Source organism: Alkanindiges illinoisensis (assembly GCF_004377485.1).
In the GTDB taxonomy this organism is placed as follows: Bacteria; Pseudomonadota; Gammaproteobacteria; order Pseudomonadales; family Moraxellaceae; genus Alkanindiges; species Alkanindiges illinoisensis_A.
Genome location: NZ_SNTY01000025.1, coordinates 1 through 115,343, shown reverse-complemented (window position 1 = coordinate 115,343; position 115,343 = coordinate 1). Strand labels below are relative to the sequence as shown.

Below are 115,343 nucleotides of genomic sequence, written 5' to 3'. Positions count from 1 at the left end.
TACGGCACTGATGTTTATCCGGTTTGTGTGGGCACCATTGTCACAGTGTTGACCAACTATCCGGGCTATGGAAAAACTGTTATTTTAAAATGCAATGTCAATGATTTACCTGCGGCTAAAAGAGTACTAGCCAAGAATCTACAAGAAGTCTACTTTGTATATGCACATTTAAGTTCTATTAATGTCCATAAAGATGAATATATAAATCAAGTAAATATAGTTCTTGGGAAAACCGGCAATACAGGTAATGCGGGCAGTATGATAAAAATAGAAGAGGGGGCGCACCTGCATTTTGAAGTGCGTACTGAAATACTAAAATCAATGGGACAAACAGGACTCGACTATCGATTGGACCCGTTTCCTTGGCTTGATAACTGTGTAACTGTTGAAAAGGGCGTTAAATTACCAAGGTAAGACCATGATTAAATGTAATTTATTAATGATATGCGCATTAACAATACCCACCCTCACCCATGGCGAGTTCAATATCGTTGATAATACAGGACGCCCTGCATATATAAATGCAGGCTATAGAAATGCTCATGGCTATTTAATATGCTGTGGTAATGATAAAAATACCGATCTAAAACAGAAGACCCTTAATCTTCCTGATAAGGACATTTCAATACTGCTGAGTCCCAGTTTACATAATAATAATCCTTTAAAGGGGAAAGATTATTATTTTTTAAATTACGATATATTTTATATTCTTAACGGCATCAGATATAAAATGCCATTTACTATTCCAGATGCAAGAGCCATTGGAACTAGTATCATCTATAATGATGCCAATATTTCTATATTTACTCTTGAAAGATATCAGAATCCAGTTTCTAATAATAATTCGAAAGAATTTTCAAGTAAGGTTTATATCATTAATAAGAAAAATATAGGGGTGTATGAACCAATATTTTTATATTTAAATACTACATTAGAAAGTATAAGTGATATTTCACTAAAATTTAGCAAACTAGACTCTGTCAAATATGATAAAGCTAAGAATGCTTACAGTATTGTGTTTGAAATCCAAAATGCCCCTGAAGACTTTACCACGACTGGACGTGTGGTATATGAAAAATCACCTGTTCAGCATTCATTTACTCTAATTCCTGCCCAAAATAAGCCATTCATCATCAAAAACTATATTGAAAAAAGAAAAGACTCTAAAAAGATTATCTCAACTGATGACCTTTATGGTTTGGAATATTATTTCTTAAAGAAAAAATAGATAAGCTTAACCATAGTAATTAGCCGGATTATTTACACATTGATGGAGAAGTAGGATTTGTGGACTTTATAGGAAAGCCAGTTATTTAAGCTCTTATAAGGTTCAAAGGTATTATAGAAGTTGTTAAAACGGTTGAGTTATAGCCGACGTTGTTCACTATCGTGAAAAGCGTAGATTAAACTACTCATAGGCTATTGGATGTGAGGAATTTAATTATTGCACTATGTTCAATTAAGTTGAATATATAAGTAATCGCTTTGTATTAAACAACCGATGCATTCAAACAAAAAGTCAGATTGAAGCTCTCTGCCAGTATTGAATAGAAGAGAGCTATAGAAATTGCAAGTAACATATCAATAATCTTTCGCTATTATGAAAAATATTTTTCTTTAATTATTATATTAAAGTTTTCAGCAAATATTTTCTCTTAAGAGATAGGTGGATTATATAAGATCCATGATAGTAAGCTAAATTCTATATCTAGAAATATACAGACTATCTTATTTAATAAAGAGTATGGAAAAAGTGACTTAAATTGGAATAAGTAAACTGGCTAAAGGCTAGAAATTACAATTGCAGCTATAACGAGCACTCTGAATTTTATTTGTGTTTATTTTCATCTGAATTTACCTTTTCATTTGCCCATTTTTTGACTAATCTAGTCTCAAAATAATCGACATGCATCCATAACGTATTAACTAATAGACGCAGTCGATACAACACAAAAAATTGAGTTGGGGGATAACTCATGTTTTGCAGTGAATGCCGTGCCCAGAATAATCTGGTGGCGCGCTATTGTGTGGGTTGTGGCAGTGAATTAAAGCATTTTCTTATTGATGATGAGCCTGCAATTGTACAGCCATCTATGCCTACCTCCTCATTGATGCAGTCTGATACATGCTATAAATCGTTGTCTAGAAAAGAGCAGTATCAGGCAGTGATTGGCAGTAATCAGGATTATTATTTAAAAAAATTTCTAGAATTTGATCGGGAAGGCCAGGGGAGACCAAGCTGGCACTGGCCTGCCTTTTTTGTTACGTTTTACTGGATGCTGTATCGCAAGATGTGGCGTAATGCCGTGCTCTATTTTATATTACCCTATGTGGCCTTAATCATTGTTGGTATTGCTGCCGGAATGATAGGAGGTGTCGGTGCACCAATTGCCGGGCTGTTATATCTGGCACTCATGGTAGGCTTGTGGTTTGTACCGCCGCTATATGCTGATGCGTTGTACTATAACCACTGCCGGCAGGTCATTGCCAACGCTAAGCAGCATACCAGCCATCCACATCGTTTATACGGCATATTAAGTACCCGGGGCGGCACCAGTAATCTGTTTATCATTATTATTGTTTTTATTTCTTTTGTGGTGATGATTGGTGTATTGGCAGCCATTATGATTCCGGCTTATCACAATTATGCAATGCGCGCCAAAACCACGCAAGCTGCAGCATTAGGTCAAAAAGCCACCAGTGCGGTAGATCATTATTACCAGCGCCATCATCAGTTTCCATCCAGTATGCAAGACACAGACTTGACTCAAACCTTGCCGCAAGCCGTAAAGGCTGTTGAGATTGATGATCAAACCGGCCAGATTAATGTGGTGTTAACAGGCTCAGGTTCCCGGGAAAGTGCACTTGTCTTTAAGCCGGTTGTGCAAGTAGGTGATACCATTGTCTGGGGCTGTAGCGGGCAATATATTGCTAAAGTTAATTTGCCACAGCAATGTCAGTAATGAGCGACTAAAAGTAGCGGATTTAACGCTTGGCTTTAACCTGCTAATGTCGCGTAACTGGCTGGATCAAAACCCACCAGAATTTGCTCATTGCTAACCAGCACAGGCCGTTTGATCATGCTGGGGTTATCCTGTAAAGCCTGGAGCGTGTGATGTGGGCTGGATAAAATATCAGCCTGTTGCTCTGGGCTAAACTTGCGCCAAGTGGTGCCTTTCTTATTAAGTAAAGCATCAAGGCCGACACGGCTGGCCCAATGTTCAAGTGTTTTTAAATCAATGCCGTGTTTTTTATAATCATGAAATTCATAGGCTAGCTGCTGAGCATCTAGCTGCGCAAAGGCTTTTTTCATGGTGCTGCAATTTTTAATACCATAAATCGTTAACATGACCTATTCTCAGTAAGCTGGCAGCACATCATAGTCAATTGTGCTTGTACAAATCCAATGAATGTAAGCCTGAACAATGATTTAAGATTTTAAAATTTAAGGATTAATTTCTGGATAGTTTAACCATGCTACAGGACACATATTTTTCCTGCTGGTTGGGGCCTAGAATATAGCAGGCTTCTTTACCCAGATCATATTCATAAATGACGCTTGAATTTTGTTTATTATTAAAAAAGCCCAGATAGGTAAACGTGCCGACACAGACCAGTAATAACACTGTTAATAAGCTATAGAGTATGCGGTAAGATTTATTGGGAAACATAGCGGCTTTACTAATTTGTTATGTGGCCATAGAAAAGGATAATAAAAACTGAAACAGGCAAAAGCACATTCAGGCAAAATGGAGAAAACCCGCGCCAATATCATCCTGATAGCGCGGGTCTCAAGTCAACGTCCTGTCTTTGCTTCCATACAGAATTGTAATGTCCTACACTACAAAACCTTTCCATCCTACGGCAGTCCTTCCTTTCTGGTCATCCTGACCGACTTCCCTGTGCCGTAAGAGCATAATGCGCTTTTATCGTTTGTTTGAAAATAGTAAATTAACGTCATGTTATGTACGCTTAGACTTACAAAGCGTGAACACAGTCACAAAACAAATGACCATAGAAAACTTACTTAAAGCACATAATCAATCACAACTGGCGCATGATCACTAAAGCGTTCGTCCCGGTAAATAAAGGCATTGGCCACCCGGTTACGCCAGTCGGGGGATACGACATGATAGTCAATGCGCCAACCGACATTGTTAGCCCAAGCCTGCCCCCGGTTTGACCACCACGAATATTCCTGCGTATCTGGACGATGAACCCGGAAGGCATCCACATAGCCTAATTCGTCATACAAGGTGTCCAGCCAAGCGCGTTCATGCGGCAAGACGCCGGAATTTTTCTGGTTGCCTTTCCAGTTCTTGATATCAATTTCTTTATGCACGATATTGTAATCACCACAGACAATAATGGACTTGCCTTGTTCGCGCCATTGTCTAAAGTGAACTAGCATTTCCTGTAAAAATAAATCCTTGCGTGCCTGTGCTTCATCACCGCTGGAACCAGAAGGCAGATATAGCGATGCCACTACAAAGGTTTTGCCTTCGCTGTCTGGCCCATCAGAGATATAAAACTCCGCAGCCGTAAACCGGCCTTGGGTATCACAAATGTCAAAGCCCAAGCCATTATTAATACTGCTAAACGGATGGCGGCTATAAATGGCGGTGCCTGAATAGCCGGGTTTTTCAGCATGGCACAAGTGCATGTGCCAGCCCGCAGGTTTATGTTCTTCCAGCCACTGATGCGGTTGCAAGCGGGTCTCCTGCATGCAAACAATGTCGGCACCTGAATTTTCCAGCCATTGAAAAAAACCCTTGGCCGTAGCCGAACGTAAACCATTTACATTAATTGACACCACCCGAAGCATTTTTGCCCCAGTGTTTAAATCCTTTGCTATCATGCGCGCTGATTACCTTGTATACCTTAACTTTCGTTGTTAAATAACCAATTGAATAAACAGGAGCCTGCCATGTCATCTGTTCAGCCTTTTAGTCCTCAAGCATTGATCGAACTGGCATTAAAGCGTGGTGTGCTCAAGTTTGGTGAGTTTACTTTAAAATCTGGTCGAATCAGCCCTTATTTTTTTAATGCTGGTTTGCTCAATGATGGCGAAGCATTGTCGCTGCTGGCCAGTGGTTATGCCGACAAGCTGATGAACTGCGAAGGCGTGAGCGTGATTTTTGGCCCGGCATACAAGGGGATTCCGTTTGTGGCTGCAACCGCATCGGCACTTTGGCAGCAGCATGGCGTGAATGTACCGTGGGGCTTTAACCGTAAGGAAGCCAAGGATCATGGTGAAGGCGGCATGCTGGTAGGCGCGGATGTAAAAGGCCAGCGCGTGTGGATTATTGATGATGTGATTACGGCGGGCACGGCCATTCGTGAAGTGGTAGATATTCTGCAAGCTGCCGGGGCAACCATTGCCGGTGTACTGGTAGCACTGGATCGTCAGGAAAAGGGACAAGGGGAGTTATCGGCCATTCAGGAAGTGGAAAAGCAGCTCAATATTCCAGTGCACGCCTTGATTACCATGCAGGACTTAATGGATTACCTGAAGAAAAATAACCGCAGTGATGATCTGGCCAAAATGCAGGATTATCGCGAAAAGTATGGCGTGTAATGAGCTTTCTGCCTTATTGAAATCCTGTTAAATGACAGGATTTTTTTATAGGTGCTGCTAAGTTGAGAGATAAAAATATTCAATTAGAAAGAGCGTTATTTATTTGGAAAGCACAATTAACTGATCGTTATCATAAAACTTTAAGGTATAACGCTTTAATCTTTTCCCACTTGCATTAATGGTAAAATGACCAGAAACAGCTACTTTCCATTCCTTGTCTACATTGCTTACTAACCCTATCCATGCATGACCTTTAAAAACAAAGTTTTTGTTGTTTTCAATCTGAACGGTATCAAAATAAATCGCATCACACCAAAAAGCAGATTTACCAAAACCTACTTTAGAAAATTTCCAGCTACTTAAAAAAGCTAAAATACTTTGCAGCAAATCAGTGTTCCCACTAGTTTGAGAAAAATTATAAATGGCTTTTGCAAGGTATTGCTCTAAATTTAAAACATGACGTTGGATTCGTCTTTTGCTGGAATAAATAGATTGAGCATGCTTTTCTTCTTGGTATTCTGTTTTTTCCATACGTACATGCTTAGTTTTCTAAAAAATTAAGATATACAAATTTTTATTTATTTTCAATGATTAGCTTTTGATATCAGTTTTATTAAAGACAAATGTACTAGTAAGATTATTTAGAATATTCGGTTATATCTCGCTTTATACGTATAGACAATTTTAAACCAAAAATTTCATCAGCTTCGCTATACTTCCGTATCTTTAAAAATTAGCGATAAAAAACAATGCGCGTTCTGGTTGTGATGGACCCCATCGAAAATATTAGCCTCAAAAAAGACACCACCATTGCCATGCTGTGGGCGGCCAAGCGCCGTGGCCATACGATTGGATATGCATTGCAGGATGACCTGTTTATTGATCAGGGTAAAGCCTTTGGCAACATTGCAGCACTGGACGTGTTTGAAGATTACGCATCGCGTAATGGCCAGTATTTTGAACTGGGTGAAAAACAGCGCGAATCACTGGCCAGCTACGATGTGATCCTGATGCGCAAGGATCCACCATTTGACCTGCGCTTTATCTATACCACCTATATTCTGGAACAGGCCGAACGCGAAGGCGCGTGGATTATCAATAAGCCGCAATCCCTGCGTGACTGTAATGAAAAGCTGTTTGCCACCCAGTTTAGTGAGCTACAGGTGCCCACATTAGTGACCTCGCAGCAAAGCCTGATCCGTGAGTTTTTGGCACAGCATCAGGATATTATTGTCAAGCCGCTGGATGGCATGGGTGGCACCGGGATTTTCCGTCTGACCGTCGGCAGCCCTAACGTCGGTTCAACACTGGAAATGCTGACCCTTTTGGGCACACAGCCGATTATGGCGCAGCGCTATATTCCTGAAATTGTGGATGGCGACAAGCGTATTTTAATGATTAACGGCGAGCCAGTGCCATATTGTCTAGCGCGTATCCCGCAGGCTGGTGAAACTCGGGGTAATCTGGCCGCAGGTGGTCGTGGCGAAGCGCGTCCATTAACGGATAAAGACAAAGCGATTGCTGCCAAGATTGGCCTGACTTTACGGGAAAAAGGTCTGGTGTTTGTCGGGCTGGATGTGATTGGCGAGTACGTCACTGAAATTAATGTCACCAGCCCCACCTGTGTGCGTGAAATTGATGCACAATTTGGCACCTCCATTGCCGATGATTTGTTTGCCGTGCTGGAACAAGGGCGTCGTTAATGCAAATGAAGCTGCTTAAGCAGATAGGGCTTAAACCCTTGCTTAAAGAATACCAGACGATTTTGCAGCAACCTGAAGGCTGGCTAAAGGTACCACTCTGGACACTGGCCTTGGCAACCGGTGCTAAATCGTTTGTGGATAATCCGGTACTGGGTAATTCAGTCTTTAATCAGGCAGGCTTGCATTTGTGGCGGGTGAAGCTGGCGGGACAACTAGCAGCTCGCCGTCGTGCCCGCTTAAGCAAGTCTTTAACAGCTGAGGATGCCCGCTTTTTTAACCAGCATGGCTTTATCCTTAAAGAAGATTTCCTGCCTGCTGATGACTTTGCACAGTTAGAACAGGAACTGCTGTGCACAGAATTGCCAGCCCGTGAAACCTTGCAGGGCAATACGGTAACGCGGCGAATTCCGCTGGATTATTACAGCCTGCCGCAGTTGCCAAGTGCACAGCAACTGATTGCACAACCAAAATTGCAAGCGCTGCTGAATTATGTGGGTTCATTTCAGGTGCAACCCATGTGGTATATCCAAAGTATCCTGTCGCACGTGCGGGAAGCCAATCCTGACCCGCAAACCAATTTGCATGCCGATACCTTCCATTCCAGCATCAAGGCCTGGCTGTTTTTAACTGATGTGGCTGAGGACGAGGGGCCATTTGTGTATGTGCCTGGTTCGCATCAATTAACACCAGCACGCCTTGACTGGGAAAAGCAGCGTTCAATTCATGCCGCAACGGCAGACCGGATGAGCGCGCGCGGTTCATTCCGGATCAGTGAGGCGGAACTTGAACAATTGGGCCTACCAAAACCCAAGGCATTTGCCGTCAAAAAAAATACACTAGTAGTGGCAGATACCTTTGGTTTTCATGCACGCGGTAAAAGTGTAAGACCATCGACCCGGATTGAAGTGTGGGCTTATGCAAGGCGTAATCCATTCTTGCCGTGGACTGGTTTTGACCCTTTAGCATTGCCGTTTTTAAAGGATAAAATCATTCCGCTGTACTGGTGGGCACTAGATGAACTGGAAAAACGCCAGTGGCGCAAAAACCCGTGGCGGTCTGTGGGCCGATTGCGCGCCGGTGATCCGCCACGTTTTATCAAAAAATAGGATTGTCGTACAAAAATACCGGCAAATTGAGCGCTGGCCTGTTTAAGCTTGACCTGAAATCCGGCTAGAATAAGCGCCTAATTGGCATACGGATATGCATTCAGCAGGCAATACGGATAAATGTGTAAAAGCATAAGCACAGGTGGTTTGTGGTTCAGGGGCAGGTAAAACAAATTAAGACCGTCATGATCATGGCAGCGGGCACAGGGGGGCATGTATTTCCTGCGCTGGCCGTGGCTGAACATCTGCGTGCGCAAGGCATAGAAATTCACTGGCTGGCCACCCGCTCTGGTATGGAACACCGTCTGGTCGGTGCCAAGAATATTCCATTGCATCCGATAGATATTCAAGGTTTGCGTGGCAATGGCCTCAAGCGTTTGATTATTGCACCGTTTAAAATTATGGCGGCAACACTAGCGGCCATGCGCCTGATGCGCCAGCTCAATGTTGATGCCGTGATTGGTTTTGGGGGTTATGTGGCTGGCCCCGGTGGACTGGCTGCGCGCTTGCTGGGCTTGCCGCTGGTGATCCATGAGCAAAATGCAATTGCCGGCTTTACCAATACCCAGTTGGCTCGCCTGTCCACGCTGGTATTACAGGCTTTTCCCAATACTTTTGCTGAATCTCAAAAAGTCAAAACCACCGGCAATCCGGTACGTGCCGATATTGCCAGTGTGCCAGAACCGCAAATTCGCTATACGGAGCGCGGCAATTTACCGTTAAATATTCTGGTGGTTGGCGGTTCGCTGGGCGCCCAGGCTTTAAATGAACGAATTCCTGCCGCGTTAGCTGGCCTAAATATGCCTTTGAATGTGATGCATCAGTGTGGCCAGCAGCAGCTAGAGGCCACCCAGCAGCGCTATGCTGATTTGGCCAGTAGCCAGCTTAATGTGCAGGTAATGCCTTTTGTGGAAGACATGGCCAATGCCTATGCGCGTGCTGACCTGATTATTTGCCGTGCCGGTGCCTTAACAGTGACTGAAATTGCAACCGCAGGGGTTGCAGCGGTATTTGTCCCATTGCCCAGTGCGGTAGACGACCATCAAACCGCCAATGCCCGCTATCTGGTCGATTGCGGTGCGGCATTACTGTGCCCGCAAGCCAGCCTGACGCCGCAATCGCTTCAGGCAGCACTGCAACCTATCATGAAACGCGCTACCTTGCAGGCCATGGCTGAAAAAGCCCGACAGCAGGCGCATCCGCAAGCCACTCATCAGGTGAGTGAGCTGCTGTTGTCATTATCGCATTAATTTTGTATTACGCCCAAATTTGAGTTCATTATGACGCCATCCAATATTTCATCAGCTCAGGCCAAACAACTGATCAAGATTCCGGAAATGCGTCGCATCCGGCATATTCATTTTGTGGGTATTGGCGGCGCTGGCATGTGTGGCATTGCAGAAGTTCTTAAAAATCAGGGTTATGAGATTTCTGGTTCAGACCTAAAGCCCAGTAAGACCACTGAACGCTTAAATGAGCAGGGCATCACGGTGCATTTTGGTCATCAGGCCAGCAATATTGAAGGCGCCGATGTGCTGGTGGTGTCCACAGCCATTGACCGTGAAAACCCGGAAATCCGGCAAGCCATCAGCCAGCGCATTCCGGTGGTGCGCCGTGCTGAAATGCTGGGCGAACTGATGCGTTATCGCCATGGCATTGCAGTGGCAGGCACCCATGGCAAAACCACCACCACCAGCCTGCTGACCTGTATGCTGGCCGAGGAAAACCTTGATCCGACTTATGTGATTGGTGGTTTGCTCAACCGTAGTGGGGTAAATGCGGCACTAGGAGCCAGCCGTTATCTGGTGGCCGAAGCTGATGAAAGTGATGCGTCATTTTTATATTTGCAGCCCATGGCAGCGATTGTTACCAATATTGATGCTGACCACATGGAAACTTATGGTGGTAGCTTTGAAAAACTCAAAGATACTTTTATTCAGTTTTTACATAACCTGCCGTTTTATGGGCTGGCGGTGGTGTGTGGTGATGATGCCGTGATTCGCGAGCTGTTGCCGCGCATTGGCCGTCCCGTGCTCACTTATGGCTTTGGCGAGGAAAATGACATCCGTGCCGTAGATGTCGAGCAGTCGGGTATGCAAACGCATTTCACCGTACTACGCAAGGATCGCGAGCCACTGCGCCTCACCATTAATCAGCCCGGCTTGCATAATGTCTTGAATGCACTGGCGGCTATTGGTGTTGCTACCGATGAAGGCGTATCCGATGCGGCCATCAGCCGTGCACTGGAAGGCTTTTCCGGCGTGGGCCGCCGCTTCCAGATTCAGGGCGAATTTGCGCAGGACAATGGCAATATCAAGCTGGTGGATGATTACGGCCATCATCCCAAGGAAGTGGAAGCCACCATTAAAGCCGCGCGTCAAAGTCACCCGGATCGCCGTCTGGTGATGTTGTTTCAGCCGCATCGTTTCACCCGTACCCGCGATTGTTTTGAAGACTTTGTTGAGGTGCTGTCGCAGGTGGATGTGCTGCTATTGCTGGAAGTTTATCCAGCAGGTGAAAAGCCGATTGTTGGTGCTGACAGCCGTAGTCTGGCTCGCAGTTTGCGCCTGCGCGGTCAGGTAGAGCCGATTCTGGTTGATCCAGTTGAAAGCCAGTTACCTGTAGTGTTACAAAATGTGTTAAAAGCAAATGACCTGCTGCTAACGCAAGGTGCTGGCAATGTGGGTGCCATTTCGCTAGAGCTGGCCCAGCAAGGCTTGTATTTAAAGGCAAAATAGTCATTAAACGGTCATATTAAGTGGTTTTTGCCATCAGTATGGCAAGCAGAGCCGGGCACTATTTTCAGGCAGGGCAGGCCAAAAACAAATTTGGTCATTTGCGCAGATTTGTCTAACATGACGGACTGCTGCAAAGGAGTGCTCATGCTAGATTGAGCCTTTTTTGGTGCGACTAGCCCGCTATTGATGCCGGGTTATCGTAAAAGAATGTTTTAAACGATGGACGTATAGCGTGTCACACATACAAAGCACGGATTTTGGCAAAGTTGCAGTATTGTTTGGGGGTAACTCAGCCGAACGTGAGGTTTCCTTAAATAGTGGTCAGGCCGTCTTGCAGGCCTTGCTGGAACAGGGTATCGATGCAGAAGCGTTTGATCCGGCGGTACGTTCCATCACCGAAATTACTGCCTATGACCGTGCCTTTATTGTGCTGCATGGCCGTGGTGGTGAAGATGGCCAGATTCAGGGTCTGCTGGAATGGCTAAACCTGCCTTATACCGGCAGTGGCGTGCTGGCCTCGGCGCTGGGCATGGATAAAGCCAAAACCAAGCAGTTGTGGCAAGGCTGCGGCATGCCGACGGCACCTTATCGCCTGCTGGACCAGAATACTGATTTTGCTCAGGTGGTACATGAACTGGGTTTACCGCTGATTATCAAGCCTGTGCATGAAGGCTCCAGTATTGGCATGAGCAAGGTGGAAACCCTTGAGCAACTCCAGCCGGCCTATGAACAGGCTGCGGTACATGATGCTGTAGTGATGGCAGAGCGCTGGATTACCGGCCGTGAATTTACCGTGGTAATTCTAAACGGTCAGGCTTTGCCGGTGATTCGCCTGCAACCACCCAGTGATGCCGCTTTTTATGATTATGAAGCCAAATACCAGCGTAATGACACCCAATATGGCATTCCCTGCGGTTTAAGTAATGAGGCTGAGCAACAATTACAGGCACTGGCCTTACGGGCCTTTAATGCAGTGGGTGCTACCGGCTGGGGCCGAATTGATGCCATGCAGGATGAGCAGGGCAATTTCTGGTTGCTGGAAGTCAATACCGTACCTGGCATGACGGATCACTCACTGGTGCCCATGGCTGCCAAGGCCGTCGGACACAGTTTTGCCGAACTTTGTCAGCTAATTTTGCAGCAAACCCTTTCTCCAGCACAGGCTCAAACACACGTTCAAACCCAGCCGATGTCAAGCGCGGGTTAAGGTCATTATGGCACAGCTTCCCATTTCCATGCGCCGTAAAGCCTCCTCCGTGCAGGGGATCAGCAGCAGTGCCAATCGTGCAGGCCGCTGGGAACGCGCTTCCTGGTGGGGTAGCTGGTTGCTGGTAATTCTTGCCGTGATTCTATGCGGCGTAGGGTTTTGGTCCATGCTCAACACCATGCGCCATGCGCCTGCTGCAACAGTCAGGGTGGTGGGTGAGCTGAATCCGCTCCAGCAGCAATTACTACAAAACAAATTGCAGCCGTTGGTGAAGGAAGGCTTTTTCACCACTGATCTGGAACGCTTACGTGATGCGGCCTTAACCCTGCCCTGGGTAGACCGGGTAGTCGTCACCCGGCACTGGCCCAATGGCATGGTGGTGCGCGCCACGCCACGGCATCCGATTGCACGCTGGGGCAGTGGTCGCTTGCTGAGTGACAGTGGCCATATCTTTATAGAAGCCCGTTATGTAGATCGCCGTGATCTGCCGCTATTACACGGGCCGGCCAGCCATTCGGTACAGCTCATGCAGCAATACCGGCAAATCAACCAGTGGTTTGCCCCTTTAGGCATGCAGCTCAAGGAATTGCACCTGACCGACCGCATGACCTGGTTTATGCAGTTTAATACCGGCATGCGGGTTATTGTTGATCAGGACCAGACCCTAACCAAGCTGCACCGCCTAAGCCAGCTGGGTTTAATGGAATTAAAGACCCAATGGCCCAATATTGTGGCTGTTGATTTGCGCTACCGTAACGGCCTTGCCTTACAGTGGAAAAATACACAACCGCCAAAAATTGTAGAAGGCAAGTTTGTGATTGAACCACAACTGCCAGCGGTTACTCCTCTCGCTCAACCTGTGGTCAATCAATGAGTGGAAGATTGATGAGACTTGAACATATAACGCATGGTAAATGTCATGAATGAAGCGGTTCCATCTGTTGTTGCCATAGATATTGGAACACACAAGGTATCGGTGCTGATTGGCCGGATTCATGCACCTGACCAGATTGAAGTGATTGGGATGGCGCATGCGCCCAACCGGGGCATGAGCAAAGGTATTATCCGTAATCTGGATAAAGTGGTGGCCGCTATCAAAGATGCCGTATCCCAAGCGGAAGACATGGCTGATTGCCGCATTCATACCGCGTGGGTGGCGATTCCCAGTGCCGAGCTAAAAAGCTTTAATGCCTCTGGCCGCACGCCGGTGATGAACCAGACCATTACCACCACTGAAATTGTCCGTACCCTGGAAATGGCCAAAAGCAGCCATTTGATGCCGGATCATTATCTGACCAATGCAGTGCCGCTGGGCGTTGCCATTGATGACCAGCCGGAATGGGTGGATCATCCCATTAATATGTCGGGCAATTTTATTACTGGCCATTATCATCTGATGATGCTGCCCATCAATACCATGCAAAATCTGGATAAGGCCTTAAAAAGCGCCGGAATTGGTGTGGAGCGCACGATTATTTCAACGCTGGCCACCAGTGAAGCAGTGCTGCTTAAAGATGAAAAAGAATATGGTGTGTGCATGGTGGATATTGGGGCCGGTACCACCAATGTTGCCGTGTATCTGGAAAATCGCCTGATTCTAAGCTACACCCTGCAAAAGGGTGGCGAGCATGTGACCCGTGATATTGCTTCTGTGTTGCAAACCTCAACCGAACAGGCTGAAAACCTGAAAATCCGCTATGGCTGTGTGGACTTAACTGCCATTAAGCCGGATCAAATGATTCAGATTCCTGGGATTGGCATTGCACCGGGCATGATCATCAGCCGGATTGAGCTGGCCGATATCATTGTGGCGCGCTACGAAGAAATTTTTGAGGAAGTGCGCCAGCAGCTGGAACAAAGTGGCGCCATTAATGTGCTGCGTCATGGGGTAGTGCTTACGGGAGATGCCTGCCAGATTGAAGGCGCAGTTGCGCTGGCACGCCGCGTGCTAGGTGTTTCTGCGCATCTGGGTAACCCGCCGCTTGCAGTTGATATCAGCGAGGAAAAACGTCCCCTGCTGCGCCGTTCCATTTATGCCACGGCCAGCGGTCTGCTGATGTACAGCCAGAATGAGCAACAACGTGTCACCGAAGTGGGAGCGGAAGAACAAGCCAGTGACGGCTGGTTGAGGCAATATGTGGTACAGCCGGTACAGAATATGCTTGAAAAGCTGCGTCAGCTGGTTTAGTGCACCAATGGAATGACTGCGGTTTTAAGTGATTAATCCCGCAGTAAGCGTTTAAATTATGCTGTGAGTTTGTTGTTGAATATCCGTTTTCACTTGACAGTGAGCATGGGGCAACGCATGCTAATTTATTTACTAAGCTTTCTTTTATCTAACGTTTTTTACTTAACTCAGGCAGTGCTACGGGCATACAAGCTGCCATACAAATCTTGGAGACCAAAAGGTCATGTCCTCATTTACGCTAATTGAAGATGAAGTAGTCGACAACAATGGGCAGGCCCGTTTTACCGTTTTTGGTGTGGGTGGCGGCGGTGGTAATGCGGTACAGCACATGGTGGAGTCAGAAATTTCTGGCGTAAAGTTTGTTTGTGCCAATACGGACAAGCAAGCGCTGGACCGGATGAAAGCGCCTTTTAATGTACAGCTTGGCCAGCAAAGTACCCGTGGCCTGGGTGCTGGTGCCAATCCGGAAGTAGGTCGCACCTCGGCTGAAGAAGCACGCGACCAGATCCGTGACCAGCTTGAAGGCACGGACATGGTATTTGTCACTGCCGGTATGGGTGGTGGCACGGGAACGGGTGCTGCGCCGGTTGTGGCAGAAGTAGCCAAGGAAATGGGAATTCTGACCGTTGGTGTGGTTACCACTCCTTTTGGATTTGAAGGCCGCAAGCGCCAGAGATCGGCTGAAAAAGGCATTGAGGAACTGGAACGCCACGTTGACTCACTCATTATTATTCCCAATGAAAAACTGCTGAGTGTGTACGGCGATATCTCCATGAAGGAAGCCTTTAAAAAGGCTGATGATGTGTTGCTAAATGCAGTACGCAGTATTTTTGATCTGGTGGTCAATCACGGTCACATTAACCTTGACTTCGCCGACCTGAAAACTGCCATGAGTACCCGTGGCTATGCCATGATGGGGATTGGGGCCAGCCGTGGTGAAGACCGTGCACGTCAGGCGGCAGAAATGGCAATTCGCAGCCCGCTGCTGGATCAGGTGCGTCTGGAAAATGCCAAGGGTGTGCTGATTAACATTACCAGTGGTGATGACATCAAGCCGCGCGAAGTGCAAATGATTTCCAATGTGGTCAGCCAGATTGTTGACCTGGATGAAGGCGATATTTTCTACGGTACAGTGTTTGACCCTGAAGCACGTGATGAGTTGCGCGTCACCGTCATTGCAACTGGCCTGAACCGCGATCCGGTAGATTTTTCGACGCCTGTTGCGCGTCCAGCCGCCGCACCAGCACCAGTTGCCCAGCCACAGCCTGCACCTGTAGTCCCGGTTGCTGCCAGCCAGCCAGTGGATGAGGATGATGCCCCTGCCATTAGCCGTCGTGCGCCTTCTGCTGCACCACAGCCGGCTCCAGCGCCGCAGCCAGCACCAGCGGCTCGTCCAGCGCCCATGAGCATTCAGGATTACCTGAAGAACCAGCAAAAGAAATAATCTTATTGCACTTGCCGGCTCTGAGCTGTAGGTGCTTTCAAAAAACAGGTCTGTAGATCAGTTGAACCTACAGGCCTGTTTTCTATTGAGGCCAATAATGTTAATTTAGGCGCCTTGCTTTTTAACACAGTTTTTTAAGATAGATCTTTATGCTGAAACAGCGAACCATCAAACAAGTGATCAGAGCCAGCGGCATTGGACTGCACAGCGGTAAAAACGTATTTATCAATTTTTTACCGCATGTGATTGATGGTGGCATTGTATTTCGGCGCATTGATCTTGATCCGCCAATTGATATTCCTGCCAATGCATTGCTGGTACAGGAAACGGTCATGTCATCCAATCTGGTCAAGGGGGAAGCCCGCATTGGCACGGTTGAGCACCTGATGAGTGCACTCGCAGGCATGGGCGTTGATAACATTATTATTGAAGTGTCTGCGCCGGAAATTCCCATTATGGATGGGAGTGCCGGGCCATTTATTTATTTGCTGCAAAAGGCAGGCTTGCAGGAGCAGGACGCGGCCAAAAAATACATTTGCATCCGGCAGCCTGTGGAAGTTTGTGTGGATGACAAGCGTGCGGCGTTTTTACCGCATCATGGTTTTAGCGTGCAGTTTACCATTGACTTTAATCATCCGGCCTTTAGCGAAGAATACAAGTCGGCTGAGGTAGATTTTTCTACTACTTCATTTATTGAGGAAATCAGTCAGGCGCGCACCTTTGGTTTTATGCGTGACCTGGAATACCTGCGCCAGCATAATCTGGCGCTTGGTGCCACGCTGGACAACGCCATTGCCGTGGATGAGCAGGGGGTGGTGAATGAAGAAGGCTTGCGTTTTGCCGATGAGTTTGTACGGCATAAAATGCTGGATGCCATTGGAGACTTATACCTGATTGGCCACAGCATTATTGGCCGCTTTGAAGGCTATAAATCCGGACATGCACTCAATAATCAACTACTACGTAAAATTTTAGCCACGCCGGAATGTTATGAAATTGTGACATTTGATGACGATGTAAATTGTCCGATTTCATACGTAAAAGTGAGTTAACTTCCTTATATCCCTAGGTTTGCAATGTAACTATCCACAACTTTTTGTGTACTTATGTTGCTTAAAAAATAGCCTAAATCCACATTGTGCTCACTTTTCGATCATTTTTTGCTTGCCAAACGTTGTAGCGCTTCGCTAAGCTCGCGGTCATGAATGAGGGTGGCAGCTTCCAGAATGGCTTGCCGGGTTGGCTCATCCAGTGGTGGTAAAGGCAGGTGTGGCACTACTTTTGGTGCTGGTTTTGCTTCTACAATGACCCTGATGGCACGTAAATTTTTAAACTCGGTGATGTTGCGAAGTTGCTTAACGTAATGCGTTTGTAAATATCGTAATTGGCTGACCGCTGCATATTGTTCAGCAGCAACGCACAGGATTCCTTCTTGAAAGGAAACCACTTGCCAGTTTTCATGTTGAGGCAACACTGGCTTTGTCAATTGCGTAAGCTTCTCCAAATAGAGCATTTGAGCTTGGAGAGATTGCAAACCCCCTGTTTTTAAATCCTGATGATGTGTGGCAAAGGCGTGAACTGGACGCTTCATGGCTAAGTCTTTGAGTTAAAAAAGCCGTTTAACCTTAAACGATTTTTTCATCCCGGAGCAAGTGGCAAACGCATCATCTGATCTAACAGCAGGACAGGAAAGAGATTATAGTTATATGCATAAGCGCCGGATTTTTTTAGCCTTATCTTTTACAGCATGGATTGCTTCATCATCATTTGCAAACCCACAGACTTTACTGAATTCTTCTGCTGACCAGACTGCACTGGACAGCTATGTCACCCAGATGTGGACCACCCAGCAACAGCTGGTTGATTCCCTGAGTGCCAGCGGCCTGATTGAGGCTGATGCACAGCATGATCACTACCATGACTATGGCACTGGGATGGGCGGTGAGTACAATGGCGAGATGAGTGTACTAGCAACTGCTGAGGATGATGGCATCCAGCAGCAGATTGATGAGATTTCCCGTCAGGCACAGGCCCGTCAGGACAATCTGGGTCAGTTGTCACAAGCATTAACCGTGACCCGTTCTTATCGGTCATCAGGTTCTGTTGCACCCGAAAGTAATTTAAATGTTAACGCCAATGCCTTGCTGGCAATTGAGCCGATTGCCAACGCGCGGGTATCCTCCAAGTTTGGCTACCGCACCATGTCGGGCCGCGGTGAATACCATCCGGGCATTGATCTGGCTGCACCGACTGGCACCCCGATTTATGCCACAGGCGATGGCATTGTTATCCGCGCGGGCTGGGTAAATGGCTATGGCAATCTGGTTGAAATTGACCATGGTAATGGTCTGATTACCCGTTACGGTCATGCATCGCGATTGTATGTATCGGTCGGTGACGTGGTAAAAGCCAACCAGAATATTGCTGCGGTGGGCTGCACCGGACGCTGTACTGGCCCGCATGTGCATTATGAAGTGTTAAAAGATGGCAAGCGTGAAAACCCGGCCACCTATCTGGCACTGGCACCCAAGCGCGAATCCTGATGCCGTTTTTGATAATGTGATTTCTGCGTTATCCTCATGATGAAAATACCCGGTTTTTACCGGGTTTTTTTTGCCTGAAATTTAAGTCTGGTTTATTGTTTTAGAACTTTTTGGCTCTCCACATTTTGCCCGATTGGGTTTGATACGGCATACATTATTTTTCAATTCTTTAGTCGATTGTCTATTGAATCCCGCTATGCTAAGTCCGTAAGGTAAGTGGCACCAACATTAGAAAATTGATAATAAAAGGAGAGCAGCATGGCGTTTTATCAGGACCCGGATGCGCTAGAAACTCAGGAGTGGCAGGATGCATTTGATTCGGTCATTTCGCATGTGGGCCTTGAACGTGCTGCTTTTCTGCTCAAAGCGTTATACCAGCAAGCCATTGCACGTCATGTGCCTATCCAGCGCTTAAATACACCGTATTTAAATACCATTGCGGTTGATGAAGAAGCAGGCCTGCCCGGTGATGCGCACATGGAGCGCCGTATTCGCGCCCTGATTCGCTGGAATGCATTGGCCATGGTGCTGCGTGCCAATTTAAGTGATGATCTGGGCGGCCATCTGGCGACCTTTGCCTCCAGCGCGACCTTGTACGATGTGGGCTTTAACCATTTTTTCCGCGCGCCGAGTGATCGTTTTGGCGGTGACATGATTTATTACCAAGGGCATTCGGCACCGGGGATTTATGCCCGTTCTTTTCTGGAAGGCCGGATTAGTGAGGAGCAACTGAGCAATTTCCGCCGTGAAGTGGGCGGTAAAGGGCTGTCCAGCTATCCGCACCCGTACCTGATGCCGGATTACTGGCAATTTCCTACCGTATCGATGGGCCTTGGCCCGATCATGTCGATTTATCAGGCGCATATTCAAAAATACCTCACCAACCGCAAGCTGATTAAGGACGAAAACCGCAAGGTCTGGGCCTTTCTGGGCGATGGTGAAATGGATGAGCCGGAAAGTCTGGGTGCCATTGCACTGGCAGGCCGCGAAAAGCTGGATAACCTGATCTGGGTGATTAACTGCAATTTGCAGCGGCTGGATGGCCCGGTGCGCGGCAATGGCAAGATCATTCAGGAGCTGGAATCTATTTTCCGCGGTGCAGGCTGGCGTGTGATCAAGGTGGTGTGGGGCCGGCGCTGGGATTCACTGCTGGCACGCGATAAATCCGGCGCCTTAAGACAACGCATGGAAGAAGCCGTTGATGGCGAATACCAGTTGTATCAGGCCAAGGGTGGTGCGTTTGCCCGTGAGCATTTCTTTGGCAAATATCCGGAAACCGCAGAACTGGTTGCGGATATGAGCGATGAGGACATTGATGCGCTGAACCGCGGTGGCCATGATCCGTTTAAGGTGTATGCTGCCTATGCTGAAGCTGTGAAGGGCAAGGGTCAGCCTACTGTAATTCTGGCCAAGACGGTCAAGGGCTATGGCCTGTCGGCAGAAGCGCAAAGTATTAACAAAACCCACCAGATTAAAAAGCTGCAAGCTGAGGCGCTAAAGTATTTCCGTGACCGCTTTAACCTGCCATTAACCGATGCGCAATTACCGGACTTGCCATTTTACCGTCCGGCTGAGGATTCTGCTGAAATCAAGTATATGCGGGCACGCCGCGAAGCCTTGGGTGGCTATTTGCCCATGCGTTGTCAAAAGGAAGAGCCGCTTGCCATTCCTGATCTGGATAGCTTCCAGCACGTAATTGAAGGCAGTGGTGACAAGGAATATTCCACCACCATGGTGATGGTACGGATTTTGTCAGCCTTGCTGAAAAACAAGGCGCTCAGTGACCGGGTCGTGCCGATTGTGCCGGATGAAGCACGTACTTTTGGTTTAGAGGGCATGTTTCGCCAGTTGGGGATTTATTCGGCCAGCGGCCAGCTGTATACCTCGGAAGACAGCGAGCAGCTGATGAGCTACCGCGAGGCTGAAAACGGCCATATGCTGCAAGAAGGCATTAATGAAGCCGGGGCGCTTAGTGCGTGGATTGCGCTGGGCACCAGTTATTCCACCAATGCACTGCCCATGATTCCGTTTTACATGTTTTATTCCATGTTTGGTTTCCAGCGGGTGGGTGACCTGATCTGGGCAGCGGGGGATTGTCAGGCACAGGGCTTTTTACTGGGTGCTACCGCAGGCCGCACCACCTTAAATGGCGAAGGCTTGCAGCATCAGGATGGCCACTCACTGCTGCTGGCCAATACCGTGCCCAATTGCATGAGCTATGACCCGTGCTTTGGTTATGAACTGGCAGTGATTGTGCAGGATGGCCTGCGCCGCATGTATGGCTCCAAAGATCAGGGCGGTGGCGAGCGGATTTTTTATTACCTCACGGTGATGAATGAAAATTATGTGCAGCCTGCCATGCCGGAAGGCGTGGAGGAAGGCATTCGCCGCGGCATGTATCTGCTACAGGAAGATGAGCAGGCCACGGTGCAATTGCTGGGTTCCGGCGTCATCCTGCGTGAAGTGCAAAAAGCCGCGCAAATTTTGAAAGATGAGTATGCCATTCATGCCAATGTCTGGAGCGTTACCAGCTTTAATGAACTGGCGCGTGATGGCATGAAGTGCGAGCTGCAAAACCGCCTGCATCCAATTTGTGAAGAAACCGATATTCAGGTGCCTTGGGTGGCACAACAACTGGCAAACCATCAGGGTATTGTGGTGGCTGCCACCGATTATGTGCGGGCTTACAGTGAGCAAATTCGTGCTTATCTGCCGGACAGTCGCCCTTATGTGACACTGGGCACCGATGGTTTTGGCCGCTCAGACACCCGGGAAAACCTGCGTGCCTATTTTGGCGTGGATGCCGCGCATATCGTGGTGGCAACCTTAAAGCTACTGGCGGACGAAGGTGAAGTGGATCGTCGCATGGTGAAGGATGCTATTTCCAGTTTTGAGCTGGAAACGGATGTACCGGCCCCGTGGCTACCTCAAGCAGCAGCGCCGATTAATGATGTCACCACCGCCAAATCCAGCATCAATCAGGACAATGCCCATGCTTCAAGCAATATAGAACATGAAGCGCTCGATTCAGCCAATCAAAACTCGCAAGTATTAAGTCCACAACAATCAAGCCCAGAACAGCCAAGCCCAACACAACACAGCCAAATCTTGGAACAATCTGACAGCACAACAGAACAGGAGTAAGCAGTATGGAGATTAAAGCCCCTGATCTGGGCGTGGATAGCGCAGATGTCTCAGAGATTCTGGTAAAAGTCGGCGATAGTATTGAAAAGGAACAAAGCCTGCTGGTGTTGGAGTCGGCAAAAGCCAGCGTGGAAGTGCCGAGTCCGGCCAGTGGGGTAATTAAAGCCATTGCCATCCGTCAGGGCCAAAGCGTGAAGCAGGGCGATGTGCTGTTTGAACTGGAAGGTGATACGGCTGAGCAGCCAGCGCCTAATGAAAATAGTAATGTGGACGAATCAGATCAGGTCGCGCCAGCACAACAAATGGCTACTGAGCAGGATGAATCAGCTTCTGAATCCGGTATTAAGGACGTTAAAGTACCTGACCTGGGTGTGGATGAAGCGGATGTGTCAGAAATTCTGGTGCGTGTAGGTGACAGCATTGCAAAGGATCAAAGCCTGATTGTGCTGGAATCGGCCAAGGCCAGTGTTGAAGTGCCCAGTCCAGTGAGTGGGACGGTTAAGGAAATCAAGCTGAAAACCGGCCAGAAAGTTAAACAGGGTATGGTCATTTTAAGCCTTGAACACAGTGAAGCAAATGCAACAGCTAACAATCCTGAGCCTGATGCTAAAACCCAGCAGCAGACAGCGCAGCCGGACGCACCTGTAACCCAACTCCAAAATTCGACTCAAGCGTCAGCGTACCCTCAAGAATCAATACAGCTTGGCAACCCAACGCATACGCCTGCACAAGATCAGGTTCAGGGCCAGTCTTTAAATGCTGAACAAATCAAGGCTAATAGTGAAGTATATGCAGGGCCGGCAGTGCGGCAACTGGCCCGCCAATTGGGCGTGGTGCTGGCGCAAGTCACGCCATCCGGTGCCAATCAGCGCATTCTTAAGGAAGATGTATTTGCCTTTGTGAAGCAGACGCTGGGTACAGACAAAGTTGCTACTTCCGGTCAACATGCCGTATTGGCTAGCAATGGTTTACCAGCCTTGCCGGATTTTGAAAAGTTTGGTGGCAGTACCCTTCAGCCGATGTCACGCCTGCAACAGGTGTCTGTCCCGCAACTTTCCTTAAACAACTATATTCCGCAAGTCACGCAGTTTGATCAGGCCGATATCACTGAACTGGAAAACTGGCGTAATACACTCAAAGCTGATTATAGAAAACAGAATATCAGCCTGACCATTCTGGCATTTATTGTAAAGGCTGTGGCGTATTTGCTGAAAAAGGAATCTTATTTTAATAGCCATCTGGCTGATGACCAAAAAGCCATTGTCGTGCGCAATGAAATTCATCTGGGGATTGCGGTGGCAACGCAAGATGGCTTGACGGTGCCCGTGCTGCGTAATCCGGATACCTTAAGTATTCAAGACATTGCCATCCAGTTGGGCAAGCTGAGCCAGAAGGCCCGGGATAAAAAGCTTAAGCCGCAGGAACTGCAAGGAGCCAGCTTTACCATTACCAGTCTGGGCAGTATTGGCGGAACGGCATTTACGCCGTTGGTGAACTGGCCGCAGGTGGCTATTCTGGGAATTTCACCAGCCAGCATGCAACCGGTTTGGAGCGGTCAGGATTTTAAGCCGCGCCTGATGCTGCCCTTGTCGCTGTCGTATGATCACCGGGTCATTAATGGGGCAGATGCCGCCCGCTTTACCCACGCGTTGAGCGAAATATTGTCTGATATACGCCGTGTATTGCTGTAAGTGCATTTTGAGACAAGTCACTGTTGGGTAGCATGGCGCACTCACGAGTCAGTTAATGTATTAGTGGCTTTTCAACATTTAAATCTGGACAGACTGGTGTGATTCCTGCTTTAAATTCTCAAGTATTTAAGGCAGGAAAATCCAGTGAGCGGGATAAAAACCAGTGAAATGTCATGGCAATGCTAAAACCCCGTCGCGTTTATCGTCGACTTTCGGTTATAATGCCGCACGAAACTAACCAGTGAGACTGTTATGCTGACCATCGTTCAAGAAGCGTTAACCTTCGATGATGTCTTGTTACTCCCTGCTTATTCAAATGTTCTTCCAAAAGATGTCTCGTTAAAGACACGTTTGACCCGCGACATTGAACTCAATATTCCGCTGGTTTCTGCTGCCATGGATACTGTCACCGAATCCCGCATGGCGATTGCCATTGCACAGGAAGGCGGTATTGGCATTTTGCACAAAAATATGGATATTGCCGCGCAGGCTGCCGAGGTTCGCCGGGTCAAGAAATACGAAGCTGGCATGGTGAAAGACCCAATTACCGTATCGCCAGATACCACGGTGGGTGAACTGATTGCCCTGACCCATGCGCACAAGATTAGTGGTGTACCGGTGGTCGTGGGCAACAAAGTGGTTGGCATTGTAACAGGCCGGGATACCCGCTTTGAAACCAACCTGAACCAGCCGGTGAGCAATATCATGACGCCGCAGGATCAGTTGGTGACTGTACGGGAAGGCGAATCCAATGAAAAAATCAAGGCACTGCTGCAACAGCACCGCATTGAAAAAGTGCTGGTGATTGCCGATGACTTTGTTTTAAAAGGCCTGATCACGGTCAATGACTTCCGTAAGGCTGAGTTATACCCCAATGCCTGTAAGGACAATCAGGGTCGCTTGCGGGTGGGCGCAGCGGTTGGTACAGGTGCTGATACGCCATCCCGCGTGGAAGCGCTGGTCGATGCTGGTGCCGATGTGATTGTGGTCGATACTGCCCATGGTCATTCACATGGTGTAATTGAGCGTGTGCGCTGGGTTAAACAGAATTTCCCGCATATTCAGGTGATTGGTGGCAACATTGCTACTGGTGATGCAGCACTGGCCTTGCTGGATGCTGGCGCGGATGCGGTAAAAGTCGGCATTGGCCCCGGTTCGATTTGTACCACGCGCATTGTGGCGGGTATTGGTGTGCCACAAATTTCAGCCATTGATAACGTGGCGCGTGCCTTAAATGAACAAATTCCCTTAATTGCCGATGGCGGTATCCGTTATTCAGGTGATGTGGCCAAGGCCATTGCAGCTGGTGCCAGTGCCATCATGATTGGCTCACTGCTGGCAGGTACCGAAGAAGCACCGGGTGAAGTTGAACTGTTCCAGGGGCGCTATTACAAGGCATACCGTGGCATGGGTTCACTAGGTGCCATGGCTGGTGCGACGGGGTCATCCGACCGTTATTTCCAGGATGCCAAAGAAGGTGTGGAAAAGCTGGTGCCGGAAGGCATTGAAGGCCGCGTGCCCTATAAAGGCCCGATGAGCGGTATTGTGCATCAGTTAGTGGGTGGCTTGCGTTCATCCATGGGTTATACCGGTTCCAAGGATATTCCGACCATGCGCAGCGAACCGAAATTTGTCAAAATTACGGCAGCAGGCATGAAAGAATCGCATGTGCATGATGTGACCATTACCAAGGAAGCACCAAACTATCGGGTGGGCTAATTTTAGCCTGGCCTAAATCTGCTTCAGCTTGTCTTAAAAACCGTCAAAATTTTTGGCGGTTTTTTTGTTTTACTCAATTTAATTTTTACAAAAACTTAAAATTTTTAAGTAAACTTTGTTTTAACCTATAAGGTTTGGTATTGCACTAAATAATCTTAGCGAGAAAAGAACATGAGCCACTTTGGCACCGACGGCATTCGTGGAAAATTTGGCGAAGACCCAATTACCCCGGAATTTGCATTAAAACTGGGCTTTGCGGCAGGACGCGTGTTTGCCAGTCAGGCGAAAAAAGGCCAGGCCAAAGTGATGATGGGCAAGGATACCCGCTTATCGGGTTATGTATTGGAAGCGGCATTGCAGGCTGGCCTAAATGCGGCTGGTGTGGATGTGCTGATGCTTGGCCCGCTGCCGACTCCAGCCATTGCACATTTAACTAGGGCATTTCATGCAGATGCCGGTATTGTCATTTCAGCCTCGCACAATCCTTATTTTGACAATGGCATCAAGTTTTTTTCTGCGGAAGGCAAAAAATTGCCGGATGAGCTACAAAATGCCATTAGCGCGCAACTGGAACAGCCGATTGAAATTGCCGCACCTGACCGGCTGGGCAAAAGCTACCGGATCAAGGATGCCAATGGCCGTTATATTGAATTCTGCAAGTCCAGCTTTCCGTATCAGTTAAATCTGACAGGCCTGAAGATTGTCATTGACTGTGCCAATGGTGCCGGTTACATGGTGGGGCCAGCCATTTTGCGTGAACTGGGAGCAACAGTCATTGCACTGCACAGCCAGCCGGATGGCCTGAACATTAATGCTGATTGTGGTTCTACTCATCCGGAAAGCCTGCAAAAAGCCGTGGTGGATCATCAGGCAGATGTAGGTATTGCGCTGGACGGTGATGCTGACCGTATTATCATGGTGGATCAGCACGGTAAGCTGGTGGATGGCGATGCCATTTTATACATTCTGGCCACGCAGGCCGGTTGTGCCGTTGATGGGGTGGTTGGCACACTGATGAGCAATATGGGTCTGGAACTGGCGCTAAAGGCGCATAATATTGCCTTTAAGCGGGCCAAGGTGGGTGACCGCTATGTGATGGCGGAGCTTGAAGAAAGCCACTGGCAAATTGGCGGTGAACCTTCCGGCCATATTTTATGTCTGGATAAAAGCACTACCGGCGATGCACTGATTTGTGGCTTGCAGGTTCTGGCGCAAATGGTGGCACAGCAAAAAGCGCTGCATGAGCTGACAGAAGGCCTAAGCATTTTACCGCAGGCGTTGGTGAATGTAAGACTGGCGCAAATGCTTGATCCGTATGCCGACCCCGCCTTAAGCCAGGCATTTGATGAAGCAGAACAGCAACTGGCCGGACGTGGCCGCTTACTGATTCGTAAATCAGGCACTGAGCCAGTGATCCGGGTCATGGTAGAAGGTGAAACGCAGGCGCAGGTCGACCAGCTGGCCAATCAACTGGCTGAGCTGATTCGTAGCCGGGCCATTGCTGCATAAGTAATTTAAGAAATGTGCAGTGCTGGCAGTATGATTTTAAGGTCAAGCAGGCGAGGGCAATATGAGTGTAAAGGATCTCAGCGAATTACGGCAAAATTATGGCAAAGGCAGTTTGCAGGTGCATGATGTGTCCGCCGATCCTTTAGACCAGTTCCTGAAGTGGTTAGATCACGCCTTGCAGGCACAGGTTACCGAGCCTTATGCCATGACGCTGGCTACCGCTGATGGCAATGGCCGTCCGCATGCCCGCACCGTGTTATTGCGTGGTGCAGACGCAAGCGGTTTTTATTTTTACAGTAATTATAATAGCCAAAAAGGACAGGATCTGGCGGCTAATCCATATGCCGAGCTGCTGTTCTTCTGGCCTGCACTGGAACAGCAAGTGCGCATTCACGGATCGGTTGAGCGCATTAGCGAGCAGGAATCCACCGCTTATTATCACAAGCGTCCACGGGACAGCCAGATTGCCGCGCATGTCAGTACCCCGCAAAGCGGCATCATTGAAAGTCGTGAATTGCTGGAACAGCGCTTTGCCGATTTAAACCGCCAGCTTGAACACATCACCAATATTGAAAAACCGGTATTTTGGGGTGGTTATTGCCTTAAACCATATTCTTATGAGTTTTGGCAGGGGCGTCCCAACCGCCTGCATGACCGCCTAAAGTATCTTCCTGATGATTCAAGCGACACAGGCTGGCGTATTGAGCGTTTAATGCCTTAAATTCTGTTGCTATTATTTTCCGTCATGACGGATTACATGATAGTTTGCAGCCTATATTTTCCTGTAAATCCATTTTGCATTTGCCATGTCCTCATACCAGTTAATTGCCCGTCCCTGTCCGCCTGTTGCCGGGCAACTGGCCGAGCATATTTCTCCCTTGCTGGCACGGCTGTATGCAGCGCGCGGTGTCGATTCGGCCGAACAACTGAGCCTTAAACTCAACCGACTGATTCCCGCCCAACAGCTGAAAGGACTGGACTGTGCAGTTAAGCTGCTGGATCAGGCCATTGATCAGCAAACCCGCATCTTGATTGTCGGTGATTTTGATGCCGATGGGGCAACCAGCACGGCGCTCATGATGCTAGCACTAGGTCAAATGGGTGCTTGTGTTCATTATCTGGTGCCAGACCGCTTTAAGTATGGTTATGGTTTGACGCCGGAAATTGTGGCACTGGCCATTGATGACTACCAGCCGCAACTGATTGTGACGGTGGATAACGGCATTTCCAGTCATAGTGGTGTTGAAGCCGCGCATGCAGCCGGAATTAAGGTCATTATCACGGACCATCACCTGACCACTAAAACACCGCCAGAATGTGCTGCCGTCGTAAATCCCAACCAGCCGGATTGCAATTTTGGTAGCAAGGCACTGGCTGGTGTGGGTGTGGCCTTTTATGTGCTGGCTGCACTGGCAACGCAGCGCAAACAGCAGAGCAAAGCCAGCATTAATCTCACCCAGTATCTGGATATTGTGGCGATTGGTACAGTGGCTGACGTTGCACAACTGGATTTTAATAACCGCATTCTGGTGGCTGCCGGAGTTGAGCGTATCCGGCAGGGAGTATGTCGCCCCGGTGTGCTGGCCCTGCTGGAAGTTGCAGGCCGTGAAGCCTATAAAATTAGCCCACAGGATCTGGGTTTTGTGATTGGCCCGCGCATTAATGCCGCTGGACGTATGGAAAACATGCGCATTGGGATTGATTGCCTGCTGGCCAATAGCTTTGATGAGGCATGGCCGCTAGCACAAAAGCTGGATGAGCTGAATCGTGAGCGCCGTCGGGTTGAAGCACAAATGAAGCAGGAAGCGCTGGACTTGCTGGCGCATTCAGCCTATCGCAACCTGAGCGATATTCCACCCGCCATTGTACTGTTTGAACCCAACTGGCATCAGGGTGTAATTGGTATCGTGGCCGGACGCTTAAAAGAGCAGTTTCACCGACCGACCATTGTATTTGCCCCCAGTGAGGATGGATTGTTTGTTAAAGGTTCAGCGCGCTCCATTGCGGGCATTCATATCCGCGATGCCATTGAGCGAGTGGCTGAACAGTATCCTGAACTGGTAAGCCATTTTGGCGGGCATGCCATGGCCGCAGGGTTAACCTTGCCACGCCAGCAATTTGAAGCTTTTACCCAGGTTTTCCAGCAAATTATTGCGGAACATGACCCAAGCCTGTTTGATGCACGGCTACTGACGGATGGCGAATTGCAAGCCCATGAGTTTAGTCTGGATACTGCGCGCGACCTTGCGCATGCCGGGCCATGGGGACAGGGTTTTCCTGCACCACTATTTGAAGGGCTATTTAAGGTGCTGGAATATCGCTGGTTGCAGGATAAACACTTAAAACTGTTGTTACAGCATCCTGATCATAAGCAACGTATTGATGCCATTTATTTTAATGCCAAGCGACAACACTGGCCTGACACCATGCCCAAGCTTCGACTAGTTTATCAACTGGATATTAACGAATATCAAGGCAGGCAACGGTTACAATTGCTGATACAACATGCTGAAATTGTGACTTAAACGGCATACCTTAAAACAAGCCATAAAAAAGCCGCTAAACAGAATGAGTAGCGGCTTTTTTTAAAGGATTAATGCTTAGAAACGGTAGGTTCCGCGGATACCTACAGTGTTGGTGTCATCACCAAAACCTAGCTCACCTTGTACGCTGGTTTGCTGGTTAATAAATTTACGGGCACGAACACTAAAAGTGTCTTTATTATCAACACCATTATCAATATTTTGATATTTACCACCGATACTAAAAGTATTATCTACAAAATAATCGGCAAGAAAATTATATTCATCATTATCCCCAAATACACCACCCGCTTCAAAGTTCCAGTCGTGCTGACCTACACGGGTTACATACTTGGCCCGGATTGATGGATCAGTATTACTATCATCATCTCTTTCAGTACCTACAAGACCAGCTGCAATCAGGAAGTTTGGTGCAGGTAAATAACCGATTTCAGCACCGTACTTATTAACGTGATCATAATCATCTTCAACACGTGCTAACTTACCTGACACATAGAAATCAGTATTTGGTACGTAGTATTCGCCTTTGATGCCGTATTCAGTTTTTTCATTATCGGCATCGTTAGTAGCAACATTGACACCAACATTGCTGGCGCGATTCATAAAAGCAGCTTCAGCCAGTGGCGCATTATTATCCGTTACTGGATTGAAGTAGTAGGTTGCATCCAGGCCAAATGCATTCACACTGTCACTGTTATCATTATCAAAATAAGTGTAATCCGCACCTACTTCAGTTTGATAGGCATTTGCTGCAGACATAGTGGCTAGTAGTGCAGCAGCCAGCGCTAATTTTTTCATGATATCTCTCCAAAACGAATGAAATTATTTGTTACACATTTGCCATCTTACAGCGCGTAAGAAATTAGTCAAACCTGAACCTGTTAACTGCAATTTAGCTACTTTTTATGATTTATTTCAATGAATTAATATTTTAATTTATAAAGTTATGCACTCATATGACACACATTTTGTAAATATTTCAGACTTTTTGCCCTAACTTGTAACATTTCTGCAACCATTTCTTGGCTTGTTTACCAAGGCCATACTTAAAAATATGAATCACAACGCTGCACTTTGTAGCCAGTGTTAAAAAAAGAAATAGACGTTTAGATATTTTTGAAAAATGCTATAGCTGTTGAGCAATAAGGTGGACGTGCTAAAATTCAGGTTCATTTATGACTGTTTTGAGATGTATTGTGGAAATTAATCCGTATCTGGTTCGGTTAAAGGACTTGCGTGAGCGTGGTCAGACGCTTAGGGGGTATCTTTGACTACGACCATAAAAAAGAGCGACTGGAAGAAGTCCTGCGCGAACTAGAAGACCCTGCCATCTGGAATGACCAGAGCCGTGCGCAGGCGATGGCCAAGGAAAAGGGCGAGCTGGAAAATATTGTGGGTGTGCTAGATGATTTAAGCCAGCAACTGGAAGATGCACAGGCCATGCTGGATCTGGCAGTAGAAGCAGATGAAGAAAGCTTGCTGGATGATGTAGATAGCGAACTTAAAACCGCAGATGCAGCGGTAGGCAAGCTGGAATTTCGCCGCATGTTCAGTAACCAGATGGACCCGAATAACTGCTTTCTGGATATTCAGGCTGGTTCAGGTGGCACTGAAGCACAGGACTGGGCTTCCATGCTGTTGCGTATGTACCTGCGCTGGATTGAGCGTCATGGCTTTAAGGCTGAAGTCATGGAAGAATCTGATGGCGACGTGGCCGGGATTAAAAGCGCCACCATCCGGGTGGAAGGCGAATATGCCTTTGGCTGGCTTAGAACTGAAACCGGGGTGCATCGCCTAGTACGCAAGTCGCCATTTGACAGTGGCAACCGTCGCCATACTTCGTTTTCAGCCGTGTTTGTGTCGCCAGAAGTGGATGACAATATTGAAATTGATATCAATCCAGCCGATGTTCGCACGGATACTTATCGGGCTTCCGGTGCGGGTGGTCAGCACATTAACAAAACCGATTCGGCAGTGCGTTTGACGCATGTTCCTACTGGAACGGTGGTGGCTTGCCAGAATGAACGCAGCCAGCATGCCAACCGCGACCGTGCTTGGAAGCTGTTACGTGCCAAATTATATGAGCTGGAAATCCAGAAGCGTAATGAAGCCCAACAGGCGTTGGAAGCCACCAAGTCTGATATTGGCTGGGGCAGCCAGATTCGTTCCTACGTGCTGGATGATTCACGCGTGAAGGACTTGCGCACCGGGGTAGAAAATTCTAATACCGGTGCTGTGCTGGATGGCGATCTGGACAAGTTTATTGAAGCCAGTCTGAAAATGGGGCTTTAATCCGCAAATTCGGATAGAAAAATACTTGCAGGGAAAGGGCAATATGACATTGCCCTTTTTTTGATACATCTTATTTCAATTTTACGATTTATACATCTAAAAAAAGCGATACATATATCGAAAATATGCTATATAGTAATCCTGCGCAGAAAAGCAGAATGAATTGGTTATAATAGTGCTGGCAATACACAATGCTTGCTGACGACCTAAGCTGAGGATAAGTGCATGACAAATCAGATTGATAGCGAAGCGATTTTAAAGGCGCTGGCCAATCCGGTGCGTCGTGAAATCCTGCAATGGCTTAAACAGCCAGAGCATTATTTTCCAGCCCAGCATGTGTCTGTAAGCCACGGGGTATGTGCCGGACAGATTGATGCCAAGACCGGTTTGTCGCAATCAACGGTGTCAAATCATCTGGCTGTATTGCAAAAATCAGGTTTGATTTGTTGCCAGAAAGTAGGGCAATGGTCGTTTTACCAGCGTAATGAAGCCGTCATTCAGCAATTTCTGCAATCTTTACAACGCGATTTATAAGACCTGACGTCAATCAATACAGGTCACAGGAGTTGTTATGTCGATTTTATTTCAGCCTTTAACGGTAGGCGCGCTTGAATTACCCAATCGTCTGGTCATGGCACCGCTCACCCGTTCACGTGCAGGCGAGTCACGTATTCCAAATGACTTGATGCAGGAATACTACGTGCAGCGTGCCAGTGCCGGTTTAATCATTACCGAAGCCACGGCCATTACGCCCTCTGCGGTAGGTTATGCCGATACGCCAGGCATCTGGTCGGAAGAACAAGTGGCAGGCTGGAAAAAAATTACCGATGCGGTGCGGGCTGCAGGTGGCCGCATGGTCATGCAGCTATGGCATGTAGGCCGTATTTCTGACCCGATTTTCTTAAATGGCGAATTGCCAGTTGCGCCTACTGCTATTAAGCCTGCGGGTCATGTCAGTCTGGTACGTCCTAAAAAAGAATATGTGACCCCGCGTGCGCTGACTACCGCAGAAGTCAAACAAATTGTGCAGGATTACCGCCAGGCCGCGATTAATGCCAAAGCGGCTGGTTTTGATGGGGTTGAGCTGCATGGTGCCAATGGCTACCTGATTGACCAGTTTTTGCAAACCAAAACCAACCAGCGTGATGATGAATATGGTGGCGCTGTGGAAAACCGGGCGCGTTTGTTACTTGAAGTCACTGACCAACTGATTGACGTATGGGGCGCAGACCGTGTGGGCGTGCATCTGGCACCACGCCGTGATTCACATGATATGGGCGATGACGATCCGGTAGAAACCTTTGGTTATGTGGCGGACCAACTGGGACAGCGCAAAATTGCCTTTATTTGTGCACGGGAATATGTTGCTGATGATAGCCTGGCTGGCCTAATCAAGCAGAAATTTGGCGGGGTATTTATTGCCAATGAAAAGCTGGAGCGTGAGCAGGCTGAACGCTTATTAGAGCTGGGTGAGGCGGATGCTGTGGCTTTTGGCCAGTTGTATATTGCCAATCCGGATCTGGTAGAACGCTTTAAGCAGCAGGCTGAGCTAAATGCCCCTAACCCTGCTACCTATTACGCTGAAGGTGCAACGGGTTATACGGATTATCCATTCCTTAATCAATAATGGATTAAAGCAATCCAGCGAACTTATGCGTTATTTTATCCCCCTGTATCAAGGGGGATAATTGTTTTGAAAGTCCCAATTTAATACCGTATCTTTGAAGAAACACTGATAAGAAAAACATCAGTTTTGGGCAAAAGCCTCCGTAAAATTTTGGTTTATAGCCTCAGGCAGGCTACACTCTGCTCACTTTATTTTTCGTTAGTAGCATGTTGCGGGCAGCATGCCGCTTCTTTGATATTTGACTATGTCGAAACCTGTGCAAAAACCTCCTTTCTGGTATCAAATTCTGCTGGCGCTGGTATTGCCACTATATCGCCTGCGCGTGTGGCAGCGTTCGCGTCTACAGCCGGATTATCAGGATGAAATCATTGAGCGTTTTGCAGTTAAACCTGTGGCTAAAAATCAGCAGCGCAAAAATCAGCTATCCAAACCTCAGCAGGTCATCTGGATTCATGCGGTATCGGTGGGTGAAACCAACGCCGCCCAGCCCATCATTGCGCATTTTTTAAAGCGGGGCCAACCCGTACTGGTAACCAATACCACTCGTACCGGACAGGCACGCGCCAAAGCCTTGTTTGCGCAAAACTACCCTGAGTTGTTTGAAGCGGTTTTTCTGCCAGTAGATATCACCGCATTAATGCAGCAATTCTTGCAGCGTTATCAGCCGCGCCTGTTTATTTTAATTGAAACCGAATTGTGGCCCAATGCACTGGCACAAACCTATGACGCTGGAATTCCCACTATTTTGCTGAATGCCCGCCTGTCGGAACGCTCAGCCAAGGGTTATGGCAGGGTTGGCCGCCTCACCCGCCCGATGCTGGAGCAACTCAGCTGTATTGCTGCGCAGGATCAGGCCACTGCACAGCGCTTTATTGCGTTAGGGGCCGATGCTAAAAAGGTAGTGGTGACGGGGAGTATCAAGTTTGATATTCAGCCGCCGGAATTTTTATTAGAGCAGGCACAACAGCTAAAACAGCAATGGCAACTGGCTCAGCGTCCAGTACTGGTTGCTGCCAGCACGCACGAACCGGAAGAAGCCCAGATTCTGGCGCAGTTTCCCAAAATTTTAGATCAATATCCTGATGCAGTATTAATACTGGTGCCACGGCATCCTGAACGCTTTGACAGGGTGGCCGAGCTGATTGAAAAGCAGGGTTTTCAGGTCTTTCGCCGTAGCCAGCAACAAAACATTGAGGCCGATACACAGGTCTATCTGGCGGACAGCATGGGCGAGTTGTGGCTGTGGTATGCGCTAGCTAGCATGGCATTTGTTGGCGGCTCCCTGAGTCCCACTGGCGGGCATAATCCGCTGGAACCCGTGCGACTGGGCGTGCCGGTAGTGATGGGGCCGCATACGTTTAATTTTAAGGTGATTGTTGAGCAGCTCATGCAGGCCCATGCGTTGACACAGGTGGATAATGCTGAGGCACTAGCTCAGGTTTGGCTGAACTGGCTACAACAGCCGGAACAAGCAAAGCAGGCTGGTTTGGCAGGCTTGCAGGTGATGCAGGCCAATCAGGGCGCGCTGGAGCGGCAATTAGCGCTCATTCAGCAACTGGACACACTGCCTGAAAGATAAATTCAGAAAAATATTAAGGTTTTACAGAACGCTAAGACCAGTTTTTTGTCAGGTAACCATGAGCTTCATTTTCAGTTTTCAACAAAACATTCTGGCAAAATCCATAAAATTATGCGTAAACTCAAGACCGCCTGATTCATAGATGATTCTGTAATCAAGCCGACTGACAACGCTAAACCCAATCCTGCATCCGGCTAAAATAGTGTGGGCCTTAATAAATTAACTGATAACAAGGAAGACCAGCATGAGCACCATCATTGATAAAAGCAAACCTGTGTGCGTCACCGGCGCGTCCGGCTATATTGCCAGCTGGATTGTCAAATACCTGCTAGAAGATGGCCTGACGGTACATGCCACGGTGCGTAATCCAGACAATGCAAAATCGGTTGCGCATTTGAAAAAAGCTGCCGAAGGCACAACTGGCACCTTAAAGCTATTTGCCGCGGACTTGTTGCAACCGGGCAGTTTTAAGTCCGCCATTGAAGGCTGCGAGCTGGTGATTCATACCGCATCACCTTTTATTATCAAGGGTTTTAAGGACGCCAATGAAGCACTGGTTAAACCTGCAGTACAGGGTACCGAAAATGTGCTGCGCAGTTGCAATGAGGTGTGTACAGTCAAGCGTGTGGTACTCACCAGTTCGGTGGCCTCCGTGTTTGGCGATAATGTTGAAATTGAGGAAACCCTAAACGGTATTTTTACTGAACAGGACTGGAACAATACCAGTAGCGTGAGCCATCAGCCCTATTCATTTTCCAAGGTGGCGGCAGAGCGCAAGGCCTGGCAAATTCATAACCAGCAACCTAAAAATGCAAAACAATGGGATCTGGTGACCATTAACCCGTCACTGGTGCTAGGGCCTGCGCTCACCCAACAAACCCAGTCCACCAGTATTGCAGTCATGCAGGACTTGGGCAGTGGCAAACAACGAACCGGCGTGCCGGATCTGGAGTTTGGTCTGGTTGATGTGCGTGAGGTGGCGCGGGCGCATATTCAGGCTGGTTTTACACCAGAAGCCGAAGGCCGCTATATTGTGAGTGAAGGGACGTACAGTCTGCTGACTATGGCTGAAATCCTGAAAAAATATTTCCCCAAATACCCCTTGCCCAGAGCGCTGCTGCCTAAGGCACTGGTCTGGCTGGTGGGGCCAATTGCCGCCGGGGTGAGCCGCCGTTTTGTTAAGCTGAACGTGGGCTATGCCATCCGCTTTGACAATACGCGCTCTCGCCAGACCTTGCAGATTCACTACCGGCCGATTGAAGAAACCTTGCAGCAGCATTTTCAGCAAATGATTGATGATGGCCTGTTAAAAAAGCGCTAAACAGTTTGAACAGATGATTTGACAAGGCAATGATTTAACGAGACCCGGCCAGATTAAATGGCTTACACTGACGGGTTTTAAGTTATCTGGCAAATTTTGTCTTTTCACCATGAACCTGTTGTTGCTTGATCCCGCCCAAATTCAAGATCAGTGCGCCCGTATTACGGATGCACGCCGGCTTGGTCATATCCGTGAGCATTTAAAATTAAATACCGGCGATACCATCAAGATTGGCCAAAAGAATGGCTTAAAAGGTACGGCGCTGGTTAAAAGCATCACTGACCAGCAACTGCTGCTGAATCAGATCGTGCTGGATCAGGCGCCACCGCCGAAGTTGCCCCTGACCTTGATTGTGGCGCTACCACGGCCAAAAGTGCTGCGACGGCTGATCATGGATGCAATCACGCTGGGCGTGGAACAGCTTATTTTAATGCATAGCTACCGGGTGGAAAAAAGCTACTGGCAAACGCCATTTTTGCAGCAACTGGACAGTTATATCGAATTGGGTCTGGAACAGGCGGGAGATACGATCTGGCCGCAAGTGCAATGCTTTAAGCGTTTCCGGCCTTTTGTGGAAGACATCTTGCCGGGTTTGATAGCAGAGCAGCCTGCCTTTGTGGCACATCCGTATGCCGACCAGCCCATGCCTGTTGCCATAAACCAGCCTTGCGTGCTGGTAATTGGCCCGGAAGGCGGCTTTATTCCATTTGAAATTGATTTATTGCAGCACAATGGCTGCCAGCCCGCTAGCCTTGGCCCGCGAATCCTGCGCACTGAAACTGCCGTATCCAGCATTATTGGCCGATTGTTTGGCTAAGCTAAATACTCGGCTTAGCGCGCTGCTTAAATCACGATGGTTAAAACTCACTTTTTGCCGGGGTTAGGCCATTGTTTTCACTGCCCGGCACCACCGTAGTCTGATCCATCACCAGTTGCTGAATGGGATAGGGAATATTAATACCCTTGGTGGTAAGTGCTTCTTTCACCAGAATTTGCACTTCATCGATAGAAGCACCAATCCCCACTTCCTTGACATCTACCCACCATGAAATATGCAGCACAATGGAAAAATCACCCAGTGTTTTAACCTGAACTGAAGGCGTAGGCTGCGATTGAATGGTGCGTACCTGATCCAGCACGTCCAGAATAATGGTTTTTGCATCCTGAATATTGGCCTGATAGCTAATGCCGACATCAAAGGTACACTGGCGTTTAACAAAAGCCGTATTCACCGTTACCGGATTGGTAAACAGGTTGGCATTGGGAATGACAATACGGCGGCCATCACCCGTGCGAATGTAGGTAGCGCGAATCTGGATGTCTTCCACCACGCCCGTAAAGGTGCCAGTCACAATTTCATCGCCAATACGAAATGGTTCGCTGAGCAAAATCAAAATGCCGGACAGCATGTTCTGGAAAATATCCTTAAAGGCAAAACCAATGGCCACCGAACCAATCCCCAGGGCGCTAATCAGTTGCGCCGGAGTAAAACCGGGAATGGCAATCACCAGCGCAATCATAAAGCCGATAAACACAATAAAGGTGCTGCCAATCCGGTTGAGAACCAGCACCAGATTTTGCTTGCGCTTGGCGCGGCCACTTAAGGTTTTAACCACAAAATATTTAAAAACCTTGGAAATCAGCCAGAAAATGAGAAATACCGTGAGTGCAATCAGCAGGTAGGGCACCCGTTCCCAGAAATGCTGTGCCATCTCATGCACAGTGGTGTACACGTCTTTATATTCGGTGGCTTTTTCAAGCACCTTGTGCGTGGTTGCCTTACCTGCATTTTGCACCAGTGTGGCTGTTGCCTGAGTCGCATCACTAATGGCCTCTGCGGTATTTTCGCTTGCTTCACGAATGGTTTGTTCTGCCATAGTGCAATTCCAGAATGTGCTGACACGGCCTATTGTGCCGTGCAGGCATGTTGCGTTGTGTGACATTGAGTATTTTAACGATGGCTAAATTCATAGTGCATCTAATACTTTGGGTGAATAGTAATAATTATAAGACCTTATATATTAAAAAAGCATAACGCACAGGGTAAATCATAAAAAAAGCCAATGATGGCCTCATTCTTCGGGTGGGATTGTAGTTGGCGAAGGTGATAAAACAAGGCATAGGATGTGAGTGATGAAACGATTAATGGGCCACGTATCAAGCAGCAATAGACCACACGCAACAGTGCTCAGTATGGCAGTGTGTGCGATTATGGCTGCCAGCTTTTGTAGCACGAGTCATGCAGCTACCACCGACACAACAAGCAACCAGACTGAAATTGAAGCATTGCGACAGGAAGTTAATGCACTCAAGCAAATCGTGCAGCAACTAAGTGCACAGCAGCAAACCCGGCAATCCGTTAGCCCTGCTGCACGGCCTGTAACCAGCAGCAACGAACCTGCACTGGAAGCAACGGCTGTACAGCCCGCCAGTGCCAGTATTGCACCCGCGCAAAGTGCCAAGGCCGGTCAGCCCATGCCTGCTGTTCCGGTGAGCCGCAATCCAGAAGGTTGGGCTGTGTTACCGGATGGCAAAACTGCCGCCAAGGTTTATGGCTTTATCCGAGCCGACATGCTGCATGACTTTAAGGGCCAGCCAACAGGCAAATTCAGTAATCTGCATACCCAGCCACTGGATAGCAGCGATCCGGTTGAAAACAAAACGGCCTTTACTGCCGCGGTTACCCGGGTGGGCGTGGACTTTAAAACCCCAACTGCCATTGGTGATGTGGGCGGTAAAATTGAAGGAGACTTCTGGGGCAATGGCGGTACAGGGTCAGCCACCTTTCGGATTCGCCATGCTTATTTGACAAAGGGCAACTGGCTGTTTGGCCAAACCTGGTCGCCTTTTGCCGGACAGGAATATGCCGCTGAAACGGTAGACTTTAATGGCGTAACAGGTGGCTCCATCCGGCGTGCAACCCAGATTCGCTATACCCATCCGCTAAGCACAGCCACCTCCCTAACCATTGCGGGTGAAGAAGACAGCAGTGCAGATTCCCGTTTTCCAGCGCTTACTGCCCGGCTGGAACACAAACTACCAGACAGCAAGGGCGCTTTTGCCTTGCGTGGCATGCTGCATGAAAAACGCGGTGTAGCGACCAGTACGGTCAATGGCCAGGTTCAAAACACTGAAGACGAAAAAGCAGGCTACGGTGCAGCCATTGGGGCATGGTATCAGCTTGATCCCGCCAATAAGCTCAGTGGCCAGTTGTTCCATGTGAAAGGTGACGGCAGCTTTAACTATGGTACAGGCACTGGATTTTCCGTGAATTCCGCTACTGGTGACCTGTATTTTGATGAATACAACAGTGCACAACTGGGTCTGACCCATGCCTTCAACCCGAAAATGCGCAGTACGGTGGCATTAAGCTGGGTAGACTTTAAGGACAGCAGCCAGTTTGCCCTTGCCAATCCGGGCGCCAATCGTGAGCTAAAACAGGCTTCCATTAACCTGTTTTACAAACCAGTGTCCAGTATCGATCTGGGCGGTGAATATACCTATGGCAACCGGGAAGTGTTTAATGGTGATGAGGGCAAGCAATCACACCTCAACCTAATGGCGCGCTATAACTTTTAGGCCTAACGCTAAAATAGGCCTAGCGCTAAAAAACGATTTTAAAAGTTCTCCTTGGCCGTAACCTTGCGTTACGGTTTTTTTTATAAAAAAATCGCCCCAATTCTGGAGGCGAAGGCATAAATTATGGCTGTACAGAACCGTCATTCTTATAAAGCTAATTAAGCAAGAAACAAGCCACTCAAAATGCTGAGTATTTAAGCCACTGTTAATTCAAATTAAAAAACTAAATTGGCAGAAAATCTCACGCAAATTTTTACAAATAGCACTGGTGGCTCTAATAGTTTTGCACTACTTTAAAGCCAATAGAAATAAGCTATCCAATGATTATTTAAAACAGTGCGCGGTAGGTAAGCTTGCGTATATTACAGCGCGACTACTACCAAAGCATGATTGTCATGCCATTCAACAGATTGCAATACTCGGGGTGATCATTTTTATACTCATCAGGATGCAGAAGTTCCTGAGGCTATTGGAAAAGGCATCCCGGTTACATGCCATTAAAAGAGAATCTTGCAAGGAAGTGATTATGTCACAACAAGTTTATCCTGTTCCCGACAAATTTTTAAAAAACGCCCGTACCACTGCCGAAGATTATGCGGCCAAGTACCAGCAGTCGGTAACAGACAATACGCAATTCTGGCGTGAACAGGCGCAATCCATTGACTGGATCAAGCCATTTACCAAGGTGCGTGATGTGTCCTTTGACAAGGATAATTTCCATGTGGAATGGTTTGGCGATGGCCAGTTGAACGTGTCTGCCAACTGTCTGGATCGGCATGTGGCTAATCATCCGGACAAGCCTGCCATTATCTGGGAAGGTGATCATCCGTATCGTCACAAGATTATTTCATTTCGCGAACTGCATCAGGAAGTCTGCCGTTTTGCCAATGTCCTCAAAAAGCAGGGCGTTAAAAAAGGCGATCGCGTTACCCTGTATATGCCAATGATTCCCGAAGCGGCGATTGCCATGCTGGCCTGTACCCGTATTGGCGCGGTGCACTGCGTAGTGTTTGGTGGATTTTCACCAGACTCACTGGCCAGCCGGATTGAAGACAGCCAGTCCAGCGTGGTGATTACTGCCAATGAAGGCCTTCGCGGGGGCAAGACCATTCCGCTCAAAACCAATGTGGATGCAGCACTGCAAATGCCGGGTACAGAAGGCGTCACCAGTGTGATTACCGTCTATCACACCGAACACCCGACCAATATGCAGCAGGGTCGCGATATCTGGTATCACGAAGCGATTGCCGAAGTGAATGAACACTGCCCGCCAGAGCCGATGGATGCCGAAGCGCCGCTATTTATTTTGTATACTTCAGGATCTACCGGCAAGCCAAAGGGTGTATTGCACACCACAGGCGGCTATCTGGTCTATGCGGCCACTACTTTCCGTGAAGTGTTTGATATTCGTGACAATGATGTGTACTGGTGCACTGCCGATGTAGGCTGGATTACCGGCCATAGCTACCTGCTATATGGCCCGCTGGCGAATGGCACCACCACGCTGATGTTTGAAGGCGTGCCGCAATATCCAACCTGGGCACGCATTGGCCAGATCATTGACAAGCATGATGTCACCATTTTATACACGGCACCAACCGCCATTCGTTCCATGATGCGCGAAGGTGACCATTATGTGCGTGAAAGTGACCGCCATAGCCTGCGCCTGCTGGGTTCAGTCGGTGAGCCGATTAACCCGGAAGCATGGTCATGGTATTACAATGTCGTTGGTGAAGGCCGCTGCCCGATTGTAGATACGTGGTGGCAAACTGAAACCGGTGGCATCCTGATTTCGCCAATTCCCGGTGCAACGCCACTCAAGCCCGGTTCTGCCACCAAACCATTTTATGGCGTGCAGCCTGCCATTGTGGATGGAGAAGGCAATATTCTGGAAGGCGAATGCGAGGGCAATCTGGTATTAATTGACTCATGGCCCGGCCAGATGCGTACCGTGTACGGCGACCATCAGCGTTTTATTGATACCTATTTTTCCACCTTTAATGGCATGTACTTTACTGGGGATGGGGCTAAGCGTGACAAGGATGGCTACTACTGGATCACTGGTCGCGTGGATGATGTGCTAAACGTGTCCGGTCACCGTTTGGGAACGGCTGAGGTAGAAAGCGCATTGGTAGCGCATCAATCTGTAGCAGAATCAGCAGTGGTTGGCATGCCACATGAGATCAAGGGTCAGGGCATTTGTGCCTATGTGACCTTGCAGGCCGATGTCGAGCCAACCGAAGAGTTGCGCAAAGAACTGCGTGACTGGGTGCGCAGTGAAATTGGGCCAATTGCCACCCCGGATGCCATTCACTGGGCACCCGCATTGCCAAAAACCCGTTCTGGTAAAATCATGCGCCGGATCCTGCGCAAAATTGCTGCCAATGAACTGGACACACTAGGCGATACCTCGACACTGGCTGACCCAAGTGTCGTCGAGCATTTGATTGTTACTGTCTATCCTGAGCGAGGATAAGTAGAGCACCGCTCTGCCCGAGCGCAAGGGGAGAGCTAAGCTTGAGTAAAGCGTTAAAAAACGATTTATAATCGTTTTAGTGTCGCAAGGCGAAGGCTATGCCTGAGCGAGGGTAAGTAGAGCACCACTCTGCCCGAGCGCAAGGGATGAGTCACACTGTGACGCAAGTGCGATTTTTCTAAGAGGATAAAGCGAAGCTGCTGCGCCTTGCGGCATACATCTTGCGAAACAATGTTTCTCATTCGCCCGCGCACAAGAGATGAGTCACACTGTGACGCAAGTGCGATTTTTTTAAGAGGATAAAGCAGAGCCACTTCGTTTTGCAGGACAATGTCTTGCAAAATGATGGTTCTCATCTGCCCAAGTGCAAGGTTAATCCAAGACTTTTTAATAATCGCCTGCTGCTTGGATAGCGCGTTAAACAACAATTGTTGCGCTATGAAGTAACGCAATTCTTACTTTATAGCGCAGATGACGTTTTAAGATAAAAGCTGGATTTAAGTAAGAATAAACCACATAGTGTTTAAACTGAAATAAGGATGTTAGGTGTTGAGAACTCTATGAATATCCTCATTGTTGATGACCATCCGCTGTTTCGTCATGCCCTGATTCATGCGGTGCGCTACAGCTTGCCGCAAGCACAAATTCATGAAACTGCCTCAGTCAGCGAGTTTTATACCCGGCTGGAGCAAGCCCCGGAACCCGATCTGGTGCTGCTGGATTTACACTTGCCCGGAGCGTCGGGCTTTTCCGCGCTGGTGCACGTGCGGGCGCAATACCCGGCCATTCCCATTGTGGTGGTGTCAGCGCATGAAGAAGTAGCCGTCATTCAGCGGGCATTGGCGCATGGTGCGGTGGCCTATATTCCCAAGTCAGCGCCACCGCAGCATATTGGTGAAGCGCTACATGCCGTGCTGGCAGGCGATACCTGGGCGCCGCCCAATTTGCCCATGAGCAGCCATGACCCGCGTGCCCGTGATGAGGCCGATTTTGCCGAGCGCATTAAAACCCTAACGCCGCAACAGTTCCGTGTGTTAATGATGGTGGCAGAAGGCCTGCTGAACAAGCAAATTGCTTATATGCTGGATGTATCGGAAGCCACCATTAAAGCGCATGTGACGGCAATCTTCCGCAAACTGGGCGTGCAAAACCGGACACAGGCCGTACTGGCGATTAGTACGCTAAATGTGGATGAGCCGAAGTTGTAAGGCGTAAGGTGCACAAGTTGGGTATAGAGGGTCTTAGCAATAGCGTAACCCTTATAAGGCATATGTAAAATGTTAGGTTACACTTTATTCCAACTTCCTATGACAGCTCAATAACATATATGTACAACAAACAAAGTCAATGCTAAATCCATCTACGCGGGTTACAAAGATAGAGAAAGCCTTTGCTCAATAAAAAATACATTTATTATCAAATGCATAAATCTAAATAGGTTTCCTTAGAGGTTTGAGAGATTATTATGTGTGATGCATCATTTTCTGGATTGCCAAATCAGAGTTTTATTTTTGTTCAAGTTCTACTAGGTGTTATTTCTCCAAATTTTAGAATGGTTTACATGTCTAAATCTGAAGAAAAATTTTTTATAAATATTATTTTGGAGGAGTATTCCTTAGAAGATTTAGAAGAAATTGAAGATTTGGGAGCAGAGTATGAATCACATCAGCAGACAGCGATAGAATATGAAATTAAGACGATGATTAACAGTGATAATTTAAGCTGGCCTGATAATACAAACATAGTTATATATAAGAGAAGAGAATGAGGTTGTTTATCGAATATGGAGTAAATTAACTGAATTTTAAATGCGAGGCTTTTTTGTCTTAAATATAAATAAATTTAGAGTAGAGCAGTATAATTAAAAAAATAAGACTGTCAGTATTGGATAGACTTAGTTCAACATAGAAGAAAAAACTCTTAAAGGATAAATTGATATTTAACGTTATTATGTACTACTACTGTTGGCAAGCCCATGCTGGACATTTAACCAGCACAGGCTTAACCATTAATCCACCAAAATCATTAATGATAAAAATGTACGACCCGTTGCCGGCTTTGTGGCATATCAGTAAATAGGGGATTGAGGGAATCCATCAAATCATCCACCTGACTTTGAGTAATAAGGCCTTTTTGCACAAAATGATCGCGTACCTGTTCATCATTCAGGCACAAAAATGCCGGGTCATAGAGTCCCAGTTTGACAAATAGCTCAGCCGTAGCCAGATTGCTAAAGCGATCCAGCAATACATGATCTTCATAAAACAGGAACAGGTGCTCATGCTCGGCATGCGGGTCAACCGCAAACTGTTCTGCCAGGGTATAAGGGTCGGTTTTTAGCCAAAGCAGGTCGGCCAGTTCATTAAAATAACCCATATCAATGCTTTCTTCGCCGGTTTTTACCTTACCCAGCCAGGCCTTAAATGCCAAAACTGCACCACCACGCAGCATCATGCTCCAGATCAGGTGGCGTACTTTTTCATCCATACGCCTGGAAGCTTCTACCAGATGCTCAATTAGTTTGGGTTCCAGTGCCCGCAGTTTGTCAAACAGGCCAAGACCCTGCGGTTTTTTTTCATGTTCGGCAAAAATATCAATATTCAGACGTTTTAAGGTGGTGAGCGCCAAAGGCACCGTGACCTGATAGATAGTTTGCAAGGCCAGCGCTTGCGTCGGTAAAAGCTGGTTCTGGCTAAACAAGTACTGCCAGTTGATACTGGGCAAAAAGTGGTTGGCACTGTATTGCTGGTAAAACTGCTGGGTAGAATTGGTATTGCTGGAATTCACAGTAGTCATGACAAAATCATCCATGGTTAAAACAGTATGCTTAAATCAGAGGCTTGGAAGTTCACACAAACACAGGCATTACATGAGCTGTGGCATGGCTGCATGGTCGCGTTATAAATTGCTGCGCTATAACAGGACACTGTTCCTACTGGGCATAAAGCTGCTGTATAAACTATTGCCACACTAAAATAATGCGTGAATGCTGTTGATCTTATATTTGAGTGCACAGCTGTTCTGTAGTGGACTTAAGTCTAGCGCCAGCTCAACCATATATTAATTGTTTAAAAAACATCCAATTGGCAGGCTGGCGCTTTTTTAACACTGTTGTGAAATTGTATCGCGTCACCTTAAGCGCGAATGCCAGCCAGAAAGGCACGCAAGGCAGCAGGCTTGAGTGGTTTTTTAAGCAGGACAATACTGTGCTCTTTCACAATCTGCGGTAGGTCAGGGTTGCTGTCTGCAGTAATCAGAGCGGCAGGAATCTTGTTGCTGTTGTATTTGAGCAAAAATTCAAGCCCTTCAATGTCTGCATCCAGATGCTGATCCACCAGAAGCACCTGAATGGTTTCGGTGCTCAGGATCTGCCGTGCCTGTTCCGGTGTTTGTGCCAGAAACAACTGACAGCCCCATTTGTCCAGCAAAAGCTGCATGCCCTGCAAAATGGTAAGGTCATTGTCCAAACACAGTACCTTCAGGCTGGTCAGGGTATTTTGAACCGGAGCACTGCTGCTCACTGTTTGCTGACGTGGCTGTACGGTGGGTAATTCCAGCATAAAACACGAGCCATGATCTACCTTGGAGTGAAAACTAATCTGGTGTCCCAGCCGTTTGGCCATGCGCTCAACAATCGCCAGACCCAAACCAATACCTTGTTCGCCCCAGGGTGAAGTGTGGCCAGCACGCTGGAACTCGGCAAATAACTGTGCCTGCTGCGCCTCAGCAATGCCGGGACCGGTATCCCACACGCCAACACGTAAATGATCCGGCTGGCTACCACTCCCCATCACCCCGACCACTACCCGGCCTTGTGCAGTATAGCGTAGGGCATTGCTGACAAAATTCTGCAACATGCGGCGTAACCATTGCGGGTCGGTTTTAACCCATAACCGGGTGGCATGAACCCGCAGTTGCAGGCCGCGTTGTTCGGCAATGGGCTGAAATTGCACCTGTAGGTCATGCAGCAAATCATTCAGGGCAAATTCGGTGAGGTTGGGCTTCATGCCATTGCCATCCAGCCGGGCAATGTCCAGCAAGGCCGTCATGATGCTTTCGGCACCATGCAGGGCACGATCCAGTTGTTGCAGGGTTTCCTGATCGGCAGGTGGCAAATTGGCATGTTCCAGCGCCGCTGCAAACAGGCGCGCCGCATGCATGGGCTGCAACAGATCATGGCTGGCAGCGGCAATAAATCGGGTTTTGGAGGTGTTGGCAAGGTCAGCCTGCTGGCGGGCATACTGCTGTTCACGCAGGGCACGCTCAAGCTGCTGGGTGCGTTCCTGTACCCGGGCTTCCAGCAGGGCTTCGGTATGGCGGTACACGGTAATGTCAGCATAGGTGGTGACAAAGCCACCGCCGGTAATCGGGTGCCCACGCATCTCAATAATCCGGCCATCCGCGCGCTGCCGTTCAAATTCATGCGGGTTACCAGCACGCATCCACATGATTCGCCTGGCAATATGGTCTTCCACATCACCGTGCCCGCATTCACCACGTTCGGCATTATAGCGAATCAGGTTTGCCACTGGGCAGCCAACGTAGACAAAATTTTCCGGGTAATCAAACAGTTCCAGATAGCGCTTGTTCCAGGCCACCAGTCGCATGTCGGCATCCACCACGCTCACGGCTTGTGTCATGTAATCCATCATGATCATTAGCAGGCTTTGGTTAAAGCGTTGCCATTGCGAGGCCTGATCCAGAATATTTACCACTTGTCCTACGGCCAGCCCGTTGTTTACCAGCACAGTGGTCAGTAGCGTGCGTGCGGAGGCTGCCCCAACGGCACTGGCTAGATATTGCTCGGTACAGCGCCACCAGCGATGGTCAGCCAGCATTTTTTTGTCAAAAGGCAAATGATTGTCTGCCGCAAACTGCATAAAGGCGGCTTCGGTACGTTGCGGGCCATTAATACGCGAGGATAGTGCAATCAGGTCATCAATACTCAGGCGGGTTTGCTGTTCCAGTTGTTCCAGTGATTCGGCTGTAGTGTTGGCATTTGAAGACGCTGAGTGTTCATCTTCATACACATCATGTTTAAAAAAACTTTCAGCCTGAATTTGCTCGGCAATGCTTAAGCGTTTGTATTTGGGCACCAAAATATATAATAACAGGTTCAGCCCTAAGGACCACAGCACGCCATGGGTGAGTGGGTCAAGCGAGGAAAACCCCAGCAGACTTTCCGGCTTGAGCCAGTGCTGCTGCCACGGCCCCTGATACAGCAGGGACAAGGCCCATTCCTGATGCGAGCTGGGCATATTGCGCAAAATGGCAGGCCAGAACAGGGTATAGCCCCATAAAGCAAACCCGGCAAGCAGACCAATGATCACGCCATGACAGCTGCCGCCACGCCAGTACAGGCCACCAATTAGTGCCGGTGCAAACTGGATCACTGCACTAAAGGCCAGCAGGCCAAAAGCAGACAGCTGATTGGTGTCCGACAACATACGATACACCACATAGCCCAGCAGCATCACCACGCCAATACACACCCGGCGAATCATGCGAATCCAGTACGACAGGCGCTGATCATTTTTGCTTAATAAATTAAAGCGCCATAATGCCGGTAGAATCAGGTCGTTGCTGAGCATAATGGATAGTGCCAGTGTGGCCACCAGCAGCATCCCGGTTGCCGCAGAAAACCCACCAATAAAGGCCAGCAAGGCCAGCCAGGTTTGTTCATGCATTACGGGCAGCATCAGCACGGCCACATCCGGAACGGGCAGTGTGGTGCTGGGCATGTGCAAGGCCCAGCTGGCAATGGGAATAATTGCCAGAACCATGAGCAACAAATACACGGAAAACCAGAAGCGTGCGCCATTTAAATGACGCTTGTCTTTGAGTTCCACCACCGCCACATGAAACTGGCGCGGCAGGCAAATAATGGCAGCCCCGGCCAGCAGGGTTTGCGTCCAGAAGGAATTGGGCAAGCCCTCGCGCTGGATTTGCTGAAAAGTCACACCAATGTCGCGCCCAATCTGTTCTACGGGATGCTGGCTAAACAGCAGCACAAATAGCGCCACGATGATTAGTGCCAGCAACTTAACTGCCGATTCAAACGCCACGGCCACCATCAGGCCACCCTGCTGGCCATTGCTTGCGGCCTGCCGGGTGCCAAATAGCATGGCAATACCCGCCAGCAGGGCAGTTAGCAGCAACACGCCATGTGTGGTAATGGCTGCATTTTCATGCTGATCCAGCAGCACCACCGTACTTAAGGCAATCGCCCGTAACTGCAGGGCCAGATAGGGCAGAATCGCAATCACCGCCAGAATGGTAACCAGTGCCGCCAGAAAACCGGATTTGCCATAACGTGCAGCAATAAAATCGGCAATGGATGAAATGGGCTGGCGCTGACGGATATTGCCCAGCCTGCGCCAGACATCATAGGCAAAGCATAAAAACAGCAAAGGCCCCAGATAGATCGGCAAAAAGCCAATGCCGTTGCGAACGGTTTCACCTACAGCGCCATAAAACGTCCAGGATGAACAATACACACCCAGCGTCAGGCTAAACATCAGCATGCGGCCACGCTGGCTTAGGCGACAGGCATATTTTTCGCCAAAGAACGCACAGGCAAACAATGCAGCAATATAAATGGCCAAAACACCAATCACCAACCAGCTGTTCATCAGTGTACCCATCGACGTCATCCTTGCATGATAGCGCTGTTTTAAGGAGCAAAATTCCTTCTAGACCAAAGTCTAAGTTTCAAGTGTAGCGCAAGTTGCTACTGTCAAATGCATAAAATTGGCGAATAAACGCCCAGCGGCCACGGTTGGCTGTTTGTTAAAAAGTGAGGTGTAACATGGAAAATAGCGCGACAGAAAGCAGCGCAAGGCCCGGTGATAAGCCAGAGAGTAATGCAGAAGATAGTCACGTTCAGGCAGTGCTGAATAATCCAAAGTTTAAACTGCTGGTTCAAAAAAAACGAACGCTTAGCTGGAGCCTGTCAGCCCTGATGCTGATTATTTATATTGGCTTTATCTTGCTGGTAGCCTACGCGCCGGACTTCCTGCACAGCTCGTTTAGTGGTGGAGTCATTACCTGGGGAATTCCGCTGGGTATTGGCGTAATTGTGGCCGCATTTGTGCTCTGTGCCGTGTATTCGGTGATTGCCAATGGAGAACATGAGCGCCTGACCCAGGACGTGGTCAATGATATTAATGCGCATAAGACTGGCACTAACCATCAGCAGGGAGCACGCTAACATGCATTTTTCAGCAAAGCAGGGCGCAACCCGACTGGCGCTGGCCAAACTTAGGCAGTCATTCATGTCTATGGCAACACTGGCCTATGCTTCAGGTATTACCAGCATGGCTTATGCCTCACCAGATCTGGGAGTTGCCGATAAGCAGGCCACCAACTGGACCGCCATTATCATGTTTATGATTTTTGTGGCTGCTACCTTGCTAATTACCAAGTGGGCTGCCAAAAGAACCAACTCCACCAAGGATTTTTACACTGCGGGTGGTGGCATTACCGGCTTCCAAAACGGACTGGCCATTGCGGGTGACTTTATGTCCGCAGCTTCCTTTTTAGGGATTTCTGCCATGGTGTTTGCCTCCGGCTATGATGGGCTGCTGTACTCACTGGGTTTTATGGTGGGCTGGCCCATTGTCCTGTTTCTGGTGGCAGAACGCCTGCGTAACCTGGGCAAATACAACTTTTCCGATGTGGCGTCATTCCGGCTGGAAGAAAAACCAGTGCGGGCAATGGCTGCCGTTAACTCACTGGTTGTTGTAGCATTTTATTTGATTGCACAAATGGTTGGCGCAGGCCAGCTTATCAAGCTGCTGTTTGGGCTTGACTACAACATTGCCGTTATTATTGTGGGCCTGCTGATGATGGCCTATGTGATGTTTGGCGGCATGCTCGCCACCACCTGGGTGCAAATCATCAAGGCAGCCATGTTGCTGAGTGGTGCTACCTTTATGGCGTTTATGGTGCTCAAGGAAGTTGGCTTTAGTTTTAGCAATATGTTCAATCAGGCTATTGCCGCCTATGGCACTGCCCATGACATCACCACGGCTGAGGCCACCAAAATCATGGGCCCCGGCGGTTTGATTTCCAATCCGGTTGATGCGATTTCCCTAGGTCTGGCACTGATGTTTGGTACCGCTGGCCTGCCACATATCCTGATGCGCTTCTTTACCGTTAAAGATGCCAAGGAAGCCCGCAAATCCGTGGTGGTTGCCACCGGGTTTATTGGCTACTTTTACCTGCTGACCTTTATTATTGGCTTTGGTGCCATTTTATTTGTATCGCAAAATCCGGCCTATCTGGATACTGCCAAAATGGCCATGTCCGGCAAGCTGGAACTGATTGGCGGCGGCAATATGGCTGCCGTGCATCTGGCGCATGCGGTGGCTGGTAACTGGTTCTTAGGCTTTATTTCTGCGGTAGCCTTTGCCACCATCTTGGCTGTAGTTGCGGGCTTAACCCTGTCTGGTGCCTCTGCGGTATCGCATGACCTGTATGCCAATGTGTTTAAAAAAGGTCAAACCACCGAAGCTTCCCAGTTGCGGGTGTCCAAGATTGCCACCGTAGTGCTGGCAATTTTTGCCATGTTCCTCGGTATTGTGTTTGAAAAGCAAAATGTGGCGTTTATGGTCGGGCTGGCCTTTGCCGTGGCTGCTTCGGCCAATTTCCCGGTGCTGGTGCTGTCCATGTTCTGGAAAGGATTAACAACGCGTGGGGCCACCATTGGCGGCTGGCTGGGACTGATTAGTGCCGTCGTGCTGATCTTCTTCACCAAAGCCGTTTGGGTTGATACCTTAAAACTGGGTGACAGTGCGCCACTGCCGTATAGCAATCCAGCGCTATTTTCCATGGTACTGTCATTTGCTGCCTGCTGGCTGTTTTCAGTGACTGATAAATCAGCGCGTGCTCAGCGTGAAAAAGCCCGTTTTGATGCCCAGTTTGTTCGTTCCATGACCGGGGTAGGTGCATCTGGTGCACAGGATCATTAAACTCACCATATGCTGTTTTAAGTTCTAACCATCTTTCCTGCTAACGTAAAATTTTAAAGCGTTCTGATACTGGTCAGGACGCTTTTGCATTTCATCGAAAAGTAAGTAAAGAAGCGTGCTTTTTAGAGCCAAATATGATTTATTCGCGTTTTTTATATCCATCACACTCACTAAACTCAATTTTTAGTGCATCTAATCGAAACAGGAACACAAAAGCTGGGGATAAATTAAGGTGAAGCTTGCAAGTTATCTATGAATCTTTCACAATCCAAGCGCAATTGCTTCTCGTCATTTAATCATCAGCTGTTCAGCCAAAAGGACCCTTTAGTGCGATATTTTTTAACCATAAATCGTCATGCTAGAGCGTATCAAACCAGAACATTGCAGTGGGCTATGCCAATTCTTTGTGCAATGCTAATGAATGGCTGTAGCCTGATTCCTGGGATGCGTGCTGATGACCTGCCGGAAATGCCACAGGAAGTCACGCCCTTAAGCAATGGGCTGCAAGTTCAATTGGTTCCGGTTACTGCCGATGTTGCTAATCAACTGAGCATGGCTCAGGCTTCCCCGCAAACCAGCTTTAATCAGGCGTTAAACCAGCTATTTGAACAGCAGCCTGCGGGTAATTATGTATTGCAAAAAGGCGACGTGCTGTCCATTTATTTATGGGCTTATCCGGAAATTACTCCCGCAGCAACAAATATTACGCAAAACAATGCTGAGCAAGTTGGCTTTAAAATTGATCAGGAAGGCAATCTGTCCTTTCCGTTAATCAAGCAAATCCGGGCACAGGGTAAAACAGTTACTGCCTTACAACGTGAATTAAACCAGCGGCTAAGCCGATACCTCAAGCAGCCCGATGCACAAATCAAAGTATTACAGTATAAGGGTCGCAAGTTTTTTGTGGGTGGTGAAGTGCGCTTGCCGGGCCAATACGTGATTTCAGATGAACCTGTCAACTTATACGGGGCGTTAAGTGCCGCAGGCGGTATGCTCAATACCGGTGACCTGAATGCCATTAGCCTGACCCGTAACGGGGTAAATTATCAGTTTGGCTTACTGGATCTGCAAAAACAGGGCTTGTCTCCTAATCAGCTCTACATCCAGAATGGCGATGAAGTTCATATCCTGTCACGTGAAAGCCGCAAAATTTACTTTTTGGGTGAAGCTGGCCGACCAGCACCTTTAATCCTGCGTGAACAGGGCATGAGTCTGGCTGATGTGATTGGTGAAGGGGCAGGCTTAAACCCGTTAAGTGCCAATCCAGCCAAAGTTTATGTCCTGCGTGACAATGCTCAAGGCAATCTGGCCACAGTTTATCAGCTGGATCTATCGTCTTTTACCAGTCTGGCACTGGCGCAGCGTTTTGCGGTACAGCCACGTGACCTTATTTATGTCGATGCCAGTGGACTTGCGCGCTGGAGCCGGGTACTGAATCTGTTATTACCTTCAGCTAATGTGATTCGAACCGGGCAGCTGATTGGTAATGGCAACTAACCATGGCAGCAAATTGTGGAATTTGAAACCATTTTGGTGCTGTGTACCGGTAATATTTGCCGTAGTCCGATGGCAGAAGGCTTGCTCAAACAGTATTTTCCAGACAAGAAAGTTTTGTCTGCTGGTTTACAGGGATTAGTGGATTATCCAGCGGATGAGCATGCCGTTGGCCTGATGCAGGAAATGGAAATTGATATTTCAGCCCATCGCGCGCAAAAGGTAAACACAGAACTGCTGAGGCAAGCTGACCTGATCTTTGTGATGACCAAAGGTCAATTAAAGCTGGTGGAAAAACAATGGCCTTTTGCCCGGGGAAAGACATTTTTGCTAGGGCACTGGCAGCATCAGGAAATTCCTGACCCCTATCAGCAGCCTAAAGGTGCCTTTATTTATGCCCGGGATATGATTATTAGCGGCATTAAGGCATGGCATGAAAAATTGGTGGGATAACATTCTTACAATGACAGTAACTTGCGCAATGATACACAGGAGTTTGATCAAACCCTTATGTGGATTCGGTCAATGGTTGGGTGCAAGTGCTGTTATTGCGATTGATAAATTAAAGATCTGGATTAAATAATGAGCGGGCAAAACCAAGGCACTTATACAGACGACAGTATTGATCTCAAGCAATTATTTTTTATGCTCCTGCGTCAATGGAAAATTATTGTTGCCTGTGTCGTGCTGGCGCTGCTTCTGGCATTACTTTACCTGCGCATTACCAGCCCAACCTATAGTGTGAATGGGTTGATTCAGGTTGAAGATAACAAAAATATGTCCACTGCGTTGCTGGGTGATGTTGCCAACCTAATGGAAGTTCAATCACCAGCGCAAACCGAAGTTGAGCTCATCAAGTCACGTTTTGTGTTATCGAAAGTCATTGAAAACCTGAATCTGGATATTTCTATTCAGAGCCTGGATAACACCTTTAGTAATCGCCTGTTCAAGCGGACCCAGTATCAGACCACCCATAGCCCTTCACAGGTTATTATGAGCAACTCGCAGGGGCTTGCCTTACACATCAGACAGCTCAAGGTTCCGGCTTATTTGCTGAACCAGCCACTGCAACTGCACTTTATTGATAATGAAAATTATGAGCTTGCGCTGCCCACTGGTGAAATAGTTAAAGGGCGGGTTGGCCAGCCAGTCGCACAAATGGTATCGGGTGGCCTGCTGCAACTGAATATTAATAAAGCCCTAGGTGTAGCAGGCAGCAATTTCAGCATTAGCCAGATTGCCTTGCAAACCATGGTGGACCGAATTAATGCCCAGCTTAGCGCTGCTGAAAAAGGCAAGCTAACCGGCATTATTTCAGTGAATTATACGGGTAGTGACAAGGTATTAATTACCAATACCTTAAATGAAATTTTAAAGGTTTATCTGGAACAAAACATTACCCGTAAATCGGCAGAAAGCCAGAATACACTGGCTTTTCTGGACAAGCAGTTGCCAGAGCTTAAGGCACAGCTGGAAACTTCTGAAAACCGTTTTAACCAGTTCCGCGAAAAAAATGACACCATTGACGTCACCAAGGAATCTGAACTGCTGCTTACCCAGAATGTAGAGCTGGAAACCAGACGGATTGAACTGGAACAAAAACGTGCTGAATTAGGCGCCAAATACACCAATGATTTCCCGCTGATGAAGGAAGTCACTGACCAACTGGCCGCTATTGCCCAGCGCAGCAAAGAATTAAACCAGCGCTTAAACCGTTTGCCGGAAGTGCAGCGTCAATATCTGCAACTGTACCGTGATGTGCAAATCAATACTGAACTGTATACCAGCCTGCTAAATAGCTACCAGCAGCTCAAAATTGCTAAAGCTGGCCAGATTGGTAATGCCCATGTGGTCGATCCGGCGATTTTGCCCCTTAAACCTGTACAGCCCAAACCCCTAATGGTGCTCATCCTGTCAATTTTTCTGGGTGGTTTTGGCGGGGTATTACTGGCTTTACTTAGAAACATGCTGAGTAGCGGCGTTAAGGATGCTGAAAACATTGAAGCCCAAACGAGCCTTCCCGTATATGCAACGCTGGCCCATAGCCCTATTCTGGATAAGTTTCGTTCGGTACGCAGTAAAACATTACCGTTACTGGCTCTGGAAGACCATGAAGACCTGACACTGGAAAGCCTGCGTAGCCTGCGCACAGTGTTGTATTTTGCCCAAAAGAATGCCAAAAATAATGTGGTGTTGATTTCAGGTCCAGCGCCAGAAATTGGCAAGTCTTTTATTTGTGCCAACCTGGCCACTATTCTGGCGCAAACCGGCAAGATTGTATTGCTGATTGACGCTGATATGCGTCGTGGTCACATGCATAAGTACTTTAATGCAGATCCTGGTAATGGCCTGGCTGATTACCTCAGTGGCAGTAAAGATTTGGCGGCACGCGATATCATTCAGGACACACCTGTAAAAGGCCTGTCTTTTGTCAGTAAGGGTTCTACCCCTGCTAATCCGTCAGAATTACTGTTAAATCCAGCCTTTGAAAGTTTCCTCCATGAAATTTCCGAGCAATATGATCACGTTATTATTGACTCGCCACCATTATTGGCAGTAACCGACGGTATTATTATCAGCAAATATACGGGACTAAATTTGCTGGTAGCCCGTTATGGCAAAACGCCAATCAAGGAAATTACCCTGTGCATGTCCCGTCTACAACATTCTGGCCAGAATGTGCATGGTATTGTGCTCAATGATGTACCACAAGGCGCACTGCAAAGTGAAGGCTATTCGTACACTTATAAATATCGTTCCAAGGTATAGCTCGGTTTGAAATTGGGTTGCATGATTCAGGATGTTGGCTCGCTCTAGGCGGTTAATAAGGGAATAGATCATAGATGTTATTGGTTACAGGCGGCGCAGGTTATATTGGCTCCCATACCACAGTCCAGCTATTGCAAGCAGGTTACGAGATTGTAGTACTGGATAATTTATCAAATAGTTCATTCACTGCACTAGAGCGGGTCAGGCAAATCACCAACAAAGACCTGGTTTTTGTTGAAGGGGATATTCGCGATCCCAAGGTCTTAAAAAAAATATTCCAGAACTATCCAATTACCGCTGTGCTGCATTTTGCTGCTTTGAAGGCAGTGGGCGAAAGCATGGATCAGCCTTTAGAATATTTTGACAATAATATTGGTGGTACCATTAAGCTACTGCAAGCTATGGAAGAGGCCCAGGTTTATCATCTGGTCTTTAGCTCATCAGCCACGATTTATGGTGAAACTGACCAGTGGGAGCTCGAGGAAAATATGCCTTTGGGAATGCCTACCAATAATTATGGCTATACCAAACTGGTGGTTGAGCAGATGCTCCAAAAACTTTCTGCGGCAAGTAATAAGTGGTCATTTGCCAATTTGCGCTATTTTAATCCTATCGGTGCCCATGAAAGTGGCTTAATTGGCGAAGATCCACAGGGTATTCCCAATAATTTACTACCTTTTGTGTCTCAGGTTGCTATTGGCAAGCTTGACTACCTTCGTATCTTTGGCAGTGATTATCCCACACCGGACGGTACAGCAATTCGGGATTATATTCATATTGTTGACTTGGCTAATGCCCATTTAAAAGCCCTGCAATATATCGAAGAAAACAGAGGCAATCATGCATGGAATATCGGCACAGGTAATGGGTATTCCGTGCGCCAGATCGTTGAGGCATTTGAGCAAGTCACTGGACAGGAAGTAGCGTTTCAATATGTGCCAAGGCGAGAAGGCGACATTGCTGCATGCTGGGCTAACGCCGATAAAGCTGCCACAGAGATAGGCTGGAAGCCAGCTTATAATTTACAGGATATGATTAACCACTTGTGGAATTGGCAAACCAATAATCCGCATGGTTATGCAAACAGCAATCTTGAAGTGACCGATTTTGCCAAAAAACTTAACAGAAACGATGGAGCTTAAGCAAGTGCTAAACTTAGAAAGCATTAAAATTGGCATAATTGGCTTGGGCTATGTAGGTCTGCCTCTGGCGGTAGAGTTTGGCAAAAAGTTTGATGTAGTGGGTTTTGATATTAATCAAGCCCGTATTAATGATTTGCAAAATGGCATAGATCATACGTTGGAAGTGTCTACTGAAGAATTAAAGGCCAGTCCACGCTTGTCGTTTAGCTGTGATTTAAACCAGCTGGCCAGTTGCAATTTTTATATTGTCACGGTGCCGACCCCGATTGATGATTACAAACAACCAGATTTAACACCGCTGGTTAAAGCGTCTGAAACCATTGCCAAGGTACTTAAAAAAGGCGATATCGTGGTGTATGAATCCACAGTGTATCCTGGCGCTACTGAAGAAGACTGCATTCCTGTTCTGGAAAAAAATTCAGGTTTAAAATTTAACCAGGATTTCTTTGCTGGCTATAGCCCCGAGCGCATTAATCCGGGCGACAAAGAACACCGCGTCACCAATATTAAAAAAATTACCTCCGGTTCTACCCCGGAAATTGCTGATCTGGTAGATGCGGTTTACAACCAGATTATTACGGTCGGCACCCATAAGGCATCCAGTATTAAAGTGGCTGAAGCAGCCAAAGTCATTGAAAATACCCAGCGTGATGTCAACATTGCCCTGATTAATGAACTGGCCTTAATTTTTAATAAAATGGGCATTGATACCGAAGAAGTCCTCAAAGCCGCTGGCACCAAGTGGAATTTTTTACCATTCCGTCCGGGTCTGGTCGGTGGGCATTGTATCGGGGTAGACCCATATTACCTAACCCATAAAGCACAGTCTTTAGGCCTGCATCCAGAAATTATTTTAGCAGCACGTCGTTTAAATGACCGTATGGGTGAATATGTTGCAACACAATTGATTAAAGAGATGGTGAAGCAGCGTATACAAGTGGTCGGTTCAAAAATTTTAGTGATGGGCTTAAGTTTTAAAGAAAACTGTCCTGATATTCGTAATACTAAAATTATTGATATGGTTCAGGCTTTAAAAGAATATGAGCTAGATTTAAATATTTATGACCCATGGGTAGACCCGAAAGAAGTGGAACATGAATATGGTTTGACCCCTATTACGCAGCTGCAAAATAATCATTATGATGCAGTGATTTTGGCTGTTGCCCATGATGAGTTTAAAAATATGTCAGTAGAAGATTTTAGAGTCTTAGCTAAAGAAAATTACGTACTCTATGACTTGAAATACATTTTAAAAGTTCAAGAAAGTGATCTAAGACTGTAATGAAAATTGCTATAGACAAAAGAATTTTTTCTAACTCCGCTTGGATGATGTTAGAAAAGTTTTTAGGTATATTTGGGCTTATTTTTGTCAATGCTTATATGGCTAAATATATAGGGCCTGAAAATTTTGGCAAGCTAGCTTTCACTACATCAATTTTTGTTTTTGTGCAAACTTTATCTTGGTTTGGTGCTCAAAATATATTATTTAAACGTTTTAGTGAAAATATTCATTCTGGTATCCGTTTGGCGATAACAACACAATCAATGCGTTGTTATATATATATTCTAACTTCCTTCTGTGCTCTTCTATACTTATGGTTTAGTAGTGACCGATTAACTTTTGTATTCGGAATAGGTAACTGTATTGCTAGCTACTTTATAATTAATGATATTTACTCTATTCATAATAATAGTCAGCTTATTTCAGTTGTGAATGCCTTAACTAATATAATAGGTCTTTTTTTAGCATTAGCTTTAAGGTTTGTTTTAGTTTTTTTTGAGGCTGATCCTTATACAATGATTTTCCCTATTATTGTATTAGCTATGGTTCCATATATATTGAGGAAGATTTATTTCTATAAAAATTATAGTACCAACAGAACTATAAAAAGTAAAAAAAGATATAATAAGTACATGCTTGTAACTGGAGGGAGTTTAGTTTTATCTTCTCTCTCAATTGTTTTGTATACTCAAATTTCAAATATATTTTTAGCTAAATTTACCTCATTTTCTATTTTGGGTGTTTATAATGTTGCTCTAACTCTTGGTTCGGCTTGGGGTTTTATCAATATGGCACTAATTACAAGTTATTTCTCAAAAATCTATTCAGAAAAAAATAAGTCTGTAGAGTTGTATTATTTAAGACAAATACACTGGTTGGTGATAATTATTACAGCATTTGTAATGCTGTGTATGTTTTTATTGGGATCATGGGTGGTTAATACTTTATATGGGATTGAGTTTGTTGACTCTATAAAATTACTACCGTTTATTGTTTTAGCAACTATGTTTTCTGCTTTGGGAACAATTAGTTATCGGTATATGATAAAATTAAATGGGTATAAATATTTATCTATTAAAATGATAAGTGTTAGCATATTAAGTGTTCCTTTGTCTTATGGATTTATTCAGTATTATGGAATATGGGGGGCAGTTATGTGTTTTGTTCTGATAGAGTTTTTATCTTTAACATTGGCAAATTATTTTTTTAGAAATCAGGTTATTTTGAAATTACATCTTAGTTTAATAGGTTTGAAAAATGTTAAAAAATCTGTATAGGTTAATAATTTCTAAATTACCGAAAAAGTATCGTTTAGCTCTGACTTATTTTAGGACTTTTGGAGTCTTTCCAAATATTGAGAACCCTCAAAATTTTAATGAAAAAGTTTTAAGTCGTATTTTGTACGATAAAGATTCTCAATTCTCTTTACTGGCAGATAAATATGCTGTTCGCGCATATGTTCAAGAAAAAATAGGCGAGGACTATTTAATTCCATTAATTCTATGTACAGAAAATCCTGATGACTTATATGGTATGGATCAATGGGAGAAAATTGTAATTAAGCCAAATCATGGTGCTGGTATGGTGAAAATTATTGATGATGTACCAAGCCAAGATGAGAAAAATCAAATTATCGAAAAGGCAACAGCATGGCTTAAGGAGGACTATAGTGAAATAGGTGATGAATGGCATTACAGCCTAATTAAACCTAAACTTCTAGTCGAGCAGAAGATTACTAGTAAGGATGAAGCACTTAGAGATTATAAATTTCATCGCTTTACTAATAAAGATGGTTCATATCGACAGATTTTGCAGGTTGTAGCTGAAAGGTCTGAACAAGGATATGAGACAGTATTTTTTGACGTAAAAGATTTAGATAATATTTTGCACTCTCCTTTTAATTATAAGTTAGTCCTAAGTCCTCGTGAAAAAGAGGCTATTCAAGAGGTATTAAGACTGAATGAGTTCTTATGTACGGAATATAAGTATATTCGTTTGGATTGGTATATTACTAAAGAAAAGATTTACTTTGGAGAAATTACATTTACACCAGGTGCAGGCAGAAGTAGTAGCTTTTCGGGTGTGTTTGGTAAAGAGATTGGAAAACTATGGTTAATGAAATAATGAATATAACAGTTGTAGGCACAGGCTATGTCGGATTCTCTAATGCTGTATTATTTGCGCGTCAGCATCAAGTAACAAGTTTAGATATTGATGAAAATCGTGTTGCTTTAATTAATCAAAAAGTATCACCTATTGCGGATGACTATATTGAGCAGGCATTTGAAGAAGATAATTTAAATCTGAAAGCTACGCTTGATAAGGTTCAAGCGTATGAGCAAGCAGATTATATTATTATTGCTACCCCTACTAACTATGATTCCGAGACCAATTATTTCGACACGTCTTCTATAGAAAGTGTAATTGCAGAGATCCTTCCACTGAATAGCACTGCGACCATTATTATAAAATCGACTATACCTGTCGGCTACACAGCACAGGTTAAATCCAAATTTAAAACTGAACAAATTATATTTGTGCCAGAGTTTTTAAGAGAAGGTAAGGCACTTTATGATAACTTATATCCATCACGTATTATCGTGGGTGAAAAGTCCGAACGTGCTGAAAAAATTGCCCAGCTTTATCTAAATGCGACAGTCGAAAAAAAAGCTCCCACTCTCTGTATGAATGCGACTGAAGCAGAAGCAGTTAAATTATTTTCTAATACGTATTTAGCTATGCGTGTAGCATATTTTAATGAGTTGGATACTTATTGTGCAAAACATGGTTTGAGTAGCTTGGATATTGTAAGAGGTGTAAGTCTAGATCCCCGTATTGGTCAGCATTATAACAATCCTTCCTTTGGTTATGGTGGGTACTGCTTGCCAAAAGACACCAAACAATTACTAGCAAATTATAAAGATGTGCCACAAAATTTGATTCAAGCAATTATTCACTCTAATAAAACGCGTAAACAATACATTGTAAAAGAAATTTTAAAAAAACGTCCAAATGTTGTAGGTATTTATCGTCTAACAATGAAGGCAGGATCTGATAACTTTAGAGACTCAGCTATTCAGGATATTATTCGTGAATTAGAGGAATATAATATTGAAATTCAAATCTATGAACCGACTCTAAATCAAGAAAAATTTGAAGCCTATGCGCTACAAAATGACTTAAATCATTTCTTGTTAAGTTCGGACGTTATCCTTGCGAATAGAATGAGTGATGATCTGAAGCAAGATGCTGATAAGGTTTATACGCGAGATTTGTTCGGGGAGAATTGATAATGAGTTTAGAGCAGTCCAATCCATTAGTGACCGTATATATTCCTACTTTTAATCGTGTAGAACTATTAAAACGTGCAGTTGAGTCTGTACGTCAGCAAACTTATCAAAATTTAGAAATTATTATTGTAGATGATTGCTCTAATGATGGTACACATGAATATTTAGACGAAATTGGTAAGCAAGATTCACGTATTCGCTATTTTATAAAAGAAAAGAATAGTGGGGCATGTGTAAGTCGTAATATTGCAATCGAAAATGCAAAAGGTAAATTTATTACTGGTTTAGACGATGATGATTATTTTCTAAAAGAAAGAATTGAACTTTTTTTAAGAAAATGGGAAAAGAGAAATGTTGATTGCATTGCACTATATTCACTTTATAAACATAAAGTATCAGATAAAAAAATCAAAGATAGTTTTTTAAAGAAAATTATAAGAAGAAATTATGCGGATAGAAAAACAATTTTAGTTAATAACTTAATTGGAAATCAGATATTTGTAGAAACTGCAATAATGAAGCAAACAGGAGGGTTTGATCCTAATTTACCTGCATGGCAAGATTTCGAGTGTTGGTATAGGCTTTTAGGTAATCAAAAATTTTATTTGGTTAAAGAATCTACATATGTAGTAGATACGAGTCATCCATTTGAAAGAATAACCCAAAAAAAAATTAGCAAGATTAAAGAAGCATATAATTATTTTAGATTGAAGCATTCATTAACCGGTCAGGATGAAGTACTTTTATATGCTCATTTATATAATTATGATATAAATTTGGCTAGTTATAGTTTTTTAATTAAAAATTTTTTTACATATGGTAATTATTACTCACTATTTAAGTTGATCCAAAAGATCAAATTAGAGTTTCGATGAAGTAAGAAAAATATGGAATTAATTATTAAGTGCAAAGGTTTTAATTATGAAAATTAGGAAAAAAATACTATTCAAATTATTTGTGTTTCTAATATTAGTATCGATTCCATTTTCATATTTAAATTTTGGCGGATTTAGGGTTTTACCATTTTTTTTAATAGCTTCGTATTCTCTTATTTTTTATAGCTTAAAAAAAATTAGATTTAACTATAATTTAGTTTCATATCTCTTTTTAATTTTAATTGTTTCAATGATGAGTATTTTTTCTAACAGTTTAAACTCATTGCTTAGTATGGTCTGTTTTTTTCTAATTGCATATTGGCCATTATTTATTGAGAGGATAAATTTTTCTAATTATTTTTTTAATAAAATTATTAATATATATATTAACATTGCTTTATTGATGGGGGTGGGGGTCTTATTGCAATCATATTTGTATAATGAAATGAGTGTTTCTATAGGCACAATTAATGAATATGCTGATCGAATTGGTTTTGGATTTATTTGGATGGATTATAGCTTTCTATCATTATATTTTACTTCTCTAATTCCTTTATTATGGTATACAAAAAAAAATAAAGGGGCTTTTGCTGTTTTTTTTATAGTCGTATCTTTAGTTACTACAGCGAGAACAGGATTTTATGCTTTAATTATATTTACAATGATTTTATTAATTATAAGTTTTTTAAAAAATGTAAGCATTAATAATAAAATTAGTATTTTAAAGTTATCTTTTTTCTCTCTTTTTATTATGCCAGTTTTATTTCTATTAAAATATTTTTTTGAAATCAACGCATCATCTAGAATTCTATCATTGGATCCTACTGGAAGAATTGATGGGTATATCTCAGCAATTGATTTTTTTAAAAATAATTTTTTATATGGCTCTATGTATGATATAGAGATTTATAGAAATGCTGTTACTATTATTCCACATAACTTATTTATATATAATTTAGTGTTAGGTGGTGTTGTATTCTTTTTGTTCTTTATATATTGGCTTATTACACTTATACTTTATTGTTTTCCTATGCGGTATGAATATGTTTCCTATTCTGTGGTTATTTGTTTGATTGGTTTTCAATTTATTCCAGCAGTTTTTACTGCATATTTTTTTGCCTTCTTAATTTCATTAGTTTTTTATAAATCAAATTTAAAAAAGTTGAGTTTTTAAGATGAAGATACTTTATTTAACCACTAGTTTAGGCGGTGGCGGTGCTGAAAAAGTTGTTTGTGATTTAGCTGATAAGATGTATGAAAAAGGGCATCAAGTTGTCATAGCCTATTTAACTAGAGATATAATTGTACGCCCCACGTGTAATGAGATTCAATTAATTAATTTAGATTTAAATTCTCCTTTTCAGATGACTAACTCTTTTAAAAAATATAAAAGTTTAATTTTAGAGTTTCAACCGAATATTGTTCATGCACATATGGTGCATGCTAATATTTTTGCACGTCTGTGCCGTTTCTTTGTGAAAATTCCACGTCTTATATGTACTGCACACAGCAATAATGAGGGTGGGCGAGTAAGAATGCTCGCCTATCGTTTAACAAATGGCTTATCGGAAGTATTGACGAATGTCAGTGACAGTGCGTGTCAGAGTTTTCAAAAGCAAGGAGCTGCAACAACGAATCAAATACAAACAGTTTATAATGGAATAGATTTGGAACGTTATACTTTTGGGAGTCAAAAAAATTTTGAGATGGATAAAAAAAATCTACAGTTTTTAGCAGTAGGACGTTTTCATGAAGCCAAAGATTATCCGAATTTATTACATGCTATTGCTATTTTTCGTCAGCATCCACAACACAAAGAATATATACTTAATGTAGTGGGAGATGGAGAACTTAGACCGCAGATAGAAGAGCTAATCGAGCATTTAGGTTTAAAGGACAATGTGACTTTGCTTGGGCGTAGAGATGATATACCCCAACTAATGCAAGAAGCAGATTTTTTCATTTTATCATCAGCTTATGAAGGTTTTAGCTTGGTTGTTGCAGAGGCGATGGCATGTGGCGCTTTTGTCATTGCGACAAATAGTGGTGGCGTGCCTGAAGTAATGGGAGATACAGGAATATTAATTCCACCTCAAGATAGCAAGGCGCTAGCAGAAGCAATAAAACAAGCAGTAAGCAAAACACCTATAGAGATACAAGAAAATAACTTAAAAGCACGAAAACGTGTGGAAGAATTATTTTCTTTAGAAAAATCAGTTGAAAACTGGTTAAAAATTTATAGAAATGAATGAAAACTTTATGTTAAACATAGTTTATATTATCACTCGCTCAGACGTGCTTGGTGGTGCAAGTGTCCATTTACTTGAACTAGCAAAAGGTATGATTAGTCAAGGTCATCAAGTTCATATATTAGTAGGTGGAGCAGGTGCTTTTACTGAAGAGCTTAAGAAAAATCATATAGATTTTAGTTCATTAAAGCACTTAAAAAGAGAAATATCTTTAGCACATGATGTACTAGGTTTTTGGGAAATAAAAAAACATTTAAAACAGCTGAAGCCAGATATAGTACATTGCCATTCTAGTAAGGCTGGCTTATTGGGTCGTTTAGCAGCTAAATCCTTGAACTTACCTGTAGTGTTTACGGCACATGGGTGGGCTTTTACTGATGGAGTAAGCCCTAGAAAACAAAAAATATATGCGACTTTAGAACGTTTCATGACTAAGTTTTCAGATCATATTATTACAGTTTCAGAATATGACCGACAACATGGTTTTAAGCATAACGTTGGAACACCAGAGTTGGTTCAGACTATTCACAATGGTGTACCAGATATAAAAACTTCAGCAAGTGAAAAATCTAGCTCTATAGTAAGATTGATTATGGTTGCACGTTTTGAAGATCCTAAAGATCAATATTTTTTGATACAAGCACTTTCAAAATTACCTGCACATTTAACTTGGCAAATAGATTTTTTAGGCGATGGACCAAATCTTCAAAAATGTCAAGAATTGGCTAACCACGAAAATCTTGATTCAAAAATTATTTTTCATGGACAAAGTTTCAAAGTAAAAGAGTTTTTAAATCTGGCCGATATTTTTGTATTAATTTCAAATTATGAAGGCTTCCCTTTGACTATATTGGAAGCAATGAGTACATCTTTACCTATTATTGCTTCTGATGTGGGAGGGGTAAAGGAAAGTGTTAGTTCTAAAAATGGATATCTTATCCCTAAAAGGGATATTGATATTTTAGTTCAGTCACTTCAAGAACTGATTGTAGATAAAAATTTGCGTCTACAATTAGGTAATAACAGTCGTCATTTGTATGAAACTCAATTTAATTTTAATACAATGTTGCATAAAACATTAGATGTCTACACTCAGGTATTATCAATGCGGTCTTTAAAATAATGAGAGTTTTAATCACAGGTGCAACAGGATTTGTAGGTACAGCTCTGACTGAACGGGTGAGTAGTGTGTATGACACGATTGCTTTAGTCCGCACTCAGAATCATATGCTTTCTGCAAATATCCAACAACTTGTTACTGCTAATATTTTTGCAGCAGACTTACCCGATAATCTAGATGTTATTATTCATTTAGCTGGTCGTGCCCATATTTTAAATGAACAAACAACAGACCCATTGAGCGAATTTCGCAAAGTGAATGTGGACGGTACTTTGCAATTAGCACGTCAGGCTTTAGACAAAAAAATAAAACGCTTTATATTTATGAGTTCTATCGGTGTGAATGGTTCAGTGACGCTGCAGCAACCATTTACAGAAGATGCTTTAGCACAGCCTCATGCAGATTATGCGGTTTCCAAATCAGAGGCTGAGCAAGAGCTTAAAAAGCTATTTGCGGGATCAGCCACAGAATTAGTCATTATTCGTCCACCTTTAGTTTATGCCGCTCATGCACCAGGTAACTTTGCTCGTCTATTAAAATTGGCCTCTACCAATCTACCCTTGCCTTTAGCGCATGTTAATAACAAACGCTCATTCGTTGCTTTAGAAAATCTAGTTGATTTTATATCCTGTTGTATCACTCATCCTTTAGCTGCAAATGAACTATTTTTAATTGCAGACCAACAAGTTATCTCTACAGAGCAAATGGTAAGACTGCTTAAAGCGGGAATGAATAAGAAGCCGATATTATTTTATATGCCCAAAACAGTACTAAAAATAGGTTCTATGCTGGTGGGTAAGAGAAAGCTGTATGAGCAATTGTATGAATCTTTAGAAATAGACTGTTCAAAAGCTTGCAGCCTTTTAAATTGGAAACCCCCTTTGGATACATATCAGGCTTTAGAGCATGTAGGACGCTCACATCGCTTATAAAGATATTAAGGCCGGATTAATATATATAGTATTACTTTTCGACACCTGTATTCATTTTTTGCCTGATTAATTTATTAATTTTAACTTATAGTTTATCAAATGTTAGACATCAAATCATCAACCCCAAGAGTAGTGTAGTAAATGGCTTTTACACTGTCTCATATGGCTGCTGTGCTACCGTTTTACCCCTATCGCCGTTGGGTAAGTTTTGATGCCTTACTGATTGGTAGCATGTTACCAGACTTACCCTATGTACTGAGCAGTAATGAAGCGATAAGCCATCAGTCACATCAGGCGTCAGGATTATTAACCTATTGCTTACCGATGGGATTAATCGTTTTTATACTGTGGTACTGGCTATTGAAGCGGCCAGCACTAAGCTTAATCCATCCATGTCATGAAAGTAATCTTGTAAGACATTCTATGCAGCGTGATAGCTTGAGCAAATGGTCAATCAAATTCAGGAAATATGCTGTTTTCTGGCTTACAGTTGTTCTGGGCCTGTTGCTGGGGACTGTCACCCATTTATTATGGGATGGAATTACTCATCCTGATGGATTTATTGCCAGCCATGTATTGTGGCTGCAGCATCCTGTAAATATAAGCTATTTAGGGTTTATGCCTGTAGCGCGGCTGTTGCAATACGCTACCTCGGTGCTGGGCTTACTGTTTTTAATATTTTTTGCATGGCGTTGGCTACAACAGGGCAATTTAAGCAGCGCCAACTTTAAGTGTAAAAAAATTATTTTAAAAGGTTGGCATAGAGTGCTAATTGTTAGCTTGTTAGGCGCATCTTCACTAGCTACAGCACTACAAGCCGGGTTAAAATGGCACAACCTATGGTTTAGCGATAACTATTTGTTTATAGCCAAAGTGATGGTGGGCTTTTTGCAGGGGATGTGTTCTGCATTTTTCGTTTATGCTTTGCTGTATCAGTGCGTATATTATCTGGATTTTTGTCGAAAACGAAAGTACTGAATCTTAGCCCTAAGAGATTTGAAAGTAGGTTCGATCTTTTTAATAAAATTTTGACTTGAATGTATGACCTTGCGCAAACAGGTTATGTAGGCCAAGAGTAAGAAACAATTTCAGGATGAGCTACATGTTTTTTTACGGAATGTATTTTGGTGTATTTGTGGCCACTTTCTTGCTAACCGCCTATATGCGCCATTATGCTTTAAAGAAGAATATTATAGACAGGCCAAATGAGCGCAGTTCCCATAGCATTCCCACGCCAAGAGGAGGTGGGGTTGCCGTTGTAATCAGCTATTTGATAGCATTATCAGTGCTGATGGTTTACGGTTTTTTTCCGCTGCAATCCGGGCTTACTTTAATTGGAGCAGGTTTTGCAGTTGCCCTTTTGGGATTTTTGGATGACCACGGTCATATTAACTCTTTAGTGCGGTTGGCTATCCATTTTTTAATTGCTATTGGGGTCGTGCTAAGCCTTGGCGGATTTGCTGAGATCGTGGCATTTAACGGTTTGGAACTTGGTTTTTTTACCAATATTATTGCTGTACTTTTTCTGGTATGGCTTCTCAATTTATATAATTTCATGGATGGAATTAATGGAATTGCCAGTGTAGAGGCCATAACAACAACACTAAGCATTGCGATCATTTACCTGATAACAGCTCAGAACTTACATGCTCAGGTACTTTTCTTACTGGCCGCCAGTGTCTTTGGTTTTTTATTATGGAATTTTCCCAAAGCCAGAATTTTTATGGGTGATGCCTGTAGTGGTTTTTTAGGCCTTATCCTTGGAATATTGGCACTTATTGCGTTAAAAGTAGACCTGTCCTTATTTTGTGCATGGCTGATCTGTCTGGGTGTTTTTATTGTAGATGCAACCTTTACATTAATCCGTCGAGTGCTTAACGGGCATAAAATGTATGATGCACACCGTAGCCATACCTATCAGATTGCTTCACGTCGATTCAAGAGTCACACCTTGGTAACCATGAGTGTGGTGGTATTAAACGTGATATGGCTCTTTCCGATAGCCTATTTGGTGGCTATAAAAAATTATACTTATCCAGAATTAGGCGTGTTAGTCGCATATTTGCCGCTGGTAGTATTGGCAGTGATATTCAGGGCAGGTAATGCTCATGCTTAGAAAGGAAAAACACAGGTTATTGATACTCGGGGCAGGTGGATACGGAAAATCATTGGCTGAGGTTGCAGCCCTGACAGGACAGTGGGCAGAAATATGCTTTATTGATGACCAGTGGCCAAGGCTCAAGGACAAGAATGATTATCTCGTGATTTCTGATATTGCTCATTTAAAAAATATGGATCTGATGAATTGTGAAGCCATTGCAGCTGTAGGAAATAACCAGATTAGAAAGCGATGGCATGAGATGTCGACAGAAATGGGTATACCATTGGCAACAATTATTCATCCTCAGGCGATAATTAGCCCAAGCGTTAAAATTGAGGCAGGAGTGTCCATTATGGCCGGATGTGTTTTAGGGACAGATGTGCAGGTTCACAGAGGGTGTATCTTAAATAGTGGTGTAATACTAGATCATGACGTAGTAATCGAAGAGTATGCACACTTAAGTATTGGCGTTAAAGTGGCTGGAAATATTAGAATTGCTGAGTTTTCCTCCTTGGAAGTTGGTTCAACAATAGTTCATAATGGATAGTAATTGTAAATCTGCTAGGCTAGACGTGGTTGTGTAAATAGTGCGTTGTAGAAGTTGTTTGAGTGTGCAGACGAGTACTTAAAGATAGCACGATTTGAATTGTAGAACTTTTAAAAGATGAGTGAATAATTTCATGCCTGCCACCAAACTGATACGTGGAACGCTAAAAATCCTGTCAAGTTTGCCACGCTGGCAAAAGCAGCTCATTATCATGTCCAGTGATCTGGTCATCATGGTCTTTATCCTGCATTTCCTGATGGCCGCACGCTTATTGTCGCTGGACTATTACCTGCCACTACAAAGTCAGGTAATTATTTATACTCTCACTTTCGTGTTTCTGGTGCTCAGTGGGCTGTATCAGGAAATTCTACGTTCGTTTAATGAGAATTTGTTTAAATCCGTGCTGCTGGGCCTGTTTTTGCTCAGTCTGGTGATCTTCAGCATTAATTCCATGCTGCTGCACATTCCGCGCTCAGTACCATTACCCTATGTGTTTTTGCTGTTTATCTGGCTCTGGACTAGCCGGATTATGGCGCGTTTTGTGCTGCGTCACCGGCAAATTATTTTAACGCCCACCAAGAATATTCTGATCTATGGGTCAGGGTCAGCCGGCATTGCCTTATTCAATTCATTAAAAAACCATGCCTACAAGCGAGTGGTCGGTTTTGTGGAAGATGATCCGTTGCTGGTTGGCGGACGCATTGCTGGGGTCAAGGTTTACAGCAGTCAGGAGCTGGCTCGGGTAATTCCCAAACGTCAGGTACAAAAGGTACTGTTGGCCTTGCCATCCATTACCCGTAGTGAGCGCCGCCAGATTATCGAAAAACTGGAACCTTTGATGGTGAAAGTCCAGTCAGTCCCGCCAATTGAAGAGCTGGTGAATGGCCGCCTGAAAATTTCTGATATTCAGGAAGTGGATATCATGGATTTGCTGGGCCGTGACCCAGTGCCACCCATTCCACATTTTCTTAAGGCCAATATTGAGCAAAAAGTGGTCATGGTGACGGGTGCTGGCGGATCAATTGGCAGTGAATTGTGCCGTCAGATTATTAAGCTTAACCCGAAGCTATTGATCCTGCTGGAACTGTCGGAATATGCGCTGTATGCCATTGAGCAGGAGTTAAAAGCTGCTGCACCGGATTTATGCATTATTCCATCGCTGGGCAGTGTGCTGCATCAGGCCAAGCTGGAACAGCTGATGCAAAATTATCAGGTTGATACAGTGTATCATGCAGCAGCGTACAAGCATGTGCCGCTGGTTGAGGTGAATCCCTTTGTAGGCCTGATGAATAACAGTGTAGGCACCTATCGCTGTGCCAAAGCTGCCCAGAATTCCGGGGTAGAGACCTTTGTACTGATTTCAACCGATAAGGCGGTACGTCCGACCAATGTGATGGGCGCCTCCAAGCGGATTGCCGAGCTGGCCTGTCAGGCTCTGGCTGCCCAGCCGGATTGTAAAACCCAGTTTAGTCTGGTGCGTTTTGGTAATGTACTGGGCTCATCCGGGTCTGTGGTGCCGCTGTTCCGCAAGCAAATTGCCGAAGGCCTGCCCATTACCGTGACCCATCCGGAAGTGACCCGTTATTTCATGACCATTCCTGAAGCTGCGCAACTGGTGATTCAGGCCGGTGCCATGGGTAAGGGTGGCGATGTATTTTTGCTGGACATGGGTGAGCCGGTTAAGATTGTTGATCTGGCCAAGCGCATGATTTTTTTAAGCGGCCTGACGCCACGCGAGCCGGAAGCCGAGCATGGCGACATTGATATTGTATTTTCCGGCCTGCGCAATGGCGAAAAACTGTATGAAGAGCTGCTGCTGGATGATGCCAATGGTGAGCGCACCGAGCATAGCCTGATTGTGCGTGCGGTGGAAAAACAGTATGGCCTTGAGGAAGTTGAAACCCTGTTGCAGCTGATTACCAATAATGCCCGTGACCTGCATGGACTGGATGAAATCCTGACCCAGCTTGAGCATTATGTGGATGGTTATCATCGCAGTCAGGTGTTTTCACAGCCTGAGCAGCTGATTGCCAATTGCCCCAAGTCAGCCTGACCGGTCAAGCAACCTATAACAAAAAGCCCGATTGATTCGGGCTTTTGTTTTTCAGCATTTGATTGAAGTTAAAACTGTCTATTGAACTTAAACCTGATAAGTGCGTTGAATAATGGCTGTGGCATCTACTTCTACTGGCAGGCTGCCATAATTATGCATACCTTGCTGACCCAGACGCGACAGACAAAATGCAGTGGCTACATAATCCGGGGCATGCTGGAGCAATAAGGCTGCCTGCAACACCACTGCCAGCTGGTCGACCACATTGCGGGCGCGAAACTCGAGATTTTCCCTATTTTGAAATTCTGCCTGCAAGCGCTCAACGGCCTGATCAAACAGGGCATGTTTGCCCAGGGCCAAGCTGACTTCCTTAAAATAAGCCTCCACGGTGGCCGGGGTTTTGGTCATGGCACGCAGCACATCCAGACATTGCACATTACCTGAACCTTCCCAGATGGTATTAATAACAGCTTCACGGTACAGGCGTGGCATGGGGCTGTCTTCCATCACACCACTGCCGCCAATCACTTCCATGGCTTCATAGCTATGGTTCGGCGTGCGCTTGCAAATCCAGTATTTGCCAATGGCGGTGGCAATGCGTGCCAGCAGGTTTTCATGCTGGTTGTCTGTATCCAGTTGTTTTTGATCCAGCGCGCGGGCCATACGCATGGTTAGGGCCAATGCCCCTTCATATTCCAGCGCCAGATCAGCCAGCAGGTTTTGCATTAGTGGCTGAGCAATCAGTTTTTTGCCAAACACTGCCCGTTGCTGGCAGTGGTGAATCGCCTGAATCAATCCCATGCGCATAATGGCGGTTGAACCGGTCATACAGTCAAAGCGGGTTAAACTCACCATTTCAATGATGGTGGCAACACCACGGCTTTCCTCGCCCACCAGCCAGCCAAATGCACCGCGGAACTCCACTTCGCTGGAAGCATTGGACACATTGCCCATTTTATTTTTCAGGCGGATCACCTGCAGGCTATTTTTGCTGCCATCTGGCCGCCAGCGTGGCACTAAAAAGCACGACACCCCGGCATCAGTTTTAGCCAATACCAGAAACAGATCACACATGGGTGCTGATAAAAACCATTTATGCCCGGTAATTTCATAACCTTCACCCGGCCCACGCTGGTGAACTGGCACAGCAACGGTGGTGTTGGCACGCACATCGGAACCGCCCTGTTTTTCGGTCATGCCCATGCCTACTGTCAGGCCGTTTTTCTGGCTGGCTGGTAAATTTCGCGGATCATATTGCGGGCTTAGAATTTTATCCTGCCACAGTGCCACCAGTTTGGGCGTGCTACGGATGCTGGGAATACAGGCGAAAGTCATGGTAGTAGGGCAAATATGGCCTGCTTCCACCTGAGCCTGTATTAAAAATTTGGCAGCCCGTGCCACGTGTGCACCTGCTACCGGATTAACCCAGGGCAGGGAATGCAACTGATTGGCAAAGGCGCTACGCATCAGTTCATGATAAGCCGGATGATAATGCACCACATCCACACGATGACCAAATCGGTCATGCGTATCCAGCTCCGGCTTGTATTTATTGGCCAGATAACCTAAGTACAAATAATCACGCGAACCCGTCAGTGCGCCAAACTGTTTTAAATCATCAATGGCCCAGCCTGCACCTTCACGCTGTACAGCTTCCTGCAAAGCCGGATCACTGTCAAACAGGTTGATGTCACCCAACTCAGACGACACATTGAACACGGGATGAGTTTCAGCCTGCGCCGGGGATTGGGCACTCGCACAGGGGTAAGCAACTGGCTGGTTTGACCCGGATGCCGGAGTGGTTAAAGTCGGGTTTGGTGGATTCATCATGGGCCTCATGAAGACTTGTTACTGACTTTCTATCATTCAATATTGGTCAAGCCTAAGCCAAGGCCATGTTAAACCCAGTGGCAAAAACTGCCATTGACCAGACAGTCAGCCAGATTACGCACATTATTCATAAGATTAAATTCATAAGATTTATTGTTCAGATTCAACCTTAATTGCCCCAAATGCAGGTTCAGCCAGACGCTGTACATAGTTACGCAGGTCGGTTGGCCATTGCTCGGTATAGTGCAGGAAGTCTTCTTTCTGGCCGGCATACAATGCCCGTGCTGCCGCTTCATAACCGGGTGCATTGCCAAGCATGGCATTCATAAACCGGTCTGTGGCTTCCTGCGCCTGTCTGACTATAACAGTTGCCTGATCCTGTTTGCGGGCCTGTTCCACCAGTTTGCGCAAGGTCGCTGATGCACCACTGGGCTGGGTCGCTAACCATTCCCAGTGCCGGGGCAACAGGGTCACTTCGCGTGCTACCACGCCCAGCTTTGGCCTGCCTGCGCCACGCAATGTTTCGGGTGCTGTTGTTTCATTAACCGCATACTGGGTTTGCAGTTGAGCCATGAGGGCAAAAGGGCTAATGGTTAAGTCAATATCGACCATGCGCCCCGTTTGATCATCAAAAATATAAATATTCTGACCCGGCTGCTGTTGCAGGGCATCACTTACTGCTATAGCTACATCCCAGGGATCACCACTGGCAAATTGCTGATGGTCTTGAAAAGCAGTCCAATGGGTTAAAGTATTCATATTGTTCTCGTTAAATTTTGAGGAGTCTTGTCTAATTTACCCGGATAAAAGTAAATAAGAAATATTACCCGGGTTAAATTAATTATTAAATGAAAATTGTTTAAAATTTATGCACAGCAACTGTACAGAAAATCTACTTATCTAATGTGGTCTTGATGGAACACTGGCATGCAACGAACACATTGGATAATGATCATGCGTGCAACAGCAGCCCTGTTTGAGCGTTCACTGGTTTCCCTGTCGCGCTATCCCAAAGTGAAGCTAGCCAAAATTGAACTGGATGAACCACAAGCGTATGAAGTACTGGTCAAGATCAGCAGTTGCGGGATTTGTGGCACTGACCATGAAGTTCTCAATGGTGACTTGCCCACAGGTAAACCCTGTGTACTGGGGCATGAAGGCGCAGGCATCATTGAAGCCATAGGCAGCAAGGTAAGCCAGTTTAAAGTTGGTGATCGTGTCATCATTAGTTTTCCTTCCTGTGGCAAATGCCGCAATTGCCTGCGCGACCAGCCCCGCTATTGTGAGCTGGCAGGCCCGTTATCGTTTGGTTTCCAGCGGCTGGATGGTTCACATGCGATTAGAAAAGCCAATGGCGATAAGTTGTATGGCAATTTTTTTCAGCAATCCAGTTGGTCAACCCATGCCATTACGCTGGAGCGCAACCTGATTAAAGTGCCTGACAGCATTGATCTGGATTTGATGGGGCCACTCGGGTGCAGTATTACTACTGGGGCAGGCGCGGTGCTTAATGAATTGCAGCCACAAGCGGGCAGCAGCATTGCCATTTTTGGCGGTGGTTCTACCGGACTGGCGGCAGTGATGGCAGCAGTGGTGCGCGAATGTGAAACCATTATTGTGGTTGATCCCAACAGTAACCGCTTAAAACTAGCCAAGAAACTGGGTGCTACCCATGTGTTTAAATCGGAAAAAGAAGCCATTGCGGCCAAGATCCGGTTGCTGACCAAAAACCGGCTGGATTACAGTCTGGATTGTACGCTGGGCGGTAAGATGGTGCCTGCTGCCATGGAGTCCCTGGGAATTCTGGGCGTCTGTGGCATGGTGGGTGGCGGCTCGCCCTTGCAGACGTTTAAGCTGGATCATGCCGATACCCTAAATGGCAAACGATTAATTGGCATTGTGGGCGGCGGTGGCAAAACGCCCGATACGCATCAGCACATCATGCAATTGCATGAACAAGGCAAATTCCCGCTGGAAAAACTGGTCAAGTTTTATCCATTTAAAAAGATCAATGATGCTATTCGTGACAGCTTTAGCGGCAAGGTGGTCAAGCCCATTTTAAAAATGACCTGATATTGCCCATAGCTTATGGCTAAGCCCGATTCAGCATAATTTGCAGGATAGGGATGTCATACCAGAATTTTTTTATCTCATTTGCCGTTACCATAAACCTTATAAGGCTAAAAACTTTTAACAGTTAAACATGGCATAATTTTCAACAGCTTAATCACAATAGCTATCATATAATGCACAGCCTGTTAATTCACTGGAAAGGTTTAAAACTGCTGCCTTCGGCATGGTTGCTGATTTTACAGTTACTGATTTTATGTTTGTCGCCGCTCACTAACAAAACCCTGAATACCCATGCGTTGTCCTGGTGCTTAAGTGCGCTGGCGCTGTTATTAATTGCCACGATTATTCGCCGTAGTCCCATTTATACCTTGGTGGGTTTGGTGTTTGTCAGCACAGCGCTGATCTTGTCGCTCACCATTGTGGCTGGTTTTGGCACGCCGCTGTTGCAGGTGATTGCCAATGTGGTGGAAGCTGCCGCTTATATTTATGCAGCATCCGGTTTGCTAATGTATATGTTTGCCGATAAATACCTTACCCGTGATGAACTATTTGCGGCAGCTACAGTCTTTACCCTGTTTGCCTGGGCGTTTGCCTTTTTATACAGTGCCTGCCAGACCCTGTATCCCAGCAGTTTTACCGCACTGGCTGATGGCGAACTGGGCCGTAGCTGGCTGGAGTTGCTATTTTTAAGCTTTAGTGTGCAATCGGGAACTGGTTTAAGCGATATTGTGCCTATTGCCCCGGCTGCACGGGTGCTGGTATCGCTACAAATGTTTGTAGGCGTGATGTATTTAACGCTGGTGGTGTCGCGTTTGATTACCCTGCAATACATTAAGCATGCGCCCAGAGATCATCAAGCGTGATCGTGCCCAGTCCTTAGGCTGTGATTTCTACGATCACATAATATTTTTCTACCGGTTCCAGCACTTCAAACATACCCACAAAACCGGGTGGAATAATGCCAGCCTGACCTGCATGAATCTGCACAAACTCACCATGCGCGTCATGCAGGCGAACCATCCCTTTGATTACCTGAAAAAACTCTTGTTTGTTATCGGCAAACACAATGCGCCATGCACCCACGTCACAATGCCAAATGCCACAGCTCATGTTGGGGTGTTCATACAGACTGGTGGTTAGCCGTTCTGGATTACCTGCAACAAGACGCTCCGGGCGCGGATAGTCTACCGTTGCCGCAGCGTGTGCCAGGCCTTGTCCTGCAATAAAAATATCTGCCATTACATTACTATCCCCTTGTTAAATCTTTTCCAGTAATACCCCGGATTCTACGTGATGGGTATACGGAAACTGGTCAAACAACGCAAACTGGCTAATGCGGTGGGTTTGGCTTAAGGTCTTTAAGTTATCGTGCAGGGTGTCTGGATTGCAGGAAATATAGATGATGCGCTCAAACCCTTGCAGCAGTTTTAAGGTGTCGTTATCAATCCCTGCGCGTGGTGGATCAACAAACACTGTATCAAAATCATAAGTGTTGAGGTCGATTCTGGCGTCCTGCAAACGCCTGAATTCACGCTCACCGTGATAGGCCTGGGTAAACTCTTCTGCGGATAAACGTGCCACCTGAATATTATCAATCTGGTTTTGCGCAATATTCCATTCAGCCGCATGTACCGATGATTTTGCCAGTTCAGTTGCCAAAACTTTTTTAAATCTCAACGATAACGGCAGGGTAAAGTTACCGTTACCGCAATACAGTTCCAGTAAATCTTTATCTGAATGTCCTGCTACGCTGCACGCCCAGTCCAGCATGTACTGGCATACTTGTGCGTTAGGCTGGGTAAAGCTACCTTCCACTTGCTTGTAGACAAATTCCCGGGCTTGAACCTTGAGCTTTTCCACCACAAAGTCATTGCCAATCACCAGCTTTTGGCCGCGACTACGCCCGATAATGCTGATATTCAACTGCTCGCCCAATGCTTTGGCGGCTTGTTCCCAGTCTAGATCCAGCTTACGGTGATAAACAAAACTGACCAGCATTTCGCCACTTAAGGTTGCCAAAAAGCCCACTTCAAACAAACGTTCGGACAGTACCGGCACGGCTTTGATGGCTGTCAGCAATTTTGGCATTAACGTGTTAATGCCTTGGTCGGCAATGGGAAATTCATCAATACGAATGACTTTTTTCTGCTTGCCATCTGCACTGCGTTCAAACATGGCATAGAACAGGTCGTTTTCGATATGCCAGATGCGAAACTCCGCGCGCATGCGATAGTGTTGTTCTGGTGATTCAAACACGTGCAGCGCAGGCGGGTTGTAATCAGCAAATTGCGCACTGATGCGGTCAATTTTTTCTTGAAGTTGCAGTTGGTATGGCGAGGTCATAAGGCCAGGATGTCGAGCAGAAGTTAGGCGGCGAATGGTAGCAAATAATTAGCTAACACGCGATAAACTGTTTGCTGAGGACAGCATCAGTGTTGAGTAAAACCGGAATTCCCTGCGTATAAGCATTTTTTTATCCATATTGCTTTGTTTAGCTGCCCTGACTGATATCTTTACAGGGCATTTATTGTTGCAATGTAAGTGAAAAACCTGAGCTAACTTAAAAACTTATGGAATTGCTATATGAAGCAACAAAAAGTCTTTTTAGATATTCATCAAAAACGACTCAAATTTAAGCTTGAGCCGTTAAGCAAAATTACCGGAAACAAGAAACAACTGGCAAAAATTTGTTGGTAAGTGAGCAGACGGCGACGTTTAATTGAGTAACGTAACCGTTGCCAGTTGCCTTTCCAGTCTGTCTAATCCAGTAACGCATCAATATCCTCAGCAGAAGCAGCGCCTGTTATTAATTTGCCGCTGGACAGTATCAGGGTGGGGGTGCCATTGACACCCAGCGCCTGACCAAGTTGCAAATTGGCTTCAACAGGAGCATCACAGTTTCCGGGATTGTCTGGCGCAAGCTGCTGGGTCAGATAATCACGCCAGGCGCTGGCCCGATCCGGTGAACACCATATTTTACGGCTAATTTGTTCTGCCTTTGGGTGCAATTGCGTCAGGGGAAACGGAAAAACATGGATAGTAACATCGTCCAGTTTAGCCAGTTCAAGTTCCAGCCGTTGGCAGTACGGGCATTCAGGGTCACTAAATACGGCAAGTTGTCGTGAACCATTGCCTTGTTTAAATTCAATGGCGTGTTGAAACGGTAGCTCGTTAAAGTCCATGGCTGAGTACGTCTTATTGGAAAAAGGAAGCATCAAGTAATAAGGAGCGAGGCTAAGATTGTCAAAACCTTAGGGTAATCTTTTGTTTTGAATTGTACGGGTCAATATCAGCACTCGGCATTAACAAAGACCTCAGTTTTAAATCTAAACTGATTAATTTACTATTTTTGTCTCCTGGAAGATCGGCATGGATCACGCTGAACAGCTAAAAATTTATGCTGCACTACAACGATATGGAACATTATGGCAGCGTATTGCGAGAGATTCGGGAGAGCATCAAAAGGAAGATATTGAAAATGAAGCTTTGATTTTTGTAGTCACAGAATGGAAAGTAGCCATATTTGGGTCATTTGATATTAATCATATAGAACACCGGAAATATTTATACCGTGCAATGCATCAAAGGTTTGTTGAATTTTCTGAGAAAAATATTAAGTATGCACAAAGGATAGATCAACCAGCGCGTAACAACCCAGATGCAGCAACACATCCTATCCTGCTGCACGCAAAAGCTTCGGATGCACATGAACCGTTGCAGCAATTACTTGATGCTGAGGAATATCTGATCACAAAGAAAAAGCAAACCAAGCAGACTACAGAAAATAGCTTTTCAATGATCTTAGCCTATATTGAGTTGTTTGAAAGGCTTAAATCTAAAACAGACAAACACACTTATTTGAATATTGCCGCAGAGATGAAAATGTCTTATTCATGGCTGCGTCAATGCTTAAACCGGGCTGAGAAATTTTTTGAAAAACAACCTTCCTTGTTTGATGGCATTGAATATATCCTTGCCACAGATACACTGGAAAGCTGGCGTCGGGTTAAAATCATCAGAGATTCTAAGCCAACGCCAATCGTGCTAGGCCAGCTTAACTTATTTCAATAAAGGTTTAAGGAACTGCGCGGTATGGGATTTTTTCACCTTTACCACATCTTCCGGTGTTCCTTCGGCAATAATCAAGCCGCCGCCAGAACCACCTTCCGGGCCTAAGTCCACAATCCAGTCCGCAGTTTTCACCACATCCAGATTGTGCTCAATCACCACAATACTGTTGCCCTTGTCACGCAAGTGATGCAGGATTTCCAGCAGCTTGGCAATATCGTGGAAGTGCAGGCCAGTGGTAGGCTCATCCAGAATATACAGGGTTTTGCCGGTATCACGCTTGGCCAGTTCACGCGCCAGTTTTACCCGTTGCGCCTCACCACCAGATAACGTAGTAGCGGCCTGACCCAGACGAATATAACCCAGCCCCACATGAATCAGGGTTTCCAGCTTGCGATGAATGGCCGGAATAGCAGAGAAAAACTCGGCAGCATCTTCCACTGTCATTTGCAGCACATCGGAAATATTCTTGCCCTTGTAGTTCACTTCCAGCGTTTCACGGTTGTAACGCTTGCCATGACAGGCATCACACGGCACGTACATATCCGGTAAAAAGTGCATGGCCACCTTAATCATGCCGTCGCCTTCGCAGGCTTCACAGCGTCCGCCTTTTACATTAAAGCTAAAGCGTCCAGCCGCATAACCACGCGCCTTGGCTTCCACCGTTTGCGCAAACAACTCACGAATCGGGGTAAACAAGCCGGTATACGTGGCCGGGTTGGAACGTGGGGTACGGCCAATCGGGCTTTGGTCAATATCAACCACCTTGTCCAGATGTTGCAAGCCATCAATGCTGTCAAATTTTTCCGGCGTGAGCGTACTGGCACCATTCAGTTGTGTCGCTGCCAGTGGTAATAGGGTACGGTTAATCAGCGTGGATTTACCTGAACCGGACACGCCGGTAATACAGGTAAAAAGACCCAGCGGAATGCTGAGGTTAACCTTTTTCAGGTTATGGCCACAGGCGCCATTCAAATGCAGCATCTTGTCCGGCTGTGGCGCATTGCGCTGCTTCGGCACTTCAATTTTTAAGCGACCCGACAGGTACTGCCCGGTTAGGGAATCGCTATGCGCTTCAATTTCCTGAAACGTCCCTTCGGCAATAATTTCACCGCCATGCACCCCGGCACCCGGGCCAATATCAATGATATGGTCAGCAGCACGAATGGCATCTTCATCATGCTCAACCACCAGCACGGTATTGCCCAGATCGCGTAAACGGATCAGGGTCTTGAGTAGGCGGTCATTATCACGCTGATGCAAACCAATGGACGGCTCATCCAGCACATACATCACGCCCATCAAGCCCGCACCAATTTGTGAGGCCAAGCGGATACGCTGTGCTTCACCACCAGACAGGGTATCGGCAGAGCGCGACAGGCTCAGGTAATTCAGGCCTACGCTCACCAGAAAATGCAGGCGCTCGCGGATTTCCTTAAAAATCTTGTCGGCAATTTCACCTTTTGCCCCTTCCAGTTTGAGCGACTGGTAATAGCTTTCAGCATCACCAATCGACATCTTGGTAACTTCCGGCAAGGTGCAGTTCACCACTTTTACATTGCGTGCCAGTTCGTTCAGGCGGGAGCCACCACAGGCATCACAGGCAGCATTGGACAAATACTGCGCCAAATCATCGCGTACTAGATTGCTTTCAGTTTCGCGGTAACGGCGATCCAAATAGGGCAGCACACCTTCAAACACCATCACACGATGTTGCTTGCGGCCGCGTTCATCCACATAGGAAAAATCAATTTTTTCCTTACCCGAACCATTCAATACAATATTTTGCTGGTTCTTGGGCAAGGTGTGCCATGGGGTATTGAGGTCAATATCATAATGTCCGGCCAGCTTGGTAATAAAACCAAAGTAATACGGACGCTGGCGATCCCAGCCTTTAATCGCACCCTGATTCAGCGACAGTTCAGCATTGGGAATCAGTTTTTCGGCACTAAAGTGACTGCGTACACCCAGGCCATCACAAACCGGACAGGCACCATAAGGATTGTTAAAGGAAAACAAGCGCGGTTCCAGTTCGGCCACTGCGCGGTCACACTGGGGGCAACTGTGCTTGGCGGAAAACACCTGCTCGGGATGACTGCCATCCAGCCAGCTTAAAGTGGCAATATCACCACCTAAGCGCAGGGCAGTTTCAAATGATTCCGCCAGCCGGTTGCCGAGATCTTCACGCACCTTGAAACGATCCACAATCACTTCAATGGTGTGCTTTTTCTTTTTGTCCAGCGTTGGTGGTTCATCCAGTTCAATAATTTCACCATCCACGCGCGCGCGCACAAAACCCTGACCCTGCAGTTGTTCAAACAGGTGGCTATATTCCCCCTTGCGCTCACGCACCACCGGCGCCAGCAACATTAACGCTGTACCTTCAGGCAGGGCCTTGACGCTATCCACCATTTCAGACACGGTTTGTGCCACCATCGGCAAGTCATGTTCCGGGCAGTACGGTGTTCCCACGCGGGCATACAGCAGGCGCAGGTAATCGTAAATTTCGGTGATAGTGCCAACGGTGGAGCGCGGGTTATGACTGGTGGATTTTTGTTCAATGGCAATTGCTGGTGACAAGCCTTCAATGCTGTCCACTTCCGGCTTTTCCATTTGCGACAAAAACTGCCGCGCATAAGCCGACAGCGATTCCACATAGCGGCGCTGGCCTTCGGCATATAAGGTATCAAAGGCCAGTGACGATTTACCCGAGCCTGATAATCCGGTAATCACCACAAACTTGTCACGTGGAATATCCAGCGAGATATTTTTTAGATTATGTGTTTTTGCACCACGAATACGAATTTCATTTTGGCTCATGTAAATCTCAGCTAATTGTGGATGAACAACGGTAACGCATGATCAAGCGACTAAAGGGCAGTGCATAGCCATAGCAGTCTGGTGACCAAGACCTTCCGGCGATGCCATATACAGGTTAAAAGAATAATATTTAAGCCTAAATATGGTGATAGTTTATGTAACTTCAAGTTGTCATCCCGTCGCCGTTACCAAAAACTTGCTTCAAGCGGATACGGCTGTGCAAACGTAGCGGCTATACAACGTCCATCCAACAATCTGGCACATTAATAAAATAAGCGTATACTGCTTAGCGTTTTCTATTGCATCATCCTTTACGGTTCAAAATTTTCATGAATGCCACAGAACGCCGCTCCACGTTTGCTTTAGGTAGTATCTTTGCCCTGCGCATGCTGGGCTTGTTCATGATCGTTCCGGTCTTTGCCATTGCAGGGCAGCAGTACAGTGGCGCGACCCCTGCATTGCTGGGTCTGGCTGTTGGTGTTTATGGCTTAAGCCAGGCTTTGTTACAAATTCCCTTTAGCTTGTGGGCAGATTATGTATCGCGCCGTGGCCTGATTATTTTTGGCCTGATCCTGTTTGCGCTGGGTAATGCGATTGCGGCAATGTCTACTGAGATCTGGCAGGTCATTATTGGTCGTGCACTGGCTGGTGGCGGGGCAATTTCTGCGGTGGTGATGGCATTACTGGCCGATGTAACCCGTGAGGAGCAGCGCAGCAAGGCCATGGCCATTATGGGGATGAGTATTGGCACGTCTTTCATGCTGGCTTTTATTATTGGCCCGTTACTGACGGCACATATTGGCTTGTCCGGCCTATTCTGGTTTTCCAGTATTGCCGGTATTCTGGCAATTGTCCTGCTATTACTGGTGCCGCAGGTTTCCATCCAGCATAAACAGGTCAATGGCCATTATCGGGAAAAATTTAAACTGGTATTAAATAACGCCAACTTAAACCGTCTGCATATTTCCATTTTCATGCTGCATTTAATCATGACAGCATTGTTTGTTTTTATTCCAAGCCAGTTAGTTGAGTGGGCCGGTATTCCGGTAAATCATCATGGCTGGGTATATTTACCTCTATTATTAATCAGCTGCTTTTTTGCATTCCCCAGTATTATCGTGGCCGAAAAAAAACAGCAAATGCGTTATATTTTTATGGCAGCGGTATTTTCCATTACTGCGGCATTAGTTGTTTTAAGCCTGTTTTATACCACGCCCTGGGGATTAATTTTAGGTCTGGCGCTGTTCTTTATTGCCTTTAATGTGATCGAAGCCCTATTGCCTTCATGGCTGTCTAAAATTGCTCTGCCTTCGGTGAAAGCCACGGCAATGGGCATCAACGCTTCTAGTCAGTTTCTGGGCGCGTTCTTTGGCGGCCTACTGGGCGGGCAGTTATTATCCAGCAGCAATACCACACTGGCATGGGGCATTCTGGTTGCACTTGCCACCGTTTGGCTGGGCGTAAGCTGGTTTCTGGAGTCACCGCGCTATCTGTCTACCCTAACTGTTGACTTGCCATCAGATCAGATAAACCTGAGCAACTGGAGCAATCAAATCCTTGAAGTACAAGGGGTTGAGGAAGTTGCCATCTTAAAACAGCAGGGCATTGCCTACATTAAAGTAGACCCAAAAGACCTGAATGATGAGGCGCGACAAAAATTGTCGCTATTGGTGAATCAACCTGTAGCCTTTTCATAGCGAGTAGTTTACAGTCACTACATCAAAAAACTAAACCTGAGGAATAAACCATGCGTGGCGTAAATAAAGTTATTCTTGTTGGCACTCTGGGCCGTGATCCTGAAACCAAAAGCTTTCCGAACGGTGGCTCACTCACGCAGTTTTCCATTGCCACCAGTGAAAGCTGGACTGACAAAAACACGGGCGAGCGTCAGGAAATTACTGAATGGCACCGTATTGTATTAAATAACCGTCTGGGTGAAGTGGCCCAGCAGTATCTAAAGAAGGGTAGCAAGGTTTATATTGAAGGCAGCCTGCGTACCCGCAAGTGGACTGATAAAGATGGTCAGGAACGCTTTACCACTGAAATCCGTGGTGATTCCATGCAAATGCTGGATGGCCCGCGTAGTGGTCAGGGTGAAGGTAGCCAGAATATGGACTATGCACCCTATAGCGCCCGCTCTGGTAATGGGCAGTCTGGTAATAATTACTCAAGCAATAATCAGTCTAGTGATAATCAGTATTCATCAGGTCAGGGCAGAAATACTGGAGCAACCAGTAGCCCGCAATATAATACCGATCTGGATGATGATTTACCGTTTTAAACCTTATTTATATAAACTTGAAAGAATAAGGTGACACACTCTCGCGATTATAATATGATCGGCCCATATTGTTTAATATAACAATGGTTATTTATATTCGTGGGAGTGGTAATGAAACCTGATATTAGTAGTTTATCAGTTGCTGAACTGAAAAAACTGACCGATGAAGCCGAAGCCTTAATCGAGTCAAAAAAAGAACAAGAGCTTGATGCAGCGTATGACAGAATTACAGAAATTGCTGCGTCTGTGGGTGTAACACTGGAAGAACTGGTTGCCCGGGGTAACAAGTCCAGCAAGAGTACAAACCGCAAGCCCGTTGCACCTCGCTATCGCAATCCGGAAAACCAGCAGGAAACCTGGACTGGCCGTGGCAAGCAACCACGCTGGCTGGCCGCTAAACTGACTGATGGCGCCAAGCTGGATGACTTTTTAATTTAAGGCTTCTTAATTTAAAGCTTCTTCTTAAAAAAACGCAAGCCAGTGGTGTACTTTGATATTGCTGGCTTAAAGCGTGATGAAAACTTAATATAAAACGCTTTTCGTTTACAGCAGTTTTGCGCATAATGAGCCATCATGCAGGCACATGGCCACTGGTTAAAACAAATGATGGTATTTTAACAAATGACAGTAAAACAGCCGGGGAAGGGCTGGTGGGTCTTTGCAGTTTCTCTATTGCTTTTATTCATTGTATTGCAGCTACCAGCAGCCTGGATCATTGCACGTGTTTCCCCCAATAACCCCTATATTGATAGCATCAGTGGCAGCATCTGGCAGGGTCAGGCTGACTGGCACATTGAGCAGGTACAGGGTGTGGTTTCATGGAAATTGCGCCCGTGGTCATTACTGTTGTTAAGAGTAGGCGCTGACGTTGAGCTAAGAACTGGTGATACCCGTCTGGATGGTAAAATGGCAGTGGGCTTCAACCAGCGTCGCATCGAGCAGTTTAATGGGCAAATCAGCACCCAAACTTTAAGCAGCCTGTTTCCGTGGCAGTGGCCCAACAATCCAATCCAGTTGCGTGATCTCAAGGTGATTTATCACAAGCAGCAGGGCTGGCAGGATGCCGAAGGGCAAATGAACTGGGCTGGTGGCATGCTGGGTTATCCTTTTGAAGGGCACATTGAGCGTGCGAATCTGCCGCCACTGGTGGCTCACTTAAGTGCACCGCAGGGCAGATTGCAACTTAACCTGACTACCGGACAAAACGAACGCATGGGTGATATTTACTTGTCCAAGGATCAAATGCTGGAAGTTCAGTTAACCCAGCGTTTATTACTGACCGTTGCAGGCTATCGGGGTCAGGCCGGACTGGATACCGCTGTCGTGTCGACCCGTCAGCCCCTATCGAGTTTGCGAGCGCCATAATGCGTCAGTATTTTTCACTTAAAACGCTGGATCAAACCGCACCGTGGCTTTTATTTGTTTTAATTGTCTGGCTATGCTGGAAGCTGGCGGCCCTGATCTGGCTAGTACTGGCGCCACCACAGCCGCCGGTTGCGCGTGACATTCCGCTCAGCTATAACCAGTCCACGCAAGTACCCAACATTAGCGGTTTTTCTCTGTTTAAGGAAAACCGGGTGGATTTACCCTCTGGCCAAAGCCCTGAAGCGCAGATCCCGCTGAAGCTGGAAGGGATTTTCCTGGGCAGGCCAGCGCGCAATTCAGCAGCGGTGATTCGTGCCAATAATGTTTCTAACCGCTACCGTATAGGCCAGCAGATTGAAGGCACCAGCCAGCGTCTTGTTGCTGTGGCCTGGGATCATGTCACACTGGGCTATGCAGATGGCCGTGAAGCAACTCTGTACTTTGGAGATGAAGGCGCAATGGCTTCCGGGCCGGCTGTTGCTTCCACAGCAGCAGCGTTGAATAATCCTGTTAATCAGGCCCAGCAGGCTCAAAATGCGTTGGGTGATGCGATTCAGCAGCTGCAAAGTAATCCCAGTGGCTATTTAAGCCAAATGGGTGTGCAGCCCACCAGTCAGGGTTATGAGGTTTCAGCAACCGCACCGGCTGAAATCCGCAACAAGCTAGGCTTGCGTCCGGGCGACCGTATTGTGTCACTCAATGGCCGGCCACTGGGACAAATTCAAAATGATATCCGGGCGCTGCAACAAATTCAGCAGCAGCGCAATGCACAAATTGAAATCCGTCGTGGTGAGCAAACCATGACCATTCAACAAAGTTTTTAATGCCTCGGTAGGTCAGCACAATGCAACGCACTCGTGTCCACGTCTCCGGGCTTGTCAGAATTTGAAAAGGATGTAGGCAACACATGGCAAACTTTGCTCATAAACGCTCTGCTTATGGTGTGTTCATGGCGTTACCATTACTGGCTGCGCTGGCATTTCCGGCCAATGCCCAGACATGGAAAATCAATCTGCGCGACGCTGACCTGACGGCTTTTGTGAATGAAGTCGCGGATATCACTGGCAAGAACTTTGCTGTTGACCCCCGGGTGAAGGGCACGGTCACTGTGATTTCCAATAAGGCATTAACACGTGATCAGGTTTATGACCTGTTTCTGGGCGTATTGAATGTTAATGGCGTGGTGGCGGTTCCTTCAGGTAATACCATCAAGCTAGTGCCTGATACCAATGCCCGCAGTAGCGGTACGCCATTTGACAGCCGCAACCGGATTCGGGGCGAACTGGTCGTTACCCGAGTGATCTGGCTGGAAAATACCAATCCTAGCGACATAATTCCAGCTATTCGTCCGTTAATGCCGCAATATGCCCATTTAGCGGCTATTCCCGGCACCAATGCCTTGATTGTGTCTGACCGCGCCGAAAATATTGAGCAAATTGAAAAGCTGGTGCGCACGCTGGATGGAACCGGTGATGATGACATCGAAGCAATTTCCCTGCGCAACAGTCAGGCCGAGGAAATTATTGGGCTGGTTGATGCCATGAGTGCCACGGGCACCTCACGAGATGTGCGGGGTTCGCGGGTACGCCTGATTTCTGATGCACGCAGCAACCGCCTGCTGGTTAAAGGTGATGCGGCAAGCCGCAAACGCATTCGTGAGCTGGTGCAAATGCTGGATGTCGCCCCTGCGGATCGTCTGGGTGGCCTGCGGGTATTTCGCCTAAGACATGCCAGTGCCAAAAATCTGGCGCAAATGCTGCAAGGTCTGGTGACTGGCCAAAACACCAGTTCCAGCAGTAATTCTACTTCCAGCAACAATAGTTCATTTAGCAATAGCAGCAACAATACAACGACGGGCACCACCAGTAATACGGGCAACAGTAGCTCACTGGGTAATGGTGCTAGCGTGAACCTGACTAGCCTAGGTAGCAATAGCAACAGTAATAATAACCAGTTAAGCACCTTTAGTGCAGGCGGGATCAGCATTATTGCCGATGAAACCCAGAATGCCCTGATTGTAAAAGCTGAGCCGGCATTAATGCGCGAAATTGAATCCGCCATTGACCAGCTGGATTCACGCCGCTCACAGGTGCTGATTGAAGCAGCCATTGTGGAAGTATCTGGCTCAACTGGCGAACAACTGGGCATTCAATGGGCACTGGGTGATTTAACCAGTGGGGTGGGGTTAATTAACTTTAATAATGTTGGAGCTAGCTTAGCCCAGATTGGTGCTGGTGTGGCTGCTGGAGGAACTGCTGCTGCCAGTGTAGCAAGCCAATTGGCTGGTGCGGCCATTGCACTAGGCGATGTGCGGGAAAAAAATGGCCAGACCAATTTTTATGGGGCATTGATTCAGGCACTTGATAGTAATACAAAAGCCAATTTATTGTCTGTACCCTCGGTTCTGACACTGGATAATGAAGAAGCGCATATTGTAGTTGGTCAGAACGTGCCTTTTATCACTGGTTCTGCCACGCTCACCAGCGGCGGTACAGCATCGCCCTATCAAACGGTTGAGCGCAAGGATGTAGGTTTAACCTTAAAGGTGATTCCGCACATTGGCGATGGCGGCACCATTCGTCTGGAAGTTGAACAGGAAGTATCAGCAGTAGTACCAACCAATAATGCTGTCAGCAAAACTGATATTACAACAACAAAACGCCTGATTAAAACTGCAATTCTGGCTGAAGACCAGCAAACCATTGTACTGGGGGGCTTGATTCAGGATGACAATAGCAGCACCACGCAGGCAGTACCCGGCTTAAGTAAAGTTCCGGTACTGGGCCGTTTGTTTCGTTCTGATAATGACTCTCACGAAAAACGCAATTTGCTGGTATTCCTGCATCCCACTATTATCCGTGATGGCCAGTCTGTGAATGACCTGACTCAAAAACGTTATGGTCAGGTGCGCGGCCTGCAATTGATTCTAGACCCCAATGGCAATATCACCCGCTTGCCTGAGCAAATTGACCGGATTTATGGCGATAGCACCACAGACGCCAGCACCAATCCCAGCATGAACACCATTGATAAAACCCCAGTGGCTGTTCAGCGTGCAGTTACAACACCCGTGATAAATCCACCTGTTGTTGTGGTGCAGCCTATGGTAGATGTAAAGCCGGTAACACCAGTCACCAATACCACGCGTGATGGAAATACCGTCATTCAAACCACCATTCGTTCAGAATAATATCTATTCGACATTGGTGTTATGGCAGAATTAAAGCAGTATGAAATAGTTGCATCTTTTCGTTTTATAGCCTTGAGGAAACACTATGGCCTGGAAAATTAAAGCCGTTGCCGGCCCATTTGTTGGACAGGAAATCATTATTGATCAGGACAGGATTATCGGCCGTGATCAAAGTGTCGATATTATACTTCAGGGTGGTCATGTGTCACGGCGGCATGCCGAACTATCGGTGCGCGACAATAACCTGTGGCTTAAAGACCTAAAGTCCTCCAATGGAACCTTTGTCAATGGCGCGCGTATTGATGAGCAGCAATTGCATGAAGATGATGAGTTCCAGATCGATGTGGTGCGTTTTTTGGTGTTAAACACCCTGCATGATGCCTTGCGTGAAAGAACTACAGAATCGGTTACCCTGACCAGCGAAGGCCGGCCAGCCCAGATTTCAGTACCCAAGCCAGCGCCTATGCCATCAGTTACGCCTACTGTACAAGCGCAAGCAGAGCCAGCAGCAGTACAGGCTAATTCTTCTGTACCGCAGCCTGCCTCTAAATCAGGTATTAAAAATACCCTGCCAGCAGCACTGGCCATGGCGATTCTGATTTTACTGGTGCTTATTTCAATCTGGTATTTTGTTAGTTAAAGCCAGTAATGATGATTTAAGGCCTGCTTGTTATGCTTGTTAATAGGCCACTAGATAGCAGGTTTTTAGTGCCCAATTACGCCCACGCTTAAAATAACTCCAAGGTGTGTCATGAAACTTGCTGAACTTCGAGACTTACGCGCTGTATTTTTTGATCTGGATGGCACGCTGGTTGACTCTGCCATTGATATTTACCATGCCATGAATGCAGCACTGGCAACACTTGGCCGCCCTGCTGTGAGCGAAGCACAGGTGCGCTGCTGGGTAGGTCGTGGTGCACCACAACTGGCCTATTGTGTGATCAAGCACCAGCATGAACAGGGGATTACTGCACCAGTACATGGCTCAAGGCCACAGGCAAATGTGCATGATTCATTGCAGGAGCAGCAGCACCAGTTGCTTGAGGCATTTTTAAATCATTATGAACGGCATGTTTGTGTGGAAAGCCGGATTTATGATGGGGTAGAAGCGTTTATTCAGGCTTGCCAGAGTCAAAACCTGAAGCTGGCGTGTATCACCAATAAGCCCTATCAGCCTGCCCATGACCTGCTGCAAGCGCTTGACTTGCTGTCGCCCTTCCACTTGCTGCTGGGTGGCGATAGTGTCACTCACAAAAAGCCGCATCCAATGAGTCTGCAACATGCGCTGCACTATTTTGAGCTTGAGCCGCATCAGGCCCTGATGATTGGCGATTCACGCAACGATGTGGAAGCTGCCCATGCCGCTGGCATGCAATGTGTTGCACTGACTTATGGGTATAATCACGGTGAACCTGTTGCTGACTGCAATCCTGATCTAGTACTTGATTCGCTGCAACAATTGCTTTAGCGTTACACTTCACCTGTCACACTGTTTCGAGTTTTCTATGTGCTTTTATAGCTCAATGTCTGTCTATTGCTGCTCACGCTGGCGTCACTAACAATAATGTCCGGTTTTACTCAATGCCGGTAACTCCTTTGCCTGATTTTTAGTTTTGCCAAAGTAGAACACAGGCGCGCCATGTACATAAATAATGCAAGTTTGGTGAGAATAGCATGATTGATCAGCAGCAATTTGAGCAGCTTAAAGCAGCAGGTTTTAACTATATTCCGGTTTTTCGTCGCCGTCTGGCCGATACAGACACACCACTATCGGTTTTTGCCCGTTTACGTCAGCACCAGCTGGCTTATTTGTTTGAATCCGTCGAAGGTGGCGAGCAATGGGCGCGCTTTTCCATGATTGGTGTGGGGCAGGATGCCGTCTTAGAGTGTAACAATGGCATCATGCAGGTACAGCAAAATGGCCAGTTGCAACAATTTTCCTGTGCGGATCCATTTGCCTACATCCAGCAGTTTCAAAGCCAGTTTAAGGTGCCCGGCGCTGACCTGATTCCAGCATTGCCAGTGTTTACAGGTGGCTTGGTCGGCTATTTTGGCTACGATGCGGTACGTTACATTGAACCCCGTCTTAAAAACCCGCCTGCCAATGACGTGCTGGGCTTGCCCGATATCTGGCTGATGCTGTCCAGAACTGTGGTGGTATTTGATAATTTAAGTGACACCCTGTTTTTGATTACCCATGCCGACACCCAGGAAGAAAATGCCTTTGAGCAGGCTTGCCAGCGGCTGGATGAACTGGAGCAATTACTGGCTCAGCCCATCAGTCTGCAAGCTAAGCCACATAGCGCGCCCATATTTACCTCATTAACCGGGCAGGACAATTACCTGAACACAGTTGATGTTGTAAAGGAGTATATTCGCGCCGGTGATGTGATGCAGGTGGTGCCAGGGCATCGCATGGTGTCAGATTTTGATGGTGATCCACTGTCAGTTTATCGTGCCTTGCGGCACTTAAATCCTTCTCCGTATCTGTTTATGGTGCAGGGCAGTACATTAGCGGATCAAAAACCCTTTTACCTGATTGGCTCTTCACCTGAAATCCTGTCCCGGCTGGAAAATGGCATTGCCACGGTACGGCCACTGGCAGGTACACGCCCGCGTGGTAAAACCCATAGTGAAGATGTTGCACTAGAGCAAGATTTGCTGAGTGACACCAAGGAAATTGCCGAGCATCTTATGCTTATTGATCTGGGCCGTAACGATGTAGGACGGGTCAGTAAAATTGGCAAAGTAAGGGTCACAGAGCGCATGGTGATTGAGCGTTACTCACATGTGATGCATATCGTGTCTAATGTTGAAGGCGAAGTGCGTGATGATGTCACTGCAATGGACGTGTTTAAGGCCACTTTTCCAGCAGGGACATTGTCCGGTGCCCCAAAAATCCGTGCCATGGAAATCATTGATGAGGTAGAACCGGTCAAACGTGGCGTGTTTGGCGGTGCAGTAGGCTATCTGGGCTGGCATGGTGAAATGGATACGGCAATTGCAATTCGCACTGCCGTAATCCGTGATCGGCAAGTGCAGGTACAGGCTGGCGCAGGACTGGTTGCCGACTCAGTACCGCAAGCAGAATGGAACGAAACCTTGATAAAAGCTCGCGCAGTGATCAAAGCGGTTGAATTATCAGCAAACGGACTGGATATTTAAGCTTTTTTTGCAAAAAATTCAAAAAAGCACTTGTGTCACCCTTTGTTTTTGTTAAACTGCTGTCCGCTTCACTTGATGCGCTAAAACGTAACGCCGACATAGCTCAGTTGGTAGAGCAACTGACTTGTAATCAGTAGGTCCCCAGTTCGAATCCGGGTGTCGGCACCAGTTTTAAGAAAGTTAAAATCAGGTAGGTGATGTGTGAACTAACACACAACGGTGGGATTGGGGAGCGGTCAAACCCAACAGACTGTAACTCTGTCGCGAAAGCTTCGAAGGTTCGAATCCTTCTCCCACCACCATATTTTGTAATTCACCCTCAAGTGCGGGAGTAGCTCAGTTGGTAGAGCGTCAGCCTTCCAAGCTGAATGTCGCGAGTTCGACCCTCGTCTCCCGCTCCAAGTGAATACAGATTTTAAGCTCTTATAGCTCAGTGGTAGAGCACTCCCTTGGTAAGGGAGAGGTCTCCAGTTCAAATCTGGATAAGAGCTCCAGATATTGTACCAGATGGTATGGCAAGTTCTGTGGTTATAAGTGCCACAAAGGCAGGCATTAAAGCCTGCCTAAATTATTGTGTTGGTGTTCAGTGCGTGCTTTAATAGGCGGCTGAACAAATCAGGTCATCAGACCAAGCGTCGTAGACTAAGTTTACTTATCTTAGACAGGCTTACAGGTCGTAGACTGCGTTTAATAATAGTGTGCGGATGTCAAAGGCATTCGACGTGGACGAGGAATGACATCATGGCAAAGGCCAAGTTTGAACGTAACAAGCCGCACGTAAACGTCGGCACCATTGGTCACGTTGACCATGGCAAAACCACACTGACTGCGGCAATCAGCCTAAACTGTGCCAAAGCATACGGTGGCGATGTAAAAGCACTGTCTGAAATTGACTCTGCGCCTGAAGAAAAAGCGCGTGGTATTACCATCAACACCGCACACGTTGAATACGATTCTCCAACCCGTCACTATGCACACGTTGACTGCCCAGGTCACGCTGACTATGTTAAAAACATGATCACCGGTGCTGCCCAGATGGACGGCGCAATCCTGGTATGTTCTGCAACTGACGGCCCAATGCCACAGACCCGCGAACACATCCTGCTGTCCCGTCAGGTTGGTGTACCGTACATCGTGGTATTTTTGAACAAGTGCGACATCGTTGATGACGAAGAGCTGATCGAACTGGTTGAAATGGAAGTTCGTGACCTGCTGTCCAAATATGACTTCCCAGGTGATGACACCCCAATCATCCGTGGTTCTGCACTGCAAGCCCTGAACGGTGAAGATGGCCAGTATGGTGTTCCAGCTGTTCTGAAACTGGTTGAAACCCTGGACTCTTATATTCCTGAGCCAGAGCGTGCCATCGACAAAGCATTCCTGCTGCCAATCGAAGACGTATTCTCGATCTCTGGTCGCGGTACTGTAGTCACTGGCCGTGTTGAATCAGGCATCATCAAGGTTGGTGAAGAAGTTGAAATCGTAGGTATCAAAGATACCGTGAAGACAACCGTAACCGGCGTTGAAATGTTCCGTAAACTGCTGGATGAAGGTCGTGCAGGCGAGAACTGTGGTGTACTGCTACGTGGTACCAAGCGTGAAGACGTACAGCGTGGTCAGGTACTGGCCAAGCCAGGTTCCATCAAGCCACACAGCAAGTTTGAAGCTGAAGTATACGTACTGTCCAAGGATGAAGGTGGTCGTCACACCCCATTCCTAAACGGCTACCGTCCTCAGTTCTATTTCCGTACCACTGACGTAACTGGTGCTATCCAGTTGCCAGAAGGCGTGGAAATGGTTATGCCAGGTGACAACGTACAGATGACTGTTGAGCTGATCCACCCGATCGCTATGGATCAGGGTCTGCGCTTTGCAATCCGTGAAGGTGGCCGTACTGTAGGCGCCGGTGTTGTGGCTAAAGTAACTAACTAAGCAATATCGCTTAATAGTTTCTAGGTACTTTACATAAATATTATCTAAACTTTAGATAATGTGCCGAAGGTGATAAATTCTTGCCTTCGGTCAAACTTTACAGGTCCTTAGCTCAGTTGGTAGAGCATCGGTCTCCAAAACCGAGGGTCGTAGGTTCGAATCCTACAGGGCCTGCCATATTTTAAAGCTTGATGCTGACTTTCGCTAATTAAGTCATTGGTTTAATAACGAGTCTAAAATAATGTCAACTGACGAAAAGACGCGTGATGCATTGAGCGGCGCGGCAATACCCCAACAAAATGATCCGGCACAAATAGTCAAAACTGGCTCTGCGCTGGATATTGTCTTTTGGATTATAGCACTGGCTTTGTTGGTGGGGGCGACTTTAATTAATCAGTACCTACCTGCATATTGGGCATCAGGCAGTAATGTCTGGGTGCGTATTGGTGCGATTGTTGCCTGTATTGTGATTGCGCTAGGTTTGTTATATGCCACCCATCAGGGCAAGGCATTTGCAATCTTACTTAAAGATTCCCGTACTGAATTACGTCGTGTGACTTGGCCAACCAAGCAGGAAACAGTGTCAACCACTTGGCAGGTTTTATTGGTAGTGGTAGTTGCCAGTTTAATCCTGTGGGGCTTTGACACTATTTTTGGCTGGCTCATTCAGTCGATCATCGGATAATTACTATGAAGCGCTGGTATATCGTTCATGCCTACTCAGGCTATGAAAAGCAAGTAATGCGTTCCTTGAAAGACCGAATTGACCGCAGTCATGTTGCGGACAGTTTTGGTGAAGTCCTGGTTCCTACGGAAGAAGTCGTGGAAATGAAGGATGGCAAGAAACGCAAGAGTGAGCGTAAATTCTTTCCGGGCTACGTCCTTATTGAAATGGAAATGAATGATGATACCTGGCACATTGTAAAAGAATGTCCCAAGGTATTGGGTTTTATTGGTGGTACACCTGAAAAACCCGCGCCTATTACGCAAAAAGAGGCTGATGCCATTTTAGCGCGAGTGCGTAATACCGGCGAAGCGCCACGTCCAAAAACGATGTTTGAGCCGGGTGAAGAATTGCTGGTTACTGATGGTCCATTTACCGACTTTAAAGGTGTGGTGGAAGAAGTTCAGTACGAAAAATCCCGCCTGACCTTAACCATCAACGTATTCAATCGTCCTACACAGGTTGAGCTGGAATTCCGTCAGGTTGAGAAAACAATTTAGTTTATTTTCTTGAAAAATAGTATATACTATCGCGCCTTGAGCGAGGTTGCATAAAACCTTACTTGAGCCAAGCGCAAGGGCGGAGCTGTGCTTCGCCTTTTGTGTTTATGGTTGGGCTATTTTGCTTGGCACATTTTATTTGTGCTATAGAATTTTATCACGGGGAGCCTGATTAGGCGTTTGTACCCAAGGAGTTATCATGGCCAAGAAGATTGACGGCTATATCAAGCTGCAAGTTCCAGCTGGTAAAGCAAACCCATCACCACCAATTGGTCCAGCACTGGGTCAACGTGGTGTAAACATCATGGCATTCTGTAAAGAATTCAATGCTGCCACCCAGAAAATGGAAATTGGCATGCCAATTCCAGTAACGATTACTGTTTATAACGACAAATCGTTCACATTCACCATGGCTTCCCCACCAGCGACTTATTTCCTGAAAAAAGCCATGAATCTGGGCAAAGGTTCTTCTCGTCCAAATACCCAGAAAGTGGGTAAAATTACCCGCGCTCAACTGGAAGAAATTGCCAAGGCAAAAGAAGGCAATTTGACAGGTGCAGACCTTGATGCGCAAGTGCGTACCATTGCAGGTTCTGCGCGTTCAATGGGTCTGGATGTGGAGCTTTAAGACATGGCTAAATTAACCAAACGCCAAAAGGCTATTGCTGCACAAGTCGAAGCTGGCAAAGTTTATTCTCTGGAAGATGCCGTAGCACTGCTCAATAGTTTGCCTGCTGCTAAATTCAAAGAATCTCTGGATATTTCTGTAAACCTGGGTGTTGACCCACGTAAATCAGATCAGGTTGTACGTGGTGCCACCACACTGCCTGCCGGTACTGGTAAAACTGTACGTGTTGCGGTGTTTGCACAAGGTGCTGCTGCTGAAGCAGCCAAGGCTGAAGGCGCTGACATCGTGGGTATGGATGATCTGGCTGAAAGCATTCAGGGCGGAAATCTGGACTTTGACGTTGTTATTGCTGCACCTGATGCAATGCGCGTTGTGGGTAAGCTCGGTACGATTCTGGGTCCACGTGGCTTAATGCCAAACCCGAAAGTGGGTACTGTAACTCCTGATGTGGCTGGTGCTGTACGTAATGCCAAAGCTGGTCAGGCGCGTTACCGCGTTGACAAAGGCGGTATCATTCATGCGGGTATCGGTCAGGTTGGTTTTGAAGCTGCTGCAGTTCGTCAAAACGTTGAAGCATTGATTGGTGACCTGAAAAAAGCCAAGCCTGCAACGTCTAAAGGCGTTTATATCAAGAAAATTACCTTAAGCTCTACCATGGGCCCAGGGTTATCCATTGATGTGGCTTCTGTTTCTAACTAATTAATTAGTGGAACAGGCAAGAATTTAAAATTTTGAGGTAAAACCGCAGGACACTTGAAGCACAGCTTTCTGTCTTGCAGCTTGGTAGATCAGACGTATATGTCGCAAGCCATAACGGATTTGATATTCCAAACCTCAAATGGACTTTGAATTGACAGACAATGTGTAAAAGCTAGTTCTGTTAGCGTCAAAGACCTCAGGCGGAAATCATGGTTAAATCCCTGGTTTCCTTAAAAGCTCAGCCTGCGTAGACGCGGTGGTGTGATGAATGCTTAGGCAGACTGATAACCTCCGCGTGTAAGCAACCTGTTTGTAACAATTCAGGTTATTTACATTTTATGGGAGTGCATCTATCGGATGCATAAATCACCTAAGGAGGTTATACAGTGACTCTACGTTTAGAGGATAAAAAAGAGATCGTTGCTGCGGTTAATGAAGCTGCCAGCACTGCATACTCTGCTGTTGTTGCCGACTACCGTGGTTTGACCGTTGCACAATTAACCAAGTTGCGTGTTGAAGCGCGTAATGCTGGTGTTTACCTGCGTGTTGTACGTAACACCCTGGCTAAGCGTGCGTTTGAAGGTACTCAGTTTGATGTATTGAACGAGACTTTAACTGGTCCAACCATTATCGGTCTGTCAACGTCTGAAGATGACATGGGTGCTGCGGCACGCCTGTTCCAGGACTTTGCCAAAGACAACGCAAAATTTGAAGTCAAGTCTGCTGCATTTGACGGCAAGTTATATGGTCCTGCTGAAATCGGTACCATCGCTAACTTACCGAACCTGCATACAGCACTGACTATGCTGGCGTCTGTACTACAAGCCCCAGTATCCAAGTTTGGCCGCTTGCTGACTGCTTTGAAAGAAAAGCAAGAGCAAGAAGCTGCCTGATTTTAAGAATCGCTCATTCATCACCCCATATATCCTATTGGAGTTTTAAACATGGCACTGTCCAACGAAGAAATCCTGAATGCCGTAGCTGAAAAAACTGTTCTTGAACTGGTTGAATTAATTTCTGCTTTTGAAGAGAAATTCAACGTATCTGCTGCTGCTGTAGCTGTAGCTGCTGCTCCAGGCGCTGGTTCTGCTGCTGCTGCTGAAGAACAAACTGAGTTCAACGTTGAGCTGACCAGCTTTGGCGCGAACAAAGTTGCTGTTATTAAAGCCGTTCGTGAAGCAACTGGCTTAGGTCTGAAAGAAGCTAAAGACCTGGTTGAAGGCGCTCCACAAGTGCTGAAAGAAGGCGTTAGTAAAGAAGAAGGCGAAGAGCTGAAGAAGAAGCTTGAAGAAGCTGGTGCTACCGTTACGCTGAAGTAATGCAGAGATGAAGTCGGTATTAAACTGACTTCAAAAAAATGGCTGATGGCTCTTGGGTCATCAGCCTTTTTGCGTTACAATATTCGGCTCGATTTTTTGTGATGGAAATCGGCTGGCTAAAATGCTTAGCACTGTTTTTGGCGTTTTAATTTTGGCTTTATATGGCTTGTTTAAGGCAAAAGGCGCAAACAAAAGCACTGCTAAGCATTTTTAAGTTTAATGCTTTACCTCAGTTTTATTTTTACCAGTGAATTTGATGCACTTGGTTAGGGATAGTGATTATTGATCCCTGGTTGAGCAAGTCCACTGGTTGCCACATCGGCATCGTGTTTCCCCTCTAGGCTCGTTCTGCAGGCGAGTCTGGTTTACTTTCCGAGGACTCCAGATGGCATACTCCTATACCGAAAAGAAACGGATCCGCAAGAATTTTGGTAAGTTGCCCAATGTAATGGACGTACCGTACCTATTGGCCATTCAGGTTGATTCGTACCGTGCATTTTTACAGGACGGTAAAATTTCCAAGCAACGTGAAGATGTTGGCTTGCAAGCCGCCTTCCGTTCAGTTTTTCCTATTGTTAGCTATTCTGGCAATGCCGCATTAGAGTTTGTTGAATACAATCTGGGCCGCCCTGAGTTTGATGTGCGCGAATGTATTTTGCGTGGTTCGACTTATGCTGCTCCCATGCGTGTCAAGATTCGCCTGATCATTTATGATCGTGAAACCAAATCCATTAAAGACGTGCGTGAGCAGGAAGTTTACATGGGCGAAATTCCGCTCATGACTGAAAACGGTACGTTTGTGATTAATGGGACTGAGCGCGTAATTGTGTCCCAGTTACACCGTTCTCCAGGTGTATTCTTTGATCATGACAAGGGCAAAACCCATTCCTCTGGTAAAGTGCTGTATTCTGCCCGTATTATTCCTTACCGTGGTTCCTGGCTGGACTTTGAGTTTGATGCCAAGGATCTGGTCTATGTACGTATTGACCGTCGCCGCAAGCTGCTGGCAACCGTGGTGCTGCGTGCACTGGGTTATACCACGGCTCAGGTACTTGACCTGTTCTTTGAAAAAGTGCCGGTATATGTTGAAGACACCTATCAGATTGATCTGGTGCCTGAACGCCTGCGCGGTGAGATGTCACAGTTTGATATCACCGATAAAGATGGCAAGGTCATTGTTGAGCAGGGCAAGCGCATTAACGCGCGCCATGTCCGTCAGATGGAAGCGGCTGGCTTGACCAAGCTGGCTGTGCCTGATGAATACCTGTATGAGCGCCTGATTGCTGAAGACATTAGCCTGAAAAATGGTGATGTGATTGAAGCCAATACTGTCATCAGCCATGAAGTGCTGGTGAAGCTGGCAGAAGGTGGCATCAAGCAGTTTAATATCCTGTTTACCAATGACATTGACCGTGGTTCATTCATTGCAGATACCCTGCGTGCTGATACCACACGTACCCGTGAAGATGCACTGGTTGAAATCTACAAGGTAATGCGTCCAGGTGAGCCACCGACCAAGGAAGCGGCTGAGAACCTGTTTAATAATCTGTTCTTCAGTTCTGAGCGTTATGACCTGTCGCCAGTCGGCCGCATGAAGTTCAACCGCCGTCTGGGCCGTCCGTATGAAGTCGGCACTGACCAGAAGTCACGCGCGATTGAAGGTATTCTCAGCAATGAAGATATTGTTGATGTACTGCGCACGCTGGTTGATATCCGCAACGGTAAAGGTGAAGTGGACGATATCGACCACTTGGGTAACCGTCGTGTGCGTTCTGTCGGTGAAATGACTGAAAACCAGTTCCGTGTGGGTCTGGTTCGTGTTGAACGTGCAGTGAAAGAGCGTCTGAATCAGGCTGAAACTGAAGGCTTATCCCCACAGGATCTGATCAATGCCAAGCCCGTCGCTGCTGCAATCAAGGAATTCTTTGGTTCAAGCCAGTTGTCACAGTTTATGGATCAGAACAATCCGTTGTCTGAAATTACCCATAAGCGCCGTGTTTCTGCATTGGGGCCTGGTGGTTTGACCCGTGAACGTGCCGGCTTTGAAGTGCGTGACGTACATCAAACCCATTATGGTCGTGTATGTCCGATTGAAACGCCTGAAGGTCCAAACATTGGTCTGATCAACTCATTGTCAGTTTATGCCAAGGCCAACGATTTTGGTTTCCTGGAAACGCCATACCGTAAAGTGGTTGATGGCCGTGTAACCGATGAAATCGAATACCTGTCAGCTATTGAAGAAAACGGGACTGTGATTGCACAGGCGGATTCTCCAGTGGATGGCGATGGCAATCTGACTGAAGAAGTAGTTTCTGTGCGTTCACAGGGCGAATTCGTTCGTATGACACCAGATAAGGTGACACATATGGATGTATCACCACGTCAGGTGGTTTCGGTTGCAGCATCACTGATTCCGTTCCTGGAACATGACGATGCAAACCGTGCATTGATGGGTTCCAACATGCAGCGTCAGGCTGTTCCTACCCTGCGTGCTGACAAGCCGCTAGTGGGTACCGGCATGGAGCGCCATGTGGCACGCGATTCAGGCGTGTGTGTGGTGGCCAAGCGTGGTGGCAAGATTGAGTATGTGGATGCCAGCCGTATCGTTGTTCGTGTGCATGAAGAAGAAATGCATGCAGGCGAGGCCGGTGTTGATATTTACAACCTGATCAAATACACCCGTTCCAACCAGAACACTTGTATTAACCAGAACATTATTGTGAATCGCGGTGATGAAATTGCCCGTGGTGACATTCTGGCCGATGGTCCATCAACTGATCTGGGTGAACTGGCGCTAGGCCAAAACATGCGCGTGGCATTTATGCCATGGAATGGTTACAACTTCGAAGATTCGATTTTGTTATCCGAGCGTGTGGTGCAGGAAGACCGCTTTACCTCGATCCACATTCAGGAACTGTCCTGTGTGGCGCGTGATACCAAGCTGGGTTCTGAAGAAATCACTGGCGATATTCCAAACGTGGGTGAAGCAGCACTGTCCAAGCTGGATGAATCCGGTATTGTCTACATTGGTGCGGAAGTCAACGCGGGTGACATTCTGGTTGGTAAGGTTACGCCTAAGGGTGAAACCCAGCTGACACCAGAAGAAAAACTGCTGCGTGCCATTTTTGGTGAAAAAGCGGCTGACGTGAAAGACTCTTCTTTACGCGTTCCGTCTGGCACCAAAGGTACAGTGATTGACGTTCAGGTATTTACCCGTGATGGTCTGGAAAAAGACGAGCGCGCGCTGGCGATTGAAAAAGCCCAGCTGGATGCTTACCGTAAAGATTTGAAAGAAGAATATCGAATCTTTGAAGAAGCAGCCCGCGAGCGTGTAATCCGTTTGCTAAATGGCCAGAAAGTTAATGGTGGCGGTACGACCAAGCGTGGTGATGTACTGGACGATGGCATGATGTCCAGCCTTGAACTGAACCAGTTGCTGGATGTACAACCCGTTGATGAAGGCATTTCTGAGCGCTTGCAGCAAATCCAGGACTTCCTGCGTGAGAAGGAAAAGGAAATTGATGACAAGTTCACCGAGAAGAAGCGCAAGCTGTCGACCGGTGATGAACTGACGCATGGTGTACTGAAGGTCGTTAAGGTTTATCTGGCCGTGAAGCGTCGCATTCAGCCAGGTGACAAGATGGCAGGCCGTCATGGTAACAAGGGTGTGGTGTCCGTCATCATGCCGGTTGAAGACATGCCTTACGATGAAAACGGTGTACCGGTTGACGTGGTGTTAAACCCGCTGGGTGTACCATCGCGGATGAACGTGGGTCAGATTTTGGAAACGCATCTGGGCCTGGCTGCCAAAGGTCTAGGTCAGAAGATCGACAAGATGTTGCAACAGCAGCGTCAGGCTGCTGAGCTGCGTGAGTTCATGGACAAGATCTACAATCAGGTGGGTGGCGAGCAGGAAACCCTGAACGACCTCACTGATGATGAGGTGATTAGTCTGGCTCAAAACCTCAAAGGCGGTGTGCCGATTGCAACACCAGTATTTGATGGTGCAGAAGAAACCCAGATCAAGCAGTTGCTGAAACTGGCTGACCTCTCCGAAACTGGCCAGCAGGTGTTGTACGATGGCCGTACTGGTGACCGTTTTGACCGTCCTGTAACTGTGGGTTATATGTACATGCTCAAACTCAACCACTTGGTGGATGACAAGATGCATGCGCGTTCTACCGGTTCCTACTCATTGGTAACGCAACAGCCATTGGGTGGTAAAGCCCAGTTTGGTGGCCAGCGCTTCGGTGAAATGGAAGTGTGGGCACTGGAAGCTTATGGTGCAACCTATACGCTGCAGGAAATGCTGACTGTGAAATCGGATGACGTCGAAGGACGTACCCGCATCTACAAGAACATTGTCGATGGCAATCACTATATGGATCCGGGCATGCCTGAATCGTTCAATGTACTGACCAAGGAAATTCGTTCTCTTGGGATTAACATTGAACTTAAAAATGGTGACTGATTAAGGCAGGCGGGAAGTACTGGCGAAACAGTGCTTCTCACCGTGCGGGATGGATCTCCCGTAAATTACTCACCACTCAGGCGATAAATATTTGTGACCCAGCCGGGCAATGGATGAATTGCTCGGCTCACGGAGAAATGAATTGAAAGATTTGCTCGATATTATGCGTAAGAAGACAGACTCGGAAAACGTTGGCAACGTTGAGTTTGATCGTATCCGTATTGGTCTTGCGTCACCAGAAATGATCAAATCGTGGTCTCATGGCGAAGTAAAAAAGCCTGAAACCATTAACTACCGTACCTTCAAGCCGGAACGTGATGGCTTGTTCTGTGCCAAGATCTTTGGCCCGGTCAAAGATTACGAATGCTTGTGTGGTAAATACAAGCGTATGAAATACAAAGGCGTCATTTGCGAAAAATGTGGCGTTGAAGTGACAACGGCCAAAGTGCGCCGTGACCGCATGGGCCATATTGACCTAGCTTCTCCAGTTGCGCATATCTGGTTCTTAAAATCACTGCCAAGCCGTATTGGCCTGCTGCTGGATATGACCCTGCGTGATATCGAGCGTGTGCTGTATTTTGAAAGCTATGTCGTGACTGATCCGGGCATGTCTCCGCTGGAAAAATACCAGTTGCTGAGTGATGAAGAATATTACACCGCACTGGAAGAGCACGGCGACGAGTTTGTGGCCAAGATGGGTGCAGAAGCCGTTCAGGACTTGCTGCGCGACATCGATCTGGAAGCTGAAATTGCGCGTTTGCGTGAAGAAATTCCACAAACCACCTCTGAAACCAAGCTGAAAAAATCATCCAAGCGCTTGAAGTTAATGGAAGCATTCCGTGATTCCAACAACAAGCCAGAATGGATGGTGATGAACGTTCTGCCAGTTCTGCCACCAGACCTGCGTCCGCTGGTTCCACTGGAAGGTGGCCGTTTTGCCACGTCTGACCTGAACGATTTGTACCGTCGCGTGATTAACCGGAACAACCGTTTAAAGCGCCTGCTGGATTTGTCTGCGCCTGACATTATCGTGCGTAACGAAAAACGCATGTTGCAGGAAGCGGTTGATGCGCTGCTGGATAACGGTCGTCGTGGCCGTGCCATTACGGGTAGCAACAAGCGTCCGCTAAAATCACTGGCTGACATGATCAAGGGTAAACAAGGTCGTTTCCGTCAGAACTTGCTCGGTAAGCGCGTTGATTATTCTGGCCGTTCGGTGATTGTGGTAGGTCCTACGCTACGTCTGCACCAGTGTGGTTTGCCGAAGAAAATGGCACTGGAACTGTTCAAGCCATTTATTTTTGCCAAGCTGCAAGCCTCTGGGCAGGCAACAACCATTAAAGCCGCCAAGAAAATGGTTGAGCGCGAAACCCCGGAAGTATGGGACGTTCTGGCGTCAGTAATCCGTGAACATCCGGTATTGCTGAACCGCGCGCCAACCCTGCACCGTCTGGGTCTGCAAGCATTTGAACCAACCCTGATTGAAGGCAAGGCCATTCAGCTGCACCCGCTGGTATGTACCGCATTTAACGCCGACTTCGACGGTGACCAGATGGCAGTTCACGTACCGCTGACACTGGAAGCCCAGCTTGAAGCGCGTGCGCTAATGATGTCTACCAACAATATCCTGTCGCCAGCGAACGGTGAACCAATCATTGTTCCGTCTCAGGACGTGGTATTGGGTCTGTACTACATTAGCCGTGATGCCATTAACGCCAAAGGCGAAGGCATGGTGTTTGCCGATACGGATGAAGTTAACCGTGCGCTGGGTACCAAGCAGGTGGCGTTGCATGCGCGTATTAAAGTCCGTGTAAAAGAAACCATTGTTGAAGATGATGGTCAGAAAACTGTACGCGATCGTCTGGTTGACACCACACCAGGTCGTTGCTTGCTGTGGAGCGTGGTTCCTACCGGTATGGGCTTTGATCAAATCAATGACACCATGACCAAAAAGAACATCTCCAAGCTGATTAACACCTGCTATCGCAAACTGGGTTTGAAAGCCACTGTATTGTTTGCGGATCAGTTGATGTATCTGGGCTTCCGTCAAGCCACACTGTCTGGTGTGTCTGTTGGTATGGAAGACATGCTGATTCCGCCAACCAAGGATGAAATCATTGGCAAGGCGGATGCTGAAGTTCGTGAAATTGAACATCAGTTTGAGCAGGGCTTTGTGACTGCCGGTGAGCGCTACAATAAAGTAGTGGATATCTGGGCACGTACCAATGACCAGGTGGCTAAGGCCATGATGGATAATCTGTCTTACGAGACAGTCGTGAATAAACAGGGTCAAGAGGAAAAGCAAAAATCCTTTAACTCGATTTATATCATGTCTGACTCCGGTGCGCGTGGTAGTGCGGCGCAGATTCGTCAGCTGGCCGGTATGCGCGGTCTGATGGCCAAGCCGGATGGTTCGATTATTGAAACGCCAATTAAGGCCAACTTCCGTGAAGGCCTGACCGTACTGCAGTACTTCATTTCAACCCACGGTGCACGTAAAGGTCTGGCCGATACCGCATTGAAAACGGCAAACTCCGGTTACCTGACACGTCGTCTGGTTGATGTGGCACAGGATCTGGTGATTACCGAGCCAGATTGTGGCACCACTGATGGCCTGTTCATGACGCCATTGATTCAGGGTGGTGATGTAATTGAGCCACTGCGTGACCGCGTACTGGGTCGTGTGGTTGCGGTTGAAGTGTTGAAGCCGGGCAGTGATGAAGTATTTGCCGAAGCCAATACACTGCTGGACGAACAGTGGGTTGACCGTCTGGAACAGGCCGGTGTGGACGAAATCAAGGTTCGCTCCGTGATTACCTGTAAGACCCGCTTTGGCGTCTGTGCCAAGTGTTATGGCCGTGATCTGGCCCGTGGTCATCTGGTTAATGCGGGTGAGTCTGTGGGCGTTATGGCCGCACAGTCCATTGGTGAACCGGGTACACAGCTGACCATGCGTACATTCCACGTGGGTGGTGCGGCTAGCCGTACGTCTGCCGCCAACAGCGTGCAGGTACGTAACAAGGGTTCGATCCGTTTCCACAATATCAAGACTGTACAGCACAGCAAGGGCCATCTGGTTACTGTATCCCGCTCTGCAGAGATTGGTGTGGCAGATGACTTAGGCCGCGAGCGCGAGCGCTATAAAGTGCCTTACGGCTCGTCCATTATTGTTAAGGATGGTCAGGCTGTTGAGGCTGGTGCGGTTATTGCAACCTGGGATCCACATACCCATCCGCTGATTACCGAAGTCGCAGGTAAGGTTCGCTTCTCACAGATTCTGGACGGTTCAACTGCAACCTCCAAAACTGACGATGCCACCGGGATGACCACCGTTGAAATTCTGGCGGTAAAAGATCGTCCAGCCTCTGGTAAGGAATTGCGTCCTGCGGTGGTACTGGATACTGTGGATGGCGAAGAGCAGTTTTACTTCCTGCCACAAAACACCATTTTAAGTGTTCGTGATGGTGACAGTATTGGTGTTGGTGATGTTATTGGCCGTGTTCCACAGGAATCATCACGTACCCGTGATATTACTGGTGGTCTGCCACGCGTAGCTGACCTGTTTGAAGCCCGTAAGCCAAAAGAGCATGCAATTCTAGCTGAAGTGTCTGGTGTGGTGAGCTTTGGTAAAGAAACCAAAGGCAAGAACCGCTTGGTGATTACGCCGGATGATGGCACTGAAATCTATGAAGAGCTGATTCCAAAATGGCGCCAGATCAACGTGTTTGAAGGTGAGCATGTAGAACGCGGTGAAGTGATCTCTGACGGCCCACAAAACCCGCACGACATTTTGCGTTTAAAAGGCGAAGCGCCTTTGGCCAACTATATCGTGAATGAAGTGCAGGACGTTTACCGCTTACAGGGTGTAAAAATCAACGACAAGCACATTGAGGTGATTATTCGCCAGATGCTGCGTAAGGTTGAGATCCTGGATGGTGGTGATTCCAGCTTCATTAAGGGCGAGCAGGGTGAATACTCCCGCGTGATGGAAGAAAATCAGGCGCTACAGGCTCAAAATAAGTTCCCGGCTAAGTTTGAACGCTTGCTGATGGGTATTACCAAAGCCTCGCTGTCCACTGACTCGTTCATTTCTGCAGCATCGTTCCAGGAAACTACCCGCGTTCTCACCGAAGCGGCGGTTACTGGCAAGGAAGACGATCTGCGTGGTCTGAAAGAAAATGTGGTGGTCGGTCGACTGATTCCTGCGGGTACTGGCCTGGCCTACCATCTGGAGCGTCGTCGTCAGGAAGCTGAAGCTGCTGAAGCTGAACTGACTACCGACTTCTCTGAAGTGGATCAGGCCTTTAGTCAGGCATTGAATGAAGAACAGATTTAATCTTTCATGATTAAATAGTGTTTAATAAAAAGGGAGCTTCGGCTCCCTTTTTTATGGCTGGTTTTTATGACTTATTTTTGCAGCTTAAATATTACGATTCAAGTACTACCACTTAAGCATTTAATTTTTAACGGCTAGGGCAATCCTTGCCTTGTGAATACCAGTCAGTGACCAGATTATTTTTTAAAATAAACGCCACTTGGCAATTAGCACGAATGCTGTAGTTGGATGAAGGGCGTGGGGTTATATAGGTTCCTCCCATACCATTAACTAAGGGCGGAGTGATCGTTGGGGTAGGAACTGGAATATTGATCATAATGGGTCTAAACACCAGAATGGTTTGGCCATCTCTTTCAATGCGTTGATCCGGTGTACCAAATTCAGCAGTCAGGCGTGAGGCAGGCTGGCCATTAAAATAATTCATGGTGGTTGTAAAGCTTTGGGTCGTGGCACAACCTGCCAACAGTACCAGGCCAGTACTTAAAATAAATTTATACATTATCTATTTTTCCAATGTTTAATAAGAAATCAGTGCATCGCACATATATCAAATTGTCTCATATCTGAAAGATTTCAGCCTTTTCTCGCAACTATTATTTTCGTGTTTCAAGCTACAAATTGATAAAAATAGCCGCCTAGAGATTATTCAGACAGGGCCGCAGTAACCGTAATTTCAATGAGCACATCATTATGGTACAGGCGCGCTTCTACAGTGGTTCGGGCCGGTGCAGCCACGGTCATCCATTCATCCCAGACTGCATTCATGGCTGCATAATCCTGCTGGATATCCTTTAAATAGATCGTAGCTGACAGTAACCGTGATTTGTCAGTACCTGCTTCGGCCAGAAAGCGGTCAATATTCGCCAGTGTTTGTCGGGTTTGTTCAGTAATATCATCTGAAAAATCATCAGCAAGCTGGCCTGCCAGATAAACGGTATCACGATGAATAACAATTTCGCTAAAACGCTTTGCTGTATGAATCCGGGTAATGGTCATTGAGTTATTCCAAAAATTTATCCAGTGTAAAGGGCTGCGATTTAAACACAGTTGGCAGTTTTTTTAGAGAAATTTCTCAAAGCCAGTTCAATGTTATGCAGGCTAAACAATACCTGTATACGGCTAAGGTTTTACGCAAAAAGATTTGTATAAACGCAGGCAGGTTGCTACATTCGGAAACATAATATGAAGGAACTGTGGATGGCTACATGGACAAAATAGCCTTGGGTTTACTAACGGGCCTGCTAGTATCCAGCATGACCCATGCGGAGTGTCCGTACAGTTTTGATGCCCATCCGACCCAGCTGGCGATTTATAGCCTGCTGCAGGAAGGCAATACCACCATGCTCAAGCCACTGGTTACCACAGCCGCGCAACAGGTGTCCATTGGCCTGCCTGATATGCCACAAAAGTATATGACTTCCTCGCGTAATGGCATTGAAAACCTCATTCAGCGAATCAATGACCATAGTGTAGCGGCTGGCGATATTACGGTTCCCAATACAGGCAAGCTGGCGCTGGAATTTAAAATAGACCAGCTTACTACCCAGGTTAAAACACCGGACAACTACTACAAATTTGGCGTGGTGATTTATGGCAGTAGTGATCAGGCACCCGGGCAAAGTGATTTGATGATTGAACTTAGCCTGACTAACTCGGCGCTTAAGCATCAACCTGAAGCGTTTATTAATATTATGGGTGCCAATATTGCAACCCATCGCTGGGAAGCCAGCAGCTACCCCTTGAGTTTGCCACTGCCGGCAGAATACCGGTTGGGCCTATATCTTGATCAGGATAAGGGAAGGCTGGGAGCAATTATCAATGGCAAGGATAAAGGCTATATTAGCCAGAAGATTCCAGCACATATTGACCGGATTGTGATTGCCCCGTTTATCCTGTCTGACCTTGACCCGACCAATCCCCTGGTTGGCTCAATGCTGGCAGGCACTGTGATTACTGATGCCAGCCAGATGAAACTTCGTTATCCCAGAGCTACCCGTGATATTTGTGGTGTGTCCCTGCGTTAAAACACTACCGAAAACAACTGGATTTCAGCACAGCGTTGCATTAAAAAAGAGGCTTTGTAAAACAACAAGCCCTTGCTGGAGTATGCAATGAAACAGGTATTAACGGTCAATGAGGTCGATGGCTTTATTGAGGGGAATGGCCCGCAAACGCTGGTGATGATTCACGGCTGGCCCGACACCTACCGGATCTGGGAAAAACAGATTGAATTCTTTAAGACCCGTTATCGCTGTGCCTATTTTACCCTACCCGGTTTTGACCATGACAAGTCACGGCAGGCATTTTCGCTGGATCAGGTAATTGAAACCATCAAGGCCGTGGTGGATGAAGCCAGTCCCGATCAGCCTGTGCATCTGATGCTGCATGACTGGGGCTGTTTTTATGGCTATCAGTATGCCATGCGTTATCCGCAGCGGGTGGCCAGTATTGTGGGCGTGGATGTGGGTGATGCCAACAGCCGGACTTTCCTTAAATCCATTACACCCAAAAAAGCGGCCATGATTGCCGGTTATCAATTGCCGCTGGCGCTGGCCTGGCGAATTGGTGGTGCGGCTGGCCGGCAGATTGCACGCGGTGTGGCAAAAACCCTAAAAACGCCCTCAGCATTAAATTTGATCCGCGCCAACATGGGTTATCCGTATTATATTCAATGGACACAAAAATTTGGTTCATTTAAAAGTGCGCGCGATCTGGATTTTCAATGTCCGCTGCTTTATATCTACGGCAAAAATAAGCCTTTGATGTTCCATTCAAAAGCATGGCTGGAACAACTGGAGCAACACTCTTCCAGCAAGGTTGAAGCCTTTAATACTTCTCATTGGGTGATGGTGGAGGCGCCTGAGCAATTTAATCAAACGGTGCAGGACTGGTTATCCACTTTATAAGTATCAGGTTGTCATAAGCAACCCATAAAAAAACCCCTGATTGACAGCTTGAGGGGCGGTTGGCGAGTCGATAATTATAGGGGGTGAATGCCCCTTATTTTTTGTTTTTGGTTAGACTATATAAATCATTATAAATTTCTTAATTATAGAGAAAGGAACATCAATGAGTAATGAAGGTTTCGAGTTAGTAGAGCCAGTATTGCCAGAAAGTGAAACAAGCACTCGTAAAAAAAGTGTAAGGAAGCCTCAGGCAGTAAAAAGTACTGAATTAGGTTCTGAAATCCTTTCATATCGCCATTTAGATAAGCGAGTAAATAATCCAGAAGTAGGGATGGTGACACCATTTACAGACCCCGATGCTGGTAAGACTCGTTGGAAATATGATCCCCATATTGACCCCTCGCTACAATTTGATTCGCAACGTGCATGGACTGAAAACCTGATCGATGATGCTTTGGCGTCAAATGACCCTGAACAGATGAAGCAGGCATTAGAAGCACTCAAAAAAGCGCAATCACCTTACTTAAACTGGGCGGGTAAAGCTGAACATACGAGTTTTGCTGTAGATACAGTGAGCTTGCATGTGCATGAACGTGTAGATCCTGCCAGTATTTTGGCGGCTGTGCGTAAACGCATGGGCAAGGAAGAAAAGAGCAAAGGTAAAGTCAAAGCATTACAACCAGGTCTGTTTGATGCGCCATTTGAGAATCTACCTTTACGTGATGCATTGGATTTTTATAAGCATGAAAAAGGCTGGTCTAACCGTTTAATTGCGGGTGATAGCTTATTGGTCATGAATAGTCTTCTACAAAAGGAGAGTATGGCGGGTAAGGTGCAGATGATTTATTTTGACCCCCCTTATGGGATTACTTATGGCTCAAATTTTCAACCATTTGTAAATAAAAAAGATGTTAAGGACGTTGATCGAGATTTGAATCAAGAACCAGAAATGCTTAAAGCTTTTCGTGATACTTGGGAGTTAGGAGTCCATTCGTACTTGACATATATCAGGGATAGGTTACTTCTAGCAAAAGATCTATTAAATGACACTGGCAGTATTTTTCTTCAAATATCTGATGAAAATTTGCACCATATTAGAGAGTTAATGGATGATGTATTTGGTGCTGAAAATCACATTAGTACGATTACATTTAGAAAAAAAACAATGCCTTTTGGCTCTAAATACTTAGAGCAAATGGCTGATTTTATAGTTTGGTATGGTAAAGATAAAAAAAAGACAAAGTACAATTCTTTATATAAGAAAGTATCAGTACAGGGCGAATTTCATCATTGTTGGTACGAAACTCAAGATGGTGAAATGGTTAAAATGTCTAAAGAGTTTGTAGATAATCATAATTTATTACCTGACAATGTAAGAGTACTAAGATTAAAATCTTTGGAACCTTCAGGTGTTATGGAGTCTGGAAAATTTGTCTACACATTTCAAGGTAACGAATTCAATCCTCCAAAAAACGGGTTTTCGACAACATGGGATGGGATGGAAAGATTAGTCAAAGCTAATCGCATTTATCCCGAAGGCAATAGATTAACCTTTAAAATTTATGCAGATGAATCTAGTTATTCGAAAATTACTTCTCCTTGGAATGATACCGTTGGGGCAGATGATAAAAAATATGTAGTACAAACAAATACAGAAGTTGTTAAAAGATGTATTCTGATGTCTACAATGCCAGGGGATCTTGTCTTTGATTTAACCTGTGGATCCGGTACAACCGCTTATGTAGCGGAAAAATGGGGAAGAAGATGGATTACCTGTGATACTTCAAGAATTGCTATAACCTTGGCTAAGCAACGTTTAATGACAGCTAGTTATGACTATTATGACTTGAAGTACCCACATGAGGGTTTGAAGTCTGGTTTTTTATATAAGAGCATCCCAAGAATAACATTAAAGCAAATTGCTAATAATGTTGATGTTGCATCGATTTCAAATAAATTTGAACACAAAATTGAAGAAGCACTTAATGTTTTAAATGATTCATTAAAAAATGATCCACCATCTCCGTATCTTATTAAATTGGGTAAACGTGCAGGCAATTATCTAGATTTTACACAAAATAATGAATTATTCGATTGGGAAGTTCCTTTTTCTAAACCTGTAGACTGGAATAAGTCACAGTTAATGGCGTGGGAGGCTTTCAAAGATCTAAGAAATTTAATGCAAAAGGAAATAAATGCAGTAATTACAGCACATGCTGAACAAGCTATGCTGTTTGATGAGCCCATCATCAATAAAAATCGCCTCAGAATTAGCGGACCATTTACCGTAGAAGCAGTTCCTTTCCCTTCTGTTAAATCTTTAGATGAAGCTGAAGCTTTAGATGAAGCTGATGCAAGTATTGCGCGTACAGGTGAGTCAGGTCGTAAACACGATTGGATGGCTGAACTCGCAAAATCAGGTATTCGTGGTCCAAATGGTCAGATGATTAATTTCACTGACTTGGAGCTAATTCCTTACGACAAAGATATGCAGAATATCCATGCGATTGGTCATATAGAAAATGGTGATCGAGTCGTTGTAAGTTTTGGTCCTGAGCATGCAGCCTTAGAACAAAGACAAGTTGCAAATGCCATGAATGAAGCGGGCAATTTATTCCCATTACCTAAGATGATCGTCTTTTGTGCATTTACCTTTGATCCCGAAGCAGCTAAAGATATTGATGCGATTAAGGGGATTACTGCACTCAAAGCACAAATGAATACAGACCTGCTCACAGAGGACTTAAAGAAAGCGCGTTCTAGTAACCAAAGTTTCTGGTTGATGGGGCAACCTGATGTCGAAGTTCATAAACTTAAAGATAGCAAGTATCAGGTTGAAGTACTTGGATTTGACTACTTTGATACAGTCAAGGGTGAATTAATTTCTGGTGGTAAATCCAAGATTGCGATGTGGAGTTTGGATACCGATTACGATGAGCGTAGTTTATTCCCACATCAAGTTTTCTTCCCAATTGCAGGTAAAGGCGAAGGGTGGGAAAAACTGAAGAAAAATATTCGTGCAGAATTGGATGAGACTCAATTAGAAAAATTCCATGGAACAAAAAGTTTGCCTTTTGAAGCGGGTGATAATAAAAAGATTGCGGTCAAGATCATTGATGACCGAGGCATTGAATCACTAAAAGTAGTGAACTTGGATTAAGGTGAATCAAGATGTCTCAAAATTCACTCATTATTAGTTCGCCTTTTGAATGTCCAACCCATCACTGGCAACGTAATCCTCAGAACAGTCAACTCGTTTTGCAGGCAGGACGTCGTTCCGCCAGCTATGAAATTTTTGATACACGAAGTAATACACTTCAAACAAAGGAACTAGATTTAGTAAATCGCATACGCCAACGAGTCAATGAATGGCGTGAAGCAGATTATCCTGGTGTCACTGCGATTACTCGTCAATTGTTAACTCATTGGTACGATAAGGAAACTGCAAGGCCTTATGAGTTTTACTTCTGTCAAATAGAAGCCATTGAAACGCTGATTTGGTATGTAGAGGCCACTCCTGAGTTTAAACAAGGTATCGCTATTCCTAGTGATGGCGGGGCTTGGGAACGGCTGTGTAATAAAATGGCCACAGGCTCCGGTAAGACCACTGTAATGTCGATGATTATTACATGGCAGGTCCTTAATGCGATTACATATCCTAAACGGCATAAAGACTTTTCTAAGGCGATCTTTATTGTAGCACCAGGATTAACAGTCAAAGAGCGATTACAGATTTTACTGCCTGGTCATCCCCAGAACTATTATGACGCTTTTTCTTTATGTCCAAATGAAGTCTTAAGACATAAGCTCAATCAAGCAGAAATCTTAATTGAAAACTGGCATTCACTGATGCCACAAAAAGAGCCTGAACGCTCAGTGGTAAAAAAAGGTGCAGAAAGTGATGAAGCCTATGTAAGACGTGTGCTTGGTTCTTTAGCGAATCATAAAAACATTGTGATCATTAACGATGAAGCACACCATGCTTATCGTAAACCTGCTGAAGTAAAAATTAGTAAAAAAGATGCAGAAGAATTCGGTATCGACTTAGATGAAGCCACACGCTGGGTTGAAGGTTTAGACCGTATACATAAGATGCGGGGAATCATTCGCTGTTTCGATTTATCGGCTACGCCATTTGCTCCTACAGGTAAGAAAACAACTGAAAGTGCATTATTCGAATGGGTAATATCAGATTTTGGCTTATACGATGCGATTGAGGCGGGACTCGTTAAGACACCCCGAATCGTTGTGCGTGATAGTGCATTACCAAGTACGAAAGATCTAAAACCAAAGCTTTATCATTTATATCGTGAAGATGAGGTCCGAGAAGATTTAAACCGAAAAGCAGAACCACATGAGGCATTACCACAAATTGTTCAACAAGCATACACACTCTTAGGTGCTGACTGGCGTGAAGCCATGAAGGCATGGGAGGAGGCAGGAATGACCTCTCCACCTGTCATGCTTACAGTATGTAATAGGACTGAAACAGCAGCTCGTATTGAGCATTACTTTAATAAAGGTGACGCACAGTGGGCTGAATTAAAAGCACCCGATAAGACTTTGCGAGTTGACTAAAAGGTGCTTGATAAAGCTGAAAAAGGTGAGGCGGCATCAGCTGACTCCACATACGAAAATCGATTAAGAGAGATTGTAGAAGCTGTCAATCTACCGAATGATAAGAAGCAAGAACTTTTAAGCCTGAAAAAAGAAGAGCTGTTGCGTGCGATTGTAGATAATGTTGGTAAACGAGGAACAGCTGGTCAGAGTTTGCAAAATGTTATCTCAGTTGCAATGCTCTCAGAAGGCTGGGATGCAAAAAATGTAACGCATATTATGGGACTTCGAGCATTTTCTAGTCAGTTACTGTGTGAACAAGTGATTGGTCGAGGTCTAAGACGGGTTGGTTATGATACTGAAGAAGTTTTATGCCCAGATGGTGTAACTCGTCAGTTATTTGCACCAGAATATGTAAATATTTTTGGTGTTCCACTGTCTATTTTTCAGGATGTTGGAGATGGAGGTTCAGGTCCAAAGCCACCAAAGCCTACAACACAAATTTCGACTTTACCGGAACGTTCTGCTTTAGAAATTTCATGGGCGAATGTACTTAGAATTGACAATGTCTTAAAGGAAAAATTAACCGTCAATTGGGATAATGTGCCTAGCATTCTACTTGATCCGACAGAAATACATGTTTCCGCAGAGTTGGCTCCTGCATTGGGTGGGGCGACAGATCTATCAAAAGCGGTTGGCATTGATCTTGAGTTATTACCAGAAGAATTTCGTATGCAGAAATTACTATTTGTTGCAGCGCGAAAAGCTTTTGAGAATGTTCAGCAAGGATATACAGGAAGTAAAGAAATTCTTATCCAACAGTTGATTCGCTTGACTGAGGAATTTTTAAAGTCCGATAAAATTAATATTCCATCTTTATTCCATCAGGAGCCTCTGAAGAAGAGAATTCTCATTGCTTTGTCAATGGATAAGGTAGTTCAGCATTTGGTTTCGTATGTGCATCAAGCTAATGTGACTGTATTAGAACCAATTTTTGATATTGAAAAACCTATTGGCTCTACAGCAGATATGAGAACCTGGTATACGACACGGTTATGTCAGCCAACTGAATTTTCTCAGATTAGCCATATGGTCGCAGACGGTACATGGGAAGCATATGCTGCAAATGTCCTTGAAAAATTTGCGAAAGATAGGGTGGTAACTTCCTATGCCAAAAATGACCATTTAGGATTTAATATTTACTATATGTGGAATGGTAGTAAGCGTAAGTATGTGCCTGATTTTTTAATTCGATTTGCTAATGGTAAAACGCTTGTATTGGAGATTAAAGGACAAGACAGCGAACAGAATAGAGCAAAACGTTTAGCACTGGACGTTTGGGTTAAAGCAATGAATCAAAAGGGTGGATTTGGTACTTGGTGTTGGGATGTTGTTAAAGAAGCACCAGCTAGAATGCATGATGTGATTTTGGAGCATGCAAAATCTGCCACTTATTCTAAACCTATAGGTGAGCTGTTTTTAGATTTGTAAAATTAGAAAGGGAGGTTTTACCTCCCTTTCTATTCAAAGTTTGATTAGATGTATTAGTTCCGATCTGATCGGACAAAGATCTTGAAAAAGAGAAAGTTACCCGTTTAGATAAAGGTGTCGAATCTTAATCAAACAAAGGTAACTTTCTGATGTTGTATACTACCAATCAAATCAT

At 46.1% G+C, this 115,343-nt stretch carries 91 protein-coding genes, 5 tRNA genes and 1 pseudogene (1 of these 97 running past the window's edge); 80 read left to right on the top strand and 17 right to left on the bottom strand.

Annotated features, from left to right (window positions below):
* The 3 genes from E2B99_RS07590 to E2B99_RS07580 all read left to right on the top strand — a co-directional run.
* Positions 1-414: the 3' end of a peptidoglycan DD-metalloendopeptidase family protein gene (locus E2B99_RS07590; protein ID WP_134244308.1), read on the top strand. It extends 2,025 nt beyond the left edge of the window; 414 of the gene's 2,439 nt are visible here — the last part of the coding sequence; its start codon lies off the left edge, out of view; the stop codon is at positions 412-414.
* 4 nt (positions 415-418) lie between these two features.
* Positions 419-1,228, top strand: coding sequence for a hypothetical protein (locus E2B99_RS07585; RefSeq protein ID WP_134244307.1), 810 nt, complete (start codon positions 419-421; stop codon positions 1,226-1,228).
* 748 nt (positions 1,229-1,976) lie between these two features.
* Positions 1,977-2,963, top strand: coding sequence for a DUF2628 domain-containing protein (locus tag E2B99_RS07580; RefSeq protein WP_134244306.1), 987 nt, complete (start codon positions 1,977-1,979; stop codon positions 2,961-2,963).
* A 35-nt stretch (positions 2,964-2,998) separates the two neighbouring features.
* On the opposite strand, the gene E2B99_RS07575 is transcribed toward E2B99_RS07580, so the two are convergent.
* From E2B99_RS07575 to E2B99_RS07565, 3 genes are all read right to left on the bottom strand, one after another.
* Positions 2,999-3,349 (bottom strand): arsenate reductase, encoded by a 351-nt coding sequence (locus tag E2B99_RS07575; RefSeq protein ID WP_134244305.1) that lies wholly within the window; start codon positions 3,347-3,349, stop codon positions 2,999-3,001.
* Between the two features lie 103 nt (positions 3,350-3,452).
* Positions 3,453-3,671: a hypothetical protein gene (locus E2B99_RS07570; RefSeq protein WP_134244304.1), complete on the bottom strand. Its 219-nt coding sequence runs from the start codon at positions 3,669-3,671 to the stop codon at positions 3,453-3,455.
* Positions 3,672-4,027: 356 nt separating this feature from the next.
* Positions 4,028-4,858, bottom strand: a complete 831-nt coding sequence (locus E2B99_RS07565; protein WP_134244303.1) for an exodeoxyribonuclease III — start codon at positions 4,856-4,858, stop codon at positions 4,028-4,030.
* A gap of 69 nt (positions 4,859-4,927) precedes the next feature.
* On the opposite strand from E2B99_RS07565, the gene pyrE reads away from it, so the two are divergent.
* Positions 4,928-5,578, top strand: a complete 651-nt coding sequence (gene pyrE, locus E2B99_RS07560; RefSeq protein WP_134244302.1) for an orotate phosphoribosyltransferase — start codon at positions 4,928-4,930, stop codon at positions 5,576-5,578.
* Positions 5,579-5,677: 99 nt separating this feature from the next.
* On the opposite strand, the gene E2B99_RS07555 is transcribed toward pyrE, so the two are convergent.
* Complete coding sequence (locus tag E2B99_RS07555) at positions 5,678-6,109, bottom strand: hypothetical protein (protein ID WP_134244301.1); 432 nt, start codon at positions 6,107-6,109, stop codon at positions 5,678-5,680.
* A 218-nt stretch (positions 6,110-6,327) separates the two neighbouring features.
* Between E2B99_RS07555 and gshB the strand changes: the two genes are divergently transcribed.
* From gshB to lpxC, 9 genes are all read left to right on the top strand, one after another.
* A complete protein-coding gene (gene gshB, locus E2B99_RS07550; protein ID WP_134244300.1) occupies positions 6,328-7,281 on the top strand; it encodes a glutathione synthase in 954 nt (317 codons plus the stop codon).
* Entirely contained in the window at positions 7,281-8,387 is a 1,107-nt protein-coding gene (locus E2B99_RS07545) for a phytanoyl-CoA dioxygenase family protein (protein WP_205669648.1), read from the top strand. The genes gshB and E2B99_RS07545 overlap by 1 nt, the downstream gene beginning before the upstream one ends.
* A 149-nt stretch (positions 8,388-8,536) precedes the next feature.
* Positions 8,537-9,637 carry an undecaprenyldiphospho-muramoylpentapeptide beta-N-acetylglucosaminyltransferase gene (murG, locus tag E2B99_RS07540; protein WP_134244299.1) on the top strand — a complete coding sequence of 367 codons (1,101 nt, stop codon included), beginning with the start codon at positions 8,537-8,539 and terminating at the stop codon, positions 9,635-9,637.
* Between the two features lie 30 nt (positions 9,638-9,667).
* A complete protein-coding gene (gene murC, locus E2B99_RS07535; protein WP_134244298.1) occupies positions 9,668-11,125 on the top strand; it encodes a UDP-N-acetylmuramate--L-alanine ligase in 1,458 nt (485 codons plus the stop codon).
* 241 nt (positions 11,126-11,366) lie between these two features.
* The gene (locus tag E2B99_RS07530; RefSeq protein WP_134244416.1) at positions 11,367-12,332 is read left to right on the top strand and encodes a D-alanine--D-alanine ligase; all 966 of its coding nucleotides are present in this window, start codon (positions 11,367-11,369) and stop codon (positions 12,330-12,332) included.
* Positions 12,333-12,339: 7 nt separating this feature from the next.
* Positions 12,340-13,206, top strand: coding sequence for a cell division protein FtsQ/DivIB (locus E2B99_RS07525; RefSeq protein ID WP_134244297.1), 867 nt, complete (start codon positions 12,340-12,342; stop codon positions 13,204-13,206).
* A 45-nt stretch (positions 13,207-13,251) separates the two neighbouring features.
* Positions 13,252-14,520 carry a cell division protein FtsA gene (ftsA, locus tag E2B99_RS07520; RefSeq protein ID WP_134244296.1) on the top strand — a complete coding sequence of 423 codons (1,269 nt, stop codon included), beginning with the start codon at positions 13,252-13,254 and terminating at the stop codon, positions 14,518-14,520.
* Between the two features lie 223 nt (positions 14,521-14,743).
* The gene (ftsZ, locus tag E2B99_RS07515) at positions 14,744-15,964 is read left to right on the top strand and encodes a cell division protein FtsZ (RefSeq protein WP_134244295.1); all 1,221 of its coding nucleotides are present in this window, start codon (positions 14,744-14,746) and stop codon (positions 15,962-15,964) included.
* A 149-nt stretch (positions 15,965-16,113) separates the two neighbouring features.
* The gene (gene lpxC / locus E2B99_RS07510) at positions 16,114-17,016 is read left to right on the top strand and encodes a UDP-3-O-acyl-N-acetylglucosamine deacetylase (RefSeq protein ID WP_134244294.1); all 903 of its coding nucleotides are present in this window, start codon (positions 16,114-16,116) and stop codon (positions 17,014-17,016) included.
* Between the two features lie 101 nt (positions 17,017-17,117).
* Here lpxC and E2B99_RS07505 read toward each other — a convergent pair whose 3' ends face one another.
* Positions 17,118-17,555 (bottom strand): DciA family protein, encoded by a 438-nt coding sequence (locus E2B99_RS07505; RefSeq protein ID WP_026471728.1) that lies wholly within the window; start codon positions 17,553-17,555, stop codon positions 17,118-17,120.
* A 61-nt stretch (positions 17,556-17,616) separates the two neighbouring features.
* Between E2B99_RS07505 and E2B99_RS15030 the strand changes: the two genes are divergently transcribed.
* From E2B99_RS15030 to recJ, 7 genes and pseudogenes are all read left to right on the top strand, one after another.
* Positions 17,617-18,507: a M23 family metallopeptidase gene (locus E2B99_RS15030; RefSeq protein WP_346553911.1), complete on the top strand. Its 891-nt coding sequence runs from the start codon at positions 17,617-17,619 to the stop codon at positions 18,505-18,507.
* A gap of 258 nt (positions 18,508-18,765) precedes the next feature.
* Positions 18,766-21,462: pseudogene (gene aceE, locus E2B99_RS07495) on the top strand (pyruvate dehydrogenase (acetyl-transferring), homodimeric type); the annotation flags it as partial.
* A 194-nt stretch (positions 21,463-21,656) separates the two neighbouring features.
* A complete protein-coding gene (locus E2B99_RS07490; RefSeq protein ID WP_134244293.1) occupies positions 21,657-23,342 on the top strand; it encodes a 2-oxo acid dehydrogenase subunit E2 in 1,686 nt (561 codons plus the stop codon).
* 252 nt (positions 23,343-23,594) lie between these two features.
* Entirely contained in the window at positions 23,595-25,061 is a 1,467-nt protein-coding gene (gene guaB, locus E2B99_RS07485; protein WP_134244292.1) for an IMP dehydrogenase, read from the top strand.
* Between the two features lie 171 nt (positions 25,062-25,232).
* A complete protein-coding gene (gene glmM, locus E2B99_RS07480; RefSeq protein WP_134244291.1) occupies positions 25,233-26,570 on the top strand; it encodes a phosphoglucosamine mutase in 1,338 nt (445 codons plus the stop codon).
* A 61-nt stretch (positions 26,571-26,631) separates the two neighbouring features.
* The gene (gene pdxH, locus E2B99_RS07475; RefSeq protein ID WP_134244290.1) at positions 26,632-27,291 is read left to right on the top strand and encodes a pyridoxamine 5'-phosphate oxidase; all 660 of its coding nucleotides are present in this window, start codon (positions 26,632-26,634) and stop codon (positions 27,289-27,291) included.
* A gap of 85 nt (positions 27,292-27,376) precedes the next feature.
* Positions 27,377-29,095, top strand: a complete 1,719-nt coding sequence (gene recJ, locus E2B99_RS07470) for a single-stranded-DNA-specific exonuclease RecJ (RefSeq protein ID WP_134244289.1) — start codon at positions 27,377-27,379, stop codon at positions 29,093-29,095.
* A 75-nt stretch (positions 29,096-29,170) separates the two neighbouring features.
* Here the strand turns inward: recJ and E2B99_RS07465 are convergent, their stop codons facing one another.
* Positions 29,171-29,911 (bottom strand): putative porin, encoded by a 741-nt coding sequence (locus E2B99_RS07465; protein ID WP_134244288.1) that lies wholly within the window; start codon positions 29,909-29,911, stop codon positions 29,171-29,173.
* Between the two features lie 395 nt (positions 29,912-30,306).
* Between E2B99_RS07465 and prfB the strand changes: the two genes are divergently transcribed.
* The 6 genes from prfB to E2B99_RS07435 all read left to right on the top strand — a co-directional run bounded on the left by prfB (position 30,307) and on the right by E2B99_RS07435 (position 36,749).
* Positions 30,307-31,405 (top strand): peptide chain release factor 2 gene (gene prfB / locus E2B99_RS07460; protein ID WP_134244412.1). Its coding sequence is split into 2 segments (ribosomal slippage): positions 30,307-30,381 and positions 30,383-31,405, totalling 1,098 coding nucleotides; the frame shifts between segments, so codons are not numbered across the junction.
* Positions 31,406-31,642: 237 nt separating this feature from the next.
* Positions 31,643-31,939, top strand: a complete 297-nt coding sequence (locus tag E2B99_RS07455) for an ArsR/SmtB family transcription factor (RefSeq protein ID WP_240687773.1) — start codon at positions 31,643-31,645, stop codon at positions 31,937-31,939.
* Positions 31,940-31,976: 37 nt separating this feature from the next.
* Positions 31,977-33,032: an alkene reductase gene (locus E2B99_RS07450; RefSeq protein WP_134244286.1), complete on the top strand. Its 1,056-nt coding sequence runs from the start codon at positions 31,977-31,979 to the stop codon at positions 33,030-33,032.
* 238 nt (positions 33,033-33,270) lie between these two features.
* Positions 33,271-34,611 (top strand): lipid IV(A) 3-deoxy-D-manno-octulosonic acid transferase, encoded by a 1,341-nt coding sequence (gene waaA, locus E2B99_RS07445; protein WP_430981458.1) that lies wholly within the window; start codon positions 33,271-33,273, stop codon positions 34,609-34,611.
* A gap of 256 nt (positions 34,612-34,867) precedes the next feature.
* Complete coding sequence (locus E2B99_RS07440) at positions 34,868-35,932, top strand: SDR family oxidoreductase (RefSeq protein ID WP_134244410.1); 1,065 nt, start codon at positions 34,868-34,870, stop codon at positions 35,930-35,932.
* A gap of 109 nt (positions 35,933-36,041) precedes the next feature.
* The gene (locus tag E2B99_RS07435; RefSeq protein WP_134244284.1) at positions 36,042-36,749 is read left to right on the top strand and encodes a 16S rRNA (uracil(1498)-N(3))-methyltransferase; all 708 of its coding nucleotides are present in this window, start codon (positions 36,042-36,044) and stop codon (positions 36,747-36,749) included.
* Positions 36,750-36,789: 40 nt separating this feature from the next.
* On the opposite strand, the gene E2B99_RS07430 is transcribed toward E2B99_RS07435, so the two are convergent.
* Positions 36,790-37,809 carry a mechanosensitive ion channel family protein gene (locus tag E2B99_RS07430; protein ID WP_134244283.1) on the bottom strand — a complete coding sequence of 340 codons (1,020 nt, stop codon included), beginning with the start codon at positions 37,807-37,809 and terminating at the stop codon, positions 36,790-36,792.
* Positions 37,810-38,065: 256 nt separating this feature from the next.
* On the opposite strand from E2B99_RS07430, the gene E2B99_RS07425 reads away from it, so the two are divergent.
* The 4 genes from E2B99_RS07425 (at position 38,066) to E2B99_RS07410 (ending at position 43,755) form a co-directional block, all read left to right on the top strand.
* On the top strand, positions 38,066-39,511 hold the full coding sequence (locus tag E2B99_RS07425) for a DcaP family trimeric outer membrane transporter (protein WP_134244282.1): 1,446 nt from the start codon (positions 38,066-38,068) through the stop codon (positions 39,509-39,511).
* Positions 39,512-40,037: 526 nt separating this feature from the next.
* Positions 40,038-41,987 carry an acetate--CoA ligase gene (gene acs / locus E2B99_RS07420; RefSeq protein ID WP_134244281.1) on the top strand — a complete coding sequence of 650 codons (1,950 nt, stop codon included), beginning with the start codon at positions 40,038-40,040 and terminating at the stop codon, positions 41,985-41,987.
* A 560-nt stretch (positions 41,988-42,547) separates the two neighbouring features.
* Complete coding sequence (locus tag E2B99_RS07415; protein WP_134244280.1) at positions 42,548-43,195, top strand: response regulator transcription factor; 648 nt, start codon at positions 42,548-42,550, stop codon at positions 43,193-43,195.
* Positions 43,196-43,452: 257 nt separating this feature from the next.
* Positions 43,453-43,755: a hypothetical protein gene (locus tag E2B99_RS07410; protein ID WP_134244279.1), complete on the top strand. Its 303-nt coding sequence runs from the start codon at positions 43,453-43,455 to the stop codon at positions 43,753-43,755.
* A gap of 257 nt (positions 43,756-44,012) precedes the next feature.
* Here E2B99_RS07410 and E2B99_RS07405 read toward each other — a convergent pair whose 3' ends face one another.
* Positions 44,013-44,783, bottom strand: coding sequence for a hypothetical protein (locus E2B99_RS07405; protein ID WP_134244278.1), 771 nt, complete (start codon positions 44,781-44,783; stop codon positions 44,013-44,015).
* Positions 44,784-45,121: 338 nt separating this feature from the next.
* Positions 45,122-48,619: a PAS-domain containing protein gene (locus tag E2B99_RS07400; RefSeq protein ID WP_134244408.1), complete on the bottom strand. Its 3,498-nt coding sequence runs from the start codon at positions 48,617-48,619 to the stop codon at positions 45,122-45,124.
* A 176-nt stretch (positions 48,620-48,795) separates the two neighbouring features.
* On the opposite strand from E2B99_RS07400, the gene E2B99_RS07395 reads away from it, so the two are divergent.
* The 19 genes from E2B99_RS07395 (at position 48,796) to E2B99_RS07305 (ending at position 70,813) form a co-directional block, all read left to right on the top strand.
* Complete coding sequence (locus E2B99_RS07395; RefSeq protein WP_134244277.1) at positions 48,796-49,197, top strand: DUF485 domain-containing protein; 402 nt, start codon at positions 48,796-48,798, stop codon at positions 49,195-49,197.
* A 64-nt stretch (positions 49,198-49,261) separates the two neighbouring features.
* Entirely contained in the window at positions 49,262-50,959 is a 1,698-nt protein-coding gene (locus E2B99_RS07390) for a cation acetate symporter (RefSeq protein ID WP_134244406.1), read from the top strand.
* Between the two features lie 393 nt (positions 50,960-51,352).
* The gene (locus E2B99_RS07385) at positions 51,353-52,456 is read left to right on the top strand and encodes a polysaccharide biosynthesis/export family protein (protein WP_166739005.1); all 1,104 of its coding nucleotides are present in this window, start codon (positions 51,353-51,355) and stop codon (positions 52,454-52,456) included.
* A gap of 15 nt (positions 52,457-52,471) precedes the next feature.
* Entirely contained in the window at positions 52,472-52,906 is a 435-nt protein-coding gene (locus tag E2B99_RS07380) for a low molecular weight protein-tyrosine-phosphatase (protein ID WP_134244275.1), read from the top strand.
* A gap of 129 nt (positions 52,907-53,035) precedes the next feature.
* Complete coding sequence (locus tag E2B99_RS07375; RefSeq protein WP_134244274.1) at positions 53,036-55,222, top strand: polysaccharide biosynthesis tyrosine autokinase; 2,187 nt, start codon at positions 53,036-53,038, stop codon at positions 55,220-55,222.
* A 74-nt stretch (positions 55,223-55,296) separates the two neighbouring features.
* A complete protein-coding gene (galE, locus tag E2B99_RS07370) occupies positions 55,297-56,364 on the top strand; it encodes a UDP-glucose 4-epimerase GalE (protein ID WP_134244273.1) in 1,068 nt (355 codons plus the stop codon).
* A gap of 4 nt (positions 56,365-56,368) precedes the next feature.
* The gene (tviB, locus tag E2B99_RS07365) at positions 56,369-57,646 is read left to right on the top strand and encodes a Vi polysaccharide biosynthesis UDP-N-acetylglucosamine C-6 dehydrogenase TviB (RefSeq protein ID WP_134244272.1); all 1,278 of its coding nucleotides are present in this window, start codon (positions 56,369-56,371) and stop codon (positions 57,644-57,646) included.
* Complete coding sequence (locus tag E2B99_RS07360; protein WP_240687764.1) at positions 57,646-58,923, top strand: oligosaccharide flippase family protein; 1,278 nt, start codon at positions 57,646-57,648, stop codon at positions 58,921-58,923. Before tviB ends, E2B99_RS07360 begins: the two co-directional genes overlap by 1 nt.
* Positions 58,904-59,770 (top strand): ATP-grasp fold amidoligase family protein, encoded by an 867-nt coding sequence (locus E2B99_RS07355; RefSeq protein ID WP_134244271.1) that lies wholly within the window; start codon positions 58,904-58,906, stop codon positions 59,768-59,770. The genes E2B99_RS07360 and E2B99_RS07355 overlap by 20 nt, the downstream gene beginning before the upstream one ends.
* Entirely contained in the window at positions 59,770-60,936 is a 1,167-nt protein-coding gene (locus E2B99_RS07350) for a nucleotide sugar dehydrogenase (protein ID WP_134244270.1), read from the top strand. The genes E2B99_RS07355 and E2B99_RS07350 overlap by 1 nt, the downstream gene beginning before the upstream one ends.
* A 2-nt stretch (positions 60,937-60,938) precedes the next feature.
* Positions 60,939-61,811 carry a glycosyltransferase family 2 protein gene (locus tag E2B99_RS07345; RefSeq protein ID WP_134244269.1) on the top strand — a complete coding sequence of 291 codons (873 nt, stop codon included), beginning with the start codon at positions 60,939-60,941 and terminating at the stop codon, positions 61,809-61,811.
* Between the two features lie 46 nt (positions 61,812-61,857).
* Positions 61,858-62,985 carry a hypothetical protein gene (locus E2B99_RS07340; protein ID WP_134244268.1) on the top strand — a complete coding sequence of 376 codons (1,128 nt, stop codon included), beginning with the start codon at positions 61,858-61,860 and terminating at the stop codon, positions 62,983-62,985.
* 1 nt (position 62,986) lies between these two features.
* Complete coding sequence (locus tag E2B99_RS07335; RefSeq protein ID WP_134244267.1) at positions 62,987-64,063, top strand: glycosyltransferase; 1,077 nt, start codon at positions 62,987-62,989, stop codon at positions 64,061-64,063.
* Positions 64,064-64,070: 7 nt separating this feature from the next.
* A complete protein-coding gene (locus E2B99_RS07330; RefSeq protein ID WP_240687763.1) occupies positions 64,071-65,183 on the top strand; it encodes a glycosyltransferase family 4 protein in 1,113 nt (370 codons plus the stop codon).
* Complete coding sequence (locus E2B99_RS07325; RefSeq protein WP_134244265.1) at positions 65,183-66,112, top strand: NAD-dependent epimerase/dehydratase family protein; 930 nt, start codon at positions 65,183-65,185, stop codon at positions 66,110-66,112. Before E2B99_RS07330 ends, E2B99_RS07325 begins: the two co-directional genes overlap by 1 nt.
* A gap of 141 nt (positions 66,113-66,253) precedes the next feature.
* Entirely contained in the window at positions 66,254-67,090 is an 837-nt protein-coding gene (locus E2B99_RS07320) for a DUF4184 family protein (RefSeq protein WP_134244264.1), read from the top strand.
* Between the two features lie 124 nt (positions 67,091-67,214).
* On the top strand, positions 67,215-68,228 hold the full coding sequence (locus tag E2B99_RS07315) for an MraY family glycosyltransferase (protein ID WP_430981457.1): 1,014 nt from the start codon (positions 67,215-67,217) through the stop codon (positions 68,226-68,228).
* Complete coding sequence (locus tag E2B99_RS07310; RefSeq protein WP_134244262.1) at positions 68,221-68,760, top strand: acetyltransferase; 540 nt, start codon at positions 68,221-68,223, stop codon at positions 68,758-68,760. Before E2B99_RS07315 ends, E2B99_RS07310 begins: the two co-directional genes overlap by 8 nt.
* 151 nt (positions 68,761-68,911) lie before the next feature.
* The gene (locus tag E2B99_RS07305; protein ID WP_430981461.1) at positions 68,912-70,813 is read left to right on the top strand and encodes a polysaccharide biosynthesis protein; all 1,902 of its coding nucleotides are present in this window, start codon (positions 68,912-68,914) and stop codon (positions 70,811-70,813) included.
* A gap of 87 nt (positions 70,814-70,900) precedes the next feature.
* On the opposite strand, the gene E2B99_RS07300 is transcribed toward E2B99_RS07305, so the two are convergent.
* The gene (locus tag E2B99_RS07300) at positions 70,901-72,643 is read right to left on the bottom strand and encodes an isovaleryl-CoA dehydrogenase (protein WP_240687762.1); all 1,743 of its coding nucleotides are present in this window, start codon (positions 72,641-72,643) and stop codon (positions 70,901-70,903) included.
* Between the two features lie 150 nt (positions 72,644-72,793).
* A complete protein-coding gene (locus tag E2B99_RS07295; RefSeq protein ID WP_134244260.1) occupies positions 72,794-73,402 on the bottom strand; it encodes a DUF2239 family protein in 609 nt (202 codons plus the stop codon).
* Positions 73,403-73,570: 168 nt separating this feature from the next.
* Here E2B99_RS07295 and E2B99_RS07290 point away from each other — a divergent pair, with 168 nt between their 5' ends.
* Positions 73,571-74,716, top strand: a complete 1,146-nt coding sequence (locus tag E2B99_RS07290; protein ID WP_134244259.1) for an NAD(P)-dependent alcohol dehydrogenase — start codon at positions 73,571-73,573, stop codon at positions 74,714-74,716.
* Between the two features lie 173 nt (positions 74,717-74,889).
* The gene (locus E2B99_RS07285; RefSeq protein WP_134244258.1) at positions 74,890-75,579 is read left to right on the top strand and encodes an ion channel; all 690 of its coding nucleotides are present in this window, start codon (positions 74,890-74,892) and stop codon (positions 75,577-75,579) included.
* Positions 75,580-75,592: 13 nt separating this feature from the next.
* Here the strand turns inward: E2B99_RS07285 and E2B99_RS07280 are convergent, their stop codons facing one another.
* The 3 genes from E2B99_RS07280 to E2B99_RS07270 form a co-directional block, all read right to left on the bottom strand.
* Positions 75,593-75,955 (bottom strand): cupin domain-containing protein, encoded by a 363-nt coding sequence (locus E2B99_RS07280; protein ID WP_134244257.1) that lies wholly within the window; start codon positions 75,953-75,955, stop codon positions 75,593-75,595.
* 18 nt (positions 75,956-75,973) lie between these two features.
* Positions 75,974-77,059, bottom strand: coding sequence for a tRNA (uridine(54)-C5)-methyltransferase TrmA (gene trmA / locus E2B99_RS07275; RefSeq protein ID WP_134244256.1), 1,086 nt, complete (start codon positions 77,057-77,059; stop codon positions 75,974-75,976).
* Positions 77,060-77,475: 416 nt separating this feature from the next.
* Positions 77,476-77,898, bottom strand: a complete 423-nt coding sequence (locus tag E2B99_RS07270) for a DsbC family protein (protein ID WP_166739004.1) — start codon at positions 77,896-77,898, stop codon at positions 77,476-77,478.
* Between the two features lie 187 nt (positions 77,899-78,085).
* Here E2B99_RS07270 and E2B99_RS07265 point away from each other — a divergent pair, with 187 nt between their 5' ends.
* Positions 78,086-78,787, top strand: coding sequence for a hypothetical protein (locus E2B99_RS07265; RefSeq protein WP_134244254.1), 702 nt, complete (start codon positions 78,086-78,088; stop codon positions 78,785-78,787).
* Here the strand turns inward: E2B99_RS07265 and uvrA are convergent.
* A complete protein-coding gene (gene uvrA, locus E2B99_RS07260; protein WP_134244253.1) occupies positions 78,776-81,604 on the bottom strand; it encodes an excinuclease ABC subunit UvrA in 2,829 nt (942 codons plus the stop codon). The two genes, E2B99_RS07265 and uvrA, sit on opposite strands and share 12 nt — an antisense overlap.
* Positions 81,605-81,933: 329 nt before the next feature.
* On the opposite strand from uvrA, the gene E2B99_RS07255 reads away from it, so the two are divergent.
* From E2B99_RS07255 to rpoC, 23 genes are all read left to right on the top strand, one after another.
* Positions 81,934-83,301: an MFS transporter gene (locus tag E2B99_RS07255; protein ID WP_134244252.1), complete on the top strand. Its 1,368-nt coding sequence runs from the start codon at positions 81,934-81,936 to the stop codon at positions 83,299-83,301.
* 50 nt (positions 83,302-83,351) lie between these two features.
* The gene (ssb, locus tag E2B99_RS07250; RefSeq protein ID WP_134244251.1) at positions 83,352-83,885 is read left to right on the top strand and encodes a single-stranded DNA-binding protein; all 534 of its coding nucleotides are present in this window, start codon (positions 83,352-83,354) and stop codon (positions 83,883-83,885) included.
* Between the two features lie 111 nt (positions 83,886-83,996).
* Positions 83,997-84,323 (top strand): H-NS family nucleoid-associated regulatory protein, encoded by a 327-nt coding sequence (locus E2B99_RS07245; RefSeq protein ID WP_134244250.1) that lies wholly within the window; start codon positions 83,997-83,999, stop codon positions 84,321-84,323.
* A 183-nt stretch (positions 84,324-84,506) separates the two neighbouring features.
* Positions 84,507-85,250 (top strand): type II secretion system protein N, encoded by a 744-nt coding sequence (gspN, locus tag E2B99_RS07240; RefSeq protein ID WP_134244249.1) that lies wholly within the window; start codon positions 84,507-84,509, stop codon positions 85,248-85,250.
* Complete coding sequence (locus tag E2B99_RS07235; RefSeq protein ID WP_134244248.1) at positions 85,250-86,074, top strand: type II secretion system protein N; 825 nt, start codon at positions 85,250-85,252, stop codon at positions 86,072-86,074. Before gspN ends, E2B99_RS07235 begins: the two co-directional genes overlap by 1 nt.
* An 83-nt stretch (positions 86,075-86,157) precedes the next feature.
* Positions 86,158-88,440, top strand: coding sequence for a type II secretion system secretin GspD (gene gspD / locus E2B99_RS07230; RefSeq protein WP_134244247.1), 2,283 nt, complete (start codon positions 86,158-86,160; stop codon positions 88,438-88,440).
* Positions 88,441-88,525: 85 nt separating this feature from the next.
* The gene (locus E2B99_RS07225; protein ID WP_134244246.1) at positions 88,526-89,080 is read left to right on the top strand and encodes an FHA domain-containing protein; all 555 of its coding nucleotides are present in this window, start codon (positions 88,526-88,528) and stop codon (positions 89,078-89,080) included.
* Positions 89,081-89,191: 111 nt separating this feature from the next.
* On the top strand, positions 89,192-89,908 hold the full coding sequence (locus tag E2B99_RS07220; RefSeq protein ID WP_134244245.1) for a phosphoglycolate phosphatase: 717 nt from the start codon (positions 89,192-89,194) through the stop codon (positions 89,906-89,908).
* Between the two features lie 206 nt (positions 89,909-90,114).
* Positions 90,115-91,605, top strand: a complete 1,491-nt coding sequence (gene trpE / locus E2B99_RS07215; protein ID WP_134244244.1) for an anthranilate synthase component I — start codon at positions 90,115-90,117, stop codon at positions 91,603-91,605.
* A 92-nt stretch (positions 91,606-91,697) separates the two neighbouring features.
* Positions 91,698-91,773: transfer RNA gene (locus E2B99_RS07210), tRNA-Thr, on the top strand.
* A 50-nt stretch (positions 91,774-91,823) separates the two neighbouring features.
* Positions 91,824-91,907 (top strand) — tRNA-Tyr (locus tag E2B99_RS07205).
* Between the two features lie 23 nt (positions 91,908-91,930).
* A tRNA-Gly gene (locus E2B99_RS07200) sits at positions 91,931-92,006 on the top strand.
* Between the two features lie 18 nt (positions 92,007-92,024).
* Positions 92,025-92,099: transfer RNA gene (locus E2B99_RS07195), tRNA-Thr, on the top strand.
* Positions 92,100-92,346: 247 nt separating this feature from the next.
* Complete coding sequence (tuf, locus tag E2B99_RS07190; RefSeq protein WP_134243834.1) at positions 92,347-93,537, top strand: elongation factor Tu; 1,191 nt, start codon at positions 92,347-92,349, stop codon at positions 93,535-93,537.
* Between the two features lie 101 nt (positions 93,538-93,638).
* A tRNA-Trp gene (locus E2B99_RS07185) sits at positions 93,639-93,714 on the top strand.
* Between the two features lie 64 nt (positions 93,715-93,778).
* Entirely contained in the window at positions 93,779-94,222 is a 444-nt protein-coding gene (secE, locus tag E2B99_RS07180; protein ID WP_134244243.1) for a preprotein translocase subunit SecE, read from the top strand.
* Positions 94,223-94,227: 5 nt separating this feature from the next.
* A complete protein-coding gene (gene nusG / locus E2B99_RS07175; RefSeq protein WP_134244242.1) occupies positions 94,228-94,761 on the top strand; it encodes a transcription termination/antitermination protein NusG in 534 nt (177 codons plus the stop codon).
* Between the two features lie 199 nt (positions 94,762-94,960).
* Entirely contained in the window at positions 94,961-95,389 is a 429-nt protein-coding gene (gene rplK, locus E2B99_RS07170) for a 50S ribosomal protein L11 (RefSeq protein ID WP_026472135.1), read from the top strand.
* A gap of 3 nt (positions 95,390-95,392) precedes the next feature.
* Positions 95,393-96,088: a 50S ribosomal protein L1 gene (gene rplA, locus E2B99_RS07165; RefSeq protein ID WP_134244241.1), complete on the top strand. Its 696-nt coding sequence runs from the start codon at positions 95,393-95,395 to the stop codon at positions 96,086-96,088.
* Between the two features lie 386 nt (positions 96,089-96,474).
* Positions 96,475-96,981, top strand: coding sequence for a 50S ribosomal protein L10 (gene rplJ / locus E2B99_RS07160; protein ID WP_134244240.1), 507 nt, complete (start codon positions 96,475-96,477; stop codon positions 96,979-96,981).
* Positions 96,982-97,032: 51 nt separating this feature from the next.
* Entirely contained in the window at positions 97,033-97,407 is a 375-nt protein-coding gene (gene rplL / locus E2B99_RS07155) for a 50S ribosomal protein L7/L12 (protein WP_134244239.1), read from the top strand.
* A 385-nt stretch (positions 97,408-97,792) separates the two neighbouring features.
* Positions 97,793-101,878 carry a DNA-directed RNA polymerase subunit beta gene (gene rpoB, locus E2B99_RS07150; RefSeq protein ID WP_134244238.1) on the top strand — a complete coding sequence of 1,362 codons (4,086 nt, stop codon included), beginning with the start codon at positions 97,793-97,795 and terminating at the stop codon, positions 101,876-101,878.
* 142 nt (positions 101,879-102,020) lie between these two features.
* Positions 102,021-106,214 carry a DNA-directed RNA polymerase subunit beta' gene (gene rpoC / locus E2B99_RS07145; protein ID WP_134244237.1) on the top strand — a complete coding sequence of 1,398 codons (4,194 nt, stop codon included), beginning with the start codon at positions 102,021-102,023 and terminating at the stop codon, positions 106,212-106,214.
* Positions 106,215-106,341: 127 nt separating this feature from the next.
* Here the strand turns inward: rpoC and E2B99_RS07140 are convergent, their stop codons facing one another.
* Both E2B99_RS07140 and E2B99_RS07135 read right to left on the bottom strand, forming a co-directional pair.
* Complete coding sequence (locus E2B99_RS07140) at positions 106,342-106,713, bottom strand: hypothetical protein (protein WP_134244236.1); 372 nt, start codon at positions 106,711-106,713, stop codon at positions 106,342-106,344.
* 143 nt (positions 106,714-106,856) lie between these two features.
* Positions 106,857-107,210 carry a RidA family protein gene (locus tag E2B99_RS07135; protein WP_134244235.1) on the bottom strand — a complete coding sequence of 118 codons (354 nt, stop codon included), beginning with the start codon at positions 107,208-107,210 and terminating at the stop codon, positions 106,857-106,859.
* A gap of 209 nt (positions 107,211-107,419) precedes the next feature.
* On the opposite strand from E2B99_RS07135, the gene E2B99_RS07130 reads away from it, so the two are divergent.
* The 5 genes from E2B99_RS07130 (at position 107,420) to E2B99_RS14730 (ending at position 115,168) form a co-directional block, all read left to right on the top strand.
* Positions 107,420-108,238 carry a DUF4882 family protein gene (locus tag E2B99_RS07130; RefSeq protein ID WP_134244234.1) on the top strand — a complete coding sequence of 273 codons (819 nt, stop codon included), beginning with the start codon at positions 107,420-107,422 and terminating at the stop codon, positions 108,236-108,238.
* Between the two features lie 87 nt (positions 108,239-108,325).
* On the top strand, positions 108,326-109,120 hold the full coding sequence (locus tag E2B99_RS07125) for an alpha/beta fold hydrolase (RefSeq protein ID WP_134244233.1): 795 nt from the start codon (positions 108,326-108,328) through the stop codon (positions 109,118-109,120).
* 163 nt (positions 109,121-109,283) lie between these two features.
* A complete protein-coding gene (locus E2B99_RS07120; protein ID WP_134244232.1) occupies positions 109,284-112,280 on the top strand; it encodes a site-specific DNA-methyltransferase in 2,997 nt (998 codons plus the stop codon).
* A gap of 11 nt (positions 112,281-112,291) precedes the next feature.
* Positions 112,292-113,698, top strand: a complete 1,407-nt coding sequence (locus tag E2B99_RS14735; protein ID WP_205669647.1) for a DEAD/DEAH box helicase — start codon at positions 112,292-112,294, stop codon at positions 113,696-113,698.
* Between the two features lie 3 nt (positions 113,699-113,701).
* Positions 113,702-115,168 (top strand): hypothetical protein, encoded by a 1,467-nt coding sequence (locus tag E2B99_RS14730; RefSeq protein WP_205669646.1) that lies wholly within the window; start codon positions 113,702-113,704, stop codon positions 115,166-115,168.
* Positions 115,169-115,343 lie beyond the last annotated feature (175 nt).

Coding starts and splice junctions, on each gene's coding strand:
- E2B99_RS07585 (WP_134244307.1), top strand. CDS start 419: ATGATTAAATGTAATTTATTAATGATATGCGCATTAACAATACCCACC.
- E2B99_RS07580 (WP_134244306.1), top strand. CDS start 1,977: ATGTTTTGCAGTGAATGCCGTGCCCAGAATAATCTGGTGGCGCGCTAT.
- E2B99_RS07575 (WP_134244305.1), bottom strand. CDS start 3,349: ATGTTAACGATTTATGGTATTAAAAATTGCAGCACCATGAAAAAAGCC.
- E2B99_RS07570 (WP_134244304.1), bottom strand. CDS start 3,671: ATGTTTCCCAATAAATCTTACCGCATACTCTATAGCTTATTAACAGTG.
- E2B99_RS07565 (WP_134244303.1), bottom strand. CDS start 4,858: ATGATAGCAAAGGATTTAAACACTGGGGCAAAAATGCTTCGGGTGGTG.
- pyrE (WP_134244302.1), top strand. CDS start 4,928: ATGTCATCTGTTCAGCCTTTTAGTCCTCAAGCATTGATCGAACTGGCA.
- E2B99_RS07555 (WP_134244301.1), bottom strand. CDS start 6,109: ATGGAAAAAACAGAATACCAAGAAGAAAAGCATGCTCAATCTATTTAT.
- gshB (WP_134244300.1), top strand. CDS start 6,328: ATGCGCGTTCTGGTTGTGATGGACCCCATCGAAAATATTAGCCTCAAA.
- E2B99_RS07545 (WP_205669648.1), top strand. CDS start 7,281: ATGCAAATGAAGCTGCTTAAGCAGATAGGGCTTAAACCCTTGCTTAAA.
- murC (WP_134244298.1), top strand. CDS start 9,668: ATGACGCCATCCAATATTTCATCAGCTCAGGCCAAACAACTGATCAAG.
- E2B99_RS07525 (WP_134244297.1), top strand. CDS start 12,340: ATGGCACAGCTTCCCATTTCCATGCGCCGTAAAGCCTCCTCCGTGCAG.
- ftsA (WP_134244296.1), top strand. CDS start 13,252: ATGAATGAAGCGGTTCCATCTGTTGTTGCCATAGATATTGGAACACAC.
- ftsZ (WP_134244295.1), top strand. CDS start 14,744: ATGTCCTCATTTACGCTAATTGAAGATGAAGTAGTCGACAACAATGGG.
- lpxC (WP_134244294.1), top strand. CDS start 16,114: ATGCTGAAACAGCGAACCATCAAACAAGTGATCAGAGCCAGCGGCATT.
- E2B99_RS07505 (WP_026471728.1), bottom strand. CDS start 17,555: ATGAAGCGTCCAGTTCACGCCTTTGCCACACATCATCAGGATTTAAAA.
- E2B99_RS07490 (WP_134244293.1), top strand. CDS start 21,657: ATGGAGATTAAAGCCCCTGATCTGGGCGTGGATAGCGCAGATGTCTCA.
- guaB (WP_134244292.1), top strand. CDS start 23,595: ATGCTGACCATCGTTCAAGAAGCGTTAACCTTCGATGATGTCTTGTTA.
- glmM (WP_134244291.1), top strand. CDS start 25,233: ATGAGCCACTTTGGCACCGACGGCATTCGTGGAAAATTTGGCGAAGAC.
- pdxH (WP_134244290.1), top strand. CDS start 26,632: ATGAGTGTAAAGGATCTCAGCGAATTACGGCAAAATTATGGCAAAGGC.
- recJ (WP_134244289.1), top strand. CDS start 27,377: ATGTCCTCATACCAGTTAATTGCCCGTCCCTGTCCGCCTGTTGCCGGG.
- E2B99_RS07465 (WP_134244288.1), bottom strand. CDS start 29,911: ATGAAAAAATTAGCGCTGGCTGCTGCACTACTAGCCACTATGTCTGCA.
- E2B99_RS07450 (WP_134244286.1), top strand. CDS start 31,977: ATGTCGATTTTATTTCAGCCTTTAACGGTAGGCGCGCTTGAATTACCC.
- E2B99_RS07435 (WP_134244284.1), top strand. CDS start 36,042: ATGAACCTGTTGTTGCTTGATCCCGCCCAAATTCAAGATCAGTGCGCC.
- E2B99_RS07430 (WP_134244283.1), bottom strand. CDS start 37,809: ATGGCAGAACAAACCATTCGTGAAGCAAGCGAAAATACCGCAGAGGCC.
- E2B99_RS07425 (WP_134244282.1), top strand. CDS start 38,066: ATGAAACGATTAATGGGCCACGTATCAAGCAGCAATAGACCACACGCA.
- acs (WP_134244281.1), top strand. CDS start 40,038: ATGTCACAACAAGTTTATCCTGTTCCCGACAAATTTTTAAAAAACGCC.
- E2B99_RS07415 (WP_134244280.1), top strand. CDS start 42,548: ATGAATATCCTCATTGTTGATGACCATCCGCTGTTTCGTCATGCCCTG.
- E2B99_RS07410 (WP_134244279.1), top strand. CDS start 43,453: ATGTGTGATGCATCATTTTCTGGATTGCCAAATCAGAGTTTTATTTTT.
- E2B99_RS07405 (WP_134244278.1), bottom strand. CDS start 44,783: ATGACTACTGTGAATTCCAGCAATACCAATTCTACCCAGCAGTTTTAC.
- E2B99_RS07400 (WP_134244408.1), bottom strand. CDS start 48,619: ATGAACAGCTGGTTGGTGATTGGTGTTTTGGCCATTTATATTGCTGCA.
- E2B99_RS07395 (WP_134244277.1), top strand. CDS start 48,796: ATGGAAAATAGCGCGACAGAAAGCAGCGCAAGGCCCGGTGATAAGCCA.
- E2B99_RS07390 (WP_134244406.1), top strand. CDS start 49,262: ATGTCTATGGCAACACTGGCCTATGCTTCAGGTATTACCAGCATGGCT.
- E2B99_RS07385 (WP_166739005.1), top strand. CDS start 51,353: ATGCCAATTCTTTGTGCAATGCTAATGAATGGCTGTAGCCTGATTCCT.
- E2B99_RS07375 (WP_134244274.1), top strand. CDS start 53,036: ATGAGCGGGCAAAACCAAGGCACTTATACAGACGACAGTATTGATCTC.
- galE (WP_134244273.1), top strand. CDS start 55,297: ATGTTATTGGTTACAGGCGGCGCAGGTTATATTGGCTCCCATACCACA.
- E2B99_RS07360 (WP_240687764.1), top strand. CDS start 57,646: ATGAAAATTGCTATAGACAAAAGAATTTTTTCTAACTCCGCTTGGATG.
- E2B99_RS07355 (WP_134244271.1), top strand. CDS start 58,904: ATGTTAAAAAATCTGTATAGGTTAATAATTTCTAAATTACCGAAAAAG.
- E2B99_RS07350 (WP_134244270.1), top strand. CDS start 59,770: ATGAATATAACAGTTGTAGGCACAGGCTATGTCGGATTCTCTAATGCT.
- E2B99_RS07345 (WP_134244269.1), top strand. CDS start 60,939: ATGAGTTTAGAGCAGTCCAATCCATTAGTGACCGTATATATTCCTACT.
- E2B99_RS07340 (WP_134244268.1), top strand. CDS start 61,858: ATGAAAATTAGGAAAAAAATACTATTCAAATTATTTGTGTTTCTAATA.
- E2B99_RS07335 (WP_134244267.1), top strand. CDS start 62,987: ATGAAGATACTTTATTTAACCACTAGTTTAGGCGGTGGCGGTGCTGAA.
- E2B99_RS07330 (WP_240687763.1), top strand. CDS start 64,071: ATGTTAAACATAGTTTATATTATCACTCGCTCAGACGTGCTTGGTGGT.
- E2B99_RS07325 (WP_134244265.1), top strand. CDS start 65,183: ATGAGAGTTTTAATCACAGGTGCAACAGGATTTGTAGGTACAGCTCTG.
- E2B99_RS07320 (WP_134244264.1), top strand. CDS start 66,254: ATGGCTTTTACACTGTCTCATATGGCTGCTGTGCTACCGTTTTACCCC.
- E2B99_RS07315 (WP_430981457.1), top strand. CDS start 67,215: ATGTTTTTTTACGGAATGTATTTTGGTGTATTTGTGGCCACTTTCTTG.
- E2B99_RS07310 (WP_134244262.1), top strand. CDS start 68,221: ATGCTTAGAAAGGAAAAACACAGGTTATTGATACTCGGGGCAGGTGGA.
- E2B99_RS07300 (WP_240687762.1), bottom strand. CDS start 72,643: ATGATGAATCCACCAAACCCGACTTTAACCACTCCGGCATCCGGGTCA.
- E2B99_RS07295 (WP_134244260.1), bottom strand. CDS start 73,402: ATGAATACTTTAACCCATTGGACTGCTTTTCAAGACCATCAGCAATTT.
- E2B99_RS07290 (WP_134244259.1), top strand. CDS start 73,571: ATGCAACGAACACATTGGATAATGATCATGCGTGCAACAGCAGCCCTG.
- E2B99_RS07285 (WP_134244258.1), top strand. CDS start 74,890: ATGCACAGCCTGTTAATTCACTGGAAAGGTTTAAAACTGCTGCCTTCG.
- E2B99_RS07280 (WP_134244257.1), bottom strand. CDS start 75,955: ATGGCAGATATTTTTATTGCAGGACAAGGCCTGGCACACGCTGCGGCA.
- trmA (WP_134244256.1), bottom strand. CDS start 77,059: ATGACCTCGCCATACCAACTGCAACTTCAAGAAAAAATTGACCGCATC.
- E2B99_RS07270 (WP_166739004.1), bottom strand. CDS start 77,898: ATGGACTTTAACGAGCTACCGTTTCAACACGCCATTGAATTTAAACAA.
- E2B99_RS07265 (WP_134244254.1), top strand. CDS start 78,086: ATGGATCACGCTGAACAGCTAAAAATTTATGCTGCACTACAACGATAT.
- uvrA (WP_134244253.1), bottom strand. CDS start 81,604: ATGAGCCAAAATGAAATTCGTATTCGTGGTGCAAAAACACATAATCTA.
- E2B99_RS07255 (WP_134244252.1), top strand. CDS start 81,934: ATGAATGCCACAGAACGCCGCTCCACGTTTGCTTTAGGTAGTATCTTT.
- ssb (WP_134244251.1), top strand. CDS start 83,352: ATGCGTGGCGTAAATAAAGTTATTCTTGTTGGCACTCTGGGCCGTGAT.
- E2B99_RS07245 (WP_134244250.1), top strand. CDS start 83,997: ATGAAACCTGATATTAGTAGTTTATCAGTTGCTGAACTGAAAAAACTG.
- gspN (WP_134244249.1), top strand. CDS start 84,507: ATGACAGTAAAACAGCCGGGGAAGGGCTGGTGGGTCTTTGCAGTTTCT.
- E2B99_RS07235 (WP_134244248.1), top strand. CDS start 85,250: ATGCGTCAGTATTTTTCACTTAAAACGCTGGATCAAACCGCACCGTGG.
- gspD (WP_134244247.1), top strand. CDS start 86,158: ATGGCAAACTTTGCTCATAAACGCTCTGCTTATGGTGTGTTCATGGCG.
- E2B99_RS07225 (WP_134244246.1), top strand. CDS start 88,526: ATGGCCTGGAAAATTAAAGCCGTTGCCGGCCCATTTGTTGGACAGGAA.
- E2B99_RS07220 (WP_134244245.1), top strand. CDS start 89,192: ATGAAACTTGCTGAACTTCGAGACTTACGCGCTGTATTTTTTGATCTG.
- trpE (WP_134244244.1), top strand. CDS start 90,115: ATGATTGATCAGCAGCAATTTGAGCAGCTTAAAGCAGCAGGTTTTAAC.
- tuf (WP_134243834.1), top strand. CDS start 92,347: ATGGCAAAGGCCAAGTTTGAACGTAACAAGCCGCACGTAAACGTCGGC.
- secE (WP_134244243.1), top strand. CDS start 93,779: ATGTCAACTGACGAAAAGACGCGTGATGCATTGAGCGGCGCGGCAATA.
- nusG (WP_134244242.1), top strand. CDS start 94,228: ATGAAGCGCTGGTATATCGTTCATGCCTACTCAGGCTATGAAAAGCAA.
- rplK (WP_026472135.1), top strand. CDS start 94,961: ATGGCCAAGAAGATTGACGGCTATATCAAGCTGCAAGTTCCAGCTGGT.
- rplA (WP_134244241.1), top strand. CDS start 95,393: ATGGCTAAATTAACCAAACGCCAAAAGGCTATTGCTGCACAAGTCGAA.
- rplL (WP_134244239.1), top strand. CDS start 97,033: ATGGCACTGTCCAACGAAGAAATCCTGAATGCCGTAGCTGAAAAAACT.
- rpoB (WP_134244238.1), top strand. CDS start 97,793: ATGGCATACTCCTATACCGAAAAGAAACGGATCCGCAAGAATTTTGGT.
- E2B99_RS07140 (WP_134244236.1), bottom strand. CDS start 106,713: ATGTATAAATTTATTTTAAGTACTGGCCTGGTACTGTTGGCAGGTTGT.
- E2B99_RS07135 (WP_134244235.1), bottom strand. CDS start 107,210: ATGACCATTACCCGGATTCATACAGCAAAGCGTTTTAGCGAAATTGTT.
- E2B99_RS07130 (WP_134244234.1), top strand. CDS start 107,420: ATGGACAAAATAGCCTTGGGTTTACTAACGGGCCTGCTAGTATCCAGC.
- E2B99_RS07125 (WP_134244233.1), top strand. CDS start 108,326: ATGAAACAGGTATTAACGGTCAATGAGGTCGATGGCTTTATTGAGGGG.
- E2B99_RS07120 (WP_134244232.1), top strand. CDS start 109,284: ATGAGTAATGAAGGTTTCGAGTTAGTAGAGCCAGTATTGCCAGAAAGT.
- E2B99_RS14735 (WP_205669647.1), top strand. CDS start 112,292: ATGTCTCAAAATTCACTCATTATTAGTTCGCCTTTTGAATGTCCAACC.